We start from the raw sequence: 114,682 nt of genomic DNA, 5'->3' as shown, positions 1-114,682 counted from the left end.
CAGCACCAGCACCGCCAGCAGGTGGCGCAGGGCCGCCGTGTGCGCCTCCAGCGGCAGCTGCCCGAACGCCTGGAACTCGTGCTTCAGATGCCCGGCGGCCAGCTCAAGCGCCTGTGCGTCGTCGGGGCCCGGGGTGGCGACGACGGGCGCGTACGGGTCGTCGACCCGGGCGGCCGCCGCGGTGGCGGCGTCCAGCATGTCCTGCTGGAACAGGATCAGCGCGCCGTCCGCGTTCGTGAGGTCCCCCCACTGCTGCACCCGCCCGGGACGGACCCACAGCCAGGAACCCGGCCGCAGGGTGTAGCCCGTGAAGTCCACGGTCTGCCGGTGTTCGCCCGAGGTGAGGGTGAGCAGTTGGTGGAAGTCGGGACGCTGGGGCCGGGCGAGGGCGGGCTGTGACACGCGGCTGCGCAGCTCGGCCAGCGACATGACCTCGGCACCCGCGGGAGTACCCACAGGTGCGGCGAACGGAAGCTCGGGGATCTCCCGCGGGGCGGCGTGTCGTTTTTTGACCATCAGGTCTTCAGGCTAACCGGAAGGAACCGAGGAATCGTGAGTTCCACGAGCAACACCCACACCTCCGCGCCGCACGCGGTCGGGACACTGCGTTCCTGGCTGGGAGAGGCCGACCGGGTCCTGGTCGCGGCGGGCGCCGGGCTCAGCGCGGCCGCCGGCTTCGACTACGGGGACGCCGAGCGTTTCCGCGAGTTGCTGCCGGCGCTGCACCGGCTGGGGCTGCGGTCGCGCTATCTGCTGGGCGTCCCGCTGCCTGCGGACATGATGTGGGGCTACTGGGCCGTCCACATCGACGACATCCGCCACGGTCCCGGCCCCAACGACCTCTACCAGCGGCTGCGGGCACTGGTCGGCGACCGCGACCACTGGGTCATGACGTCGAACGTCGACGCACTCTTCGCCCGCAACGGCTTCGCCGCGGACCGGGTCTTCACCCCCCAGGGCGACTACGGCCGCCTGCAGTGCACGGTTCCCTGCACACGTGAGACCTGGCCGAGCAAGCCGTACTTCGACCGGATCCTCGCGGTGTACGACCGTGAGAGCGGGCGAGTGACCGACCCGGCCGCGCTGCCGCAGTGCCCACGCTGCGGTGCCGCCGTCTTTCCCAATGTCCGGGTCGGCCCCGAGTTCGTCGACGACCCCTACCTTCCCGCGGGGCGACGGCTGTCCGAGTGGCTCGGCGCGGTGCCCGCGGACAGCAGGCTGCTCGTCCTGGAGACGGGCGCCGGCTTCAACACCCCGGGGGTGATCCGGCTGCCGATGGAGAACCTGGTGCGCCGTACCCCGCGGGCCCGGCTCGTGCGGGTGAACCCCGATCATCCCGAGGTGCCGTCCGACCTCGGCGACCGAGCGCTGTCCCTGCCCTGCGGAGCCGGCCCGGTCCTTGACGCACTCGTCCCCTGAGGTGCGGGGCCGCCGGGAAGGAGAGACCGGCGGCCGAAGGCGGGTTCGGAGCGCACGGCCGGCAGTCCCGGTCGGCCGTGCGCTCCGCCGCCTCAGGCCCGCCGGAACCGCAGGGTCATCAGCTCGAAGGGCCGCAGCCGCAGCGACACCGCGCCGCCCGTCCGGCCCGGGGCCGGTGTGCCGGACGGCCGCTCCAGGAGATCGGTCACCGTCACGTCCGCCACCTCGAAGCCCGCCGTCAGCGTGGCACGCGCCCGGCCGCCGTGGGCCTCGTGGAACCGGACCACCAGGTCGCCGCTGCCGTCGTCGGCCAGCTTCACCGCCGTGACGACGACCGCGTCGTTGTCGACCGTCACCAGCGGGGCGACCTCGTGGGCGCCGGTGACCCTCCGCTCCGGCAGATTGATCCGCCAGCCCTCGCGCACCGCGTCGCCGATCCCCGCGCCCGGTACGAGTGCGTGCCGGAAGCGGTGGATGCCCTGGTCGGTCTCGGGGTCGGGGAAGCGGGGCGCGCGCAGCAGCGAGACCCGGACCGTGGTCGTGGTACCCCGGTCGCCGTCCGTGCGGACCTTGCGGGTCACGTCGTGGCCGTACGTCGAGTCGTTGACGACCGCCACGCCCCAGCCCGGTTCCTCCAGTTGGACGAAGCGGTGGTTGCAGGCCTCGAACTTGGCCCACTCCCAGGAGGTGTTGGTGTGGGTGGGGCGGTGGAAGTGCCCGAACTGGGTCTCGGACGCGTACCGCTCGGCGTGCAGGTCGAGCGGGAAAGCCAGCTTCAGGAACTTCTCGGTCTCGTGCCAGTCGACCTCCGTGTCGATCAGCAGGCGGCGCTCCCCGGGCGGCAGCGACAGCACCTGGGTGACCCGGGAGGAGCCGAAGGACCGTACGACCCGCACGGACCGGCCGTCCGCGCCGGCCGTCAGCTCGTCGGTGTCCGTGAGGTCGGTGACCGCGTTGCGGTAGAAGGCGTCGACGTCCCAGGCGTCCCACATGTTGGGGAAGTCCGGGTGGAGCTGGAGCAGGTTGGCGGCCGTGCCGGGGGCGATGGTCTCGCGGTCGGCGTCGAGGTCGTAGGCGGACACGACAAGACCCCGGGCGTCGATCTCGATGCGCAGAAGGCCGTTGGCGAGGACGTGTCCGCCTTCGGGCCGGTCCGAGACCGTCACCTCTCCGAACGGCTGTTCCGGCCCCGCGCCCCCGGCGGGGACTCCGCCCCGGCCGTGCGGCGCCGCGTTGAACAGCAACGGCCGGTCGCCCTCCCCCGCCAGCGCCCGCTGGGCCGCGTCGACGATGCCGTCGAGTTCGGCCGCGATCCGCTGGTACGTCGCCCTGGCCTCCCGGTGCACCCAGGCGATCGACGAGCCCGGCAGGATGTCGTGGAACTGGTGGAGCAGGACCGTCTTCCAGATCCGGTCCAAGTCCTCGTAGGGGTACGGGAATCCGGTGCGCACCGCGGCCGTCGCGGCCCACAGTTCGGCCTCCCTCAGGAGGTGTTCGCTGCGCCGGTTGCCCTGCTTGGTCTTCGCCTGGCTGGTGAGGGTCGCCCTGTGCAGTTCGAGATAGAGCTCGCCGACCCACACGGGCGGGTCGGGGTATTCGGCCTCGGCCTTGGCGAAGAAGTCGGCCGGGGTCTCCCAGACGACGGCCGCCGAGCCCTCCAGACTGCGCAGCCGGGCCGCCTTGGCGACCATCTCGCGGGTCGTGCCGCCGCCGCCGTCGCCCCAGCCGGTCGGCGCGAGGGAGTGCCTGGCGCGGCCCTTGTCCTTGAAGTTGCGGGCCGCGTGGGCGAGTTCGCTGCCCGTCATGGAGCAGTTGTAGGTGTCGACGGGCGGGAAGTGGGTGAAGATCCGGGTGCCGTCGATGCCCTCCCACTGGAAGGTGTGGTGCGGGAACCTGTTCGTCTGGGACCAGGAGATCTTCTGGGTGAGGAGCCGTGTCGAGCCCGCCGCCCTGATGATCTGCGGGAGCCCGGCGGCGAAGCCGAAGGTGTCGGGCAGCCAGGCCTCGTCGTTCTCGATGCCGAACTCGTCGAGGAAGAACCGCTTGCCGTGCACGAACTGACGGGCCATCGCCTCCGAACCGGGCATGTTGGTGTCCGACTCCACCCACATCCCGCCCGCCGGCACGAACCGCCCCTCCGCGACGGCCTTCTTCACCCGCGCCCAGACCTCGGGCCGGTGCTCCTTCACCCACGCCCACTGCTGGGCCTGGGACATGGCGAACACGAAGTCGGGCTCGTCCTCGATGAGGGCGGTCATGTTGGCGGTGGTGCGGGCGACCTTGCGCACAGTCTCACGCAGCGGCCACAGCCACGCCGAGTCGATGTGCGCGTGCCCGACCGCGCTGATCCGGTGGGCGGAGTGCGCGGCGGGGACGGCGAGGACCTCGGCGAGACACGAACGCGCCCGGGCCGCCGTGCCGCCCACGTCCTGGAGGTCGACGGCGTCCAGGGCCCGCTCGACAGCGCGCAGGATCTCGTACCGGCGCTGTGCGTCGGCCGGCAGCTCCGCCATCAGCTCGCCGAGCACCTCCAGGTCGGTCACCAGCTGCCACACGGTCTCGTCGAAGACTGCGAGGTCCATCCGGGTGAGCGTGTACTGCGGCTCGTGTCCGGCGGTGTCCTTGTCACCGAGCCAGGTGGGCCGGAAGGGGTGGTAGTCGAGGATCACGGGGTTGGAGGCGGCCTCGACGTGCAGCCGTACCTCCTCGCCGCCCGCCACGGGGGCGCCGACGCGGACCCACTGGTTGCGCGGGTTGAGGCCCTTCACCGGCGTGCCGTCGGGCCGGTAGACGAGACCCTCGCACTGGAAGCCGGGCATGTTCTCGTCGAAGCCGAGGTCGAGGAGGGCCTCCACGGTCCGGCCGGCCCACTCGGCGGGCACGGTCCCGGTGACCCGGAACCAGCTGGTGCCCCACGGAGCACCCCACCGGGCGCCCACCGCGATCGGCTCGGGCTCGGCCGCGAGCCCCTCGGCGACCGGCACGGGCTCGCCGGGCGCGTGCCACACCGCGACGTCGAGCGGCACGGACTCGGGGTACACGGCGGGACGGATGCGCTCGTCGAGGACGCGCTTGAGGCGGGCTTCGATCAGGCTGCGGTCGTCATGCATGTGGGGTGCTCCGTTTGTTCGTTACCGGTTACCAGGTGTGCGTGACGGTCACGGGGTCCGACGAGGTGTACAGCTCCCCTACGGCACGCACTTCGAACCGTGCCGTCGCCTCACCCTGCTCCGGCTGGAGACCGGTCAGGAAATAGGCCTGCTGGCCGGTGGCGCCGAGGAAGCGCCGGGTGCCGTCCGCCAGCAGCCGGTGCAGGGTGTAGTACCGCACGGCGCCGGGCGCGGCGTCCCAGGCGAGGCGCAGGCTGCCGCCGTCGGCCGCGGTGATCTGAGGGTCGGCGGGAGCGGCGGGGGTGCTCGGCGCCTCCCGTACGGCGATCGCGCCGAGCCGCCACTGGACGGGCCCTTCGGTCACGGTGAGGCGGACGCCTAGGGCGTGGACGGTGCCGGAGAGACCGGTCAGCGGCACGGTCGCGGTCAACCAGCCGTCGCCCGGGTCCACCGGCAGATAGGTGTACGGCGGTGCCGCACCGGCGCCGGTCGGCTCGTCGGTGGCCACGGCCAGCTCGACGTCCACGCCTCCGGAGTCGGTCCGGTAGGTCAGCTCGACCACCGTCTGTGCCGTGATCGGGAGCTGGGTCGCGTAGAGGTCCAGGACCACGGGCTGGTCCAGCGCACCGTTGACCAGCACGCTGCTGCCGCCCCGCCAGGCATCCGCGAAGTCGAAGGTCACGGCCGGCCTGGTGCCCGCCGTCCGGACCGCCCACCGCCGCGACGGCAGCCGGTCCTGCAGGCCGAGGTGGTTCCAGGCCGTGTCCGAGGTGATCTCGCCGTCCTCGTACCAGCGCAGTCCGTGCCCGGTGTTGAAGACGCTCGCGAACGGCACCGCCGTCACCGTCGACCGGTCCGCCACCGACACCGCGGGCGCCCGCCAGGGGTCCGTGCTGTCGGGCTGGGACGGGTCCAGTGACCGCCCGGTCCAGAACCGGTCGTCGGCGGCGTGGAAGTCGCCGGGGGTACGGCTCGCGGGGAGGTGGTTGCGGGTCCACTCGGGCCGGTAGAAGCCGATGGACGTGATGTGCGCCGAGCCGCTGGGCACCATCGCGTCCCAGTTCACGGAGGTGTTGGAGCCGTTGGACTCGACGTCGACCCCGGCCCACAACTCGTAGCGGCTGCGCCCGAGTTGGACCGCCTTCGTGCCGGAGGAGGCGAGGGTCGAGGAGCTCCACCGGAAGTCGACGAACATGTCGTCGGCGGTCTGGAAGAAGGCCTGGTTCTGGCTGTTGAGCGCGCCCTGCCAGCTGACCGTGCCGTTGACGGTCATCGCGTCGTACCAGGTGACCCGCTGTCCCCGGGCCGCCGCGAGGGACTTGAGCTCGGTGACGAAGCCGAGCATGGCGGTGCCGAGGGCGGTGTTGCCGCCGCTGGTCTCGGCGTTCACGAACCAGCCGTCGAAGCCGTAGGCGGCGGCCAGGGCGACGAGCTGGGCCGCAAGGGGGTAGTGCCCGGTGGTGTCCGTCTGGGCCAGGTCGCGGGTCCACTGGAGCTGGCCGCCGTAGGCGGTGGGCGGCAGGAAGATGTTGCCGAGGACGGGGACGCCGTGCCGGTGGGCCGCGTCGACGATCGGCGCGTTCGGGGCGAGGATCAGCCCCTCTCCCGCCGAGCCGCCCCAGAAGACCAGTTCGTCGAGGTACGCCCAGTGGGTGAGGGCGTAGTAGTCGGCGGAGGCCGAGCCCTGGGAGGGGTTGCTCGACGTCGGCCCGAAGGACACCAGGGCCTGGACGCGGGCCTGCCCGGAGCGGGCGGTGGTGTTGGCGGGGGTCGGGGTGAAGCGGGCGGCGAGCGGCACGGAGGCGGCGTTGAAGGCGAGGTCGGTGTCGTCGGCCGCCGTCCAGGCCTTCAGGCTGCGCCAGGTGATGCCGGTGCCCGGGCTGCCGGAGGGGAACGAGTCCGGGTAGAAGTAGGACGCGTAGGGCGGGGTGGCCGTGGTGGCGGCCGCGGTGGCCTTCGAGGTGGCGGCCAGGGCGGGGGTGGGTAAAAAGGCGGCCGCGGTGGCGGCGATGAGGACGGTGCGTCTGCTGGGGTTCACGAGCGGGTGCCTCCTTGTGGGGTGGGGAGAACCTGGTCGGGGGTGACGACTTCGGTGATGCCGCGCGCGGTGAGATGGTCCCGGTCGGCCGCGCGCGTGTCGAGGACGGTGGTGGGGCGGGCGCCGTCGGCGGCGAGCCGGAACCAGGCGTCGAAGACGCGTCCGCCGGGCGCGCTTCGGGAGCGCAGGGCCGGGTCGGCGGGCACGACGAGCGCCGTGCTGCGCGTCGTCGCCGTCCTGGACTCGACCGCCGCGAGGACGTGGGCGATGTCCTTGGGCTTGCGGTCGTTGGTCAACAGGCCGAGCCCGTATTCGAGTTCGGGGAAGTCGGCGAGGCTCCGGCTGACGTCGTGGGAGCACCACCAGGTGATGCCCCACAGGTCGGGGCAGTCCAGTACGGCGGTGATCGTCGCCTCGGCGAAGGCGGCCGCGTGCTCGGCGGGGATCAGCGGCGCGGGCGCGCCCACCTCCTGGAGCCAGACGGGCCGGTGCGCGTCCTCGGCCCAGGCCTTGCTCAACTCCACCAGGTACGCGGCGTGTTGCTCGGTCTGGAGGGCGGTGCGGCCGTGGCGCTGGGCGGTGCCGTCGAACACCCAGGAGTGCACGGCGGTGACCTCGCCGAGACGGGCCGAGTGGGCGGGGGTGAAGGGCTGGTCGTCCTGGTACCAGGCGGCGTCGTAGGAGGCGTGCAGGTGCAGCCCGCCGGGGGCGCCCTCGGCGCAGGCGGCCAGCAGACGTACGAGCCACTGTCCGGCCTGCGCCTCGCTGATCCGGTCCGGATCGGGATGCGGTCCTGCGGCGAACTGGTTGACCTCGTTGCCGATGGTCATCCCGATGAAGTTGGGCCGGTCCGCCAGGGCCGCGGCGAGGGTGCGCAGATAGGCGGCCTCACCCTCGACGACCTGCGGGTCGGTGAAGAGGTTGCGCCGGTGCCAGGTGCGGGTCCAGGCGGGCAGGAAGTCGAAACTGCTCAGATGCCCCTGCAGACCGTCGACGTTGACGTCCAGGCCGCGTTCGGCGGCCGCGTCGGCGAGGGCGAGGAGCTGCTCGACGGCACGGGGGCGGATCAGGGTGCGGTCGGGCTGGAAGTAGGGCCACAGCGGGAAGACCCGGATGTGGTCCAGGCCGAGCGCGGCGATCGAGTCGAGGTCGGCACGTACGGAGTCGAGGTCGAAGTCGAGCCAGTGGTGGAACCACCCTTCGCTGGGGGTGTAGTTGACGCCGAAGCGCACGGCAGGAGGCATGCGGTCTCCTCGCGGGAACGGGGCGTTCAGCCTTTGACGGCGCCTTCGCCGACCCCGCGGAAGAAGTACCGCTGGAGGCAGGCGAACAGGGCGATGAGCGGGGCCACGGCGATCACGGTGCCGGCGGCGACGAGGCGTTCGTCGTTGGCGAAGGTGCCGTGCAGGTAGTTGAGGCCGATGGTGAGCGTGAACCTGGAGGGGTCGCTGAGCACGATGAGCGGCCACAGGAAGTCGTCCCAGGCGCCCATGAAGGCGAAGATCGCGACGACGGCGAGAGCGCCCTTCACCGACGGCAGGGCGATCCGCAGGAACCGCTGCCAGGCGTCGGCGCCGTCGACGTAGGCCGCCTCCTCGATCTCGTACGGCAGGTTGAGGAAGGCGTTGCGCATCAGCAGCACGTTCATGGCGCTGATCGAGCCGGGCAGGACGACGCCGATCAGGGTGTTGTTCAGGCCTAGTTCGCGCATGGTGGTGAACTGGGCGATGATGATGCCCTCCACCGGCACCAGCATCGCGAGGATGAACACGAGGGTGGCGATCCGGCGGCCGCGGTAGCGCAGCCGGGCCAGGGCGTATCCGGCGAGCGCCGAGCCGACGCAGTTGGTGACGACGTTCGCGCCCGCGACCTTCAGCGAGTTGAGGGCGTAGTCCCAGACGGGGATGGTGTCAGCGACCCGCCGGTAGTTGTGCAGGGTGGGGTGTTCCGGCAGGAGGCTGGGCGGCGAGCTGAAGATGTCCTCGGTCGGGCCCTTGAGCGAGGTGGACAGCTGCCACAGGAACGGCCCGACGGTGACGGCCAGGACGACCAGCAGCAGTACGTACCGCAGGGCCAGTTCGCCGAAGCGGATGCGGCGCCCGTGCTCGTCGGTGAACCGGGACTCCTTGGCCGCGCGCACGGGCGGGGCGGTGCTCATGGGCGGTCCCTGCGGTCGGCGCGCAGCACGAGGAGCATCAACGCGACGGTGACGACGAAGACGACGACGGAGAGCGCCGAGGCGTAGCCGACGCGGCCGGTGAGTCCGGTGCCGGTCTGCTGGACGAGCATCACGAGGGTGGTGTCCTCGCCGGCCGGGCCGCCGTCCGGGCCTGCCAGCAGGTAGACCTCGGAGAACGTCTTGAAGGCGGCGACCGAGGAGAGCGCGGCGACCAGGACCATCGTGGAGCGCACGGCGGGCACGGTGACGGTGAGGAAGCGGCGGACCGCTCCGGCACCGTCCACGGCGGCGGCCTCGTGCAGTTCGCGCGGCACGCCGGCGAGCGCCGCCAGATAGATGATCATGTAGTAGCCGAGGCCCTTCCAGACCGTGACCGCCATCGCGCTCAGCAGGAGCAGCCACTGGTCGCTGAGGAAGCCGACCCGGCCGATCCCGACGGTCTCCAGCAGCGAGTTGACCAGGCCGCGTTCGTCGAGGAGCCACACCCAGATGAGCCCCACCACGACGATCGAGGCGACGACCGGGGTGTAGAAGGCGGACCGGAAGAAGGTGATGCCGGGGATGTTCTTCTGCACCAGCAGGGCGAGCAGCAGGGGCAGGACGACGAGGGCGGGCACCACCCCGACGATGTACAGGGTGCTGTTGCGCAGGCCGGTCCAGAACATGTCGTCGTGGATCAGTTCACGGAAGTTGGCGAGGCCGACGAAGCGGCCCGGGATCAGGGTGCGGCGGTCGGTGAAGGAGTTGACCACCGTCGTCACGAACGGGTAGAGCACGAAGGCACCGACGACCAGCAGCCCGGGGGCGGCGAACAACCAGGGGCTGGTGGGCAGTTGGCGCCGCACGCGAGTCACGCCGGCCATCGGTTCGTCAGCCCTCCTGCCGGAGCAGCCGGTCGCAGGCCTTGACAGCGTTGTCGAGGGCCGTCTTGGGGCTCTCCCTGCCCTGCAGCGTCTTGGCCACCTCGTTGCGCAGCGCGGTCTTCATCTGGTCGCTGAACAGGACGGGCGTGTAGTTGACCGCGTTCTTCAGCGACTTGGCGGCGGCGATGCGCACCCGGGTCTCGTCGGTGCCGTCCTCCTTGGTGAAGTACGGGTCGTCGAGGGAGCCGGCGGTGCTCGGGAAGATGGCGACCTTCTTGGCGAAGGACATCTGGTTCTGCGCGTCGGTCACGAAGTGCGCGAAGGCGACGGACGCCGCGGTGTGCTTGGTCCGGGAGTTGACCATCACGCCCATCACGTACATGTTGACGTGCCCGGTGCTGGTGATCTGGTCGGTGATGCCGATGTTCTTGTACAGGCCCGGCGCCTGCTTCTTGAAGTTGTCGAGGTCGAGGGCGCTGCCGGGGTTCATGGCGACGGCCCCGGTGAGGAACTTCTTGCCGGTGGACTCGGGGGTGGCGGTCAGCGCCTGCGGGTCGAGCGCCTTGGCGTCGTACAACTCCTTGTACTTGGTGAGCAGTTCGACCCCCTTTGCATCGTTGAAGGCGAACCCGGTGCCCGCCTTGTTCATCAGCTGCGAGCCGTACCGCCCGAAGTCCTCGATGGTCGGCACGTTGGCGAGGGTGGCGACCTTCCCGTTGCTGTGCTGCGCCATCTTCAGGGCGTCGGCGAAGAGTTCGTCGTACGTCTTCGGCGGCTGGTCCGGGTCGAGCCCGGCCTGCTTGAACAGGGTCTTGTTGTAGAACAGCGGTCCGGTGTTCAGGTACCAGGGGAAGGCGTACGTCCCGCTCGTCCCCGGTATCTGATGGCTGGCCCACGCCCCCGCCAGGTACTCGGACCTGTACTTGCCCGCCGCCTTGTCGAGGTCGAGGGCGAGGCCCGCCTTGGCGAGCGGGGCGACCAGGTCCGGGGAGACGTTGACGACGTCGGGGAGCGTGCCGCCGGCCGCGTCCGCGCTGATCTTGTCGGCGTAGCCCTCGGCCGGCTGGTCGATCCACTTCACATGGGTGCCCGGGTACTTCTTCTCGAAGTCCGCGACCAGGCCGTCGAAGTACGACTTGAAGTTGGCGCGCAGGTTCCAGGTCTGGAAGGTGATGTCGCCCTCGACCTTGCCCGAGGCGTCGGTGGAACCGCCGTCGTCCCCGCCGGAACCGCAGGCGCTCAGCGGCAGGGCGAGGACGGCGGCAGCGGCGAGGGCGAAGGCTCTGCGGGAGATACGCATGGTCCGTTGCTCCTTTGCAGCGGGGTCGGCCGAAGGTGCCGCGCCAGACCTTGCACGCCGTGTCCGCACCACGTCAATGGATTCGGCGGAGCTAAAGTCATTAGTGACTCAAAGTCCCTGCTCAGAAGGGTGTTACGAGCGTATTGCGGTCGATCACTAATACGCTTTAGGGTGTTTGGACTCAAGCGCATTAGCAGATCACCGTCCAGACCGAATGAGGAAGTGAGTTGGCGGAGAAACGCGTCCCCGCGCGGCGGCCGACGATGAAAGACATCGCGCGTCGCGCCGGAGTCTCCGAGAGCGCGGTCTCCTTCGCGCTCAACGGCCGCCCCGGGGTCTCCGAGACGACCCGGGCCCGGGTCCACCGGGTCGCCGAGCAGCTCGGCTGGCGCCCCAGCACGGCCGCCCGCGCCCTCTCCGGCGAGGGCGCGGCCACGGTCGGCTTCGTCCTCGCCCGCCCCGCGCACTCCCTGGGCGTGGACTCCTTCTTCCTCCAACTGGTCTCGGGCATCCAGGAGGTGCTCGCCGAACGCCATCTCGGTCTGCTCTTCCAGATGGCGGAGGACGTCGCCGACGAGTGCGCGGTCTACCGCCGCTGGTGGGCGGAGCACCGCGTCGACGGCATCCTGATGGTGGACCCGCGGGCCGACGACCCGCGCCCCGACCTGCTCGACGAACTGGGCCTGCCCGCCGTGGTGATCGGCGGCGCACCCGACGACCGGCACCCGGGGCTGTCCACGGTGTGGGCGGACGACGCGGCCGCGATGGCGTCGGTGGTCGACGAGTTGACCGGTCTCGGCCACCGGCGCATCGTCCACATCGCCGGCCTGCCCGGCCTCGCGCACACCCAGCGCCGTATCCGCACCCTGCGCGCCGAGGCCGGCCGGCGCGGCCTGGGCGAGGTCAGCTCGGTCACCACCGACTACTCGGACGCCGCGGGCGCGGCCGTCACCCGCCGCGTCCTGCGCGCGACCCCGCCCCCGACGGCCCTGATCTACGACAACGACGTGATGGCGGTGGCCGGGGTCGCGGCGGCGGCCGAACTCGGCTACGCGGTGCCGGACGACGTCTCCGTCGTCTCCTGGGAGGACTCGGCCCTGTGCCGCATGGTCAAACCCTGGCTCTCCGCCCTCTCCCGCGACAGCACGGAGTTCGGCCGCACGGCGGCACGGGAACTGACCGTCCTGCTGGACGGGGGTGCCGCACGCGCGGTGCGGGTGCCGGTGCCCCGGCTGACGGTTCGGGGCAGCACGGCACCCGCCCGCGCCTGAGCGCTCCGCTGGGAGTGCCGCGATGTGCCGTCTGTCGACTGCGGCGCCGTCGTGGCTGGTCGCGCCCACGCGGCGGTAGCCGCATATCGGATACGGCCCCGCGCCCCTTCGGGGCGCTGCCGAACCGCAGCGGACTTCACCGGACCCGCCTAGACCGACGACCGGAGCAGCGCGAACTCCGCGAAGCGCACCGCGGCCCGGGCCGCCGTGACCCGCACTCGCCAGCGCCGTGCCCGTACCGGTTCCGCGAGTCGCAGGATTCTGCTCGCGCCGACCGTTCCGGCTGCGGCCACCTGGGTCCAGGAGCCCGCCGCGTACGCCTCGACCACGAACCCCTCCACCTGTTGCCCGTACCCGATGTCCTCCGCCAGTCGGACCCGGTCCACCTCCCGCTCCCGGCCCAGGTCCACGGTCACGCCGCCCGGTGTCACCGAGCGGCGCGCACCCCGCGCCAGGTCCGCGGGCAGTTCCCGGTCCACCCGTTCCCGGAACTCGCGCAGCCGGGTCACGTCCGTGGCGTGCAGCAGACCGTCCGTGTCCGGTGGGACGTTGAGCAGCAGGACGGCGTTGCGGCCGACCGAGCCGAAGTAGATCTCGGTCAACTCGTCGACGGATTTGGGATGTTGGTCCGGGTGGTAGAACCAGCCGTCCCTGATCGACACGTCGCACTCGGCCGGCCACCACTGGAGGTAGGCGGTCTTGGGCCGGGCCGCGACCAGCGCGGTCCGGCTGCCCTCGTCGGCGGTGTCGTAGGACAGGGCCCAGTCCGTGCGCCCGTACTGGTTCTCCTTGACCGGAATGACACTCCACTCGTCCTCGCGGGCGAGGCCGCCCTCGTTGCCGACCCAGCGCAGGTCGGGGCCGGTGACCGCGATCGCCGCGGCCGGGGCGAGCGAGCGCACCAGCGTGTACCAGCTGTCCCAGTCGTAGTCCTCCACCTTGTCCGGCGGGATGTGGCCCTGGGCGCCGTCGAACCAGACCTCGTCGACCGGGCCGTACTCGGTGAGCACCTCGTAGAGGGTGTTGAGCATGTGGGCGCCGTAGTCGGTGGCGTCGAGGGTGAGGAAGCGGGACGGGGAACGGTCGTCGCCGTCCGTCAGTGTCGGGATCGGGCGGGGAGCCCGTGCGCTGCCGTTGGCGTAAACGCCGTGCAGGTACTGGTTCTCGTCGGCCGGGGAGAGGTAGACGCCGACTTTCAGGCCGTACCGGCGCATGGAGTCCGCGAAGGAGCGCAGTACGTCGCCGCGCCCGCCCTGCCAACTGCTCGATGCCACGGTGTGGTCGGTGTACCGGGACGGGTAGAGGACGAAGCCGTCGTGGTGCTTGACGGTGAGGATCGCCAGCCGGAAGCCGCCGTCGCGCAGGGCGCGGGCCCACTGGTCGGTGTCGAGGCCGGTGGGCCGGAAGACGTCCGGGTCCTCGTCGCCGGTGCCCCACTCCAGGCCGGTGAAGGTGTTGACACCGAAGTGCAGGAAGGCGGTGCGTTCCAGGGCCTGCCAGGTGATCTGCCGTGCGGTGGGGCGGACTTGTGATGCCTTGCGGACCAGGTCGGCCTCGGTGTCGTCGGGGCCGACCGGGATGCGGGAGAGGTCGGTGTCCGCGGTCGCGGCGGCCGGGAGGGCCGGAAGTCCGGCCGTCATCGCCACGGCCGCCGCCGAGGCGACGAAGACGCGTCGTGAGAGGTCCATGCGGGTGCTCCTCGGGTCAGGTGAGGTGCCAGAGGGCGGGGGTGTGCTGGTCGGGCGGGTACTGGACCACTCGGCCGCCGTCCGTCACGGTCAGCGCCATGCGGGTGATCGCGTTGATCAGGTGGTAGCCGTTCGCCGTGGGGTCCAACTCCCAGCGCTGCACGGTGTTCTGGCCGTCGCACGGCTCCCAGGTCGCCGCCACTCCGGGCTGGAGCGGGGCGTTCAGCGTGAGCTTGCCGCCGCGTATCTCCAGGCAGCCGCCGGCGCCGCGCAGGGTCGCGTAGCCGTCGGCGGTGCGCAGGACCTCCGCCCGGTAGGACACCCCGTCCGCCCGGAAGGTGTACGTCCCGTCCGGTACCGGCACCTCGGTCAGGTCCCGCAGGCCGGGTGCGTGTCCGACGGCCGTGCCGCGTGCGGTGAACTCCGCGTAGGTGGCGTCGGGATGGGGGTCGCCCCAGGTGGCCTGGGCGATGTGGCGCAGGGCGGGCCACAGTTCGACGGCCACCTCGTTCTCGGTCTCGCCGCTGCCGTTGTCCGGCCAGAGGCTGATCTTCGCACCGGTGATGCCGTCGGCGGAGGTGAGTCTCTCGCCCTCGAAGGAGCGCGGGTCCCAACTCTGGTCGTACAGCGCCTCGGTGTCGCTGTGGAAGCCGCCGCGGACGAGGTAGAGGGAGTAGGACGCGTTCATCACCGCATAGCCCTGGGCGATCAGCCGGCTGGGTTTCACCGCCACGTTCAGCCAGTGTTCGACGGTGGTCCCGGCGGCCACCGGGACGGTGTTGGCGCCGGTGAGGCCGTCGTTCCAGATGCGCAGGTGCCGGCCCTTGCTCGCCGCGTAGGCCTGGACGCGGTTGACGAAGTCGACGTACGCGTCCTGCGGGGTGGCGTTCGGGCCGTACTTGTCCTGCGCGTACTTCAGCATCTGCGGGTACTTGGCGTAGTCGGAGCCGAGCATGTACTCGTCGGCGCCCATGTGCCAGGACCTCGCGGTGAAGACCTGGGCGTACTCGTCCATCAGGCTCGTGTAGTAGGCGAAGGCGGCCTGCTGGGTGACGTCGAGCCGGGCGGGCTGCTTGGCGCCGTCGGAGTCGGTGAGCTGGAGGTCCGGCCGGTTCTCGATCCACGGGTCCATGTGGCCCGGGGAGTTGATCTCGGGGATGATCTCGACGTGGTAGCGGTCACCGAGGGCGACGAGATGCCGTATCTCGTCCTTGGTGTAGTAACCCCAGGTGTTGGCCTCGGGATGGGCGTCGCTCTTCACCTTCAGCTCCAGGAGCAGCTGGTTGAGCTTGTGGTACGCCATCTCGCGGACCAGGTTCTCCAGCCAGGGCAGGGAGACGTGGATGTAGCAGGCGCAGACGCCGACGCCCCGCTCGCGGAAGCGCGGCACGTCGGTCGTGTGCCCGGCGGGGATCCGGTCGCCCTGGGCGAGCAGCTGGAGCAGGGTGCGGGTGCCGTAGAAGGCGCCGGTCTCCGTCGCGCCGGTGATCGACAGCCGACGGCCGGAGCCGAGTTCGTAGCCCTCGGTGCCCAGCGTGGGCCGCGTCGACGGGCGGACGTCGATGACGATGTCGCCGGGGCGGGAGGCGCCTGCGACGACCGGGACCACGCCGTGTCCGGCGGCCCGGAGGTCGCCGGCAAGGGTGTCGGCCACCTTGCGCTCGGCCGCGTCGGAGGCGACAAGACGCGTATCGAAGCCGAACACGTAACTCCCGTTCGAGGGAGTCCAGTTGGTCAGCGCGGGCACGGTGACCGGCGTGGCCGCCTGCCGCCCCTGCGGCACCGCCGCGGCCGGTGCCGCCGCCAGCAGGGTCAGCGCCGCCGCGGCCCCGAGGAGCCGCGGCAGCCGCTGTCCGACCTCACGCATGCCACTTCACCTTGAACACCCACACATGCTGTCCCGCCCTGCGGGCCGCCTCGGGCACGTCGATCACCAGGGCCCCGTCGGCGACGGTCCAGGTCAGCGGCCGGCCGTGGCCGAGCATGGTCACCTTGTCGCCGGTGCGGACCGGCACCGGGGCCTCGACGGTGAGCTTGGCGCCCGGCCGGGTCAGGGAGTGGATGTAGAAGGCCTCGTTCGGGCGGACCGTGAACCGCAGGTCGTCGCCGAGCTGGGCCATGCGCGACCAGTACGTGGTCCCGTAGATCGCCTCGCCGTTGACGGCGAGCCAGGCGCCGGTCTCGCGCAGCCGGGTCTGCATGATCTCCGGGATGGTGCCGTCGGCGCGCGGGCCGATGTCGAGCAGGAAGTTGCCGTTCTTGGAGACGATGTCGACGAGGCTGTGCACGACCTCCTCGGCGGTCATGTAGGAGCCGTCCGGGGTCGCCTGGTTGTAGCCGTAGCTGCGGGGGTCGAGGCCGCGGCTGGCCTCCCACTTGGCGACCACCGTGTCGGCGTACGTCGTGTACTCCGGCGTCGTGTAGTCGTGGAACCCGATGCCCGAGCGGTCGTTGACGGTCACGTCGATGGGGCGGGCCCGGTTCTTGGCGTGGTTGAAGTACTCGGCGAGGACATGGACGCTGTCGTTGTCGCCGCCGATGTCGCACCAGATGATCTCCGGGTCGTAGCCGTGGACCAGTTCCAGCATCTGCGGGGCCTGGTAGTCCCGCACGAAGTCCTTGCCCGCGGTGTATCCGGTGTACGGCAGCGGATCCAGGGTGTAGGGGTTGCGCGGGGCGTGGCCCATCCACGGGCTGTCGGGGTTGAACCACTCGGGCATGGAGAAGTAGAGGCCGCGGTGGAGTTCGGGGGTGTACCGCCGGGAGGCCTCGAACAACTCCCTGACCAGGTCCCGCTTCGGTCCCATCTTCACCGCGTTGCGGTCGGAGACCTTGGTGTCCCACAGGGCGAAGCCCTCGTGGTGCTTGGAGGTCAGCACGTGGTACTGGGCACCGGCGTCCCGGAACAGCTCCACCCAGGCACGCGGGTCGAACTTCTCCGCGGTGAAGCGCGGAATGAAGTCGTCGTAGGCGAAGTCCGTCCCGTAGGTGTCCCGGTGATAGGCGTACGTCGGGTTGTTCGGGTCCTGCATCTGGTCCCAGTACCACTCGGCGTACTGCACCCCGACCGGCGCCCACGCGGGCACCGCGTAGACGCCCCAGTGGATGAAGATGCCGAACTTGGCGTCGTTGAACCAGTACGGCGCCCGGTGGCCGGCCAACGAAGACTCGGCGGGCTGGTAGTCGGCGGTGCCGAGCGTCAACGTGCTCTTGTTCGCGGCGACTTGCGTGCCGCGACCGTGCACGCTCACCGTGCCGTCCTGCGCGGTGCCGGGGGCGGTGCCCGTGCGGTTGCGGACGCCGACGTGGACGCGTGCCTGTTCGCCGGGGTCGAGACGGCGGATGCGGGCGGGCTCGACGGTCCGGGCGCCGGGGACGTCGACGCGCACGGACACCGCGTCGCCCGCCAGGATCGCGACGGTGCCCGCGTTGACGACGGTGGCCTCGACGCTCTGGGCGCCGGAGGCGTCGAGCAGGGAGTTGGTGGAGCGGGCGTCGCGCAGGGTCAACGCCCGTCCCTGGGCGACCGGCTGGAGGGAGAGCGCGAAGACATGCAGGGCGGTCCTGCCGGCCTCGGCCGGGTTGGTGACCGGCAGGGTGAGGGCGACGGCCTCGCGCTGCGGGTCGATCCACACCTCGGAGGTGCCGATACCGACGCTGTGCGCGTCCTTGCCGCCGTCCGGCTGGTAGCGGTACGGCGCCGACAGCGATCCGCCCACCCCGTACCAGTCGCCGCCGCTCAGACCCGCGGTACTGGTCGTGCCGTCGGCGTAGTGGACGGTGGCCGTGCCGGAGGCGTTGCCGTAGCTGCCGGAGGTGAGGAAGACGGCCGACAGGTAGCGGCCCTGCGGAAGGTCGACGCGCTGGCCCAGCGCGACAACGTTGTTCTTGGCGCCCGCCGTCGCGGCGGGGAAGTCGAAGGGGACGCCGTCGACCTCGATCCGGCCGGCCGGGAGTTCCTCGCCCGGGAACGTGTAGCCGGAGCCGTCGAAGTCACCGCCCCGGGCGGCGGCGGTGTCGATGCCGTCGTTGTCGAACAGGGAGTCGAGCGGTACCGGGATCGGCACGGGGACCGGAACCCAGGACGACGCGGCCGCCGCACCGGCGGTTCGCCCACCGGCCGGATCGGCGGCGTGTGCCGCGGCCGTCGCGGCGTGCGCCTCGGCCGGCGCGGCGAGGGGCAGGGCGGCCGCTGCGACGGCTCCCGCCGCGACCTCCAGAACCTGACGTCTTGGGTAGGGAGACATGCTCATGAGCGGCTCCATTCATCGGATGTCTGATGATTGAGCGGGCCCAGGAGCCTGTCAATGGGGCGTGCACGGACGGGAGTTGAGCCAGTCGTCGGATGATCTGCGAAAGGAGCACGGACCTCGGCGAGCGGTCCGCAGCACACCGGTTCACCGTCTCCGGGTGCGGGGGCTCTCGACGCGAAGCCCGCGGCGGGGCAGAGTGCCCTTTCGTACCGACGAGTAAGCAGCTTTTCCGCACCCCGAGGAGCGCCCGTGACCAGCTGGGCCGGCCGGACCGCCGCCGAGATCGCCGCCGCCGTACGCGAGAAGCGGGTCACTCCCCGGGAGGTGGTCGCCGGGCATCTGGAGCGGATCGCCCGCCTCGACGGGCGGATAGGCGCGTTCCGCAAGGTCCGGGGGGACGCGGCGCTGGCGGAGGCGGACGAGCTCGCGGCCCGCGCCGACCTCGCCGAACTCCCCCTCGCCGGGGTGCCGTTGGCGGTGAAGGACAACCTGGCGGTGCGCGGCGAGGCGCACCTGGACGGTTCGGCCGCGATGCCGGACACGCCCGCCGACGCGGACCATGTCACCGTGGCGCGGCTGCGGGCGGCGGGCGCGGTGGTCATCGGGCTGACGAACGTGCCCGAGCTGTGTGTCTTCGGCACCACCGAGGGGATCAACGGCATCACCCGCAACCCCTGGGACACCGGCCGCAGCGCGGGCGGCTCCTCGGGCGGCAGCGCGGCCGCGGTCGCCGCCGGGCTGGCACCGATCGCCCTCGGCAACGACGGCATGGGCTCGCTGCGGATCCCGGCGGCCAACTGCGGTCTGGTCACCATCAAGCCGGGGTTCGGCGTGGTGCCGGCCGGGATCGGCAACGGCGACTGGTTCGGCATGTCGGAGAACGGCCCGCTGGCGACCACGGTGGCGGACGCCCGGCTGATGCTCGCGGTGCTGGCGGAGAAGGAGTTCGAGAGCGCCGGGCAGCGCACACCGCGGAAGATCGCCGTCTCGCTGCGCAGCCCGCTGGTCGGCGTGACCGTCAGCAAACCGTATACGAACGCGGTGACGGAGGCGGCCGGGCTGCTGGCGGGCACCGGGCACGAGCTGCGGCGCGCCGAGCCGCCGTACCCGGTGTCGATCGGTGTCACCGCGATCCGGCACTGGACCGCCGGGACGGCCGTGGACGCGGCCGGCCTGGACCCCGCCCTGCTGGCCCGGCGGACCCGGGTGCACGCGGCCATCGGGCGCCGCTTCCTGCGCGGGGTCCAGGCCGGCGACGCCCGCGAGCGGCTGCGCGCCCGGCTCGCCCCGTTCTTCGCCGAGCACGATGTGCTGCTCACCCCGGCCCTGGCCCGCCGCTCCCCCCGGGCGGCCCCCTGGCACGAGCGGGGCTGGCTGCGCAACGCCCTGGCCGGATCCAACTACTCCCCTCTGACCCCGGCCTGGAACCTCACCGGCTGGCCGGCCATGTCGGTCCCGTTCGGCACACTGCCCTCGGGCGCCCCCTGCGCCGTCCAGCTGGTGGGCCGGCCGGGCTCGGAGGCGGTCCTGCTGGAGGTGGCCCAGCAGCTGGAGACGCTGCGTCCGTGGCAGCGGACGGCGCCGGTCGACTGAACACTCACGTGGCAGCGCCGTCGTTCGTCCGCGGCGCCGTCGTGGCCGGTCGCGCCCACGCGACGGTAGCCGCACATTCAATGCAGCCTCGCGCCCCTACGGGGCGCTACTTCACCCGACCTCACGGCGTGAGTAGCTCGTCGAGTGCGCCGGAGCGGATCAGGTCCACCACGGCCGCGATGTCCGCGTCCATCCGCCGGTCCGTGTCGACGAACGGCGCGCGGGCCCGGATCAGCTCGTGGGCGGCCCGGGTCCGCGAAGCCATGAGCTCGGCCCCGCGCAGGTCCAGCGCCTGGCAGGCGGTGAGCAGACGGATCGCCGCGACCTCCTCCACCAGCCCGATGACCGTGCGCGCGTCACGGGCCGCGATCGGCGCCATGCTGACCTTGTCCTGGTTGTGGGCCTCGGTGGACCGGGAGAACACGCTGGCCGGGTTCGTGCCCTTCAGCGCCTCCGCCGTGACGGCCGAGCACGCCAGCTGCATCCCCTTGAAGCCGTGGTGCAGGCCGGCCTCCCAGGAGTCCTGCTCTGCGGGGACGATCAGGTTGGGGGTGAGCCCGTTGTTGAACTTCTCGTCCACGAGGAGCTCGACCTGGCGGTCCAGCAGGTCCGCGATGTTGGCCACGGCCGTCCTGAGCGAGTCCTTGGCCTGGACCACGTGTCCGCCGTAGAAGTTGCCGCCGCTGTGCACGGTGCCGCCGGCCACGTCGAACAGCGGGTTGCCGTTCGACGAGTTGATCTCGGTGCTCAGCCATCGGGTCACCCAGGTCGCGGTGTCGATCAGCACGCCGATGACATGGGGTGCGCAGCGGATCGAGTAACGGTCCTGGATGCTGCGGCGCAGGTGCTGGAAACCGGCCTCGTCGAGCGGGTCGTTGAGGTCCAGCACCTGGCTGTGCGGGAGGGCCAGCCGGGAGTCGGCGAGCAGCCGCGCGATCAGCTCGGCGCCGGCGAGTTGTCCGGGGTGCGGCTTCGCGTCGTGGACGAACGCGGCGAAGTGCCCCCGGTTGCCCAGCAGCGCCTCGGAGGCCATCGCCGTGCACAGGGCGGCGACCGAGGCGAGCCGTTCGGCGGCGACCGTGGCCAGGACGGCGAAGGCGGAGCTGAACGAAGCTCCGTTGATCACGGCCAGCCCGTCCTTCGCCTCCGGCACCAGCGGTTCGAGCCCGAGTTCACCGAAGACCTCGGAGGCCTCGCGCACCCCGCCGCGGAACCGGACCCGGCCGGATCCGGTCAGCACGGAGGCTATGTAGCACAGCGGGACCAGGTCGCCGCCGGCTCCCACCGAGCCGCGTTCGGGGACGACCGGCAGCACGTCGTGGCGGAGCAGGTCGAGCAGGCGCTCCACGACGACCGGGCTGACACCCGAGTTCCCGCGGCTCAGGCAGTTCGCCCGGATCAGGACGGTGGCCCTGACCACCTCGTCCGACGCCTCGGGCCGGTGCCGTTGAGGGGGTCGATGCGGCTGTGACCGGAGTACTACGGCAGCTTCGGCTCGGTCATCCGGCGGGCCGCCTCGACGACCGCCGCACGGTGCAGGGCCAGCCGCTCCTCGGGCCAGGACTCGCTGACCTCCTTGGGGTCGACGCCCTCGGCGGCCCAGAACCAGGCCTGGGCCGCGGCGAGCACCATGGTCAGGAGGTCGTCGGGGGCCATGGCCGGATCGAGGTCGCCGCGCTGCTGCGCCTCGGCCACCAGGGCCGCCTTGTTCCGGAAGGCGTCCTGTTCGAGTCCGGTGGCGGAGGGCCGCTCCAGCAGCTTCCACAGTCGCAGGCGCATCAGGTCCGGCCGTGCGACCAGGTGGTCGAAGATCGCGCCGGCGTATCCGGACAGGTTCTCGACGTCGAACGGCACGGACTCGGCGCCCGCCGTCATCGCCCGTCGCAGCACCTCGTCGAAGAGCTGTTCCTTGTTGCCGAAATAGACATAGATCAGTCGCTTGTTCGCCCCGGCGGCCTCGGCTATCCGGTCCACCCGGGCACCGGCGATGCCGTAGGCGGCAAACTCGCTGAAGGCCGCGTCGAGCAGCCGGGCCTTGGTGGCGCTGGAATCCCGTGACATGACCACCACCCTAGCAAGTAACTATCCAGTTATTGACATCGGCGACGGGCGGGCCTACGGTCTAGGTATCTATCCAGTTAGTTATGGAATTGAGGAACCTCATGGAACAGCGCGCACTGGGCGGCCAGGGCCTGACCGTCGGCGTCCAGGGCCTCGGCCTCATGGGTATGAGCGTCTTCTACGGCGCCACCGACGAGACCGAGTCGCTGGCCACCGTCGACCGGGCGCTGGAGCTCGGGGTCACCCTGCTGGACACCGCCGAGAGCTACGGCCCCTTCGTCAACGAGCAGCTGCTCGGCAAGGCGCTGGCCGGGCGCCGGGAGTCCGCCGTGGTCGCGACCAAGACCGGCGTGGAGATCACCGACGACGGCCGGGTCGTCGGCCTCAACGGCACGCCGGAGTACGTGCGCCACGCACTGGACCGGTCGCTGCGCCACCTCGGCACCGACCACGTCGACCTCTACTACCTGCACCGCATCGACCCCAAGGTGCCGATCGAGGAGACCGTCGGCGCCCTGGCCGAGTTGGTCGCCGAGGGCAAGATCGGGCACATCGGTCTCTCCGAGGCCTCCGCGCAGACCATCCGGCGCGCCCACGCGATCCACCCGGTCGCCGCCCTGCAGATCGAGTACTCCCTCTTCGAGCGCGGTATCGAGCACGACGGCGTCCTGGACACCCTCCGGGAGCTGAACATCGGCCTGGTCGCCTACTCCCCGCTGGGGCGCGGCTTCCTGTCCGGCGCGATCACCAGCCCCGACGACTTCGCCGCGGACGACTGGCGCCGTACCGACCCGCGCTTCCAGGGCGAGAACTTCCGGCGCAACCTCGATGTGGTCCGCGAGGTCCGCCGGCTCGCCGCCGACAAGGGCGTCACCCCCTCCCAGCTGGCCCTCGCCTGGGTCCAGCACCAGGGCGCGGTCGCCATCCCCGGCACCAAGCGCCGCCGTTACCTGGAGGAGAACGTCGCCGCCACCGAGGTCACCCTCACCGCGGACGACCTCGCCGCCATCGAGGCGGTCGCCCCGCACGGCGCGGTCACCGGCGAACGCTACGCGCCGGAGCACATGGGGACCCTGAACGGCTGACCGCCGGCGCCTCCCCCTGCCCTCCGAAAACCCGAAAGCCGCCACAGCACTTCCAGAGCACTCCAAGAGCACTTCACCAGCACTTCAAAAGGTCATCACCATGCCTCAGCCCGCCAAGCGGTCCCGCATCACCGTCGGCGACACGACGATCACCTACCTCCCCGACGGTTTCGGCGCCCACAACCCCGACACCCTGTTCCCCGGCGTGGACTGGACGACGCACCCGGGCCACCTGGAGGACGGGCAGCTCATCCTCACCTTCGGCTCGTTCCTGATCCAGGCCGGGGACCGGAAGATCCTCGTGGACCTGGCCGCCGGGAAGATCGACGTGGACGTCCCCGGAATCGCCCATCTCGAAGGCGGCGAGCTGCTCCGGAACCTCGCCGCCGAGGGGCTGTCCGCCGACGACATCGACACGGTCGTCTACACCCACCTGCACCTCGACCACGTCGGCTGGACCAGCGACGTCGCACCGCTCCCCGGCGCCCCGGCGACGGCCGCGCCCACCGGTCTCACCTTCGGCGGCGCCCGCCACCTCATGTCCGAGGCCGAGTGGCAGTACTGGACGACCAGGGAGGCCGCGCTGGGCGGACCGGACCCCGAGGCGGTGCTCAAGCCGCTCCAGGGCGTCGTCGAGTTCGTCGGCAGCGGCGACCTGCTCGCGCCCGGGGTCACCGTCGAGGCCACCTCCGGACACACCCCCGGCCACCTGGCGGTCGTCGTACGGGACCCGTCGGGCCGCGGCACCGAGGAGGTCTGGATCGTCGGCGACGTCCTGCACTCCCCCGCCCAGATCGCGGACCCCGATCTGGCCTTCGCCTCCGACGTCGCCCCCGACCAGGCCCGGGAGGTCCGCGACCGGCTGCTCGGGCGGCCGGACACGGTCATCGCGGCCGGGCACTTCACGGACGACGTGTTCGGCCGTGTCACCCGGGCCGGAGACACACACGTCTGGACCCCCGTCGGCGACTCGCCGGCTTCCTCCCGGTGATCCGGCCGGGGCGAGCCCCGGCCACAGCCCCCACCCATCCACAGGAGACACCCCTCATGTCCGTACCCCAGACCCCCGGCACCTTCGGTGCCACCACCATCGCCGCCGAGGTCGTCGACGGCGTCGACCTGCACGGCCGCCGGGCCGTGGTGACCGGAGCCAGCTCCGGAATCGGCGTGGAGACGGCCCGCGCGCTCGCCTCGGCCGGCGCCGACGTCACCCTGGCCGTGCGCAACACCGAGGCGGGCGACCACGTGGTCGCTCGTCTGGAGGCCGAACTTCCGCCCGGCTCGGGCAAGTTGACCGTGGGACTGCTGGACCTGGCCGACCGGTCGACGGTCGTGGCCTTCGCGGCCGACTGGCAGGGCCCGCTGCACATCCTGGTCAACAACGCCGGTGTGATGGCCCCGCAGGAGATCACCCGCACCCCCGACGGCCGCGAGCAGCAGTTCGCCGTCAACCACCTGGGCCACTTCGCCCTCACCACCGGCCTCCACCGGGCCCTGGCGGCGGCCGACGGCGCCCGGATCGTCTCGGTCAGCTCCACCGGCCACCTCTTCTCCCCCGTCGTCTTCGACGACCTGGACTACCGGTTCCGCCCCTACGACCCGTGGACCTCCTACGGCCAGTCGAAGACCGCCAACATCCTGTTCGCCGTCGCCGCGGCGGAGCGCTGGGCCGACGACGGCATCACGGCGAACGCCCTGATGCCGGGCAACATCGCGGACACCAACCTGGCCCGGCACATGGACCTGAAGCAGGTCGAGGAGTTCATCGCCTCGGGCGAGCTCGCCCTGCCGCCGCAGAAGACGGTGGAGCAGGGCGCCGCGACCTCGGCGCTGCTGGCCGCCTCGCCGACGGTGGCGGGCGTCAGCGGCCGCTACTTCGAGGACTGCGCGGAGGCGAAGCCCGTCACCGAGCGCGGCACCAACGTCGGCGGCGTCGCCCCGTACGCCCTGGACCGGGACAACGCGGGCCGGCTGTGGCAGGTGTCCGAGGCGCTGATCGGCTAGGGCCTGTCGTTCGGGTCAGGCCGGCCTGGCTCACGGCGCCTTGTCGGCCGACCCGAGCGGGGCGTGGTGCGTGCAGCTGCAAGGCGGAGGAGGCGTAGACGATCAGCCGCTGCCGCGGCGGGCGACGCGGTGGGGGCACCTCCCGGCCGAAGGCCGGGGGACGTCGACAACCGACGACAACGCCGCTGGGGGTCCCCCCACGCCTTTAGGGCAGTGGGGGAGTGCGTGCCACGCCCCGCGACGCCGGCATGCTCCAAACGACAGGCCCCAGGTCCCGGCGCCGACAGCCGGTCGGGTCACAGGGCGCGGTACATGATGTGCAGGCCGACCGGGCCGTGTTTCGGGTGGTCGAAGGCGCGCGGGACCGTGCCGAGGATCGTGAAGCCGAGCGAGGTCCACAGGGCCACGGCGGGGTTGGTCTCGACGACGGCGTTGAAGACCATCGCCCGGTAGCCGTGCGCCCGGGCCTCGGCGAGGACGTGCTCGGCGAGCGCGCGCCCGACGCCCCGGCCGCCCCGGTCGGGGTCGACCATGAAGCCGGCGTTGGCGACGCCTGCGGCGGGCCCGCCGTAGTTGGGGGTCAGGTAGGCGGAGCCGACGACGGCTCCGGTGGGGTCCTCGGCGACGTAGACATGTTTCGCCGGGCTCATCCACAGGGCGCGGGCCGCCTCCTGAGAGGTGTCGGGGTCCCAGCCGTAGGTCTCGGCGGCGGCGACGATCCGGTGCCAGAAGGGCCAGATCTGCGGCCAGTCGGCCGCGGTGGCTTCTCTGATCAGCATGGGCGTGAGTCTCGCACGCCCATGCGCGTCGGCGATCGCGACGGGACTGACCGGCCGGTCAGTCCACGCTCGGCAGGATGTGGGGCTCGGCGAGGTCCTCCTCGTAACCCGCGAGGCGGATCGGGGCGGACCTGGCCCACACGTCGAGGCTGCCGAGCTGTCCGGGCCGCGTGCCCGCGCGCTCCGTGCGTTCCTTGGGGCGCTGCTCGCGATTCGTCTTCTCAGGTGTCACCGCGCACTCCTTATGTGTCGGTCACCCTCGGGGCGTGCCGGACAGTCTGCGTTCCGGTGCTCGGCGCCCGCTCGGGTCTGGATGGAAGTCCGGTTCGGACGCGGTGGCGCCGGTGATTCACAAGAGAGCAGGCCGTTGTCGACCGGCTTGTCCCGGGACGGACCGTGGGTGTGGGTGGGACCCCTAGTTGCTGTCCGTCCTCTATAGATTAACCAAATGAGCAGGGGTCCGCTCGATAGGGAGTGCAAACAAGGTGTAACTATCGCGAGTCGTTGCGCACTTCGAGGACCCGGAAATGCGCCCGTTCGTAACATGATGCCCTGTTTACGATCCACTCGCTCGGCCTATCCATGCGAACAAGTCTTCGATCGCATAGGCCCCCGCTCCCTTCACAGGCTGTGCAGTTCAGGTTGCGTTGGCCGCGTCGAAAACTCGACATGATCCGATGGCGCAGGACAACGGCTGTCTCGCGGAAGGACTGACGCATGGAGCTGCGCAGCGTCGAGGAGCTGATGGATCTGCTGTACGCCTGCCGGCACCAGCGCGCCCTGCGCACCGCGGCCCTGCTGCGCCGCGGCCGCCCTGCCGACAAGGAACTCCAGGTGGCAGGCCTGGTGCACGGCGTCGAGGAGCTGCTCGGCCCCGCCGACGGCGCCGCACACGCGGTACGCCACCTGCTCGGGGAACGTGTCTACCACCTCGTCCGCGGGGACGGCGCCGCCACCGACGACGACGTGCTGCGACTGCGCCAGGCCGACGAGGAGAGCCGTACCGCGGGCTTCGACGCCGGCGTCCTGGAGGACTGGCGGACCGTCCTGGAACTGGTCGCCGCCCGCAACTCCCGCCTGGGGGCTGTCGACTGACGTTCCGTCATGAGACGGTACGGCGATGACGTCATCCTACGGGCCGTCGTACGGGCTCAGGGGCCGGGCGGCCGTGGTCACCGGCGGCACCCGCGGGATCGGGCGCGCGGTCGCCGAGGCGCTCGCGGCGGCCGGGGCGCTGGTGTGCGTGAGCGCGCGGGACGCGGACGAGGTGCGGCGTACGGCCGCGCAGCTGGGCGGGGTCGGCCTGGCCGGCAGCGTCGCCGAGCCGGAGCACGCCCGGGAGCTGACCCGGCTGGCGCTGACCGAGTTCGGACGGCTGGACGTCCTCGTCAACAACGCGGCGACCAACCGCCCGTACGGCCCGCTCATGGACGCCGACCTGGGCCTGTGGCGGGAGGCGTTCACGGTCAACGTGGAGGCACCGCTGCGGCTGACGCAGTGCGCGTGGCGCGGCTGGATGCGGGAGCACGGCGGCTCGGTGATCAACATCTGCACGGAGGGCGCGGCACACGTCGGCCCCCACGTGGGTGCGTACGGCACCAGCAAGGCCGCACTCCTGCACCTGACCCAGCAGCTGGCGGGCGAACTGGCCCCCCGGGTGCGGGTGAACTCGGTCTCACCGGGCCTGGTGCGCACGGAGATGGCCCGCTTCATGTGGGAGCCACGGGAGGACGAGATCGCCGCCGGCCTGCCACTGGGGCGCATCGGGGAACCGGAGGACGTGGCGGGGGCGGTGCTGTGGCTGGCCTCGGACGCCGCGAGGTGGGTGACTGGAGCGGACGTGCTGGTGGACGGCGGTACGAGGGTGAGAGCGGCGCGTATCCCTACGTAGACGCGAGACCGGCAGCATCTCGCGACGCCGCAGGCGCACCCCCCAGGGGCGCGGGACTGTTCCGATCTGCGGCTGCCGCCGCGCGGGCGCGACCAACAGCATCTCGCAACGCCGCAAGCGCAACCCCCTAGGGACGCGGGGAACTGCGCGACCAACCCCCACGCACCCGCACCCGCACGGTCAAGCGAGACTCACCACTTGCCCGGCGTGTAGTCCTTCAAAAAGACCCCGTACACGTCCTCGCCCTGCTCGCCGAGCACGATCGGGTCGTAGACGCGGGCCGCGCCGTCGATCAGGTCGAGGGGGGCGTGGAAGCCCTCCTCGGCCAGCCGCAGCTTGTCGAAGTGCGGCCGCTCGTCGGTGATCCATCCCGTGTCGACGGAGGTCATGAGGATGCCGTCGGTCTGGAACATCTCCGCCGCGCTGGTCCGCGTGACCATGTTCATGGCCGCCTTGGCGGCGTTGGTGTTGGGGTGCCCGGCGCCCTTGTAGCCGCGGCCGAAGACGCCCTCCATCGCCGAGACGTTGACGACGTAGGACCGGCCGCGCGCCGCCCTCTTCGCGGCCACCGCCATGGCCGGCCGGAGCGCGCTGATCAGGATGAACGGCGACGTGTAGTTGCAGAGCTGGGTCTCCAGGAGCTCCACCGGGGAGATCTGGTCGATGGTCTGCACCCAGGTGTTGGTGTCGACGACGTCCGGGACGAGGCCGCCCGCGTCGATGGCGGTGCCGTCGAGGTGCCGGGCCACGCTGGCGTTGCCCGCGACCAGGGCGAGGTCGGCGACCTTCTGGGCGTCGAGGCCGCTGGTGCCGACGGGCAGCGCGGCGATGCCGTCGACGGCTCCGGAGTTGAAGGCGCCGATGACGTGGTGGGCGGGGAGCTCGCCGGCGGGCAGCGCGGCGCTCTCGCCCTCGACCAGGGCCGCGTAGGCGGAGGGCAGCCGGCGGACCGTCTGGGTCGCGTTGTTGATCAGGATGTCGAGCGGGCCGGCCTCGGCGACCTGCTCCGCGAGGGCGACGGCCTGCGCCGGGTCGCGCAGGTCGATGCCGACGACCTCCAGCCGGTGCAGCCAGTCCGCGGAGTCCTCCATCGCCTTGAAGCGGCGGATGGCGTCCTTCGGGAAGCGCGTGGTGATCGTCGTGTGGGCGCCGTCGCGCAGCAGCCGCAGCGCGATGTACATGCCGATCTTGGCGCGGCCGCCGGTGAGCAGGGCGCGCTTGCCGGTCAGGTCGGCGCGGGCGTCGCGCTTGGCGCGGTTCAGCTCGGCGCAGTCCGGACAGAGCTGGTGGTAGAAGTAGTCGACCTCGACATAGCGGGTCTTGCAGGTGTAGCAGGAGCGCGGTCGCTGGAGTATCCCCGCGACCCTGCCCTCCTCGGTCCGGGACGAGGGCAGCAGGCCCTCGGTCTCGTCGTCGATGCGCTCGGCGGAGCCGGTCGCGGTGGCCTCGGTGACCGCCTTGTCGTGAGCGGTCTTGGCGGCCCGGCGCTCCTGGCGGCGGCGCTGCTTGACCGTGCGGTAGACACCGGCCGTGGCCCGGCGCACCGTGATGGCGTCCGGGTGGTCGACCTCCAGCTCGTCCAGCTCCGCGAGCACGCTGAGGCAGACGGCGAGCCGCTCGGGGTCGATGCCGGGGCCGTGGACGACGGTCTCCACCGCGTCCTCGGCCGTCGTGCCGTCCTGTGTCACCGTCATCGCGCTGCCGCTTCCCTGGTCCACCAGCGGCGCTCCGACTCGCGCCCGCTTTCGAACCGGGAATTTTACGGAGCGCCGGGCAATACCTCCAAACCCGACCGGATCATGGATCGCAGACCGCGATCAGCGAGTCCACCTCGTCGGTGACCGCGCGGGCCAGCACGTCGAGGTCGGGGACGGCGCTGGCGTCGGCGACCAGGCCGTAGTGGACGTGGTTGCGGTAGGTGGAGATGGCGACCGCCAGGGACTGGCCGGGCGCGAGCGGGGCCAGCGGGTAGACGGCGGTGAGCGGGTGTCCGCCGAGGCGCAGGCCGATGCCGGGCAGCGGCACGCTGGTGACCAGGATGTCGAACCAGAGCCGGGCGGCCTGGCCGACGAGCGGCCCGCCGAGCCGGTGCCCGAGCGCGGGCACGTGGTCGGCGAGCAGGGCGACGGCACCGGCGCCCCGGTTGGGTCCGGCGTCCTTGTTGCGGACCATCGCCTGGCGGACGCGGTCGAGGCGGGCGATCGGGTCGGGGTTGTCGACCGGGAGCCGTATCAGGTAACCGGAGAGCCGGTTGCCCTGTGGGGCCGCGGTGCGCGGGCGGCGCTTGGAGACGGGGATCAGGGCGCGCGGGGCGACGCCCTCGGTGCCGTCGCCGCGCTCGTCCAGCCAGCGGCGCAGGGCGCCGGCGACGACGGCGATCAGCACGTCGTTGACGGTGCCGCCGACGGCCTTGCGGACCCGGTGCACGTCGTCGATGTCGAGGTCGACCCCGGCGATGCTCCGGGTGCCGGTGGGCTCGGACGTCAGTGCGGCCGAGGAGCTCACCCCGAGGGCGGACAGGGCGACGGAGGCGCCGATGTCGAGGGCGCGGCCCACGTCCGAGAGGGCGCCGCGCACCAGCTCGGGCAGCCTGCGCACGTCGGGCAGCGCCAGCATCGGGCGCGGCGGTTCGATCGAGCGGGGGGCGCGCACGGGCAGGTCGAGCGGGTCCATGACACCGGCCGCCAGCTTGAGGGCGCGCAGCCCGTCGGCGAGGGCGTGGTGGAACTTGAACAGCACCGCGAAGGACACCCCGTCCTCGCCGGGCAGCACATGCGCCTCCCACGGCGGCCGATCGCGCTCCAGCGGACGCTCCATCAGCCGGCCCGCCACGGCCTGGAAGTCCGAGGTCGGGGCGTGCAGCCGGACGTGGTTGAGGGGGTCGAAGTCCGGGTCGGCCTCGCGGGCGGCGCCGCCGAACGCGAGCGGCTGCCAGACGTCGCGGATGCGCATGCGCAGTCCGGGCACGGCGGCGGCCCGGGCCGCGAGCAGGTCGGCCGCGTGCGCGCCGGCGGTCGGCGAGTGCGCCGAGAACACGCCGAGCGCACCGAGGTGCATCGGGTGCTGTTCGGACTCGATGTTCCAGAACGCCAGGTCGAGAGGAGCGAGCAGGTCAGCAGTCTCAGTCTTCAAAAGGGGTGCCTCGCGTCGACGGAGGGTGGATCAGCAGTCAAACGCCGACTCATGATTACGGTCAAGTACGATCACGCTACGCTCAGTTAACAGCAGATTAAGTCCCGCCTCCTCCGAAAGAGGCGGGACTCGTGCGACACCTGAGGTCACTTCAGGGCCGGTGGCCCCGCCTCGGGTGACGTACCCCACTCTGACGGGCGCGGGCCGACCGTGAACGCCAGCGACCGCAGGGAGCGCAGCGCACCGGTCGTCAGATAGGTACGGCCGTACTCCGATCCGTCGGTCCGGGCCGACTGTACGTAGCGGTCGGCGGCCGAGGTGCCCGGCGCGGTCACCGTGAACCCGCCGCTCGGCCAGAAACGGCGGTCGAGGCGGACGTCGGCCCGGTCGAAGACGGGCGTGGACAGGCCCCAGGTGCCGTAGCCGGGCTGCACCGGGAAGAGGCCGAGGGACGACAGGACGTTCCAGGCCGACATGGTGCCGAGGTCGTCGTTGCCGGTCATCCCGGTCGGTCCGTCGGTGAAGAGGGTGAGCGCCGCGTGCACCACGTCGGTGGTCTTCCAGGGCCGGCCGGTGGCGAGGTAGGTGTACGGGGCGGTCAGGTCGGGCTCGTTCATGGGGTTGTAGACGGCCGCGTTGTAGTAGGCGTACGCGTTGCCGTGCACCCACACCTCGCGCGCGGTCTTCGCGGGGTCGGCGAGCAGCCTGTCGTAGGCGAAGAAGGAGTCGAGCCGCGCGTTGGCGGCGCGCTCGCCGCCGATCAGGGAGATCACGCCGGGCAGGTCCTGCGGGACGAGCCACTGGTACTGCCAGGCGGTGCCCTCGTGGAAGCCGATGCCGCGGGCCGGGTCGGGGTTGCCGGTGAAGGCGCCGGAGGCGTCGCGGGCACGGAAGAAGCCGGTGGAGGGGTCGAAGACGTTGCGGTAGTTCTGCGCCCGGGTGGCGTAGCGGGCCGCGTCCGCGCCGTGGCCGAGGTCCCGGGCCATCTGCCCGAGCATCGCGTCCGACAGTGCGTACTCCAGGGTGACGGAGGCGCCGTGGTCGTAGTCGGAGTCGCCCACCTTGGTGTGCGGGCGGCCCTTGAGGTACGGCGCGAAGCCGTCGGCGAGGTACTCGGCGTTGGCCTCGCGGCCGACCCCGGCGTTGGCGGCCGGCGGCACCCCGTCGGCGTTCTTCTTCAACGCCCGGTAGGCCCGCTCCTCGTACCCCTTGAGCAGGCCCATCTGGTAGGCGGTGGTCAGGAACGGGGTGACCGGGTCGCCGGTCATGATGTTCGTCTCGACCGTGCCGTAGCCCCACTTGGGCAGCCAGCCGCCCTCCTCGTCGATCCTCAGCACCGACAGGGCCATGTCCCGGGCCTCGCGCGGGGCGAGCAGGGCGAGCGCCTGGGCCTGGGTGCGGTAGGTGTCCCAGAGGGACCAGTTCTGGTAGTAGGTGAACCCCTGGGCTCGGTGGATCCGGCGGTCCCAGCCGGCGTAGCGGCCGTCGGCGTCACCGCCGACGTTGGGCGCGAGGAAGGTGCGGTACAGGGACGAGTAGAAGGTACGGCGCAAGGTCGGGGAGCCGCCCTGGACGCGGACGTCGGCCAGCCTCCGCTCCCAGGCGTCCCGGGCCTGCCGCCGTACCGTGTCGAACGAACGTCCGCCCTCGGCGCGCAGATTGACCTCGGCGCCCTGCGCGTCGACGTACGACAGGGCGGTGGTCGCCTCGACCGTACGGTCCCGGGCGGTGTCGAAGCGGACGTAGGCGCCGTCGGCTCCGGTACGGGAGCCGGGGGTGACCGTGGTGCCGTTCCAGGTGCCGTACGCGGTGAAGGGGCGGCTGAAGCGGGTGACCGTGTAGACGGTGTAGGGGGCGGTGTCGCGGCAGAAGCCGTGGCCGGTGATCCGGGTGCGCACGGTGTGGTCGTCCAGGATCTCGACGTCGCTGCTGACCGGCTTGTGCAGCGCCTGGCGGGCGTTGAGCAGGACGTTCGCCCGGTCGGTGGCCGGGAAGGTGTAGCGCTGGACGCCGGTGCGGGCGGTCGCGGTGAGCTCGGCCGTCACGCCCGAGTCGAGGCCGACGCGGTAGTAACCGGGGCTCGCCTCCTCGTCGGCGTGCCGGAACCCGGCGGCGTACTCGGCGTAGTCCGTCCGCGTGACGTCCCCGGTGGTGGGCAGCACGGGCAGGTCGCCGCCGATGGCGCAGCCGACGCCGGAGAGGTGGACCAGGGAGAAGCCGCGGATCCGGTGCTGGGAGTAGTCGTACCCGGTGCTGTGCCCGGTGTCCGGGGAGAGCTGCACCATGCCGAAGGGCACGGCCGCGCCGGGGAACGTGTTGCCCTCGTCCTGGCTGCCGATGAAGGGGTTCACCAGGTCGGCGAGGTGGCCGTCGGCCGGTTCGGCGGCCCCTGCGGCGGGTGCGGTGAGCAGCGCGGACGCTGTCAGCACCCCGGCGAGGCACAGCCGTGTGCGCCGGGTCCCTCTCATGTCGGATGACCTCCGAAGCTCGACATTGCTGTCTGCATCGTGAGGGGAGCGGCCCGCAAAGTCCGGCAAATGAGGGTTTTTCACTCGCAGCGCGTCGCGCCCGAGTTGGCACGCACACGACTTGGGCCCGGCGCGGAAACGGCGCCGGGCCCATGGCGAGCGGGGGGCTAGGAGACCAGCTGTCCCTTCCCGAGGGCGATGATTCCGCCCTTGGACACGGTGTAAAGCTCCGCGTCACGGTCGGGGTTGACGCCTATCGTCGCGCCGGGCGGGACCTCGACGTTCTTGTCCAGGACCGCGCCGCGCACCACCGCGCCCCGGCCCACGATGACGTTGTCGTGCAGCACCGACCCCTGGACCACCGCGCCCGGGTCGACCCGCACGCCCGGGGACAGCACGGACCGGGTGACCTGGCCCCGGATCAGGCAGCCGGCGCTGATGATGGACTCGCTCGCCATGCCGCCCGCGTTGAAGCGGGCCGGGGAGAGCTGGTACGAGTGCGTGTAGATGGGCCAACTGCGGTTGAAGAGGTTGAAGGCGGGCCGCTCGGCGATCAGGTCCATGTGGGCGTCGTAGTACGCGTCGAGGGTGCCGACGTCCCGCCAGTAGCCGCGGTCGCGGGTGGTCTCGCCGGGGACGTGGTTGGTGCCGAAGTCGTAGAGCTGGGCCTCGCCGCGGGCGGTGAGCTGGGGCAGTATCGAGCCGCCCATGTCGTGCACCGAGTCGTCGTCCTCGGCGTCCCGCTGCAGGGACTCGACCAGGGCTTTGGTGGTGAAGATGTAGTTGCCCATGGAGGCGAAGACGGTGTCCGGGGCGTCCGGCAGCCCCGGCGGGTCGGCCGGCTTCTCCAGGAAGGTCTCTATCGTCTGCCCGTCCGAGCCCGGGGTGATCACGCCGAACGCCGAGGACTCGACGCGCGGGATGCGGATGCCCGCGACCGTGACTCCGGCGCCACCCTCGATGTGCTGCTGGAGCATCTGCCGCGGGTCCATGCGGTAGACGTGGTCGGCGCCGAACACCGCGACGTAGTCGGGCTGTTCGTCGTGGACGAGGTTGAGCGACTGCAGCAGGGCGTCGGCGCTGCCCAGGTACCAGCGCGGGCCGAGCCGCTGCTGCGCCGGGACCGGGGTGACGTAGTTGCCGAGCAGGCTGGACATCCGCCAGGTGGTGGTGATGTGCCGGTCCAGCGAGTGCGACTTGTACTGCGTCAGCACGCAGATGCGCAGCACGTCCGCGTTGACGAGATTGGACAGCACGAAGTCGACCAGGCGGTAGGTGCCGCCGAAGGTGACAGCTGGTTTGGCCCGGTCCGCGGTCAGCGGCATCAGGCGTTTGCCCTCCCCGCCGGCCAGCACGATCCCGAGTACCGAAGGTCCACCACGACGCATGGCCGCTCCCCTCACCCTGGTGCTCCATGCTTGCCCTGGGAGCACATCCGCTAAGCCTGCACCGGGATCACGTCGAACAGGCGGCCTGTTCGTTACGCCTGTCGTTACGCCTGCTTGAGGATCTCCTCGTAGAGCCGGACCGTGCGCCGGGCCACCGCGTCCCAGCCGAACTCCCCCACGGCCCGCTGCCGTCCGGCCTCGCCCATCCGCCGGGCCGTCTCCGGGTCGCCGACGACGGCGTCCAGCGCCCGCGCCAGACCCCCCTCGAAGTCGTCGTCCAGGTCGACCAGCAGGCCCGTCTTGCCGTCCTCGACGACCTCGGGGATACCGCCGACCCGGGACGCGACCACGGGCGTGCCACAGGCCATCGCCTCCAGGTTGACGATGCCGAGCGGTTCGTAGACCGAGGGGCAGGCGAACACGGCCGCGTGGGTGAGGAGTTGGATGACGTCGGCGCGCGGCAGCATCTGCGGGATCCAGTGCACGCCCTCGCGGACCCGGCTCAGCTCCGCGAACAGCTCGCGGAACTCCCGGTCGATCTCGGGAGTGTCGGGTGCCCCCGCACAGAGCACGACCTGCGCCGCCGGGACGATGTCCCGTACCGCGCGCAGCAGGTGGGGCACGCCCTTCTGCCGGGTGATACGTCCGACGAACAGCACGTACGGGCGGCCGGGGTCGATGCCGATCCGGGCCAGGACGTCGGTGGAGCGGTCCGGGCGGTAGAGGGCGGTGTCGATCCCGTTGTGCACGACGTGGACCTTCGCCGGGTCCAGGACGGGGTAGCAGCCGAGGATGTCCTCGCGCATCGCCCCGGACACCGCGATCACGGCGTCGGCGGCCTCGATCGCGCTGCGCTCGGCCCAGCTCGACAGCGCGTAGCCGCCGCCCAGTTGCTCGGCCTTCCAGGGCCGCAGCGGCTCCAGCGAGTGGGCGGTCACCACGTGCGGGACGCCGTAGAGCATCTTGGCGACGTGGCCGGCGAGGTTGGCGTACCAGGTGTGGGAGTGGACGAGTTCGCGGCCTTCGAGGCCTGCGGCCATCGCCAGGTCGACGGAGAAGGTGCGCAGCGCGTCGTTGGCGGTGTCCAGCGCGGACCAGGGGCGGTGCCGGACGACGCCGACCCCGCGGCCCTCGCCCCAGCAGTGCACCTCAAGGTCGACCAGGGGCCGCAACTCACGGGCGAGGAACTCCACATGAACACCCGCGCCGCCGTAGACGTCCGGGGGGTACTCCCGGGTCAGCAGTCCGACTCGCACCCGCAACCCCTCGCTCTCCACGGCCGGTTGTTCCATGGTCACCCAGATGCGGCGCGCGGGGAAGAGCGCGGTGGTTGTGTGAAACAACAGTCACCGCAGACCCCGCCGCCCGGTACCCGGTAGTAGAGACAGCAGCTGCGGCGCCGGAAGGCCAGGCCGGAGCGGGTGCCGGTGACGGTCAGCAGGGGGTGCGCGAAGAGGGCGTCGGCGAGGGCGCGGGTCCGGGCGGCCGCATCCGTACGGTTGTTCGCGCGCGCCCAGCGGTCCAGTTCCCGTACGGCACCGGCCAGCGCGGATCCGGCGTTGCCCCACAGCAGGCCGGCGGCGAGACCGTAGCGGGCCCGCAGGGCCTCCCCGAGGGGTTCGAGATGGCCGTGTACGACGGTCTGCACCACGGCGTCGGCGAGCGTGGCCGGGTCGGCGCCGCCGGGCCTGGCGCGTACCTCGGTGAGCCAGAGGTCGTCGGGCGCGGTGGCACCGGCGTCCCAGCGGAGCAGGCCCGGGTCGAGGTCGGGGAGGCGGCCGTAGCGGACGGCGCAGCCGAGGGCGACGGACCAGAGCCGGGCGGCCAGCGCCTGGTGGGCGATGGAGGCGGCGACCCGGGGCTCGGCGATGCCCAGACGCCCCGAAACCACATCAACACGGAAAGTCAGGGCGTTTTCGTAAACATCCGATGTGAGTTTTTCATAGGCCTTTGCAAGAGTCGCCGGCTCGTCGGCCCTCGCCGTGTCGGGGTCTCCGACCGCCGATCGGACCGTCCGCAGGACGAAGAAGCCGCCGAGCTCCCGAAGCGCGGCGAGATCGGGGTCCAGGTTCACGAACAGGTCCACGAACAGCAGTAGTACCAGGGTTCCCGGGATCCCCGCGCACGCCGTCTCCACCCGGCGGCCCCCACCCTGGGGATGATCGGGATCCCCTCGTACTCCATCGGTAGTAGGACCCATTGGGTGCTCAGGTACGACGACGGGAAGCACCCGGACCGGCAGAGTGTTGCTCATGGAAGCCGACCGATCACCGCGTGGGGCCACACGGTCCCGCCTGACGCAGAGGAGCCGAGTATGAGTGCCCTCGCGTTGTCCGTGCTGCTTTCCTTCGTCTCCGCCGTCGCCTACGCCGGCGGAGCGATCGTGCAGGAACAGGTGGCGGTCTCCTCCCCCGACGAGCAGTACGCGCCGCTGCGCCGCCCGAGCTGGTGGGGAGCGATGGCGCTCAACGGCCTCGGCGGGCTGCTGCACGTGGTGGCACTGGCCTACGGCCCGCTGAGCCTGGTCCAGCCGCTGGGCGCGCTCACCATCGTGTTCGCACTGCCCATGGCGGCCCTCTTCGTCGGCCGCAGGGCCGGGACGACGGCCTGGCGGGGCGCGATCATGGCCACCGTCGGTCTGGCCGGTCTGCTCTCCCTGGTCGGCTCCTCCGACTCGCACACCCTGGCCTCCACCGGGCGGATCGGAGTCGCGGTGGTCACCGGCGGGGCGGTCGTCGCCCTGATGATCGCGGGCCGGGCCGCGCACCGGCACCCGGCGGTGCGCAGCGTGCTGCTCGCCACCGCGTCCGGCATAGCCTTCGGCATGTCCTCGGTGTTCACCAAGGTCGTGGCGATCGACTGGGACGGCGGGATCGCCGCGGCCGACGTGCTCTGGCTGTCCGTGATCGGTGCCTACGCCGTCGCGGGCGTCCTGATCTCCCAGGCCGCCTACCGCGGCGGCGGTCTCGCCGCGCCGCTGGCCACGCTGACCGTGGTCAACCCGGTGCTGGCCGCCGCGGTCGGCATCACGATGTTCGGCGAGACGTTCCGCTACGGCGCGACGGGCACCCTGCTGGCGCTCGGCTGCGGTGTGGTGGCGGCGGGCGGCCTGATCCTGCTGACGACCGAGCGCATCGAGCGCACCCCGCACCCGGACCGGCCGGTGCCGGTGCCGGAGCCCGCGGTGGCCGAGGTGTCGCCCGAGCCGCTGGTCGAGGCACTGGTCGAGCTGGCCGAGGCGGGCCTGGCGCAGTCCGGTGCGGCCGAGGGCGGTGTGGCGCGCGGCGGCGCGGCGCAGCCGGAGACGGCGGGGGCCGGGGTGGCGGACATCGGGGCAGCGGAGGTTCGTTCGGCGGGAGTCCGGGCGGCGGGCGACGGCGAGGCGCGTCCCGCGCCGGGCTCACTGATCGGGATGCCCCAGCAGCGGTCGGGGTCCGCGGCGCCGGACGTGCTCCCGGACGTGCCCGACGTGCTGCTGCCCGCCACCGACTACGTGCACGGTCCGCTCCTGGACCGGCGCCGTTCGCGGGTCAGATCCTGACGCCGCCGGCCCGGAGATAGGCGACCGGGTCGATGTCCGTGCCGAATCCGGGCCCCGTCCGCACCTCGAAGTGCAGATGCGGGCCCGTGGCGTTTCCGGTGGAGCCCGAGCGGCCGATCCGCTGGCCGGTGGACACGCTCTGCCCGGCCCGCACGGAGATCGCCGACAGATGGGCGTACTGCGTGTACCGGCCGTCGGCGTGCCGTATCACCACCTGGTAGCCGTACGAGCCGCCCCAGCCCGCCGTGACGACCTGCCCGGCCTCGACCGCCTTGACGGAGGTGCCGGTGGGCGCGAGGAAGTCGACGCCGGTGTGGTAGCCCTTCGACCAGTGCGAGCCGGACGCGTGGTAGGGAGTGCCTATCGGGGCGTCGACGGGGGCGACGAGGGAGTGACCGGTGCGGGTGGCGGCCTTCGTCGTCTCGGCCTTGCTCTTGGTCTCGGCCTTGCTCTTGGTCTTGGCCTTGGCCTTCGTGTGAGGCTCGGTCCTGGCGGCCTGGCCCGTGAGGCTCAGCCGCTGTCCCGGCAGGATCAGATCGGGGTCGGAGCCGACCGTCGTACGGTTGGCCGCGTACAGCCGTTGCCAGCCCCCGGCCACCTCGTGGTCCTCGGCGATCCCGGAGAGCGTGTCGCCGCGCACCACGGTGTACATCTCGGCCTGGCCGGCCCGGGACTGCGGCGTGGTCTGCGGCTGTACGTCCCGTACGGAACTCTTCGCAGAGCCCTTCGTGGAGTTCTTCGCGGAGTTCGTCGCGGGGCGGGTGGCGGCGCTCTCGGTGTGCACGTCGGGGGTGTCGCCGCCGCGGGTGAGTCCGGCCCGTACCGAACAGACCGGCCAGGCGCCCGGTCCCTGGCCGTCGAGGACCTTCTCGGCGATGGCTATCTGCTGGTCCTTGGTGGCGAGGTCGGCGCGCGGCGCGTATCTCGTGCCTCCGTAGGCCTCCCAGGTGGACTGGGTGAACTGGAGCCCGCCGTAGAAGCCGTTGCCGGTGTTGATGCCCCAGTCGCCGCTGGACTCGCAGGCGGCGACCTTGTCCCAGGTGGACACGGAGGCCGCGTCGGCGCTTGCGGCGGCCGCGAGCGGGAGCGCGAGGCCGGCGCCGCCCGCCGTGACGGTGAGCGAGGCGCGGTTGATCCTGTTCGGCTGGTACCGGCGGTGCCGACCGCGTTCGGCCATGTCTGAAGCCCCCCTCGCCACACGCGTCAGGAAGGCCAAAAGTAAGCGGCCCGAACAGGCCATGACAAGACGGCAATCAGCCGCCTCTTGCCCCTCGCGGCCCGGCCGTCCCGCCCCGGAGGAGTTCCGAAGGGATGCGGAACGGACGCATGTTGACGTGCCGTCAGTCCCACGGGTCCCACGCCACCCGTGGGAAGCGTTTCACGAGGTTACTGAGCCGTCCGGCCCGTGTCGTCCGTATGTGCAAGTGCGGCCGGTCGAACGGCGGGTCAGGATGGCCTTTGGGCAATACTGGCGGGCATGAGCGGCGGCAGCATCCCTTGCACGTTTTACGGGATCGACTTGATTCTTGAGGAGCAGGCGGTATGAGCACTTCGGCGCAGATCGGCGTCACGGGTCTCGCGGTCATGGGCCGCAACCTCGCCCGGAACTTCGCACGCAACGGCTACACGGTGGCGTTGCACAACCGCACGGTGTCGAAGACACACGAGCTGGTGGAGAACTTCGGGGACGAGGGCGACTTCATCGCGGCCGAGACCGCCAAGGAGTTCGTCGAGGCGCTGGAGCGGCCGCGCCGGCTGGTCATCATGGTCAAGGCGGGCGGTCCGACGGACGCGGTGATCGAGGAGTTCGCACCGCTCCTGGAGCCCGGCGACATGATCATCGACGGCGGCAACGCGCACTTCGCGGACACCCGGCGCCGTGAGAAGGCACTGCGCGAGCAGGGCATCCACTTCGTGGGCATGGGCGTGTCCGGCGGCGAGGAGGGCGCGCTGCACGGGCCGAGCATCATGCCGGGCGGCCCTAAGGAGTCGTACGACTCGCTGGGCCCGATGCTGGAGAAGATCTCGGCGAAGGCGGCGGACGGCGCGCCCTGCGTGACGCATGTCGGGCCCGACGGGGCCGGGCACTTCGTGAAGATGGTGCACAACGGCATCGAGTACGCCGACATGCAGCTCATCGGTGAGGCGTACCAGCTGCTGCGGGACGTCGCCGGGTACTCCCCCGCGCAGATCGCGGACATCTTCCGTACGTGGAACACGGGCCGGCTGGACTCGTACCTGATCGAGATCACGGCGGAGGTGCTGGCGCACGTGGACGCCGCGACCGGGAAGCCGTTCGTGGACGTGGTCGTGGACCAGGCCGAGCAGAAGGGCACCGGCCGCTGGACGGTCCAGATCGCGCTCGACCTGGGTGTGCCGGTGTCGGGCATCGCCGAAGCGGTGTTCGCGCGGTCGCTGTCCGGTCACGCCGACCTGCGGGCCGCCTCGCGCGGGCTCGCCGGTCCGAAGCCGACGGCGCTGTCCGAGGCGGAGGCGGCGGCGTTCGCGGACCGGGTGGAGCAGGCGCTGTACGCGTCGAAGATCGTGTCGTACACGCAGGGCTTCCACGAGATCCAGGCGGGCAGCGACGAGTACGACTGGGACATCGACCTCGGGGCGGTGTCCTCGATCTGGCGGGGCGGCTGCATCATCCGGGCAGCGTTCCTGGACCGGATCCGCGCGGCGTACGACGCGCGGGCGGACCTGCCGAGCCTGCTGTCGGACGAGACGTTCGCGCGGGAGATCGCGGAGGCGCAGGACGACTGGCGTGAGGTGATCATCGCGGCGACGCGGGAGGGGGTCGCCGTGCCCGGCTTCTCGGCGGCGCTGGCGTACTACGACGCGCTGCGGGCCGAGCGGTTGCCTGCGGCGCTCACGCAGGGGCAGCGGGACTTCTTCGGGGCGCACACGTACCGGAGGGTGGACCGGGAGGGGGCGTTCCACACGCTGTGGGGCGGGGACCGCTCGGAGGTCACGGCGTAGTAGGGCCGGCCGTTGAGGGTGCGGGTGGGCTGCGGATTTCGCGCAGTTCCCCGCGCCCCTGGGATTGGCTGAGGTCGTGGGTCAGGTGCGGGCTCGTTGTGGATTTTTGCGCAGTTCCCCGCGCCCCTGGAGTCGGCTGAGCTTGTGGGTCGGGTGCGGGCTCGTTGTGGTTTTTTGCGCAGTTCCCCGCGCCCCTGGGATTGGCTGAGGTCGTGGGTCAGGTGTGGGTGCGTTGTGGATTTTTGCGCAGTTCCCCGCGCCCCTGGAGTCGGCTGGGCTCGTGGGTCAGGTTAGGGGTGGGCCTGGTTCTGGGGTGGGGGTGGGGTCTGGGATTGGGGTGGGGGGTGGTGGGGGTGGAGGTGGGGGGGTTGGTGCGGGGGCTGGGGATGGTTCGGGGGTGGGGACCGGGCTGGGGTAGGGGTCCGGAGGGTGGGGGGACGGTGCGGGGTCGGGGATCGGGTTTGTCATGGTGTCCTCCGGCCAGTGGCTCGATGTCGCCTCTGGGCGTCTACTGCCCCATTTACCCGACCGACGCTCGCACTATCCCCCGGTCGACCGCTGCCGCACCCGCCGCCAGGCCCGGGCGCGGGCTGGACAGGATCGGGACCGTCGTGGTCGTGAGGTTCGCGGCCGAGGTCATGGAGGCCTGGGCCAGGACGATCACGTCGGCGTCGGTCACGGCGTCCGCCGCGGCCGCCACCAAGTGGGCGCATCCTTCGATGTCACCGGCCTCGAAGCGGGTCCAGGCGTCCGGTACGACCTCGGCGCGGGCGTGGATCGGGCGGCCCGCGCGGCGGGCCTCGTCGTCCAGCAGGGCCAGGGTGGGCGGCAGGGTGCTCTCGACCGTCGCCAGTACGGCGATGCGGGGGCCCGCCGCCACTGCCGCGGCCGCCATCGGGCGGTCACCGCGGATGACCGGTACGCCGGCCTCCTCTGCGGCCCGCTCCGCCACCTCGCCGATCGTCGAGCAGGTGCACAGCACGGCCTGTACACCGTGTGCCGCTGCCTGCCGGAGGGCTGCGGTGACGTCCTCGGCCACCGCTTCGGGGCCCTCCCGGCGGGCCCGGGACAGAAGGTCCGGGGCCACGGAGTGGCGTAGCTCCAGGCCCGGGTGGTGCTCGTCGCGCAGGGCGTCGAAGACGGGGACGTGGAGGGGCGAGGTGTGCAGGAGGGCGAGCATGTGCGGCTCCGCCGTTCAGAAGCGGCCGGGGTGGGCGACCAGCCACTCCTTGGCCGCGCGCAGCAGCTCGGGGTCCGGTGTCGGTGCCACGTCGGGGTGGCGCTCGGCCCACCTGACGACGTACGGGCAGAGCGGGGCCACCGGGGTCTCCTCGCGCTCGGAGATCGCGTACAGCTCGCGGGCGAGAGAGCCCGCGATGCCCTTCCCCTCGTGCTGGGGTTCCACGATGGTGTGGACGGGCACGAGGGCCCGGGAGGGCGACTCCAGCACGAAGTACTCGATGTGGCCGACGACTTCGTCGCCGGTGACCGCTTCCAGACGGCCCGCCGCCCGGTCGTCGCGGATCTCGATGTCGCTCATGTCGCCCTCCTGGTCCGTCGGTCAGGCCGAGACGGCCTGCGGGCTGCGCTCCTGGTCCGAGCCCGGTACCGGCTCGGACGGGTCGGCGCCGAGGGCCACGACCCGGTTGTCGTGGTCGACGTGCACGACCCGCGGCCGAAGCGTACGCGCCTCGGCGTCGGTGACCTGAGCGTAGCTGATGATGATCACCAGGTCGCCGGGATGGACGAGATGGGCCGCCGCCCCGTTGATCCCGACGGCCCCGGAGCCCCGCTCGCCCTCGATGACATACGTCTCCAGCCGGGCGCCGTTGGTGATGTCGACGATGTGGACCAGCTCGCCCGGGAGCAGGTCGGCGGCGTCGAGGAGGTCGGCGTCGATGGTCACCGATCCCACGTAGTGCAGGTCGGCCTGGGTGACGGTGGCCCGATGGATCTTGGACTTGAATACTGTACGAAACACGAAGAAACTCCCGATTCGTCTGCTCCCTGCCCGCGTTTGCAGGTCAAGGGCGGTGTCCGGAGAGTACATCGCGTCACAGCTTTGATCAGCCGCGGTCAGGTGTCACATTCCGGGGCGCCCGGCAGCCGTCCAGGCGGCGTACGCCCGGCGGACGTAGAGGCGCCGGCTGTGGGCGAGCGTGATCGCGTCGGGGTGGTGCGGGCCGGTCACCAGGTCGGGATGACGACGGTCGTGCAGGACGAGCTGCTCGGCGGTTTCTGCGGCAGCCGCGACCGGGCCGGAGCCGGGGTCGTCGAGGGCCATCCGGTCCATGAGGGCGGCCCGCCGCAGCAGCCAGGCGCGTTCGGCGGCCCTTCCCCTGACCAGGGGGCCGGTGACGGGCCCGGCCTGGCGGCCGTCGCGTTCGGCCCCGAGAGCGAGCACCTGGTGCATCTCGCGGCGCAGTTCCGGAGCATTCGCGTACGCCTCGTGCGGGGGCGGGGCGCCGATCGCCTCGCCGTCGTTCGGGGTGACGTCCACGCTCACACCTCCGCCGGTCCGCAGGGGCCGGCGCCACAGCGTCGACACGGCGTGGCGTCCTGACCACGGTCGCCGGGGTCGCCGGGGTCGCCGTGATCGAGGGCCGGGGGGATCGCCGCGGACGGCATGGGCACCTGGGCCGGGCCCGGGCAGCCGTCGACGGGGCACCGCTTGTGGGTCGCGAAGGCCCACTCGGCAGCGCCGCCGGACGACCCGGCACCGGCAACGGGCCGCGGTTCGCGCGGAACGCCCGGCCCGGTCATGACGAGCACCTGAGGCAGGCGCGGACTTCGCGGCCGCCGCGCGTCTGGTGGACCTCGGTCGACTGGGCGAGGTACTGGACGATGCCGGTGCCGCGGCCGTGTTCGTCGGGGGCGATGTCGGGGCGATGGCGGTCCACCGCCACGCCGGAGTCGGTGACCACGATGTGCAGAGTGCCGTCGTCGAGGACGAGCAGCAGGCTCATGCGCTCGCGGCCGTACCGGGCGGCGTTGGCGGTGAGTTCGTCGACGATGAGAACGGCGGAGTCCCGCTCGCTCGCGGGCACACTCCAGGTCTCCAGCAGATCGGCCGCGAAGTGACGAGCGGCGGAGACGTGCGCCTCCTGCGCGGGCAGGGTGAGCAGTGCCTCGTGGCGGCAGGGCCGGCCGAGCGGTGAACTCGGGCTGAGGGAATCGGTCACAAACATGGTCCTGTGGCTCTTCTGTGAATGTGCGGAGAGCGGAACGGGGGGGGAAGTTCACCAGCAACTTCGGGGGCTGTCGGTAGGCCGGATCCTGAAGTGGCGCGCTCATTCAGTTCCACGGGTGACACATGCCGAACGGTTCAAGTTGTTCGCCCCTTTTTGCCCGATTTCTCGCCGGTCGCGTCAACACCGGCGGCCCGGCCGGACTCACTCGCCTCCACCAGGGGCCCGATGCCGAACTCGGCCGTACCGGGCACCGGCTCACGCCTGGATGGTGACCATCTTCTGACCGTTGCCGGCGAGAATCTCGAAGTGGTCAATGGCCCCCGGGGACATGGGAACCGCCCCGGGGATCGTGGTGCCGGGAGGGTACTCGCCCGCCCTCCAGGTAGCGCCGACAGTCCTGGCTCCGCCGGACTCGACCGCCTGCAGCCGGCAGGTGATTCCGGCGGGCGCCCCCTTGGCGGAGACCTGCAGGAGACTGCCCCAGGCAGAGGGCCAGACCTTCACCGAGGCGGAGACGCCGGTGGTGGAATCGCTTCCGGAGAAGGTGCGCCAGGCAGTCGGTGCGGTCGGCCCGGGCGGGGTCGCCTGGCTGCTCACGGATCCGACGGCCGCCAGCCATGTGCCGCCGACCGCTGCCGCGACGAACGTCAACGAGGCGGCCGCGCCGGCCAGTTGCAGACGCACCCGCCTGCGGCGCCGGCCCGCGGCCTGCTGGAGCAGCCTCTCCAGCACACCCCCTGCCGGCACCTTCGACACCGCGGGCGCGGCGGGCCGTTCGAGCAGGGAGCCCTGCGCGCTTTCGGCGGCCCGCGCCACCAGCCGGTCGGCCAGCTCCTCGTCGGCCGTCGGCACCGCCTGACCCGAGGCTTCGGCTTCGGTCACCGTCGCCAGCAGCGCGGGCAATCCCGCCAGCCGGACGTGTTCGGCCCGGCAGTCGGCGCATTCCGCGAGGTGAATGCGGACCCGTTCCATTTCCGCCGAGGGCAGCGTGCCCAGGACGTATCCCCCCAGCGCCAGCCGGAGGGCGTCGTGCTCCGCACTCATGGTCGCCACCTCCTGGCCGCCACGGTCATGGCTCGATGCCCCGCTCCTGCAACGCCAGCCGCAGGGCGTGCAGGGCGTAGTACGTCCGCGACTTCACGGTGCCCAGCGGGATTCCCAGCACCTTTGCGGCCTCCGCCATGGTCCGGCCCCGGTAGTAGGTCTCCAGCAGGACGGCGCGGTGGTCCGGGGACAGCGACCGGACGGCGTCGGCAACCGCCCAGCTCTGCAGTGCCTGCTCGATCTGGTCCTCGCCCGGCGCCTGCTCGGCGGCCCGCTGAAGGGCCTCGCCGCCGGCCTCGGCCGGTCTGGCCTGCCGGGCCCGGTGGGCGTCGATGACCAGGCGCCGGGCGACCGTACACAGCCATGCCCGGGCGGGGCCCCGTGCGGGGTCGAAGGCGGCGGGATGCTGCCACGCCCGCAGCAGGGTCTCCTGCACCACGTCCTCCGCCCATTGCCAGTCTCCTGAAGTCAGTCGCAGCACGTAGTGGAACAGGGCCCCTGCGTGCTCCGCGTACAGAGTGCGCAGCAGTTCCTCGTCTGCGGTCGAAAGCGTCCCTTTACCAGAGACACGGTGCGCGGAGCGATTCGGATCCGTCCTCGGACCACGTTTTCGGGAACTCCAGGGCATAGGCCGATCATCGCGCACATATACCGCTTTGTCCTGTAACGCTCAGCACGCCAGATGTGACGCTCTGATGGCATTTCTGGCGATACATCTCGCCTAGCTGTCTCACGACCCGGGAGAGTCAAGCGTGCGCGGCGCCCGGGAGGCGGGCCGGTCGACGGCGACGCCAAGAGGTTTCACAAAAAGTGCATATCCATCGAACCGCGGAACTCCCGCCATCCGTGGAACCGGACAAGAGCCGACTCGGTGGCCCGCAAGGGCGGATGTACAGCGCAGGGCACACGCCCGTGAACACGGCATCCACCACACATTCCTGCGGCTGCGGGCGCCGAGCCGGCGCAGTCCCCGTCTCCCCCGATCAGTGAGGACCGAACACCATGTACCTGCACCTTTCCACACCTGGCAGGCGGCCACGCGCTGCGGCCGGACTGGCCGTCGCCGTTCTCGCCACCGCCGGCACGGTGGGGCTCCTCAGTTCTTGCGGCCAGTCGTCGCATTCCCCGGCCGGCGGAGCCGGCGCCCTCACACCCGGCGCGGGCCAGCACCGGACGGCAGGGATGCCCGGCGCCACGGGGCCGGGGAAGGGCTCCGCTCCCGGCGCCCCGCCGATGCCCGGTATGAGCATGCCGATGAGCCCTTCGGGTGCGAGCACGCAGGCCGCGGCGGTGACCGGGAACGCGGTGGCGATCAGGAACTTCGCGTTCTTCCCCGCCACGCTGAAGGTCAAAGCGGGCACGAAGGTGACGTGGACCAATCAGGACACCGACGCCCACACCGTCACCAGCGCCGGATCGGGCGGCCCGCTGCAATCGGCCGCCCTGGCCACCCATGCCACCTACAGCTACACGTTCACCAAGCCCGGCACCTATGCCTATCTCTGCGCCATCCATCCGTTCATGACCGCCACCGTGGAGGTGTCCCGATGACCGGCTACTACGACAGTCACGACGGAGCACCGGCCGACAACGCCGGTGAGCCCGACACCGAACACGGCATGACTCGACGTCAACTCATGCGACACGCGGGGTGGTTCGGCGGCGCGGTGGTGCTGACCGTGGCCGCTGGAGAGGTCATGAGCCATATCGCCGACTCCCAGGACACCAACGCCGGGGGCGCGACCGGGGCCGCGGCCGCGGCCGCCGTGGTGGGAAGCGGCACGCTGCGGTTCGTGCAGGTCTCCGACAGCCACATCGGGTTCCAGGGCCCGGCGAACACGAACGTGGCCGGCTCCTTCGCCGAGGCGATCAAGCAGGTCAACTCGCTCGGATTCAGACCCGACTTCGTCATGCACAGCGGCGATCTGACCCACCTGTCCACGGCCGGGCAGTTCGACCAGGTCAAGCAGATGATGACCGGAATGAGGACGGACCGCGTCTTCACCGTGCCGGGCGAACACGACTCCATCGGCGATGCAGGCCGCGCCTACCGGCGCACCTTCGGCATGGGCACGCTCGGCGACGGCTGGTACAGCTTCGACACCCACGGCGTGCACTTCATCGCCCTGGTCAACACCCTGAGCCTGGAGAAGCTCGGCCACCTGGGCACCGACCAGATCGACTTCGTTCGCAAGGACCTCGCGGGGCTGTCGTCGGACACCCCCATCGTGGTCTTCAGCCACATCCCGCTGTTCGCCATGTACCCGAAGTGGGGCTGGAGCACCGACGACGCCCTCAAGGTCATCGCCCTGCTGCGCCGCTTCTCCTCCGTCACCTGCCTCAACGGGCACGTCCACCAGCTGTTCACCAAGACAGACGGCAACATCACCTTCCACTCCGCCACCACCACCGCCTACCCCCTGCCCAAACCGGGCCGCGCCCCCGCTCCCACCCCGCAGGTCGTCCCTGCCCGGCAGCTCCATGCGGCACTCGGCATCCGCAGCGTCGGCTACCGCCAAGGCGACCGCGAGCTGGCGATCAAGGACCAGAGGCTGGCATGAGCACCCGAAGATTCCTCGCCCCCGCCCTGCGGTCGATGACCGCCGCGACCCTCGCCGCCGGCGGATACATTCACGCCCAGCTCTACCTCGACGGGTATCGCTTCATCCACGTCGTCGGCCCCCTGTTCCTGCTCCAGGCCAGCGCGTCCTTCGCCCTCGCCGCCATTCTGCTGATCGGGACACCACCCCTGCCGCTGAGGGCCGCCGCGGCAGGTGCCGCGCTCGGCGCTCTGGGCGGTTTCACCGCTTCGCGCACCGTAGGAGTGTTCGGTTTCACCGAGCACGGTCTGCAGCCCGAGCCGCAAGCCGTCCTCAGCCTCCTCGCCGAAACCGGCACGCTGCTGCTCCTCGCCGCCTGGCAGGTGACCGTGACCAGACAACCCCGCGCCGCCCGCGCCTGAGTTCCGGAACCAAGGAGTGCCCCATGCGCCTGGAACCGCGCCCAGGAATCGCCTGGCCGAGCCCGCGCCTGCGCGAACTGAAGGATGCCGTACGCGCTCTGCTCGGCCTGGACGACGACACCGCCGTCATAGTCCGCCAGCTCGTCTGCGGCGAAGTCGGCCGCCCGGCACCGGAGACCGTCGTCGGGGTGCTGCCCATGGACGGCGAGACCCACCGCTGGACGCTCCACCGCCCCGCCGAGCAGATCACCGAGAACGAGCTGCGGACCGCTCTGCTCCACCACCGGCCGGGCTGACCGGAACCCATCGCCGGCGGCAGCACCCGTGGCCCGCCGGCGTCCGGGACGCGGGTCGGCACTGCCGCCCGGATTTACTGACGATTGGTTGATCAGTCCAGACTGATAAACCTACTGTTAGTACTTGTGAAGACAGATATAGCCGCTGGTGGCGGTCACATCCGTGAGCCGGGCGACACCACCCGCCTCGCATCCGGCCTCCGGCTCGCGGTGGGCCGTCTGACGCGGCGGCTGCGCCAGGCACACGCCGTGGGAGACGTGTCCCTGTCCGGGGTGTCCGTACTGGCGCGGCTCGCCACCGACGGGCCCGACTCGCCGACGTCCCTCGCCGAACTGGAACGGGTACGCCCGCAGGCCATGGCCAGCATCCTCGCCCAGCTCGAACAGCGCGCGCTGGTCCGCCGTACCCCCGACGCCGCGGACGGGCGGCGGAGCATCCTGGAGGTCACCGAGGAGGGGCGGGCCATGCTGGCCGAGCGGCGCTCGGAGTCGGTGCAGCGTCTCGCGGCCGTCCTCGACGACTTCACGCCCGAGGAGCGTGTCACCCTCACCTCCGCCGTGCCCCTCCTAGACCGGCTGGCGGAGCGGCTGTGAGCGGCCGCGGGTGGTCCGGCGCCCTGCGCTCGGCCCGCCGCAAGGAGACCCCGGCCGGGCCCGGCTACAAGTGGGTCGCGCTGTCGAACACCACGCTCGGCGTGCTGATCGCCACGATGGACGCGTCGATCGTGATCATCTCGCTGCCGGCGATCTTCCGCGGCATCGGGCTCGATCCGCTCGCGCCGGGCAACATCGGCTATCTGCTCTGGATGATCCTCGGCTATCTGCTGGTGTCCGCCGTGCTGGTCGTCGTGCTCGGGCGGCTCGGCGACATGTTCGGGCGGGTGAAGATCTACAACCTCGGGTTCCTGATCTTCGCGTGTGCCTCGGTCGCGCTGTCGCTCGATCCGTTCCGCGCCGGGGCCGGCGCCCTGTGGCTGATCCTGTGGCGGATCGTGCAGGCCTTCGGCGGGTCCATGCTCACCGCCAACTCGGCGGCCATCCTCACCGACGCCTTCCCGGCCCGGCAGCGCGGCATGGCCCTCGGCATCAACCAGATCACCGCGCTCGCGGGCCAGTTCCTCGGTCTGCTCGCGGGCGGGCTGCTCGCCGTCGTCGACTGGCGTGCCGTGTTCTGGGTGAGCGTCCCGGTCAGCATCACCGGCACGATCTGGTCGTACCTGAGCCTGCGCGAGACCTCGGCGGGCCGGCCCGGCCGCATCGACTGGCTGGGCAACCTCACCTTCGCGGCCGGCGCCGGCATCCTGCTGGCCGGGATCACCTACGGGATCCAGCCCTACGGCGACAGCGCCACCGGCTGGGGGAACCCCTGGGTGCTGACCGGCCTGATCGGTGGCGCCGCCCTGCTGCTGGCCTTCTGTGTCATCGAGACCCGGGTCGCCGAACCCATGTTCGACCTGGCGCTCTTCAGGAACAGGGCGTTCGCCGCGGGCAACGTGGCCGCCCTGCTCACCTCGATCGCGCGCGGCGGCCTGCAGTTCATGCTGATCATCTGGCTGCAGGGCATCTGGCTGCCGCTGCACGGCTACGACTTCGAGGACACCCCGCTGTGGGCCGGCATCTTCATGCTCCCGCTGACGCTGGGCTTCCTGATCGCAGGACCGGTGTCCGGCTACCTGTCGGACCGGTTCGGCGCCCGGTTCTTCTCCACCGCGGGGCTGGTGGTCGTCATGGCGTCCTTCCTGGGGCTGCTCGCGCTGCCCGTCGACTTCGACTACGGGCTGTTCGCGGCGCTGCTGCTGCTCAACGGCCTGGGTCAGGGCATGTTCTCGGCGCCCAACACCTCGTCGATCATGGGCAGTGTGCCGGCCGAGTACCGGGGTGTCGCCTCGGGCATGCGCTCGACCTTCCAGAACTCCGGTACGGCGCTGTCCATCGGCGTCTTCTTCTCGCTGATGGTGTCCGGGCTCGCCTCCTCGCTCCCGGCGACGCTGAAGAGCGGCCTGGTGGCGCACGGCGTGCCGGCCGCCTCCGCCGCGCACGCCGCGGCGCTGCCGCCGGTGAGCACGCTGTTCGCGACGTTCCTCGGCAACAACCCCATCGAGCACCTGCTCGCCTCCGAGGGCGTCCTGGACCATGTCACCAAGGCCCAGCGGTCGGCGCTGACCGGGCACACCTTCTTCCCGCAGCTGGTGTCGGGGCCCTTCCACCACGGCCTGGCCATCGTCTTCGGCGTGGCCGCCGGCATGGCCCTGGTCTCCGCGGTGGCCTCCGCACTGCGCGGCGGCCACCGGCCGGGACCGGACCAGCAGGAGCCCAAGGACCGGCCCGCGGCGCGTACGGCGCAGTCCCGGCACAACGCGCCGTCGTGAAAAGCGCGGGTGCCCCGGCGGAGATCCGCCGGGGCACCCGTTGTCCGCTCACCGGGCGACGGTCACGGATACGAGTTGAGGTTCGCGACGTTGGTCGACGAGTTCGACGGTCCTCCGCTGTTGTTGATGACGTGGGTGATGGTGCCGGTGCCGCCGAGGGAGACCGTCACCATGCTGGTGAACTTGACGTTCGAGTTGGTCGGCGCCTCGATCGCGTGATCGGCGACGACGCTTGAGTTGCTGCTGAAGTAGCAGTAGCTGCCGAGGCCGTACGCCTGGTGGCTGGTGACCGAGTCGGCGACCTTGTAGGCCGCGTAGCCCTTGGTCGAGCCGTTCATCCAGGACGACTGGTTCGGCGGGTCGTACGGCATCTCGTTCTGGTAGAAGTACGTCTTGCCGCCGTTGCCGTTCCAGATGGTCTGGTACTTCTGGAAGTGCTCGACGAACAGGCCGTACATGGTCACGTTGTCGCCGTTGACGACGAGTCCGGTGTCCGCGGTGTTGGTGGTCCAGCCGACGCCGGTGCCGTGGTCGGCGCGCCAGATCCACATGTGGTCGCCGATGACGTTGCCGCTGTTGACGACCAGGCTGGTGGTGGCCTTGCCGACGCCCGCGCCGCCGATGCGGAAGTACACGTCGTGCAGGGACGTCGGGTCGCTCGCGTGCGAGGCCGAGGAGCCGCTCGGGCCGACCTCCACCAGGGTGGAGGAGTTGGTGGTGCCGGCGTCGAAGAGCAGGCCCGCGATGTTGACGCCGTCGACGTCGGCGACCTTCATGGCGGTGATGCCGTTGTCCGGGACGAAGGTGGCGAGGCCGAGACCGAGGACGACGGTGTCGGCGCGGTTGATCTGCAGGGTCTGGTCGAGGTGGTAGACACCCGGGGTGACCAGGAGGTTCTTGCCCGCCGTGAGGGCCGCGTTGATCTGGGACGCGGTGGCGCCCGGCTTCACGACGTAGAAGCTGTCCAGCGAGAGCGAGGTACCGGCGGCGGAGCCGGAACTCCAGCTGGTGCCGGAGGTGTTGGTGCGCGTGGACGGCACGAACACCTGGTAGTTGCCGGAGCCGTCGACGTACAGGAACGGCTTCTCACGGGTCACCGGACTCTGCGCGACCGCGGTGTCCGGCGGGCTCGGGAAGGTGGTCGACGGGGCGCCCGTGCTGCCCACGAAGACCATGTTCCAGTTGGAGCCGGTCCAGCTGCCGAGCTGGGAGTTGCGGGTCAGCCACTGCTGCTGGGTACCGGAGTTGACCTGGCCGTTGATCTGGCTGTCGGCGATCAGGCCGCCGCTGGACCAGCCGCCGTCGTCCAGGGCGAGGTTGCCGCGCAGGTGCACCCGGCGGTAGGCGGACGCCTGCGAGACCGCCCAGCGGTCGCTGCCGCTGGTCGGGTTGACGGAGAGGTTCTCGGCGCCGCGCCAGAAGTTCTGGGTGGCGTTGCCCGAGAACCAGTCGGCCTCGGCGTGCACCGCGCCGTTGATCGAGACCGCGTCGGGCGACAGGCCCAGGCCGAGGACCTGGGTGTAGAAGCCGACGTTGACGTCCGCGCTGTAGGCGCCGGGCTTGAACATCACGGCGTAGCGCTGGGAGCCGAACTGGTTGGTCTGCTGCTGCGCGAAGATCGAGTCCAGCTTGCTCTGGATGGTCGACGCGGACATCGACGGGTCGAAGATGACCACGTTGGAGCCGAGGTCCGGGTTGCTCGACTGGGTCACCGGGACGACCTGGAAACGCTGGGCCGCCGTGCCGTTGCAGGTGTACTGCACGAACTGCACGCTGTCGGCGGTCGAGGCGGAGGGGTCGTCCAGGCACTTGCCGCTGTTGCGGTTGACGAAGTGGTAGGCGCCGCCGCCGTCGTCGACGGGCAGCCACTGCTGGTTGGTGCCGCCGCCGTAGGTCCACATCTGGACGAGCGCGTTGTCGGCCGTCGAGACGCCGGTGACGTCCAGGACCTCGTTGGCGTTGTTGCCGTTGTTGATACGGACGTAGCCGTCGCTGGTGGAGGTGAAACTCCACTGCTGGGCGGTGGAGTTGTTGCAGGCGTACTGCTGGACGACGGTGCCGTCGGCGGTGGCGGCCGCCTTGGCGTCCACGCACTTGCCGCTGGCCGCGTTGAGCAGGGTGGTGTTGCCGGTGGGCAGCGTGGCGGCGGACGCGGGCGAGGAGGCGCCCGCCGCGGTGAGCAGCGAGGCGGCGACAACGGCCACCGCTGCGGCGGCCGTTGATCTGCGGCGCCGGGGAAGGGAAAGCACTGGTTCTCCTTGAAGGCGGCTTGCGGAGGGGTCAGCCGGTGTATCCGGCGAAGACGCGCGTGTAGTCCCAGTTGGACTGGCTCACGCCGGAGCAGCTGTCGGCGGAGCCGCCGGTGCAGGGCCGGTCGCGGTTGGCGGACCAGAAGGTGAGCCGGGCCAGGTGGTGCTGCTGGGCGTAGGCGAGGATGGTCCGGAAGTCGGCCACCGTGACGGTCTCGCTGTTGTCGGTGATGCCGTTCATCGACGAGATGCCCATGTCCCGGTAGGCGGTGTCGTCGCTGTAGCCGTACGCGTTCTTCAGCGCGTTCTTGAGCCCCTCGGCCGCCTGGGTGGTGAGGTTGCCCATGTTCTGGCCCGCACCGCCGAAGTCGAACGGCATGATGGCCCAGGCGTCGACGGTCAGCCCGGAGGACGCGGCCCGGTTGATCAGGCTGGTGTCGGGGCCGCTCTGGCCGGTGCCGATGGTGATGTACACCTTCAGGCCGGAGTTGTTGGCCTTCACCGTCTTCAGCGCGTCGACGACCCGCTGCTGCACGGTCCCGTTGCTGTAGGCGTCGGCTTCGAGGTCGATGTCGATGGCCTTGAGACCGCCGTAGGCGTTGATGACCTTCTGGTAGGCCGCCGCCAGCTCGCTCGCGCTGGAGCAGGAGCTCTCCAGCTTGTTGCCGCTGTAGCCGCCGAACGACGGGATGACGTCACCGCCGTTGGCGCGCACGGTGTTGACGGTGCTCTGGTCGACGCCACCGGTCAGCGCCCGGCTGCCGTCCCACTGCGGGTTGCAGTAGCCGTTGCTGAGGACGAAGGCGAGCGTGTAGTACTTCACGCCGGTCGCGTTGGTGATCGTGGTCGGGCTCGGCGGGTCGCCCCAGCCGTTGTACAGGTACGGCGCCACGGCCATCGGCGAGGACGGGGTGGTGCCGCCGTCGGCCGCCGGGGCGGTCCACTTCTGGTTGGCGGTGCCCGCGCAGGTCCAGATCTGGGCGCGGGTGCCGTTGGCGGACGAGTTGCCCGTGGCGTCCAGGCACTTGTTGGCCTGCGGGTTGACGATGTCGTGGGCGGAGGTGACCGTCCACTGCTGGTTGGCGCCGCCGGAACAGGTCCACAGCTGGGCCTTGGCGCCGTCGGCGGTCGAATTGCCGGTCACGTCGAGACACTTGCCCAGGGCGCGTATGGTGCCGTCGCTGCCGACGGTCCACTGCTGGGCGGCGGTCCCGTTGCAGTCGTAGAGCTGGACGGCCGTGCCGTCGGCGGAGCTGGCGCCGGCGACGTCGAGGCACTTGCCGCCGAGGCCGGTGATGGTGCCGGTGGCCGCCTGCGCCGGAGCGGCGGTGAGCAGGCCTGCGGAGAGCGTCAGCGCGGCTATGGAGACAGCCGTGGGGAGTGGTCTGGCCATATGCGGGGGGTGGCCTTTCACGCGGGGGGTGGCAGCACGATGTGTCCCAACACCCTTTGGTCAGGTGGGTGTTGGCTACACACGTGAGCTTTATTTAAGGCGTGAAACTAAAGGTCCGGACCACAGTCGTCAAGTAGGGGAGCGCTCCCCTCCTCGACTCATAGGAAAACGTGACGGTGAGGTGAACGCTCTGTCAGGGCGTCGTCACTTCTGTGAACTGGGTGCGGTGCAGTTCCGCGTATCGGCCGTCCGCCAGCAGGAGTTCGTCGTGGGTACCGCGCTCCACGATCCGCCCCGCCTCGATCACCAGGATCTGGTCGGCGGCCCGGATCGTGGACAGCCGGTGGGCGATGACCACGGCCGTACGCCCCTCCAGCGCTTCGGCGAGGGCCTCCTGGACCGCCGCCTCCGAGGTGTTGTCGAGGTGGGCGGTGGCCTCGTCGAGGATGACCACGCGCTGGCGGGCCAGCAGCAGCCGGGCGATGGTCATCCGCTGCCGCTCGCCGCCGGAGAGCCGGTAGCCGCGTTCGCCGACCACCGTGTCCAGGCCGTCGGGCAGCGACCGTACGACCTCGCCGAGCCGGGCGCGGCCGAGGGCGTCCCACAACTCCTCGTCCGTGGCGGCGGGCCGGGCGAGCAGCAGGTTGGCGCGGACGGTGTCGTGGAAGAGGTGGCCGTCCTGGGTGACCATGCCGAGGGTGGCGCGCAGGGAGCCGGCGGTCAGGTCGCGGACGTCGGCGCCGCCGATGCGGACGGTGCCCTCGTCGACGTCGTACAGGCGCGGCAGCAGCTGGGCGATGGTGGACTTGCCGGCGCCGGAGGAGCCGACGAGGGCCACGGTCTGGCCGGGTTCGGCGCGGAAGGAGATGCCGTGCAGGACCTCGCTGCCACCGCGTGAGTCGAGGACCGCGACCTCTTCGAGGGAGGCGAGGGAGACCTGGTCGGCGGCCGGGTAGGCGAAGCGGACGTCCTCGAACTCGACGGCCACCGGTCCCTCGGGGACCTCGCGGGCGTCCGGTTTCTCCTCGATCAGGGGCTTCAGGTCGAGGACTTCGAAGACCCGCTCGAAGCTGACCAGCGCGCTCATCACCTCGACGCGGGCGCCGGCGAGCGCGGTGAGCGGGGCGTAGAGACGGGTCAGCAGCAGGGCCAGGGAGACCACCGCGCCCGGTTCCAGGGTGCCGCGCAGCGCGAACCAGCCGCCGAGGCCGTAGACCAGGGCGAGCGCCAGCGAGGAGACCAGGGTCAGCGCGGTCATGAACACCGACTGGGCGGTGGCGGTGCGCACGCCGATGTCCCGGACCCGGGCGGCTCGGGCGGTGAACTCCGCCGACTCCTCCTCGGGGCGGCCGAAGAGCTTGATCAGCGTGGCGCCCGGCGCGGAGAAGCGCTCGGTCATCCGGGTGCCCATGTCCGCGTTGAGCGCGGCGGCCTCCCGCTGCATCCGGGCCATCCGGCCGCCCATCCGGCGGGCGGGCACCACGAACACCGGCAGCAGCACCAGCGCGAGCAGGGTGATCTGCCAGGACAGGGTGAGCATGACCGCGAGCGTGAGCAGCAGCGTGACCAGGTTGCTGACCACACCGGAGAGGGTGCCGGCGAAGGCCCGCTGGGCACCGATCACATCGTTGTTGAGACGGCTGACCAGCGCTCCCGTACGGGTACGTGTGAAGAACGCGACGGGCATGCGCTGCACATGATCGAACACGGCCGTGCGCAGGTCGAGGATGAGGCCCTCCCCGAGCGTCGCCGAGAGCCGCCGCCCGAGCACCCCCAGCGCCGCCTCCACGACCGCGACCAGCGCGATCAGCAGCGACAGCCGTTCGACCGTGCCGGTGTCGTGCCCCGACACGATCGCGTCGACGACGTGGCCGGCGAGCACCGGGGTCGCGACGGCGAGCAGGGCGGTGACCACCCCGAGGAGGACGAAACGGATTATCCCGCCCCGGTACGGGCGGGCGAAGGCGGCGATGCGGCGCAGCGTGGCCCGGTCGAAGGGGCGCCGCTCCTGCTGGGCGGTCATCACGCTGTGCAGCTGCATCCAGGCGGTGGTCTCCATACTCATGAGGGAGAACGTAAGACCTCAAGCTTCATTGAGGTCAATGTCCGCTCGCCGTCCCCCGTACGAAGGACCAGATGAGCCCCCACCCGCTTCCCGTCTGTCATCCGGCGTCTCCTCTGCCGCCACCCGCAGTTGGGCCGGCGCGGAAAACCTCTCCCGATGTGACAGCGGTAAGAATCCCCGGCTTCCGTGAGAGCCGTCTCCCCCGGCTCGCCCGCCGCATCCCCTGGCGGCACATCCTCACTCTGATTCCGCTCGTGCTGGTCGCGGTCATCGCGGTGCAGCACTGGCCGGTCCTCGTCGAGGGCTTCGGCCACCTGCGCGACGCCTCCTGGCCCTGGCTGCTGGCGGCCGGCGGTGCCACCTGCCTGACCTGGGTGGCCGCCGCCTTCACCCGGCAGGGTGCCGTCGTCCAGCCGCTGCCCCGCTGGCGGCTGCTGGCCACCCAGCTCGCGGCGGGCTCGGCCAACCACCTGCTGCCGACGGGTCTCGGCTCCGGCGCGGTCAACCTGCGGTTCATGACCGTGTGCGGGGTGCCGCTCGCCACCTCCTCCGCCGCGCTGGCCCTCTATCTGCTCGCCGAGTCGATCGCCCGGGTGGGCCTGATGGCCGTGTTCTTCGTCGCCTTCCCCGACGCGCTCCGGCTCGACGGCCTGCTCCCCGACGGGGACGTCGGACCGGTCCTGGCCGTCGCCGGCGCACTGGTGGCCGTGGCGCTCGCCGCGCTGTTCCTCGTCCGTCGGGTGCGCGAGCCGGTGGTCCGCTTCGTGCGCAGCGCCCTGGGCGAGGCCCGCTCGGTGCACACCCGGCCGTCCCGGGCGCTGGCGCTGTGGGGCGGCTCGCTCGCCTTCCCCGCGCTCCAGGCGGCCGGTCTGGTGGCGGTGGGGCAGGCCCTGGGGCTCGATGTGCCGCCCGCGCACATGGCGCTGGCGTACCTGGCGGCCACGGTCGCCGTCGCCCTCATCCCCACACCGGGCGGCCTGGGTTCGGTGGAGGCGGCGCTGATCGTGGCGCTGGTGGCGGCCGGCGGCCCGGTGGCGGTGGCCACGGCCGTCGTCCTCGCGTACCGGATCATCACCGTGTGGGTGCCGTTGCTGCCGGGAGCCCTGACACTGGGAGCGCTGGTACGACTCAAGGTCATCTGACACGGGGTGGCCTTCCCAGGGAGGGAAACGCATGCCGGTCCGCCTCGAACGCAAGGGTCCTGTCACCACGGTCGTGCTCTCCCGGCCCGAGGTGCGCAACGCGGTGGACGGGCCGACGGCGGCCGAACTGGTCGCCGCCTTCCGGGAGTTCGAGGCGGACGACGAAGCCCGGGTGGCGGTGCTGTGGGGCGAGGGCGGCACGTTCTGCGCGGGTGCGGACCTCAAGGCGATGGGCGGCGAGCGCGGCAACCGGGTGGCGGAGGACGGCGACGGCCCGATGGGCCCGACCCGGCTGCGCCTGTCCAAGCCGGTGATCGCGGCGATCGCCGGGCACGCCGTGGCCGGGGGCCTGGAGCTGGCCCTGTGGTGCGATCTGCGGGTCGCCGAACAGGACGCGGTGTTCGGCGTCTTCTGCCGCCGCTGGGGCGTGCCGCTGATCGACGGCGGCACGGTCCGGCTGCCCCGGCTGATCGGGACCGGCCGGGCGATGGACCTGATCCTCACCGGCCGCCCGGTCCCGGCCCCCGAGGCGTACGAGATGGGCCTGGCCAACCGGGTCGTCCCCGTCGGCCGCTCCCGTGCGGCCGCCGAGGAACTCGCCGCGTCCATCGCGGGTTTCCCGCAGGCCTGCCTGCGCAGTGACCGCGCGTCGGTGCTGGACCAGGAGGGGCTGGCCGAGACGGCGGCGATGAGCGCCGAGATCCGTCACGGGATGGGCGTGCTGGCGGAAGGCCTGGACGGCGCGGCGCGGTTCGCGTCGGGGGCGGGCCGGCACGGGTCCTTCACGGGCGACTGACCAGCCACTCCAGCACCGCCCGCCCCGCCTCGACCCCCTCCCGGGTCGCCGCCCGGACGTCCAGTCCCGGGTGCCGCAGACCGCCGGCGGCGAAGACGCCCGGGCGGTCGGTGTACGGCCCGTGGGCGAGGGCGATCCGGGCCCGCCGGGCGAGTTCGTCCTCGGCGGCGAAGTCCCCGGTGAGGACGACGGTGTCGCAGGCGAGGACGCCGGTACGCCCGTCGCGGTGCCGGATCCGTACGCCGGACAGCCGTCCGTGCCCGAGGATCTCGGTGACCGTCGTGCCGGTGAGCAGCGGGACGCGGGAGCGGAGCCGGGCGTCCAGGGCACGGACGGACCCGGCGCGCGGCCGGTCGGTGACCATGGCGACCACCTCGGCGCCCGCCGCGCGTACGGTCCCGGCCGCCGCGTACGACACGTCCTCGGCCCCGACCACGACCGCCCGCTCGCCGATCGGCTGGCGGTAGCGGTGCACGGCCTGCAGAAGCTCTCCCCCGGTGTGGATCCCGGCGGGCCGGGTGCCCGGGATCAGCCGTGCCGCGCGCGGGCGTTCGTAGGCGCCGGTGGCGAGGACCACCGCCCGTGCGGTGACCGTCTCCGGGCCGCGCACGCCGATCGTGGCGAGGCCCAGGCGCTCCGCTTGCCGTGTGCCGACTGCGGCGCCGTCGTGGCTGGTCGCGCAGTTCCTCCCCCAGCCTTCGGCCGGGGGGACCCCCAGCGCCCGGAAGGGCGCCGTCGAACCGGCCCAGTCCAGCACGGTCACCCCCGTACGGACCACCGCTCCCGCCCGCGCGGCCGCCTCGACGAGCAGGCGGGCGTAGGCCGGACCGGTCAGCGGCCGGGTCCAGGTGCCGAATCCGCCGTGGGCGCAGTACCGGGGCACTCCCCCGGCCTCCTGTTCCCGCTCCAGCACCTCCACCCGGCCGGCTCCGGCGACGGCGAGCCGGGCGGCGGCCGCGAGACCGGCCGGACCGGCACCGACGACGAGTACGTCGACGTGGCGTTCGGCCGTCACGGTCTGCCCGCCCTCTCGAACAGCTCCCGCACCGTCGCCCCGCAGTGGAAGCCCTGGCAGCGGCCCGCCCCGGCCCGGGTGCGGCGGCGCAGGCCCGGCAGGCCGCGTGGCGGGATCGTGGCGGCGAGGGCGTCCCGGATCTCGCCGAGGGTGACGTGCTCGCAGTGGCAGACGACGACGTGAGAACCCTGCTGGTACGGACGGGGGAAGGCCGCGCCGAGGTTCGGCATGCGCACCGGTTCCAGGTCGACGGGGTTCTTCAGGTCCAGCCCCGCGTCCCCCAGCAGTCCGGTGACATGGGAGGCGATGGCGAGCGACGCGGTGAGGCCCGTGGAGCGGATGCCGCCGACGGTGACGTACGCCTGGCCGGGGTGGGCGGAGATGCGGTAGTCGTCGTGTTCGGTGGCGGCGCGCAGACCCGCGTAGACGGCGGTGACCTCCTCGTCGAGGAGCGCGGGCAGGATCCGGCGGCCCTTCTCGCGGAGCAGCGCGAGTCCCTGCGCGGTGGACTGGGTGGCGGTCCTGTCGTCCAGGTCCTCGGCGGTCGGGCCCAGCAGGACGTTGCCGTAGACCGTCGGGGCGACCAGGACGCCCTTGCCGAGAGCGGTGGGGACCGGCAGCAGGATGTGCCGGACGAGGGCGCCGGCGAGCCGGTCGTAGACGATCAGCTGGCCCCGGCGCGGGGTGACGGTGAAGGCGCGGTGGCCGAGGAGGCGGTCGAGGGTGTCGGCGTGCAGGCCGGCCGCGTTGACCAGGTGGCGGGTGTGCAGCGGCCCGCGCGAGGTGGTGAGGGTGTGGATGCCGTCGCGTCGGCTCACCGCCGTGACCTGGGTGTTGAGGTGGAGGTCGACGCCCCCTCGGACCGCCTGGGTGGCGTAGGCCAGGGTGGTGCTCCACGGGCAGACGATGCTCTCGCCGGGCACGTGCAGTGCGCCGAGCGCGCCGGGGCCGAGGTGGGGTTCGCGGGCGTACAGCTCGTCGGCGCCCAACTGCCCGGTGTCGTGGCAGTCGTTGCGTACGGCCTTGCGCGCGAGGTCCGGGAGGGCGGCCAGCTGCTCCCTGTCCCAGGCGACCAGCAGCGCGCCGACCGGCTCGACCGGGATGCCGGACTCGGCGGCGTACGCGGCGAGAAGGCGCGAGCCCTCGCGGACGAGGCGGGCCTCCAGGGTGCCGGGGTGGGCGTCGAACCCGGTGTGCAGGATGGCGGTGTTGGCCTTCGAGGTGCCCTGGCCGACGTCGTCCTGGGCCTCCACCAGAGCGACCCTGAGGTGCGGGTGGCGGGCGAGTTCGCGGGCGATCGCGCTGCCGACGACCCCGGCGCCGACGACCGTCACGTCGTACGGGGCGGAAGGCAGCGGCCCCTCGGCGGTGACCGTCACGCGGGTACTCCGGATCCGGCTCCGGAGCCGGATCCGGCCACCGGCCCGTCGAGCAGGGTGGCGACGGCGGCCCGGAAGACGCCCAGGCGGTCGGCGGCCTCGGCGGCGGAGATGCGCGGCTCGTAGACGGCGGACGGCCTGCTGTCCGGCAGGAAGTCGACGGGGTCGCTGCCGAGGTGGGCCAGCGCGCCCACGCCCAGGGCGGTGGCGTCGGGCACCGTGGACACCTCGACGGGGCGTTGCAGCAGGTCGGCCTGGGTCTGCATGAGCAGGGCCGAGCGGGTCAGCCCGCCGTCGACGCGCAGCGCGGTCAGCGGGGTGCCGAGGTCGGTCTCGGCGGCTTCGGCGAGCTCCGCCACCTGCGCGGCGAGGCCCTCGCACAGGGCCCGCGCCAGATGCCCGGGGCCGGTGTCCAGGCCGAGCCCGGTGAGGGAGCCGCGCAGGTCGCCGCGCCACCAGGGGGCGGCGAGCCCGGCCAGCGCGGGGACGAAGGTGACCCCGCCGGTGTCGGGGACGGTGCCGCCCACCCGGTCCAGGTCGGCGGGGCCGGAGATCACGCCGAGGTCGGTGAGCCAGCGCACGGCGGAGGCGGCGGTGTACACCTGGCCGTCCAGGCAGTAGCCGGGCTCTCCGGCGAGGCGCCAGGCGACGCAGCTGACCAGTCCGGAGGTGCTGTGCCGGGGTGTGTCGCCGGTGTGTGCGAGCAGGAAGGCCCCGGTGCCGTAGGTGCACTTGGCGCCGCCGGGCCCGGTGATGCGCTGGGCGAGAAGGGCGGCCTGCTGGTCCACGGCGAGGCCGGTGATCGGGATCTTGTCCCCGAACTCCTTCGTGGTGCCGACGAGCTGGGCGTTGTCGACGATCTCGGGAAGGTGTTCGGCGGACAGCCCGTAGAGGTCGAGGGCGCGGGACGACCACTGCACCCGGTCCAGGTCGAGGAGGTGGGTGCGGCCGGCGGTGGCGGCGTCGGTGACGTAGGCGCCGGTGAGCCGGTGGACCAGCCAGGCGTCGGTGGTGGTGACGACTCCCCCGGTGGTGAGGTGCCGGCGGATCCAGGCCATCTTCGGCGCGGCGAAGTAGGGGTCGAGCGGGAGGCCGGTGAGGGCGCGTAACTCCTCGGCGTGCTCGGTGAGTCCGGCGCAGACGGACTCGGCCCGGCGGTCCTGCCAGACGATGGCGTCGGTGAGCGGACGCCCGGTGCCGGGGTCCCAGGCGAGGACGGTCTCGCCCTGGTTGGCCAGGCCGAGCGCGGTCACCGGTTCGCCGGCCTCGGCGAGCGCCCGGCGGCCGGCGACGAGCACCGAGTCGTAGAGCTCCACGGGGTCGGCCTCCACCCGGCCGCCGGGCAGGTGCCGGGTCCGCACGGCGACGAATCCGGTGCCGATGACGCCCCGTTCGGGGCAGATCACCAGGGCCTTGGTGCCGGACGTGCCCTGGTCGACGGCGAGCACCGGACCTGTCATCGAGCCTCCCCTGACGATCACTGCGCGACAGCCTGCCGCAGTGGCGAGGGGCAGCACAAGCGCACACGGGTGCGGCCGGTACGAACCTCCGTGCGGATACGGCAGGATGAGCGGTTGCACAATCGAATGGAGGTAACCGGTGAACCGAGCGCTCACCGTCGATGACCTGGTCCTGGCCGGAATCGCCCTCGCGGCGGGTCTGTTGCTGGCCTTTCTGTCGCGCGGGATGCTGCGCTGGCTGGCCAAGCACGCCAAGCGGACCCGCTGGAGCGGTGACGACGTCGTCGTGGACGCGCTGCGCACGGTGGTCCCGTGGGCGGCGATCGCGGGCGGTGCGGCCGCCGCGGCGGCGGTGCTGCCGCTGACGAGGACGGTCCAGCACCACACCGACCAGTGCCTGAAGGTGCTGCTCATCTTCGCGGTGACGGTGTCGGCGGCGCGGGTGATCGCCGGGCTGGTGCAGTCGGTCACCCAGTCCCGCTCCGGGGTCGCCGGTTCGGCCACGATCTTCGTGAACATCACCCGGGTGCTGGTCCTGGCGATCGGCTTCCTGGTGATGCTCCAGACGCTGGGCATCTCCATAGCGCCCCTGCTCACCGCCCTGGGCGTGGGCGGTCTCGCGGTCGCGCTCGCCCTCCAGGACACCCTGGCCAACCTCTTCGCGGGCATCCACATCCTCGCCTCCAAGACCGTCCAGCCGGGCGACTACATCCAGCTGAGCAGCGGCGAGGAGGGCTATGTCGTGGACATCAACTGGCGCCAGACGACCGTCCGCCAGCTCTCCAACAACCTGGTGGTCATCCCCAACGGCCAGCTGGCGAAGACCAACATGACCAACTACACGCGTCCCGAGCAGCAGTTGACGGTCCTGGTACAGGTGGGGGTGGGCTACGACAGCGACCTCGACCACGTCGAGCGGGTCACGCACGAGGTCATCGCCGAGACCATGACCGAGATCACCGGCGCGGTCCCGGACCACGAGCCGGCCATCCGCTTCCACACCTTCGGGGACTCGCGGATCGGCTTCACGGTGATCCTGGGCGTCGGCGAGTTCAGCGACCAGTTCCGGATCAAGCACGAGTTCGTCAAGCGCCTGCACCGCCGCTACCGCGAGGAGGGCATCCGCATCCCGGCTCCGGCCCGCACGGTGGCGCTCCAGCAGGGGGCCATGGTGATCCCGCAGCAGCGCACCGCGGAAGCGCCGGTCACCGACTAGCCCCCTGCCCGCTGCTCAGAGCGTGGCCGAGTTGTCGTGGTGGTGGCCGCCGCGCAGGCTGTGCGGGGCGGCGAGGGCCGGGGTCACCGGGGTGACCGTCCAGTCGGGGTGGTTGGGCATGCGCGGGGTCGTCGTGCCGTAGAGCCAGTCGCGGAGGAAGCCGGACAGATCCTGGCCGGTGACCTCCGTGGCCACCGCGATGTAGTCCTCCGTCGAGGCCGAACGGCGCCGGAAGCGGTCCAGGAAGGTGCGCTCGACCGTGTGGAAGGCGTCCTCGCCGACCAGCTCGCGGAGGGCGTACAGGACCAGGACGCCGCCGAGGTAGCGCTGGCTGTCGAAGAGGTCGACCTCGTTCGGGGCGGCGACCGGGCCCGAGTCATGGCGCCACTGGTCGCCGCGGGCGTAGGTGTCCTTCATCCGGGCCTCCATGGTGGTCAGGCCAAGCGAGTCCGGCCAGCCGCGTTCGTAGCGGTAGAGCAGCCCGTAGAAGTCGGCGTGGCCCTCGTTCAGCCAGAGGTCGGCCCAGGTGGCGGGGGAGACCAGGTTGCCAAAGTACGAGTGGACCAGCTCGTGCATCATGTGCGAGCCGATCTTCGGCTCCGCCTGGAGCAGGAAGTTCGGCTTGTACAAGGTCAGAGTCTGGGTCTCCAGTCCTGTGAAGTCGAAGGCGTTCGGGTCGTCGGAGTCGCAGGGCAGCAGGCCGTACGTCTCGAACGGGAAGGCGGCGCCGAGCCGGTCCTCCAGCCAGGCGACCTGGCCCGGGGTGAGGGCGAGCGCCGGCTCCAGGGCGGCGGCGCGGGCGGTGGGGACGACGTCGCGCAGCGGCAGACCGTGCGGGCCCGGCCGGTCCTTGATCACGTAGTCGCCGACGGTGATCTGGACGAGTTCGGTGGCGATCGGCGAGCGGGAGCGGTACGCGTACGCGGTCCGGTCGCCGGGGAGGTCCTCGACGCAGGTGAGCAGGCCGTTCGCGACGCCGCGCAGGCCGCTCGGGACGGTGATGCGGAAGGTGAAGTCCGCCTTGTCCGACGGATGGTCGTTGCACGGGAAGACGGTGTGCGCGGAGTTCGGCTGCGGGCAGATCGCGAAGCCGTCCGGGGTGGGCACCCAGGCGGTGTGCGGGAGGGTGCGGCGCGGGTCGGCCGTGTAGGTCACGCACACGGTGACGTCGGCCCGCTCGCACAGCGGCCGGGCCGGGGTGATCCGCAGCTTCTCGTCCGCCTGCTCGAAGGCGGCGTCCCGGCCGTCCACCCGTACGGCGGACACGTCCAGGCCCAGGGCGTCCAGGGAGAAGCGGGACAGGTCCTGGGTGGTGCGGATGCGCAGGGTCGCGGTGGCGTCGACCAGCAGGGTCGTGGCGTCGTACGCGAGGTCGAGGTCGTAGGCGAGGACCCGGTAGCCGTCGTTGCCGAGGGCCGGGTAGACGGGGTCGCCGAGGGTCTCCGGGCCCGGGGCCGGTGTGCTGCCCCCGGCCCTCGCGGCGCCGCTTTTCTCCCCCGCGGAGAAGGGACGCGCGAGGGCCGGGGCCCCCGTGGCCAGGACGGTCGCCGTGCCGAGCAGGGCGGCCGCCGGGGCCGTCACTCTGGTCCGATATCTCATGGTCCGCTTTCGCTCGGGCGGCCGGGTGGTCGGTCCGGCCGCCGGGTCGGTGGTGGCTCGTGTGGTGGCTCGTTTGTCATGACCACCCTTTTGACCGATCCGGTTGCCCGTCGTATGACAACCGGACAACCGGATCTTCCGAGTCGCGGACCCCTGTCGAGCATGGGTCGATCACGAGATATCTTGATGTCGAGCAATGTTGCAGACGTGGAGCGGAGCACCCGGTGACTGACTCGACCATCATCTACACCTACACAGACGAGGCCCCGGCCCTCGCGACGCACTCGTTCCTGCCGGTGATCCAGGCGTATGCCTCGCAGGCCGGTGTCGCCGTGGAGACCCGCGACATCTCGCTGGCCGGCCGCATCATCGCCCACTTCCCGGAGTACCTGAACGAGGACCAGCGCATCGCCGACGCCCTGGCCGAGCTGGGCGACCTCGCCAAGACGCCCGAGGCCAACATCGTCAAGCTGCCGAACATCTCGGCGTCGATCCCGCAGCTGAAGGCCGCTGTCGCCGAGCTCCAGGGCAAGGGCTACGCGCTGCCGGACTACCCGGACGACCCGAAGACGGACGAGGAGCGCGAGATCCGCGCCCGCTACGACAAGATCAAGGGTTCCGCCGTGAACCCGGTCCTGCGTGAGGGCAACTCGGACCGCCGCGCCCCCGCCTCGGTCAAGAACTACGCCAAGACCCACCCGCACCGCATGGGCGCCTGGACCTCCGAGTCCAAGACCAACGTCGCGACCATGGGCGAGAACGACTTCCGCTCCACCGAGAAGTCCGCGGTGATCTCCGAGGCCGGCGCGCTGAAGATCGAGCTGGTCGCCGAGGACGGCACCACCACCGTCCTCAGGGAGTCCGTACCGGTCCTCGCGGGCGAGGTCGTCGACGCCTCCGTGCTGCACGTGGCGCAGCTCAACGACTTCCTGGCCGCGCAGATCGCCCGTGCCAAGCAGGAGGGCGTCCTGTTCTCCGTGCACCTGAAGGCCACGATGATGAAGGTCTCCGACCCGATCATCTTCGGTCACGTGGTGCGCGTCTTCTTCCCGAAGACGTTCGCGAAGCACGGCGAGACGCTCAAGGCGGCCGGCCTGTCCCCCAACGACGGTCTGGGCGGCATCCTCAAGGGCCTGGAGAACCTGCCCGAGGGCGCCGAGATCAAGGCCTCCTTCGACGCCGAGATCGCCGAGGGCCCGGCCCTCGCCATGGTCGACTCCGACAAGGGCATCACCAACCTGCACGTGCCGTCGGACGTCATCGTCGACGCCTCGATGCCGGCCATGATCCGCACCTCCGGCCACATGTGGGGCCCGGACGGCCAGGAGGCCGACACCCTCGCCGTCATCCCGGACTCCTCCTACGCCGGTGTCTACCAGGCCGTGATCGAGGACTGCCGGGCCAACGGCGCCTTCGACCCGTCCACCATGGGCTCGGTCCCGAACGTGGGCCTGATGGCGCAGAAGGCCGAGGAGTACGGCTCCCACGACAAGACCTTCGAGATCGCCGCCGCCGGCACGGTCCGCCTGGTCGACGCGGCCGGCAACGTCGTGATCGAGCAGCCGGTCGCCGCCGGTGACATCTTCCGCGCCTGCCAGACCAAGGACGCGCCGATCAGGGACTGGGTGAAGCTGGCCGTCACCCGTGCCCGCGCCACCGGCGACCCGGCCGTCTTCTGGCTGGACGAGGGCCGTGCGCACGACGCGCAGCTGATCGCCAAGGTCGAGCAGTACCTGGCGGAGCACGACACCGAGGGCCTGGACATCCGGATCCTCTCCCCCGTCGAGGCGACCAAGCTGTCCGTGGAGCGCATCCGCCGCGGCGAGAACACCATCTCCGTCACCGGCAACGTGCTCCGTGACTACCTGACCGACCTCTTCCCGATCCTGGAGCTGGGCACCAGCGCCAAGATGCTGTCGGTCGTCCCGCTGATGGCGGGCGGCGGCCTGTTCGAGACGGGCGCCGGCGGCTCCGCGCCGAAGCACGTCCAGCAGCTGGTCAAGGAGAACTACCTGCGCTGGGACTCCCTCGGCGAGTTCTTCGCCCTGGTGCCGTCCTTCGAGCAGTACGCCGACTTCACCGGCAACGCCCGCGCCAAGGTCCTCGCCGACACCCTCGACCGCGCCACGGCGACCTTCCTCAACGAGGACAAGTCCCCGACCCGTCGCGTCGGCGGCATCGACAACCGCGGCAGCCACTTCTACCTGTCCCTGTACTGGGCGCAGGAGCTGGCCGCCCAGACCGACGACGCCGACCTGGCCAAGGCGTTCGCGCCGTTCGCCGAGTCGCTCGCCGCCGACGAGCAGAAGATCGTCGACGAGCTGCTCGCCGTCCAGGGCTCCCCGGCCGACATCGGCGGCTACTACCAGCCCGAGAAGGCCAAGGCGGACGCGGTCATGCGCCCGTCGGCCACCTGGAACGCGGCGCTCGCGGCCCTCTGAGCCGAAGCCGCCTCTCGAAGTCTCCGCCCCGGCAGGCACCCCGCCCGCCGGGGCGGAGCTCTGTCCGGCAGCCTCACTCCGGCAGCGTCGGTTCCAGGTCCAGCCAGCAGGCCAGGTCCTGTATCTCCTGCCCGATCTCGGCGCTCATGGCCTTGGTGAACGGCACGTCCTGGTGGACGGCGTCGACCCGCAGCCGCCCCGCCGTCCGGTCGGCTGTGGCGTCGAGCTTTCCGACCAGCCGGTCGCCGTACAGGATCGGCAGTGCGAAGTACCCCCAGCGGCGTTTGGCGGCCGGTTTGTACATCTCCAGCTGGTACTCGTACTCGAACAGCTCGGTCGTGCGCCTGCGGTCGTGGACGAGCCGGTCGAAGGGTGACAGGAGCGCCGCGCGTCCCTCGAAGGGAACGCCCAACCGGGCCGGATCGACCCGCCAGGTGCCCCGCACGCCCTCGACGACGGCCGGCTCGCCCGCCTCGCCGACGCCCACCGGTTCGACCGGGCACTCCGGGCCGCGGGTGCGGGCGATGCCGAGCGCGCGCAGCCGACGCTCGTCGCGGACGCGCAGGGCCTCCTCGACCGGGACGGGCGGTACGCCGGGGTAGACCCGGTCGGCGAGATCCCAGAGCCGGTCGCCGCCGGCGCGTCCGGCGACGGCGACCTCGCCGCGCTGGACCATCAGTTCCAGGAGTTTGGTGACGTTGCGGTTGTTGCTCCAGCCGCTCGACCGCCACGGCTCGGCGCAGGTGTCCGGCAGGGCCCGCGAGGGCAGCGGCCCCTCGGCGCCGAGCCGGGCGAGGATGTCCCGGCGGCAGGCGTCGTTGGCCGCCGCCCACGTCCGGTGGTACTCCCGCCAGGACGCCGGTGTCCCGCGCTCCGGCCACTCGGTCATCTCGGCGCGGTAGAGCGCGAGATCCTCGCCGGGACGGATCATCGCCTGCAGCTCCAGCAGCGTCCGCTTCTCCAGTGCCGCGGTCAACTCGGCGGGCGTGTACGACGATCCGAGCCGGCTCCACGCCACCAGGTCGGCGTTGGGGGCGACGGCGGCGGTCGGGTCGATCTGCAGCAGCGTCAGTCCGCGCACCACGTCGAGCAGACCGTCCGGCCGGGCGGCGTCGAGGAGTTGCGCCCGGACGGCGATACGGCGGGCGTCGGCACGCGAGAGCTGGTGGGCGGTCATGGTTCCGAGACTAGGCGCAGGGTCTGACAGTGCGGATGTACGTGGCCTCGCTCGGGGGTCCGGCTCGGGGTCCGGCTCCGGGGCCGACCGGCGCTTCGGCCGCAACCACCGGACCGCGGTGATCGACTCGGCCGGCCGTCACCCGGTCACGCAGTCGTCCGGGACGACGCCGGCCGGCGATGCGCATCGTCGCGCCGTCACGTCGTCGCGTCGTCACGTCGTCACGTCGTCGCGCCGTCGCGCCGTCGCGTCGTCACGTCGTCACGTCGTCACGTCGGGAACCTCCTCGCGCTGCGCCCTCAACCGGGTCGGTCACATGAAGTAGTGGCCCTGCTCGATGTCCTCGATGAGGCCGGCGTGGGTGGGCTTCCAGCCCAGGAGCTCCTGGGTGATGGTGCTGGAGGCGGGCATGTCGGTGCCGAGCAGGTGCACGAGCATGCCCTCGTACTCCGCGGCGGGCAGAGACCTGGCCGGCACGTTCAGCTGCCGGCCGATGGCCTCGGCGATCTCGCGGACGGGCACGCCTTCGTCGCCGACGGCGTTGAGCACCGCACCGGCGGCGAGGACGTGCTGGCCGGGCTGTTCGGCGACGCCATCCGCGGCGCCTCGCCGGATGCGACGCTCGCCGAGTGCCTGCAGGCCGCGTTCGCGGCCGCCGAGGTCGCGATGACCCCGCAGCAGCGGGCCAAGGCCGCCCAGCGCGTGCTGGTGGTGGCGGCGAACACCGAACTGCAGGAGCGGGGACTGCTCAAGCACGCCAGGATCGCCGGGGCGGTCAGCGCCGCCCTGCGCGCACGCGGCACGGACGAGCTGACCGCCCGGCTGGGGGCGGAAGTGGGGATGCTCGCCTTCAGAATCGCCGTCGAGCGCTGGCTGAAGTCGGACGAGGGCGAACCGTTCGCGCTCCATGCCGTAGCGGCCTTGAGCGAGCTGCGGACACGCGCGGCCGAGCTCGACTCCCGTCCCCGCCCTGCAGTCTGACGTCGGGGGCTGGATCTCCCCTGTTCGACCCGGTGTCGTCGCACCGGCACGTCGAGGTCCTCGACGGTGAACCGGGCAACGGTCCCTCCTCACAGATGTGGAAGGTCTTTCCGGTCGGGAAGGCCGCCCGGGTACGCCGGTGCGGATGTCTGCCCCATCCCGGCCGGCGGTCTCCTCGGCCAGGAACGCTCGGACGGCTTCGGGCGCCGCGTCAGCACAGTCATCAGGGGTTCCGCGCTGCGGTTGGCTAGATTGATCGAGTGTTCGAACGAGTGGGTACTGAACAGTCCGCGGCCCTGGACGCGCTCGCCCGGAAGGTCCGCAACGAGCTGGCGGCCGCGGGCCTTCCCGTGGTCGCGCCGGGGCTGGACCCGGTCCTGGCCGGCGGTGCCGAGGTGGACATCGACGACGGTGCCGACGCGGCGGGCGGCGTATTCGTGGCCTGGCAGGCAAGCCCTCGCCTGCGGGCCCGCGCGATGCGCGCCTTCAGGCTGAAGCAACTGGACGAGCCTGTCCTGCGGCATGCCAGTGCGGTCGGAGCCGCGATGATGCAGGCGATGGCCGCGGTCTTGGCCTCGGCGGGCTTCCGCGTCGAGGACGCGCACGACGACTACCGGCCGCAGCAGCTGCGGGTCCTCGCCGACCCGCCGTCCGGCCACTCCCCGGCGTGGTCGCTTCGCGACGACGAACTCACCCTGCCCGGATGGCAGGACGCTCCGGCCGGCGGTGCCGACTGAGGCGTCGACGGTCGTGTTGAATCGGCTGATGGACATGTCCTCCCGAGAGATCCGCGTGCCCCTCAGCGAGGTCGTCGCAGTGCTGCAGGACCTGAACGAGTTCGTCGTCTCCCTCGACCGACTCGGATCCCGCCAGACATCCGGAACCGCCGACGAGCACACCGTCGGCAGATTCATCGCCGACTGGGATGTCGCTCGGCGATTGGCCCGCGCCCGACGCGTCCTCAGCGTCGCGCTGGATGCACAACTGAGCAAGGAAGAAAGCGCCGAGATCGACACCCTGTGCGACCAGGGCCACTTCTACGGCACGGACAGCGCCCTCCGCCCCCGCCGCGCAGAGCGAAGTCACCCGGGCGTCGCGATCCGCGGTGAGGAATAGAGGAACTGGTCCTTGCCCAGGGGTTGTTCCTCGACCTGGCCACGCCATAGGAATACGCCGTGGCGCCGCTCCCAGAAGAACACGTACGCGCCCTTGACGATCCGCTCCGGCACGAAGAAGACCGCCCAACCGATGGCCCAGGGACTCCAGAGCAGGCCGAAAACCAGGGACGGCAGTCCGACGAGGACAACGAAGACTCCGTCAAAACTGCGGCGCCAGGACTCACGCGAGGCGGGGAGTATCGCCTCGGGGTCGGCCAGGGGGACTGCGCTCTCGAAATCGCGCTTCTCTCCGCCCAGCCACCTTGACCCGGTCGAAACCGCCAGCAGGCCGAAGAACGCGCTGGCCCCTGCAAAGTACAGCAAGAGAGCCACCTTGAAGGTGTCGACCTGCGGCAGCCCGCGCACGCCCAGGACCACAGGCACGGTGACGGCCATGGCGACCCCCGCCTCGACGACGGTTATCAATTGATGGTGAACGTAGCGCACCACGGCTTTCCCCCTCCGCCCGCACCCGCCCGGGATGGACACAGCACTCACTATGCACACCGTGCGCACCTCGGCAAGCCGCCCGCCCCGGCCATGCGCCCCACCCCACTTGATCGTCCGTTGCCGGGCCGCGGATCGGGTATCCACGGGCGACAGACCAGGCCGATCGCAACGATCACGCCGGAGGGGCGGTACGCCCGGACCTCCGTTTCCCGACCGAACGTCAGGAACGCGTCCAAGGCCGGCAGCCCTTGTGCCCGACATCCTCGACGACATGGACGTGGACCTCGTGAGACGTCCTCGCCGCCGTCACACCGGCCACACGGGGCGCCCGGCGTGACACACGTATGTCGTTCGTGAAGTCTGCGTGTCACGCGTGTCGCGTGGCTGGTCCGCGGTGACCCGCTGTGGTTCGCTCGACCCATGACGGTGCTTGTGACCCGGCGTCATGTCGACCACGTGCGTGTCACCACCACAGGGTGTCGCGCCGAGAGCTGACGCCCCGCTCCGGTCCTTCCCACGCCCTGTCCCGTTCCCCTGTTCTGCCGACGCGTGCCCGTACGCGCACGCCGTCCTGCCTTCCCGCACGAGGAGCAGCACCATGAGCCAGCCCATCGACTCCGTCACCGCCGGTCACACGCCCGAGGAGGCACCCGCCGGGCCCGACACCTCGGCCTGGTCGTTCGAGACCCGGCAGGTCCACGCCGGGGCCGCGCCGGACCCGACGACCGGCGCCCGGGCGACGCCGATCTACCAGACGACGTCGTTCGTGTTCCGGGACACGCAGCACGCCGCGGACCTGTTCTCGCTCGCCGAGCCCGGGAACATCTACACCCGCATCCACAACCCCACCCAGGACGTCTTCGAGCAGCGGATCGCCGCCCTGGAAGGCGGGGTCGCGGCGGTCGCGCTGTCGTCCGGGCAGGCCGCGGAGACCCTGGCGATCCTGACGCTGGCGGGCGCGGGCGACCACATCGTGTCGAGCACGTCCCTCTACGGCGGCACGTACAACCTGTTCCGGCACACGCTGCCGAGGTTCGGCATCGAGGTGTCCTTCGTGGACGACCCGGACGACGCCGAGGCCTGGCGGGCGGCCGTCCGCCCGAACACCAAGGCGCTGTTCGCGGAGACGCTGGGCAACCCCCGCGGCAACGTGCTCGACGTGCGGGCGGTCACGGACGTGGCGCACACGGCGGGCGTACCGCTGATCGTGGACAACACGGTCCCGACTCCCCACCTGCTGCGGCCCCTTGAGCACGGTGCGGACATCGTGGTGCACTCGGCGACCAAGTTCCTCGGCGGGCACGGCACGGCGATCGCGGGCGTGGTCGTCGACGGCGGCAGCTTCGACTTCGGCGCGCACTCCGACCGCTTCCCCGACTTCACCGAGCCCGACCCCAGCTACCACGGCCTGCGCTACTGGCCGGCGCTCGGCCCGGGCGCGTACGCGATCAAGCTACGGGTGCAGCTGCTGCGCGACCTCGGCCCGGCGCTCTCCCCGCACTCGGCGTTCCTGCTGCTGCAGGGCGTGGAGACGCTGAGCCTGCGGCTGGAGCGGCACTCGGCCAACGCCCAGGCGCTGGCCGAGTGGCTGGAGCAGCGCGACGAGGTCGCCGCCGTCCACTACCCGGGCCTGCCGTCCAGCCGCTGGTACGAGGCGGGGCAGAAGTACCTGCCGCGCGGCGCCGGCGCGATCGTCTCCTTCGAACTGCGGGACGGCATCGAGGCGGGCAAGCGGTTCGTGGACGCGGTCGAGCTGTTCAGCCACCTCGCCAACATCGGTGACGTCCGGAGCCTGATCATCCACCCGGCGTCCACCACCCACAGCCAGCTGGACGAGGAGCAGCTGGCGGCGACCGGGACCTCGCCGGGCCTGGTGCGGCTGTCCGTCGGCATCGAGAACCTCGCCGATCTCAAGGCCGACCTGGAGGCCGGATTCCGCGCCGCCAAGGGCGCGGCGTCCTGAACGCCGTACCGCATCACGAGGTTCCCCTCCCCCTTCCGCCGGTCCGCGGGGCCTGGCGGGAGGGGGATCCGCCGGGGCGTCGGCAGTGGTACGCGGCGGAGAAGCCGCTGCCGCTGGAGGCGGGCGGTGAACTTCCCGGCGTACGGCTGGCGTTCGAGACCTGGGGCCGGCTCGCCCCCGACGCCGCCAACGCCGTGCTCGTGCTGCACGCGCTCACCGGGGACAGCCATGCCGCCGGGCCCGCCGGGCCGGGGCATCCGACCGCCGGCTGGTGGGAGGGCGTGATCGGGCCGGGGCTGGCGCTGGACACCGACCGCTGGTTCGTCGTCGCCCCGAACGTCCTGGGCGGCTGTCAGGGCAGCACCGGTCCGGCCACGGAGCGGGCCGACGGGCGCGGGCCCTGGGGCGGTGCCTTTCCCTTCCTGACCCAGCGCGACCAGGTCGCCGCCGAGGCCGGGCTGGCCGACGCCCTGGGCATCGAGCGGTGGGCGCTCGTCGTCGGCGGCTCGATGGGCGGGATGCGGGCCGTGGAGTGGGCGGTGACATACCCGGAGCGGGCCGGGGCCCTGCTGCTGCTCGCCACGACGGCGGCGGCGAGCGCGGAGCAGATCGCGTGGTCGGCCGTCCAGCTCACCGCGATCCGCTCCGACCCCGACTGGCAGGGCGGCGACTACCACGGCACCGGGCGCGCCCCGGACACCGGGCTGGGCCTGGCCCGCCGGATCGCCCATGTCACCTACCGCAGCGAACCCGAGCTCGCGATCCGCTTCGGCCGGACCCCGCAGGGCGCCGAGAACCCCTTCGACGGCGGCCGCTACCAGGTCGAGTCGTACCTCGACCACCATGCCGCCAAGCTGGTGCGGCGGTTCGACGCGGGCAGTTACGTGGTGCTGTCGGAGGCGATGAACGCCCATGACGTCGGCCGCGACCGGGGCGGGGTGCGCGCGGCCCTCGGCCGGGTCACGGCCCGCACGCTGGTGGCGGGCGTGGACTCCGACCGTCTCTATCCGCCGGCCCAGCAGGCCGGGTTGGCGGCGCTGATCCCGTCCGCGGACCGGCTCCGGGTGATCGGGTCGCCGTACGGCCACGACGGCTTCCTGATCGAGACGGAACAGGTGGGCGCGCTGGTGCGGGAACTGCTCGGCTGAGGGCTCACCCCGGGCCGGCCGGCGGGGCGGACCGCCTCGATGCGCTCGCGGAGCGGTACGAGAACCGCCCCGCCCCGTCCGGCGTCGATGTGACATCTTGATCCCGCATCCTGCCCCTGCCAACGCCCCGGGAGCCGCCCGTGTCCCAGCCGTCGTACGCACTCCTGCCCGGCGCCGCCGGGTCGCCCGTGATCCTGCACGTGCCGCACTCGGCGCGGACGATCCCGGCCGGCGTCAGGGCGGGCATCGTGCTCGACGACGCCGGCCTGGAGCGGGAGCTGGACCACATCACGGACGCGCACACGGCGGAGCTCGCACAGGCCGCGGCCGCGCTGGCCGGGGTGACCCCCTGGCGGTTCGTCAACCGGCTGTCGCGGCTGGTCGTCGATCCCGAGCGGTTCCCGGACGAGCGGGAGGAGATGCTCGCCGCCGGGATGGGGGCCGTGTACACGCGGACCACGCACCGGGGTGTGCTGCGGGACGAGTCGTCCGACCACGGGCCTTTGGTCGAGCGGTACTTCCGGCCGTACGCCCGGGCGATGACGGAGGCCGTCGCCGGGCGGCTGGCCGCGACCGGGCGGGCCGTGGTGATCGACGTGCACTCCTATCCGAGCCGGGCGCTGCCCTACGAGCTGCACGGGGCGGGGCCGCGGCCGCCGGTGTGCCTGGGCACGGACGCCTTCCACACCCCGGCCGGGCTGACGGAGGCGGCCCGCACGGCCTTCGCGGGGTGCGGCGAGACGGCGCTGGACAGCCCGTTCGGCGGGACCTACGTGCCGCTGGAGTTCTACGGGACGGACGCGCGGGTCGCCGCACTGATGGTGGAGATCCGGCGGGACCTCTACATGACCGAGCCCGGCGGTCCGGCGGGCCCGGGAGCGGACCGGCTCGCCGCCGCCCTCGCCGCGCTCGTGGACGCGGCCGGCGGCTGACCCTCCGGCTGGAGCATTCCGGCAGGACACGGGGTGAGGGCCGTACGACCGTGGAGACATGACCACGGAGATCACCGCGCCCACGACCACGGAGACGACCGCGCCCGCGGCGACCGGGCCGCTCGCGCCCGTCTGCGAGGCCGCGCCGCCGGTGCGCGACTGGCCCGCGCTCGAACTGGAGGGCACGGACTTCGACCCGGTCCTCGCCGCCCTGATGACGGAAGGGCCGGTGACCCGGATCCGGCTGCCGTACGGCGAGGGCTGGGCGTGGCTCGCCACCCGGTACGAGGACGTCAGGACCGTCACCAACGATCCGCGGTTCAGCCGCGCCGAGGTCACCCGGCGCCAGGTGACCCGGCTGGCCCCGCACTTCAAGCCCCGGCCGGGCTCGCTGGCGTGGGCGGACCAGCCCGACCACAACCGGCTGCGCAAGCCGCTCGCCGGCGCCTTCACGGTCGGTGCGATGAAGCGGCTGCGGCCCCGGGCACAGGAGATCCTCGACGAACTGGTCGACGGGGTCGTGCGGGACGGGCCGCCCGCCGATCTGGTCGAGCGGGTCCTTGAGCCGTTCCCGATCACCGTGGTCAGCGAGGTGATGGGGGTGCCGGAGGCGGACCGGGACCGGGTGCACGCCTGGACCCGGCAGATCATCTCCACCTCGGGCGGGGTCGAGGCCGCCGGCGCGGCGAAGCAGGGGCTGTACGGGTGGATCACCGAGGCGGTACGCGCGCGTGCCGGCAGTCCGGGTGACGACGTGTACTCGCTGCTCGGGGTCGCGGTGGCCCGCGGCGAGATCGGCGAGGAGGAGGCCGTCGGGCTGGCCGGCCCGCTGCAGATCGGCGGCGAGGCGGTCACCCACAACTGCGGGCAGATGCTGTTCCTGATGCTGACGCGGCCGGAGCTGATGGCGCGGATGCGGGAGCGGCCGGCGGAGCGCGGGCCGGTCCTGGACGAGCTGCTGCGCTGGATTCCGCACCGCAGCACGGTGGGGCTCGCCCGGATCGCCCTGGCGGACGTCGAGCTGGCCGACGGCACCCGGATCACGGCCGGCGATCCGGTCTACGTCTCCTACCTCGCCGCCAACCGCGACCCGGCCGTCTTCCCCGGCCCGGACCGCATCGACCCGGACCGCGACCCCAACCCGCACCTCGCCTTCGGCCACGGTGCGCACTACTGCACGGGCGCGGTGCTGGCCCGGCTGCAGACCGAACTGCTGGTCGACACCCTCCTCGACCGGCTGCCGGGGCTGCGGCTCGCGGTGCCGGCCGAGGGGGTGGAGTGGCGCCGCAAGACGATGATCCGGGGGCCGCGGATGCTGCCGGCCGCCTGGTGACCGGCGGCCGGACCGGACACAGACCGCCGAGCGCGTCGCACCGGCCGTCCGGCCGCTCCGCAACCGTGTGAAGTCCCGCTGCGGCCAGGAGGCCCGGGCGCGAGCCGCGGACCGGCAGCGGGGCTTCCCGTCGCCGGTTCAGGGCGAGGTTGCGCGCGGGCGAGGCTTCACGCCCGCAGCCACTCCGTCACGATCACGTCCCCGCCCGTGCGCAGCCGGAGCGCGAACGGCCCGGCGGGCGGGGTGTCGCCGGCGAAGCGGCCCATGCCGTCGACGGTGAGCGGGCGGGCCGCCCCGGGACCGCCGAGCACCTCGATCCGCGCAGACTGCGGGGGCAGCAGCTGGCCGAGCAGCCCGTCGCCGGTGACCTCGACGTCCACGGTCAGTTCGCCCGCCCGGAAGGTCAGCATCCGGGGCGGGTCCTCGACGCCTCTGACGGGGATGGCGTCGACCAGGGAGTCGAAGGTCAGCTCGGCGACCCGGGCCTCCAGGTCGTGCAGCGCGTAGGCGTCCATGGCCAGTTGGAGCAGCTCGGCCGGGAGCGGGTCGAGGACGGCGGCCGCGCGGCGCAGCTCCTCCTCCAGGAGGTCGGCGTCGAACTCGGCGTCGTCGAAACCCTCGCCGGCCGGGAAGTCGTGGTCGCTCACACCGCACCCCTCGCGTCGAGCCGGGCCCGCAGCCGGCGCAGACAGCGCTGGCGCAGCGGGCCGATGCTGCCCACGGCGATACCCAGCGCGACGGACACCTCGACATAGCTGGGCGGCGGCGAGGCCATCAGGACACGCAGCAACTGCCTGCAGCGGTCGCCGAGTTCCTCGAACTCCTGCCAGACGAGGCGGATCCGCTCCGCCTCGTCCGCCTCGTCCTCCGCGTCGATCAGGGACTGTTCGGGCGTACGGTCGTCGCTGACCCGGTCCAGCACCTGGGGATCGTCGGTCGGCAGCAGCCGGGTCAGTCCCCGGATCACCTTCAGGCACTCGTTGCGCGCCGTGCTGGCCAGCCAGGAGCCCGCCTTGTCGGGCTCCCGGATCCGGCCCAGGTGCTGGGCGAACCGGAACCACACGGTCTGGTACACCTCGTGCCCGTCGGCGTCGGAGAGCCGGTGCGCGCGCACCACGGACCACACCAGTGGGCTCAGCCCCTCCACGAGCGCCTTCCAGGCCGCCGCGTCGCCGTCGACGGCGGACTGGACCAACGCGCCGACCTCTGCTCGGTCCACGGTCCCACCCCTCGTGTACGGCAAGTCATCGTACGCCGTGGAGGGGAGTGTTCCGGAACTCAGGCCGTAGTAGCCAGCCTTACGACCGGTACCGGCTGCCAGCTGGCCGGGCGGAGCGCCGGTACATGGGCGCCGCGCACCTCGGCGTACTCCGTGATGTCCTCCAGGAGCCGGGTGCGCGCGATGCGCGGGTCGGGCTCCTTGCTGGTGTTCATCCGGTCGGCGACGAGGCCGGCCACGATGGGGGTGGCGAACGATGTTCCGCTCCACTGTGCGAACCCTTCGAACATCACTTGGTCCGGTTTGCCGGGGCCGGTCGTCCCGGTGTCGGTCAACACGCCGGTGTGGCGCGGGTACTGGCAGGTGCAGGCGTAGGTGAAGCCGAACCGGCAGGCGTCGTAGGTGGTGTGCTGGTACACGTACGGCACGGGTGCGTCGAACCCGGCCATGGCACCGATGAGTTGCTCGCCGGGGGCGTAGACCTTCACCCAGCTGCCGTGGTTGGTGAAGCAGGCGCCGTACTCGCCGTCGCTGCGCAGCGCGCCGACCGAGAGGACCGTGTTGTCGTAGCCGGGCAGGTCGGCGCAGGCGGCGGGCCAGAAGTTGGTGGCGCTGCCGTTGTTGCCGGCGGCGGCGACGAGCAGGGTGGACTGGTCGCGCAGGGCGTCCATGAAGGCCTCGACGGCGAGCAGCCCGTCGGCGCTGCCGTTCGAGGTGCCGGCGGAGAGACTGATGATGTCCGGCCAGCCGTGCTGGTCGACCGCCTCGAACAGCTTGGCGCCGAACTCGGACTCCAGGATGGCGCCCGCGTCGTTCAGGGTGTTGGTGACGGTGATGTCCGTGTTCGGGGCGAGGGCGGCGATGAGACCGGCGATGAACGTGCCGTGGCCGACGTACTGCTGGAGGATCCCCTCGGCGTCGGTCTCGGTGACCTGCAGGTCGCCCTGGACGCGGTCGAGAAGCGGGTAGGAGCGGTAGTCGTGCACCAGACCGGTGTCCATCACCAGCACGCTGACGGCGGTGTCCGGGTCGTAACCACCGACCACGGGCTGCGGGTTGGGGATCTGGGTGAGCAGGGCGGGCAGCGGTTCGCAGGGGTTGCAGGAGTTGGCGTTCCCCGTGGTGGACACGATGTGGTTGCGGCTGACCAGCCGGCGCCCGGTGCGGCCCTCCGCCTCCCGCAGGGCGCGCAGCGCGTGCCCGACGGCGCGGTCGCCGGTGCGGTCGCCGTGGTTCGGGTCGCCGACCTGGATGCGGGTGACCCCGGTGCGGTTCGCCTCCGGTCCTGCCCTGCGCACCTGGTCGGCGACCAGGCCGGTGGTGGCGGTGAAGTGGGCGCGCACGGTGTCCTCGACGACCCGTGCCTCCTCGCCGTCGCGGGCGAGGACGACCCCCTTCTCGTACAGGAACTCGGCGGCGTCGTCCGGCCCCATCGCCAGTGGAACGTCCGGCATGGAGCGCTGGATCTGTTCGAACTGCTCATGGAATCGCTGAGGTGCCATGGCCTGTCCTCCCCCGGTAACGGCGTTCTTCAGTCAGAGTCACGGGCCCGCCGCTTGATACAGCGCCAAACCAGTGGGGCATGTATGCCCAGGCCACTACCATCCGAGGGGTGACTGCGCGAAGCGATTCGGTTACGGAACTGCTGCCGATGGTGTTCGCCGCCCCCGGCGAGGCCCTGGCGCGGGCGGAGCAGGTCCTTCGGTCCGATCCGACGCCACTGGACGCGTCCGTCGCCCACCAGGTCATCGGCATCTGGCAGCGGGACTTCGGGGACCTTGCCGTGGCCCTCGACCATCTGCGGCGCGCCCGGGACTTCGCGGCCCGGGCGGACTCGGCGGACCGGGAGGCGGACGTCCTCGCCGCCCTCGGAGTCGCCCTGGTGCATGCGGGGCGCACCCGGCAGGGACTGGCCGCGCTGGACCGCGGGGTGGCCCGGGGCAACGGGCACACCCGGGCCCGGGTGCTGTACCGGCGGGCGTTCGCCTCGTGGGTGCTGGGCCGGCACCAGGAGGCCCTGGAGGACCTGCGGCGGGCGATACCGGTACTGCGCCAGGCCGACGACGTCATCTGGACCGCGCGGGCACTGAGCGTGCGGGCCACCGTGCATCTGGCGATGGGCGCGGTGGAGCGGGCGGACGCGGACTTCACGGCGGCGGAGCGCTTGTGGGAGACGACGGGCCAGGAGCACGACAAGGCGGTCGCCGTGGAGAACCGGGGCCTGGCCGCGTACCGGTCCGGCGACATCCCGGCGGCGCTGCGCCTGCTGGCCGAGGCCAAGGAGCGCTACGACGAGCTGGGCACCCCTCCGTTCATGCTGTACATCGCGCGCTGCGAGGTGCTGATGGCGGCCGGTCTTGCCCCGGAGGCGCTGGGCGAGGCGGACGCGGCGATCGCCGCCCTGGACCGGATCGGCGGGCAGTCCACCCGCAAGGCCGAACTGCTGCTGACCGCCGCCCGCTCCGCGCTGTCGACCGGGGACGCGCAGACCGCGATCGCCCGTGCCGCCGTCGCCGTACGGCTGTTCTCGGGGCAGCGGCGGAGCTGGTGGGAGACGCATGCGCGGCTGGTGCTGATCGAGGCGCGGGTGGCGGGCGGGGCCGCGTCCGGGCGGCTGGTGCAGGACGCGGCGGCGGTCGCCGAACAGCTGGCGTCCTTCGGCGCGCCGGCCGCGCCGGAGGCCTCGCTGCTCGCCGGGCGGATCGCGCTGGCGCTGGGCTGGACGGCGGACGCGGAGCGGCATCTCGCGGTGGCCGCGCGCAGCAGGCACGGCGGGCCGCCGCTGGCCCGGATGACCGGCTGGGCCGCGCAGGCGCTGCGGGCCCGGGCGGCCGGTTCGGGCCGGGGCGTCCTGGAGGCGTGCCGGCGCGGCCTCGACGTCCTGGACGACCACCGGATGACGCTGGGCGCCTCGGAGCTGCGGGCGCGGGCCACCGCGCAGGGCGCCGAACTGGCCGCGCTGGCCCAGCAGGCGAGCCTCGATCACGGCGGGCCGCGCCGTCTGCTGGAGTGGAGCGAGCGCTGGCGGGCCACGGTGCTGTCCACTCCCCCGACCCGGCCGCCCGCGGACCCGGCCCTGCTCGCCTCGCTCACCGCGTTCCGGGAGATCGCCTCGCGCGCGGAGGAGGCCCGCCGGGAGCGCCGTCCGGTGCCCGCCCTGGAGCGTGAACAGCGGCGCCTGGAACGGGAGATCCGCGCCCGCACGCACCACACCCGGGGTGACGCCCCCGGCGGCGGCGACCGCTTCGACCCGGCCCGGCTCCTGGACCGGCTGGGTGATGCCCGGCTGGTCGAACTCGCCGTCCTGGAGGGCCGGGTGCACATCCTGCTGTGCGGACAGGGCCGGGTACGGCGCTTCGCGGGCGGCCCGCTGGCGGAGGCGGTCGCCGAGGCCGAGCACGTCCAGGCGGGGCTGCGACGGCTCGCGCACCCGGGGGCGGAGGGGCGGCTGCCGGTGGTCGAGGCCGCCGGGAAGCGGCTGGAGGAGCTGCTGCTGGGGGCGGCGGCGGACCAGCTCGGCTCCGGGCCGGTGGTGATCGTCCCGCCGGGTTCACTGCACCGGGTGCCCTGGGCCTTGCTTCCCTCCCTGCGGGAGCGGGTGCTCAGCGTGTCGCCGTCGGCGGGGAGCTGGCTGCGGGCCCGGGAGACCGAGCCGCCGCCGGGCGGCCGCCATGTGCTGGTGCGGGGGCCGGGGCTGGCGACCGGGGGCGCGGAGGTGCCCGAGGTGGCGGGCCAGTACGCGACGGCGCGGATCCTGGAGCACGACGACGCCCAGGTCCCGCGCGTACTGGAGGAGTTGGACGGCGCCGCACTGGCCCACATCGCCGCGCACGGCACGTTCCGCGCGGACAGCCCGCTCTTCTCCTCGCTGCGGATGGCCGACGGCCCGCTGATCGTGCACGACTTCGAACGCCTCGCCCGCAGCCCCTACCGGATCATCCTCTCCAGCTGCGACACGGCCCGGCTGGCCTCGGTGGGCGCCGACGAACTCCTCGGCCTGGTCACGGCGTTGCTGCCGCTGGGGACGGCCGGGGTGGTGGCGAGCAGCGCGCCCGTCAACGACGCGGCCGTGGTCCCGCTGATGCTGGCCCTGCACAAGGGGCTGGGCGCCGGCCTGTCGCTGGCGGAGGCCCTGCGCGACGCCCGGACCGCCCTGCCGGGCGACGCGCTCCACCAGGCGACCGGATGGGCGTTCGCCGCATTCGGGGCGGCCTGAGCGGGGATCCGCTGCGGTTCGGCAGCGCCCCGAAGGGGCGCGGGGCCGTGTTGAATATGCGGCTGCCGCCGCGTGGGCGCGACAAGCCACGACGGCGCCGCAGACGACCGACGACATGACGCGGCCTTCCAGCGGAGCGCTTACGCCGACTGCCGGTCCGGCTGTTCCACCAGCCACGGCAGGGCCGCGCGGTCGCTCGCGCCGAGGCGGGTGTAGGCGCTGTAGAGGTGGTTGCCCACCGTCCTTACGGACAGGGTCAGTTGCTCGGCGATCTGCCGGTTGCTGAGGCCCGAGGCGGCGAGGGTGACGATCTGGCGCTGGCGGGCCGTGAGTTCGCCGAGCACCAGGCCGGCCAGGGCCGGGGGGCGGGCGCCCTGGCAGCGGCGCGCGAGGGCGACCGCGCGGGTGCGGGACATCCGGGCGGCGCGCGGGTCGCGGTGGGCGCGGACGGCCTGGGCGTGGGCCTCCGCCGCGAAGAGCAGCAGGCCGCGCTCCGCCAGCGCCTCGGCCGCCCGGTCCAGGGCGGGTCCGTCGCCGCGGGCGAGGGCCTCGGCGTGCCGCGCGAGCACGCCGTCCAGCCGCCGCACGGCTCCCGCGGCCCCCTCGGGCTCCCCGAGCCGTACGGTGCCGTAGTGCGCGAGACCCCCGTCCCCGCGCACTACGGCACCTTCCCCCGCCTCGGCGGCGGCCCGGGCGAGTTCGGTACGGCAGGAGGCGTCGCCCGGCGCCGCCCGCAGTCCCTCCCTCGCCCACGCCGCCGCCTCTCGCAGCTCCCCCCGAAGCCACGAGTACCGGGCACGCACGGCCGCGTACCCGGCCGGTACGGGCAGGCCTCCCGACGCCAGCCACTCCCCCACCGGGGCCGGCACCTCCCGTACGTCCAACAGCTCGATGCGTTCTTCCAGTTGCTTCTGTTCGTCCTTCAGGGCGGGCTCGCACTGGTCTGGGGTGCGGGCCAGCCGGCGGGCCCGCAGCCGCCCCGCCGAGGCGCGCAGCCCGGGGCCGTGCAGAGGGTGGGCGAGGCGGACCGCGCCCCGGTCGTCGACGTGGATCAGGCCGTCGGTCTCCAGCCGTTCGAGAACGGCCAGGTCGAGACCGTCGTCGAGGTGGAGCGGCAACGGCTCGGCGAAGGCGAGGCGTTCGAGGGTGTCGCACTCTCCCGGGCCCCGCCGGTCCAGCAGGGGTGCGATGCGGTCCCGTACGGTCGCGGTGAGCGGCAGCGGGCCGCGCCAGGCCCACTCGCCGGTGTCCGGGACCCGGGTCAGCGGACCGGACTCGCGCAGCGCGCCGAGCAGGTCGCGCAGCAGCCGCAGATCGCCCCGGCACACCCGGTGCAGCCTGCGCACGGTGAGCGGTTCCAGGCCGCCGCCGGCGAGCAGCCGGTCCGTCTCGTCGTACGGCAGCGGTTCCAGGGCGAGGTGGGTGAGGAGTTCGCCGGTCCACAGCCGGGAGACGGCGCCGGGCAGGGGTGCCGGGTCGGCGGCGGCCACCACGAGCCGGGTGCGGCCGTGCACGGCGAGCTGGTGGACGAGGGCGGCCGAGGCCTCGTCGAGGAGGTGGGCGTCGTCGACGACCAGGAGCCGTACCCCGGACAGGTGCCGGACCGCGCCGGGCAGTGAGACGCGGTCGGAGAGCAGGTGCGCGAACGCCGCGAACGGAAGGGTGCTGGTCTCGGGGGTGCCGGTCACCCGGACGCAGTCGGTGCCCCGGACGGCCTCGGTGATCAGCCGGGTCTTGCCGATGCCGGCCGGGCCGGTCACCACGACACCCTGCCGTCCTGTCACCGACGACCGCCTGACCAGCTCCAGTTCGTCCTCCCGGCCGGTGAACGGCCAGGGCAGTTCGAGGGTTCGCGCATCCCGTTCGTAAGTCGTCACGTGAGTATGAGTCGCGTTACTCAGCTCTGATACAGGGGGACTTGAGTAGCTTCCGACTCAGGCGTCCGGCCGGGTCGAACGGCAGTCTGGGCGCATGACCCGACGCTACTGCTCGCTTCCGCAGCAGTCGGCCCCCGCGTTCGCGCCGGGACTGGCCGCCGAGCGGCTCGGCACGCTCGTCGGCGGGCGGCGGATGTGGGTCAACGGCACGGCTCTGCACTACTACTTCTTCGACGCAGGCACCGACGCCTCGGTGATCCCGGTCCCGGGGACCGGGGAGACCCGCCGGGTGCCGTGGGCCGGTGCCGAGGAGCAGCGGGACGTGGTGCGCGAGTGCTTCCGGGAGTGGCAGGACCTGGGCATCGGGGTGATGTTCGCCGAGGTCTTCGACCGGCGCGAGGCGGAGCTGCGGATCGGCTTCCAGCTGGGTGACGGATCCTGGTCTGCGGTGGGCCGGGACGCGCTCTCGGTGGGCGCCAACGACCGCACGATGAACCTGGGCTGGGACCTGACCGAGTCCGGCGGGCGCTGGACGGCCCTGCACGAGATCGGGCACGCGCTCGGGATGCAGCACGAGCACCAGAGCCCGTTCGCGGGCGTCCACTGGGACGACGAGGCGCTCTACGCCGACCTCGCCGGACCGCCGAACCACTGGAGCCGGGACCGCACGGACTTCAACATCCTGCGCAGGCTGGACCCGGCCGAGTCCAACGGTTCGGTGTGGGACCCGCAGTCCGTGATGCAGTACCCCTTCGGCCCGGGGCTGATCCTGGAGCCGGAGCACTACCACAACGGTCTCTACCCGCCGGGGTCGCTGTCCCCGGCCGACAAGGAGTTCGTGCTCCGCTGGTACCCGCCCGCCGAGCCGCCGGCCGTGCTGGTGCCGTTCCGTTCGGCGCCGCTCAGCCTGGGGCCGGGCGGGCAGGCCGACTTCACCGTGGAGCCGCCGGAGACCCGCGTCTACAGCGTGGGCACCTTCGGAGAGAGCGACTCCGTCGTCGTGGTCTTCGAGGAGCGCGACGGGGAACCGCGCTACCTCGCCGGCCACGACGACGGGGGCACCCCGCACAACACCAGGATCAGGGTCCGGCTCGTCAAGGGCCGCCGCTACTTCGTCCGCGTCCGTCTCCACTCCACGTGGGGGTCGGGGGAGACAGCGGTCATGTGCTGGTGACACCGGCACACGACCGCGACGCGGAGGTCGGACCACTGTCCGGCGCCGGGGGAAGCGGTCGCGGCACGTAACCTTCGGGGGAGGGATACGTGCCGCGGCCACACCGGTGCGTTGGTCAGAGACCTTGCGGACGCCTGCCCAAGGGCGCGGGGCTGTATTTGATGTGCGGCTCCGCCGCGTGGGCGCGACCAGCCCCCACGCACCCGCACCCGGCAGCGCCCTCAAGGGGCGCGGGGAACTGTGCGACCAGCCCCCGTGCACCCGCACCCGGCAGCGCACAGGACCACCCTCCCACTAGCCGCCCAACTCCAGCGGTCGCGAAGGGTCCTTGGACCACTCCTCCAGTGAACCGTCGTACACGGACACGTCCTCACGGCCCAGCAGCGTGAGCGCCAGCGCCGCCCCCGCCGCCGAGATCCCCCCACCGCAGTAGAGGACGACAGGCGACGCGTCACCGAACTCCCGCACCCTTTCTTCGAGTTCGGCGGCCGGCAGCCCCCTCCCGGGCAGGCTGAGGCTCCCCGGTATGTGCCCCCGTCGGCTGTACCGCGTCGGCACGGACCCGGCGAACCCCCCGGAGGGCAACGCGCACACCAGCACCCCCGGCCGCTCCCCCCGGCTGATCGCCGCCACCTCCTCGATCCCCGACCAGAACTCGGGCCGCGGCACCGGCGCCACCGGCACCGCGGCGGGCTCGGCGACGCCGTCCCCCGTGGCCACCGGCCGCCCCGCCGCCTCCCATGCCGCCAGCCCGCCGTCCAGCACCGCCGCCGGTACCGAGATCGCGCGCAGCATCCACCACACCCGGGCGGCCCAGATCCCGCCTCCGGTGTCGTAGACGACGACCTCGGTCCCCTCCCCCACGCCGAGCCGGGCCAGCGCGGCGGCGAGCGCGTCCGGCGCCGGGACGGCGAAGTGGTACGGCGCGCCGGCGTCGGAGAGATCGCCGGTGAGGTCGGCGTGGCGGGAGCCGGGGATGTGGCGCTCGGCCCAGCCGGCCCGGCCGGAGGCGGAGCGGTGGTCGCCGTCGTGGCGGGGCGAGGGGAGCAACGCGGTGGCGTCGAGGACGGCCAGCCGGGGGTCGTCCAGGTGGGTCGCGAGCCAGGTGTGGTCGACCAGGGGGCCGGGCAGCAGGGTGGTCATGGCGGGCGATCGTACGCCCGCCACCTGGACGTCTCACCAGTCGGGCACGCGCATCCCACACCTCGGACACGGCTTGCACAGCAGGCAGGAGCTGCGGTTATGGTTTCGGCCATCTACGCGGGAGCCCCTCCCCGACCGGGCTGAGAGGGCGTCTGGGATCCGTGTGCCGCGGTGGCGGACACGGTCCCCATGGGGACGCCGACCGCACCAGCAGCGCCATGCGCCCCGCGTAGGAGTTCACGTGTCCACAGCAGTCGAGCCGCGGCCCCCGGTGTTCCACCACGCTGCCCGCTCCTGTTGTTGTCGCGCGTGCTGTCGCCGGTCCCGCTGACCGCCGCCTCCCTCACCCCGGCGCGCCCTCGCGCGCCGCTTTCGGAGTACTTCCATGCCGCACATCCGGGTCATGCTCGACTATTTCCATCCATGGCCGAATTCTGCCGGTCTGTACGTCGCCCGTGCCCGCCGCTGGTACGAGGCAGCGGGCCTGGACGTCGAGCTGGTGGTGCAGGATCCGGGGCGCGGGGACACGCTGGAGTACCTGGTCCGGGGCGAGGTGGACTTCGGGATCTTCCCGCCGAACCGGCTGCTCGCCCGGCGGGCGGCGCTCGGTCAGCCGCTGGTCGCGGTCGCCGCGGTCAACCACCGCGGGCTGGAGGCGATCCAGACCACGACGTCGACCGGCATCACCCGTCCCCGTGACCTGGCGGGCCGCCGTCTCGCCTACAACCCGACCCCGCGCGGGCGGGCCATGGTCCGCCATCTGGTGGCGGCGGACGGCGGCGACCCGGACGCGGTGATCACCGTCGACGCGGGCAGCCGCGAGCTCACGGTGGACGACATCGAGGCGGGCGAGGCGGACGCGACCTTCGGCAACTACTGGTCCTGGGACGCCCTGCGCGGCGACCTGCCCGAGCACAGCCGGCTGACCTGGCCGGTCGACGAGATAGGCGCACCCCGCTACCACAGCTACCTGCTGGGCACGAGCGAGCGGCTGCTCGGCGAACAGCCTTCTCTGGTGCGGGACTTCCTGGCCGTGACGGCCCGCGGATATGTCACCGCCGCCCACGAGCCCGACGCCACGCTGGAGATGCTGGAGCGGGTCATCCCCTACTTCCCGCGTCCGCTCATCGCCCGCTCCCTCGCCCTGATCGCGCCGACGTGGACGGACCCGCAGGGCCGTTGGGGTGTGATCGACGAGGGCCGGATGGGCCCCTACGCGCACTGGCTCGCCGAGAACGGCGCCATCGCGCACGACGATGACTGGAACAGGTCCTTCACCAACAGCCTGCTGGACGTGACCGCATGACCCTGCTCACCCGGCGGCTCGCCGTCGACTTCAAGCGGGTGGACAGCGCGCTGTGTCGGGCCTGACCGCTCCGCACCGCCGCCCGACTCCCCTCCCCCGTACGAAGGACCCTCCACCATGCTCCGCCGCACCGCGCTGCCGGCCCTCGCCGCCCTGACGCTGCTCGCCGTCACCACCGCCTGCTCGGCCGACGCCGACTCCACGGCGGCCGCCAAGAACGGCACCACCACCGTCACCCTGGCCCTGGACTGGACCCCCAACACCAACCACACCGGCATCTACGTCGCCCAGGCCAAGGGCTGGTTCAAGGACGCCGGGATCGACCTGAAGATCGTGCCCTACGGCTCGACCGCGCCCGAGACCCTGATCGCGAGCCACAAGGCCGACTTCGGCATCTCCTACCAGGAGGGCGTCACCACGGCCCGCGCGGCCGGCCAGGACATCACCTCCGTCTACGCCGTCACGCAGAAGACGGACGTGACCGTCTCGGTGCGCGCCGACCGCACCGACATCAGCTCGCCGAAGGACCTGGACGGCAAGACGTACGCCGGGTTCGGCGCCCCCTACGAGAAGCCGCTGCTCCAGAAGGTGATCAAGAACGCGGGCGGCACGGGCGACTTCAAGCAGGTCACCCTCAACACCTCGGCGTACGCGGCGCTGTACGCCGGCAGGGCGGACTTCGCGATGCCGATGCCGACCTGGGAGGGCCTGGAGGCGAAGCTCAGCGGGAAGCCGCTGAAGGACTTCCAGCTCTCCGACTACGGCTTCCCGGCGATCTACTCGACGCTGATCGCGTCCTCCGACCAGTTCCTGAAGAAGAACCCGGCGGTGGCGAAGAAGTTCCTGGCGGCCGTCGACAAGGGCTACCGCTACGCGGCCGAGAACCCCGACCAGGCCGCCGACCTGCTCATCGCCGCCAACAAGAGCGTGCTCACCAACACCAAGCTGGTGAAGGAGAGTTCGCAGCTGCTGGCCAAGGAGTACTACAAGGGCGCGGACGGCACGATCGGCACGCAGAGCGCCGCCCGCTGGAAGGCCTTCGCGGACTTCGAGTACGGCGCCGGGCTGCTCGTCGACGCGAACGGCAAGAAGCTGACGAAGGCGCCGGACACGTCGGCGTTCTTCACCGACGCCTACCTTCCGGACGCCAAGTGAAGCCGGTGCTGCGGTCGTTGTGGCCGCCCCTGCTGGTGCTCGCCGTGGTCGTCGGCGGCTGGCAGCTGTACGTGACGGCGGCCGGGGTCGATCCGACCACCCTGCCCTCCCCCGCCCGGGTGGTGGAGCAGGGCTGGGCCAACCGCCAGGACCTGTGGGACCAGACGCTGCCCACGCTCCAGGAGACGCTGCTCGGTTTCGCGCTGTCGTTCGCGGCGGCCTGGCTGGTGGCGGTGGTGCTGGACTTCTCGGCCGCCGCCCGCCGGGGCCTGTACCCGCTGCTGGTCGCCTCGCAGACGATCCCGATCGTGGCCGTCGCCCCGCTGCTGATCATCTGGTTCGGCTTCGGGCTGCTGCCCAAGATGCTGGTGGTGACGCTGACGACGTTCTTCCCGCTGGCCGCCAACCTGGCCGCGGGCTTCGCGGCGACCGACCGGGAGGCCATGCGGCTGCTGCGCTCGCTGGGCGCCGGACGGTGGCGGGCGTTCCGGCTGGTGCGGGTGCCGAGCGCGATGCCGTACTTCTTCGCGGGGCTGCGCGTGAGCATCACCTACGCCGTGGTCGGCGCGGTGTTCGCCGAGTACGCGGGCGCCGAGTCCGGGCTCGGGATCTACATGCAGGCGCAGAAGAGCGCGTTCCGGACCGACCTGGTGTTCGCGGCGGTGGCCGTGACCGCCGCGCTGAGCATCGCTCTGTTCGGGGCCACCTATCTGCTGCAGCGGCTGGTGCTGCCCTGGGAACGGAAGGCCGGGAAATGAGCAGTCTGCGCATCGCGGGCGTGGGCAAGTCCTTCGGTTCGCTGGAGGTCCTGCGGGACCTCGACCTCACCGTGGAACCAGGCGAGTTCGCCGCTGTCATCGGCCCCAGCGGCAGCGGCAAGAGCACCCTGTTCAACCTGGTGTCCGGGCTCGACCTGCCGACCTCGGGACGGGTACTCGTGGAGGGCGAGCCGGCCGGGGTGGCCTCCGGCAAGGTCGCCTACATGCCGCAGAAGGACCTGCTGTTCCCCTGGCGGACGGTCCTCGACAACACCGCCCTGGGCCTGGAGGCACAGGGGGTGCGGAAGAAGGAAGCGCGAGCGCGGGCCGGCGCGCTGTTCGCCGACTTCGGCCTCGACGGCTTCCAGAAGGCGTACCCCTCCCAGCTCAGCGGAGGCATGCGGCAGCGGGCCGCGCTGCTGCGCACGGTGGTCCTGGAGCGGCCGGTGCTGCTCCTTGACGAGCCGTTCGGTGCGCTGGACTCGCTGACCCGCACGGAGATGCAGCTGTGGCTGGCCGGCATGTGGCAGCGGCACCGCTGGACGGTCGTCCTGGTCACCCATGACATCCGGGAGGCGGTCCTGCTCGCGGACACCGTCCACGTCCTGTCGCCGCGCCCGGCCACGGTGGTGGACCGCATCGAGGTCCCGCTGCCCCGGCCGCGCGGCGCCGACGACTTCACGGCACCGGAGTTCGCGGCGACGGAACGCCGGATCCTGGACTCCCTGCGCGGCACGACGGCGGTGAGCACGCCGTGAGTTCACATCTCGCCCACGGCCTGGGCACCGAGCCGGTCGAGCCGGACTGGCCGCCGCTGACCGACGCCGAGGTCACGGCCGTGACCGGTCCGGCCCGGGTGGTGTGGCGCAGCCCGCGCCCGCTGTCGGCGGCGGCCGTCGTGGAGCGGGACGGACGGCGGCTGTTCGTGAAACGGCACCATGTCACCGTACGCACCCCGCGGGGTCTCGCGGAGGAGCATGCCTTCCTGCGCCATCTGCGGGAGCGCGGGGCGCCCGTGGTGGAGGTCCTGGACCTGGTGGAGCGCGGCGGGTGGACGTACGAGGTCCACTCGGCCGGGACCGGCACGGACCTGTACCGGGACGCGCTGTCCTGGTCGCCGTTCCTGGGTACGGCCCATGCCCGGGCGGCCGGCGAGGCGCTGGCCCGGCTGCACCTGGCGGCGGAGGACTTCGCCGCACCGCGCCGCTCGCCGCAGCCGCTGGTCGCCTCCTTCACGGTGTTCGCGGCCCCGGACCCCTGGCCGGCCCTGCGGACCTACCTGGCCGAACGCCCGCGGCTGGAAAGGGCGTTGGCGGACTTCCCCTGGCGGGAGGACACCCGTCGCGTGCTGCTCCCGCTCCACGAGCGCCTGGCCCCGCACCTCCCGGGTCTCGCTCCCCTGTGGACCCACAACGACTGGCACGCCTCCAACCTCCTCTGGGACGGGGACGGCCAGGTCGCCACGGTCCTGGACTTCGGGATGAGCGACCGCACCACCGCGGTGCACGACCTCGCCACGGCCCTGGAACGCAACACCGTGCAGTGGCTGGACCCCGACCGCCCGGTCCAGGAGAAGCACGCGATCGAACTGCTCCGCGGATACCAGTCGGTACGCCCGCTCACCGCCGCCGAATCGGCTGCCCTGCCCGTCCTCCTGCCCCTTGTGCACGCCGAGTTCGCCCTGTCCGAGCTGGACTACTTCCACGGGGTCACCCGGTCACGGGAGAACGCCCGGCTGGCGTACGAGTACTACGTCCGCCATGCCGAGTGGTTCTCGGGCGGGGCGGGCCACCGGCTGCTGGAGCTGGTGGCCGCGCAGGTGTGAGCCTCAGCGCCGACGCCATTCCTCGGCGAGGAGTTCGTACGAGCGGACCCGGTCGGCCTGGTCGTGGGTGATCGTCGTGATGAGCAACTCGTCGGCTCCGGTGGCCTCCTGCAGCTGTTCCAGACGGTCGGCGACGTGCTGCGGGCTGCCCACGAACTGGGTGTCGAGGCGGTCCTGGACCAGCTCCCGGTCCTCGTCCGTCCAGACGTGCGCCCGCGCCTCCTCGGGGGTGGGGAAGGGAATGGCCCCCTCGGCGGTACGGATGCTGCGGACCCAGGCGCCGTAGCCGGTGGCGAGTTCACGGGCGGTGGCGTCGTCCTCGGCGACCACGACGTCGGCCGAGACGCTGACGTACGGCTTGTCGAGGACGTCCGAGGGCTGGAAGTACGCGCGGTAGCCGTCCACCGCCTCCAGGACCGTGCCCGGGCTGACGTGGTAGTTGGCGGCGAAGCGCAGGCCCCGCTCGCCCGCGACCTGGGCGCTCTCGCCGCCGCTGCTGCCCAGGATCCACACCTCGACCTCGGCGCCCTCACCGGGGACGACATGGGCCTCGGCGCCGTCCTCCGTGCGGTAGGTCCCGGCGAGCAGCGCGAGGATGTCGTCGATCTGTTCGGCGTAGTCCTGGGACTCGGCGTTCGGCAGCAGGAGCAGCTTGCGGTGGAGCGCGATCCGCGGGGAGCCGAGAAGGCGGGCGAACGAGAAGCGGGGCGGGATGACCAGGCCGTTGGGCGCCCGGCCGTCGACCACCGGGGTCGCCGTCGGCGCGGCCGCCCTCTCCCCGGGCGGGCGGCCGCCGGAGCGGCCCAGGCCCAGGTCGAGGCGGCCCGGGTACAGGGCGTCGAGGAGGCCGAACTCCTCGACCGTGGACAGCGCGGTGCGGTGTCCGAGCTGTACTGCGCCGGAGCCGAGCCGGATCCCGGAGGTCGCGGCGGCGGTCAGCGCCAGGACCACCGCGGGGGAGGTGCCGGCCACCCCCGGGTTGAGGTGGTGCTCGGCGAACCAGTAGCGGGAGTAGCCGAACTCCTCGGTGCGCTGGGCGAGTTCGACGGAGTTGCGCAGGGCGTCGGCGGCGGTGGCCCCGCTCGGGACCGGCACCAGGTCGAGGACGCCGAGCGGGATGTCAGACATGTGCGGGCTCCTCGGCGGCCGGGTGCACGGGTGCCCACGGGAACGGCGGGTCGGGGATGTCCTTGCGCAGGACCGGGGCCACCGCCGACTGGAACAGCTCCAGCGAGTCGCGGTGCTGAGTGTCCGTCAGCCCGCTTGCGTCGGCGTGCAGATGCGTGACTGTGTGCCCCAACTGCTCGTGGTAGCGGTGCACTTTCTCGATGACCTGCTGCGGACTGCCGATCAGCGCCGAGCTGCGCTCCGCGAAGTCCTCCAGGGTCTCGAAGACGACCGGCAGTCCGGCCCGGCGGAAGAAGGCCAGGTTCGCCTCGAACACCGGGCGGTAGGCGGCCAGCGCCTGCTGGCTGGTGGGCGCCACCAGGACGCCCGCCGTGCCCGCGCCGACCGCGATGTCCGCCGGGTCGTGGCCGTGGTGCTCCCAGCGTTCCCGGTAGTACCGGACCAACTCGGCATACGGCTCTATGGGGTTGGTGACGTTCGCGGAGAACAGCGGGTCGCCGTAGCGGGCGGCGAGGTCGACGGACTCCTTGCTGGTGGCGCTGCCGTGCCAGACGCGGACCGGACGCTGGTAGGGGCGCGGCCAGACCTCGGCGTCCGTGAGCTCCGGCCGGAACCGGGTCTTCGCCGTCACCCTGTCCTGCCGCCACAGCTGCCGGAACACCTCGTAGCTCTCGGCGTTGCGGTCCCACTGGTCCTCGGGCGTGACATGGAACAGCTCGCGCTGGGCGGTGCCGTTCCCCTTGCCGATGATCAGGTCGAGGCGGCCCTCGGAGAGGTGGTCGAGGGTCGCGTAGTCCTCGTACGCCCGGACGGGGTCCAGCAGGCTCAGCGTGGTCACCGCGGTGAACAGCCGGATGCGCCGGGTGAGCGCGGCGACATGGCTGAGCACCACGGTGGGCGAGGAGGAGATGAACGGGCGCTCGTGCCGCTCCCCCACCCCGAAGCCGTCGAAGCCCAGGTCCTCGGCGAGCACGGCGTTGTCGAGGACCTCGCGGAACCGCTCGTGGGTGGACTTCTGTCTCCCCGTGACCGGATCCGGCCGGTGCACGATCAGGGTGATCGCCAGGAACTTCACGACGCCACCCGCTCGCTCCGCTTCTCGTCCGGGTGGGCGAGGCCCAGGTGGTCGCGCAGGGTGGTGCCCTCGTACTCGGTGCGGAAGACGCCCTGCTCCTGGAGCAGCGGGACGACCGTGTCGGCGAAGGCGTCGAGGCCGCCGGGGGTGATGTGCGGGACCAGGATGAAGCCGTCGGAGACGTCGGCCTGCACGAAGTCGTTGATGGTGCGGGCGACGGTGGCCGGGGAGCCGACGAAGGTCTGCCGGTTGCCGGTGTTGATCACGAGGTCGCGGATGGACCACTTGTTGGCCTCGGCGAGCTCGCGCCACTCGCGGGCGATGGCGACCGGGTCGCGGTACATCCTGACCTGGGCGCGGCCCCGGGAGATGTGCTCCTCGCCGACCAGCGGGTCGACGTCGGGCAGCGGTCCCTCCGGGTCGTACGACGACAGGTCCCGGTTCCAGACGAACTCCAGGTGCTTGAGGGCGGTCGCCCCGCTGACCTGCTGGCGGCGCACCTGGTGGGCGATCTCCTCGGCCTCCGCGTCGGTGTCGCCGAGGACGAAGCTGGCGGCGGGCAGGATCAGCAGTTCGTCGGGGCGGCGGCCGTACTTGGCGAGGCGGGACTTCACGTCGGTGTAGAAGGCCTGGCCGGCGTCGAGGGTGGCGTACCGGCTGAAGATCGCGTCGGCACCGGAGGCGGCGAACTCGCGGCCTTCGTCGGACTCGCCGGCCTGGAAGATCACCGGGCGGCCCTGCGGGGAGCGCGGCACGTTGAACTGGCCGTGGATGTCGAACTGGGGGCCCTTGTGCACGAAGGAGCCGGCCCGGGCGTCGCTCAGGAAGCTGCCGGTGGCCTGGTCGGCGAGGATCTCGTCGCCGTGCCAGGAGTCGAAGAGCTCGTTCGCGGTGGCGAGGAACTCCTTGGCGCGGGAGTAGCGCTCGTCCTGCGGCAGGAAGCCGCCGCGCCGGAAGTTCTCGCCGGTGAAGGCGTCCCAGGAGGTGACCACGTTCCAGGCGGCCCGGCCGCCGGAGAGGTGGTCGAGGCTGGCGAACTGGCGGGCCACCTCGTAGGGCTCGTTGAAGGTGGAGTTGATGGTGCCGGTCAGGCCGAGGTGCTCGGTGACGGCGGCCAGCGCGGCCAGGATGGTGAAGGTGTCGGGTCGCCCGACGACGTCCAGGTCGTATATCTTGCCGCCCTGTTCGCGCAGCCTCAGGCCCTCGGCGAGGAACAGGAAGTCGAACCTGGCGCGTTCGGCGGTCTTCGCGAAGTGTGTGAAGGAGCTGAACTCGATGTGGCTGCCGGCGGCCGGGTCGCTCCACACGGTGGTGTTGTTGACGCCGGGGAAGTGCGCGGCCAGGTGGATCTGCTTCAGGGGCTTGCTCATGGGAGTGCGGTCCTTCCGGCTCAGGCGAGGGCAGCGGCGTAGCGGTTGGCGGGGCGGGCGAGCCCGAGCAGGCCGCGCAGGGTGTCCGCCTCGTAGGCGGTGCGGAACCGGCCGCGGCGCTGGAGTTCGGGGACCAGGTCCCCGGTGATGCGCGGCAGGTCGTGGCCGAGCACGGCGGGCCGCAGCCGGAAGCCGGTGAGCCCCTCGGCGGCGAACTCCTCAAGAAGATCGGCGAGTTCGGCTGCCGTCCCGGTGAAGATGCGGGCGTCGCTGGTGTACGCGCCGCCGTCGAGTGCGTCGAGGCGCTCCTTGCGGGCGGCGGCCGTGACCTGGTCGTCGTCGAGGAAGACCACGAGGTCGCCGAAGACGTGCACGGTGTCGCCGGCCCGTCCGGCGGCCTCCTGCTCGGCGCGGATCTCGGCGACGATCGCGCGGGCGTCGGCGCTGTCCTGCGGGGTGACGTAGCCGACGTCGGCCTGGCGGGCGATCAGCCGGTAGGGGACGGTCTGGTGGCCGAGGGCGGTGACGAGCGGCTGGCCCTGCGGCGGGCGCGGGGTGATGGAGGGGCCCTTGACGCTGAAGTGCCGGCCCTCGAAGTCGATGTAGTGCAGCTTGTCGCGGTCGATGAAGCGGCCGGTGGCGGCGTCCCGGATCTCGGCGTCGTCCTCCCAGCTGTCCCAGAGCCGGCGCGCGGCCTCGACGTAGTCGGCGGCCTCGTCGAAGTGCTCGGTGAGCCGTTCCTGCCCGGCCGGGGACTGCAGTTCCGCCAGGTCGATCGGCGGGAAGGCGCGTCGGCCGAAGTGGTCCGCCTCGTGCGGGCGGGCGGAGATCTGCACGCGCAGCCCGGCGCGGCCGGTGCTGACGTAGTCCAGGGTGGCGATCGCCTTGGAGATGTGGAACGGCTCGGTGTGGGTGGCGATCACCGTCGGCACCAGGCCGATGTGGCTGGAGAGGGGCGCGATCCGGGACGCGATCAGGACGGCGTCCAGGCGGCCGCGGACCTGGTCGGTACGGCCGTCGAGCTCGCCGTAGTGCGAGGACTGCAGGCCGAGGCCGTCCTCGATGGTGACGAAGTCGACGAGACCGCGCTCGGCCTCGGCGACCAGGTCGGCCCAGTAGCCGCCGGTGAACAGCTCACGGGGGCGGGCGACCGGCTCGCGCCAGGACGCGGGGTGCCAGCCGGTGCCGTCCAGGGCGACGGCGAGGTGCAGGTGGGAAGCGGGAGATGAGGACACAGGGGTGCCTTCCTGAGGGGTCCGTGCGAGAGCGCGCCGAAGAGAAGGGCGCGGCGGGGACAACGGGTCAGGAACAACAGAGCGCGCCGGCCACGCGCTGGAGGTCGATGTGCGGCCGGGAGTACAGGACGGTACGGCGGCTGGGACTGAGGACACGTGTCATGTCCCACACCTCCCGGCCTGCTCCGCGTACATCTCGTCGTGAGTCACAACAGACCGGTTTCCGTGGTTGTTCCCGGGCTGCGCACCAGCAGGGTGCGGGTGCGCAGCCGCTCGGTGAAGCCGATCGACTCGTACAGCCGGATCGCGTTCGCGTTGCCCGGAGCCGCGTGCAGGAACGGGGTGTCGCCGCGCTCCCGGACACCGGCGGCGACCGCGCGGACCAGCCGGGTGGCCAGGCCCCGGCCCTGGTGTTCCGGGTCGGTGCAGACGGCGCTGATCTCCGTCCAGCCGGGGAGCCGCAGCCTCCCCCAGCCTTCGGCCGGGGGGACCCCCATCTCGCTACGCTCGCCCGCCATGGCGATCAGCCGGCCGCGGTGCCGGATGCCGAGATAGGAGCCCATCTCGACGGTCCGGGTGCGGAACGGGCCGGGCTCGGTGCGGGCGACCAGGTCCAGGATCTCGGGCACGTCGTCCGGCCCGAGCCGTACCGCCTCGGGGGCGGGCTCGGTCCGGAGTACCGTGTCCACGAACTGGACGCCGGTCCCGCCGCCGATCACCTCCCAGCCGGGCGGTGCCACCTCGACCGGCTTGATCTTCACGGTCGTTCCCGGGCCGACGAGCGTGCGCAGGTCGGCCCAGGCGGCCGGGTCGGTGGAGTCGGCGAGGGCCGCGTAGGCGTAGACGTCGTCGGGATAGCGGGCCGCCCGGCCGACCCTCCCCCAGCCTTCGGCCGGGGGGACCCCCATCTCGCTTCGCTCCGCGAGGTGGGCGTGCGGGCCGGTGAGGGCCGACCAGACGGCGTTGTCGAGCGGGGACGGGTCGGGTGCGAGCGGGGCCCCGCCTCCGTGGAGGTCGGTCTGAAGGGTCACGGAGGCGCGGTCCTTTCTCGCCTTGCGGTGGTGCTTCTTGACGGGTGCTCAGGAGTTGTCGAGCGGCAGTCCGGGCGGGTTGACCTCGGACTTGGCGACGGCCTCGTTGGAGAGGTTGTAGGCCTTGAGCCACTCGGCGTACTGACCGTTCTTGACCAGGTAGTTGATGGCGTCGGCGAGCGGCTTGGCGAGGCCGCTGTCCTTCTTGGCGGTGGCCGCGATCAGGCCCTGGAGGCTGGCGCCGGCGCCGGAATAGGTGCCCGCGGTACGGGTGGCGTTGGGCGTGTTCGCGGTCTGCTTGTTGTGGTACGCGATGCCGGGGTTGGGGCCGAGGTAGGCGTCGATCTTGCCGCTGGACAGGGCCAGGTAGACGCTGTTGCTGTCCTGGAAGTACTTGACGGTGAGCTTCTTGCCCTCGCTCTCCAGCTTCTTCTTCCACTCCAGGAGGATCTTCTCCTGGTTGGTGCCGGCGCTCACGGAGACGGTCTTGCCGGCGAGGTTCTCGTAGTTGCCGTCGAAGTTCCAGGTGCTCTTCTTCGGCACGGTGAAGGCGAGGTTGTCCTGCCGGTAGGAGGCGAACTCGTACTTCTTCTTGCGCTCCTCGGTGTCGGTGACGTTGGAGAAGGCCACGTCGACCTTGCCGCTGTCGATGCCGACGAACATGTTCTCCCAGGTGGCGTTGTCGATCTCGGGCTTGAGGCCGAAGACCGCGGCGACCAGCCGGCCGAGGTCGGGCTCGGAGCCGGTGAGGGTCTTCTGGTCGCTGCCCACGAAGGCCAGCGGCGGGAACCCGGCGGGCAGGGCGCCCTCGCCGATGACGAGCTTGCCGCTCTTCTTGACGGAGTCGGGCAGTTCGGCGCTGATGGACTTGACCTCGGAGACCTTGATCGTGGTCTGGGTGGCGGCGCCGTTGGAGACCTGTCCTACGACGACCTCGCCGGTCTTCGCGGCGGAGGTGGTGGTGGCCGCGTCGCTGTCGCCCCCGCAGGCGGCGAGCCCGGTGGCGAGGGAGGCGACGGCGGTCGCCGCGGTGATGCCTCTGAGCAGGCTGCGTCGGGTGAGGTGGGTGGGCATGGCCGTTCCTTGTCGCTGGGAGGGTGTGCGGAGATGAGGCGTGGGGGGAAGTCCGGGAGTACGGCGGCTCAGAGGACCTTGCTGAGGAAGTCCCTGGTCCGTTCGTGCTGCGGCTTGTCGAGGACCTCGGAGGGCGGGCCCTGCTCGACGATCCGGCCGCCGTCGATGAAGACGACCCGGTCGGCGATCTCGCGGGCGAAGCCGATCTCGTGGGTGACGATGACGAGGGTGGTGCCGCTGGTCGCCAGGTCCTTGATGACCGCGAGGACCTCACCGACGAGTTCGGGGTCCAGGGCGGAGGTGGGCTCGTCGAAGAGGATCACGCCGGGGCGCAGGGCCAGGGCGCGGGCGATGGCCACCCGCTGCTGCTGGCCGCCGGAGAGCTGCCGGGGGTAGGCGCCGACGCGCTCGCCGAGGCCGACCCGCTCCAGGAGTTCCTTGGCCAGGGCCTGGGCCTGGGGCTTGCCGAGCTTTCCGGTGGCGACCGGGGCGGCGGCCACGTTGTCCAGCACGGTCAGGTGCGGGAAGAGGTTGAAGTTCTGGAAGACGAAGCCGATCCGGCTGCGCTGGGCCAGGATGGCGCGCTCGCTCAGCTCCTTCAGCCTCCCCCGGCCTTCGGCCGGGGGCACCCCCATCCCCCTTCGGTCGCCCTGCCGCTTCACGCCGATCGGCTCGCCGTTGACGCTGACATGGCCGATCTCGGGCTTCTCCAGGTGGTTGATGACCCGCAGGAGGGTGGACTTGCCGGAGCCGGACGGGCCGAGGATGACGGTGACCTCGCCGGGGCGGATGGTCAGGTCGATGCCGTCGAGGACGCGGTGGGCGCCGTACCACTTGTGGACGCCGGATATCTCCAGGGCGACGGGGGCCGTCTCCAGGGTGTCGGTGATGGTCATACCGCGGCCTCCCGGCGGATGCGGGCGCGCAGGTCGGTGAGGCCGGTGCGCAGTTTCTGCAGGGGGGTCGGCGGCAGCGTGCGGGTGGCGCCGCGGGCGTAGTACCGCTCCACGTAGAACTGGACGACGGAGACGATGCTGGTCAGGATCAGGTACCAGACGGTCACCACCAGGAGCAGCGGCACGATGTCCCCGGGGTAGGTGGAGCCCATGCTCTGCGCGGAGCCGAAGAGGTCGAGCAGTGAGACGTAGAAGACCAGCGAGGTGCTCTTGATCAGGCCGATCAGCTGGTTGACGTAGTTCGGGGTGATCGACCTGAGCGCCTGCGGGAACACGATCTTCCGGAACTGGTAGCCCTTGGGCAGGCCGAGTGCGGCGGCCGCCTCGTGCTGGCCCTGGTCCACGGAGAGGATGCCGCCGCGGACCACCTCGGCCGCGTAGGCGGCCTCGTTGAGGCTGAGGCCGATCACGGCGACGACCATGTCGGTGGCGAGCTTCGACTCGTCGAAGGAGAAGAAGGCGGGCCCGAAGGGGACGCCGACGCTCAACGTCTTGTACAGGGCGCTGAAGTTGTAGAGGAACAGCAGGACCACGATGAGCGGGATGGAACGCAGCGCCCACACGTAGGTCCAGCTGACCGCGCGCAGCACCGGGCTCTTCGAGAGCCGGGCCAGGGCGAGCACGATGCCGCCGAGGAGGCCCAGCACCGCGCTGTAGGCGGTGACTTGGAGGGTGATGACCAGACCGTCGAGAATCGTCGGCCGCAGGAACCAGTAGCCGAAGCGGTCCCACTGGTAGAAGGGGTTGGTCACCAGTCCGTGCACGAACTGGACGGCCAGGACCAGGACGACGGCGGTGGCGATCCACCGTCCCGGCCTGCGCAGCGGCAGAACACGCTGTGCGGCGAAGGGTTTTGACGGTTCGTCGGCAGCGGGGGGCGCCTCGGAGGCGGCGATCGTGGCGCCTGGGGGTTCACTCATGGCGGGCTCCGGCGGAGTCGGGCACCCACGTGTCCCACGGCGGGGGCCGCGCACCCTGCCGTGTTCGGGCACGGCAGGGTGCGCGGAGGCGCGCGGGGCACGGGGCTGGGCGGACGGCAACACACCGGGCAGCCGGTGTTCTGACGGGAACGCTGGGGTGCGAAGCTGCGGGCAGCCGGCGGAAAAGCCTGGTCAGACCCGACAGCGGGCACAGCCCGGTGCGGTACACGCGCTACACAGGGCGCTGTTGACACGGAGCAGGTCGACGGCACGGTCGGCGACGAGCGGGCTCGGGTACGGGCGTACGCAGCCCACGGCGCGGCTCTGGGCCGTCCTGGAAGCTGCGTACATGTCCGTCACCTGTCACTGTCGTGCCGGCCCCGGGGGCCTCGCGCTTACCGAATCGTCGCTTGCCGAAACGTCGTCGGTCCGGTCGTCACCTGGGGCACCCCACCGCGATGCGAGGGTTGCCGGTCAGCAAGCCAGGGCTTGACGCTGACGCTCTTGACCGTTCTGGTCCGTAAGTAACGCAGTCGCCCGAACGAATGTCAACGCCTGTCCGACTGGCGAAACGGTTCGGGCCGCTCTCACCTGCGTGGAACGCCGGGAGCGTCCGCCGCGTGACCCGCCCAGTCCAGGATCTGGACGGCGGCGCCGGCGGCCTCCAGGCCCTGGCAACGGCCGTGGTGGCGGCGGGCGATGCCGTCGAGGTCGAGGTGGGCGCCGAAGGCCGGGTGGGCGGCCAGCCGCCGGGCGTAGGCCCACAGCACCGGGTGGCCGGCGATGGCGTGCACGGCGGCGGCGTCCAGGTGATTGCGGTGCACGGTGTCGAGTTGCACCAGGGCCACCCACAACTCGATGTCCGCGGCCGTGAGTTGTCCGCCGACCAGGAACTCCACGCCGGTCAGCCGGCGCTCCAGCCCGTCCAGGGCGGCGAGCAGCACCGCCAGCGCCTCGGGGTCGCCGCCCTCGCGGCCGGCCCGCTGTGCGGCCTGCTCGACGTCCTCGGTGCAGAGCCGCTCGACGGCCTCGATCTCGGCCTCGGCACCGCACGGGTAGAGCCGGGCGACGCCGTCACCGAAGTGCCGGTCCAGATCACGCAGGATGTCCCGGCTGTGGGTGCTGACGATGCGGCCGGACCAGTCGTCGCTGAACACCGGCGCGAGGGCCGGTCCCGAGTAGCGGTGGGCGCTGGCCTCGTACAGCGGGCGCAGCGCCGGGTGGCTGCCGTCGGGACAGTCCGGGACCGCGGGCAGGAAGGTGACCGGACAACAGTCGTCCAGGGCCAGCAGGCTGTGGCCGACGGCGATGCGGAGGCCGTCCGGACAGGCGGTGGACAGGTGGAGCCGGTAGCGGCGCGGCACGGCGTAGTGGCCGCTGCGTGCGTCGCGGCCGATGCGGCCCCGGAAGGCGGGGGCGGTACGGACGGCGGGCACGGCGGCGAGTGGAGCGATGGACATGCGTCTCCCCGGGGGCGGGCGGGCGCGCGGACGTACGCGCGGCGGAAGCGTTCGTCGGTGGGTTCAGTGGGCTCTGAGTGGGTTCCGGTGCGTCCTGGCGAGTCCCGGCGGGTGGACGCTCGGCCCGTACGGCCGGGAGCGGGCGCTCAGCCTCTGCGGCCGGTGGCGCCGCACATCCGTAGCAGGTCGATGTGGCGGCGGGAGGTGAGCAGGGGGCCGGCCCAGGGCGCGGGGCTCTCGCGGCGGTGTCTGCCGGTGAGCGTGCGCAGGCGACCCATCTTTCCCTACCTTTTCACTAGGATTCCCATCTGGAGTGTCGATCGGCCTCCGCCCGGCGTCAAGGGGGCGTCCACGCCTGGGACACCCGTCCCCGACTTGCCGCCGGGTGGGAGGGGCGGTGCGCTGGGTAACGAAGGCCTAGCGACAGGAGCCGGAACCGATGACCGAGCCCCCGGGTCCCGGGCCCGTGCCCGGCGCCGTGCCCGAGACCTTCGCGTTCCGCTGCGGGCGGTGCGGCCACGGCTGGGAGGCCACCTTCCAGGCGGTGTTCTTCACCGACCCGGTCGCCGACCCCGACCTGCAGAGCACCCTGGAGTACGTCGACGAGGCCGGCCGGGCCGTACCGTCGCCGCTCACGGACGCGGTGTGCCCGCGCTGCGGCAGCCGGCGGGTACGGATCACGGCGGCCTGATCATGACGCTCACCCGAATGGCACGTGCGAGTGGTCGGCGCTCAGGGGCGGTGGTGGCGTGGAGGGACGTACCGCGTTCCCGAGGAGGCAGTCGCGATGAACCGTCCGTCCCGACCCGCGCGTGTTCTCGCCACGGCCCTGACGGCGGGGACCCTGTTCGCCACGGCGGCGGCCTGTTCCGGCGGCAGCGGCACCCCCGAGGCCGCGGCCGTCTCCCCCGCCGCCGAGCGCCCCGCCTCCCCGTCGGCGACCCCCGCCCTCACCGGAGCGGGCGCGCAGGCGGCGCTGATCACGCCGGCCGACATCGAGGACGACTGGCAGCTGGCCAACGACGCCGCCACCTGGCGCAACCAGATGCTGGTCGGCAAGGTCGACGTCGCCGGATTCCTCAGGGCCAAGGCCGACGCCGCCGACTGCCAGCGGCTGCTGGACAGCCTCTACTCCGACACCCTGCTGGGCCGCGCCACCGGCGCCTCCGGGCTGCGCGGCTTCACCTCGCAGGACTCCCGGATGCTGTACCAGGTCGGGGACTACGGCCAGGCCCAGATGGACGCCACCGTCAACTGGCTGAAGGGCCTCCCGGAGAAGTGCAACCAGTTCACGGCCACCGGTTCGGACGGCAGCCAGCGGACCGTGCAGGTCGTCGAGTACAAGGAACCGCCCAAGGTGGCCGACGCACTGGCGGCGCTCACGGTCACCGTCCAGGGCACCTCGAACGGGCAGCCCGCCACGACCACCCTCGACGTCGCGGCGCTGCGCGTCGGCGCCTCCGGGGCGGCGGTCACCAACGGCGGCCTGTCCGGCGTCGACCACGACAGCACCGCCCTGGCCCTGCAGAACGGCGCCCAGCGCCTCAAGGACGTGCTGTCCGGGAAGACCCCGGCACCGCTGCCGAGCCAGTTCGACTAGGCAGCTTTCCGGCCCCCGCTCAGTGGGGCATCGGGTCCCCGGGGTTGCTCTGGGTGGTGCCCGGCTCCCCGTTGTCGCGGTGCCAGGCGACGACGAGTTCGTCACGGGTGCCGAAGCGGACCAGGTGCCGGCCGACCACACCTTCCAGGAGTTCGAGGTTCTCGGGGTCCGTCTCCACGGTGAGCAGCAAGGCGCCCTCGGCCGCGGTGAGGGTGCCGGTGCCGTTCTGGAAGACGATGCCGCCGGTGCCGGTCTCCTCGTCCCAGCTGGTCTGTGAGCGGCGGGAGAGATGCGAGGCGAGCTGCTTGGCGTAGCGGGCGGGGCGGTCGGTGGGGACGCGGGCTTCGGAGCGGGCCATCTGGGACTCCCGGTGCTGCTGCGGGGGCGGGCATACGGTGACGGGCTCACGCTACGTCCGGGCGGGGGGTGCGGCGCCGTACCGGGCACCGCAAGCTTTGCATTCCGATCGCGTCACCTGACGCCGTCAAGGCCCATAAACATCATTCACTCATCCGGGTGCATATCGTCACATGATCACCCCTACGGGTGAATTTGCACATTGATCTACATGTCGGACCGAGGCTACGGTCATCGCCCGGGGCGGACTCTCTTCACCTGGGCAGGAGCGGCTGGTGACCTCAACGAATCCCACTCCAGCACCCATCAGGCTGTTACGTACGGACGATCTGCTGGATCTGAGATTCAGCTTCCCGGGGTTGCGCCTCGACGCCTCCCCGTTCGGCAGGCGAACACTCCAGCGAGCCGATCCTGCGGTCGAGGGCCGGCTGGTGGTCGACTTCGGCCCGCAGCACCTCACCGAGCAGGCGTTCTTCGAGGCCGCCCCCGGACTGCCGGCCGAGGGCGAACCGGGAGCAGGCGAGCCGGGAGCGGGCGAGCCGGGAGCAGGTGAGCCGGGAGCGGGCGAACCCCACCCCGCCCCGCCCGTGCTCGCACGGATCGCCGGCCGCAGCGTCCTCGTCTTCGTCGTCGGTGCACAGGACCGGATCGACTACTCCGCCACCGGACTGCTGACCGCGATGCGCACCCTGCCGTTGCGCGTGGTCGACGCCGCGCTGGCACCGGCCGCGCCCGCCGCCACCGCCCGGCTCGCCGAGGCTCTGGCGGGCCGGAGCGCCGAGCACGTCCTGCGGGCGGTCCGCGCGCTGGCCGAACTCACCGCGCGGTACGGCGAGGAGACCGCGCTGGCCGCGGTGACCGGCCCCGCCGGCGCGCCGCACCCCGCCCCGCCGCGACCGGCGCACTCCGGCCCGCCACCGCCTCCGCAGGCCGGCCCGCCACCGCCACCGCCCGGCCCGCAGAACCCCTTCGCCGACCCCGCCGATCCGCGCACCGGCATCGAACTGCCGTACCGCCTGCTGCTGTCACCGACCCAGGACGCGCGCTGGACGCACACCACCGCGCTCGGCCCGCCGCAGCCGCAGGAGCGCGTCGCCCTCTGGCACACCCGGCTGCGGCAGGAGACGGCGCGGGTCGTGTGGACCCGGGACCCCGACTTCGTACCTGGCCGGATCAGCCTGCCCCCGGCCGGCCAGTACGAGTTCCGCATAGCGCTGGACTCCCGCGACCGCCACCAACTGGTCCACCTCACCTCGGACTTCGCCCTCACCGGCGACCGGCCGCCCGAGCCGGTGGACGTCCGGGGCCTGACCCTGTCCGGGCTCGGCGGCGGCCTGGACTCGCTCGGCCGCTGGCCGAAACCGCCCACCGGCCTGGACGTCACCCAGTGGCGGCACCGCGCGGCACTCGGCCGGGACCACTCTGTGCGGGTCATGTACGCCGGACGGCTGTGCCCCTTCGGGCACCGGGCCGAGCTGGTCAAGGTCACCGAGCGCAAGTTCGACCCCGGCCGCCCGGACCACGGCGCCTATCTCTGCCAGCGGATGTACGTCGTCGTACGCGAGCCGGTCATCGGCTACGACCGGGAGGTGCTCGGACCCGGCAGCCCGCCCCGGGACCGGCTGCACCTGCTGTTCCCCTTCACCAGCGTGCAGTTGCTCACCCAGGTGACCCCGGATCTCGCCGAGCCCGTCAACCTCGACGGCATCCTGCCCGGCGAGCACGCCTTCTTCCCGGTCGCGAGCGGCAAGGACCCGGCGCGTCCCGAGGACGCCTTCCGGTTCGCCGTCAGCGCCGTGGACCGGGACGGCAGACTGGTCGAGTTCCAGGTCCCGCTGCTGTTCCTGGGGAGGACGGCACACGAGTCCCCGGACGCCGTGACCGCCGTCGCCGACCACTACAACCGGCAGGACACCGGCCCCACCTCGGGCCCGCCGGACGGGACCACGAGCGTCGGACGCGTGACCGCGGCCCTGCGCGGCCAGTCGGTGGCGATGGCACCGAGCACCACCCCGGGCGACACCGCGCTCGAACTCGCCGAGGCCGTCTGGGGCATGGAGACCACCGACGAACTGCTCGCCGGGGACAGCGAGGAGGCCCCCCGTTTCGTCCCCCGGCTGCGCTGGGCGCGCGCGGTGCTGCCGCAGGTGAGATCGCTGAGCGGCTTCAGGTCCGCGCTGCCCCTGCGCTACCCGGCCCCCTACGCGCAGCACGCGTTCGAGGACGGCAACCGCGGTGAGCTGTTCGCGGAGCTCGTCCTCTACACCGCGCCCATGTCCTTCCACGGCTCCGCCGACCGGTCCGGCGCGCTGGTGACGCCCAGTTTCGACGTGGCCGGCGTCTCCCGGCTGACCGGACCGGTCGCCGCGCCCCAACTGCCCCGCGCGGCGGACGCCGACGCGTCGGACCTCCTGGAGCACGACTGGTCCGCGATCGCGGAGGGCCGCTTCGACCCGACGGCGTTCTTCGGCCGACTCCTCGGCGCCAACGCCAGGTTGTTCGGAGTCATCCCGCTGGTGGATCTGCTGGAGGCGACCGGCCTGGACAACCTCCAGGCGCCCAACTTCTTCTCCGAGACGGTCGACGCCGTCACCGGCTTCCTGGGAGACCTGCGCCGGGTGCGCGGGCTCACCGCCGCGCTGGAACGGCAGTTCCCGGAGACCGCCGATCTGGTGATCAGGTCGACCGACGCGGCGGCGATCTTCGCCGACACGCTGGTGGAGTTCGTCGTCGGCGCGCTCAAGGGCGACGACCAGGCGCCGGGACTGGAGGACGTGGAGAACGCCTTCCACGTCTTCTCGTCGGCGCTGACCGACCTCCGCGCCGCGCCGCCGGCCGCCACGGACCCCGGCGTCCGCGCCGTCCTGGAACGCGTCCAGCAGCAGGTGGCGACCTGGGACGACACGGTCGGCGGTGCCCTGGCCCTCAAGGACGCGGTCCAACTCGCCGCCAGGGGCGCCAAGCTGGCCGAGGTGGTGAACGCCAGGATGGAATGGGCACCCGACCTCAAGGACTGGCCGGACGCCCCGTACACCGTCTTCCGTCTGTCCGACGGGCAGCCCGCCGGACACCTCACCCTCGTCGTGGACCGGCGCGGCGCGCTGAGCGAGGGGGTCCCGCAGGGCGCCGACGTGACCTGCACACTGTCCGACTTCGATCTGCTGCTCGTGCCCGGTGTGCTCCAGGGCCTGGAACTCCACTTCGAGCTGATCCGTTTCACCATGCGGATCGGCAGGAAGCCGGACATCGAGGTGAAGTTCGGCCACGTCCGGTTCGTGGGCGAGCTGTCCTTCGTGGAGACCCTGAGGCAGCTGATCCCGCTGGACGGTTTCAGCGATCCGCCGGCCGTCGAGGTCACCGCCTCGGGCATCACGGCGAACTACTCGATGCCGCTGCCGAACCTGGCCGTCGGCGTGTTCAGCCTGGAGAACATCGCGCTCGGCGCCTCCCTCCAGGTGCCGTTCGTCGGCAGCGCGCTGGAGGTCGGCTTCGCGTTCTGCCGCCGCGAGGCGCCGTTCCGGCTGACCGTGTCCATGCTGGGCGGCGGCGGGTACTTCGGCATCGTGCTCTCCGCCCAGGAGATCACGGTGCTGGAGGCGGCCCTGGAGTTCGGTGCCGCGGTGTCCATGAACTTCGGGGTGGCCAGCGGAAGTCTCTCGGTGATGGCCGGGGTGTACTTCCGGCTGGACACCGCGAAGGGCGTGAAACTGGTCGGCTATCTGCGGGCCCGCGGCGAGGTCGACGTGCTCGGCCTGGTCTCCGCCTCGATCGAGCTGTATCTGGAGCTCGGCTACAGCGACGGCTACGCGATCGGCCGGGCCACCCTGTCGATCAGCATCGAGATCGGGTTCTTCTCCGAGTCGGTGGAGATCACCTGCGAGAAGCGGTTCGCCGGCTCGGGCACGGCCCCCGCGCCCCTGGCCGCGGCGTCGGGGCCGACGGCGGCCGCCGGTCCCCCGCCGGTCGTCCCGCCCTCGTTCGCCGACCTGATGTCCGTCTACCCCGACCCGGTGACCGGAGCGGAACGGGACCCCGTGTCCGAGTACTGCACCGCCTTCGCGGAGGTGACCCCGTGACCGCACAACGCGCCCTGCGCTGGACCGTGCTCCCCGACGGCATCGCCGGCCAGGACCCGGCCGGACACGACGTCCTGCGGGTCTCCGTCCTGGTCACCCCGCTGCTCACCGGATCCGCACGGCTCGGTGACTACGAGGGGATGCGCGACTGGCCGACGGCACTGCACGGCCTCCTCGGCCACCTGTCCCTCGACTTCTACGGCGGTCCGGGCGGCCCGGTGATCGCCACGGCCGGCTCCGTCACCCCCGCCGACAGGTTCCCGCCCGCGGACAGCGGGGCCTGGACCGCGCTGTTCCGCGACAGCACCCCGGTACGGCCGCCGGGGCAGAAGACCGCCAGGGCCGCCGCCGGTCCGGTCCAGCAGACCCTCCGCTCCTATCCGGCGGCCGCGGTGCACACCGAGGTCACCGGCCTGTACCGGGAGGTCGCGGTCGCCACCACCGCCCAGCGCCTGCGCCTGGAGGCCGCCGCCCAGGAGCTGAGCGAGTGCGGCCCGCCGGACCCGGACCTCGACCAGGGCTGGAAGTTCCCCGCACCCGGCGCGGTCCTGGACCTGATCGGACCGGGGGTGAAGGACTTCGCGCTCGACCCCGGCGAGGCCTACCGCGCTCTCGACACCCTGCTCGGCGCCGGGAGCGGCGAGGCGGCCGCCGGCCCGTCGCCGTACACCCCGCGCGTCATGCGGCGCACCGGCAACCCGGACTACGAGGCGCGGGCCAGGACCTTCGCGTTCGCCGAGGCCCACCGCTTCTTCGACCGCACGCCGGCCTCGGCGGCGCGGACGGCCGCTCCGCAGCCCGAACCGGAGCCGCACCGCGTCGACTTCCACGAGGCGTGCACCCTGCTCGCCGACTACCCCGAGCTGCAGCGCAGGTTCGGACTGGTCGTCGACCTCGTCTTGACCGCACCGCCCGGACTGGCCGACGAGGGCGCGGTCCAGGTCTCCTTCGCCGGTCACCCCGACCAGGACCGGCTGCACGCCCCCGGACTGCGCCCGGCCACCAGGCTGCGCTACCGGGCGGGGAGCCGGTTCGAGCCGCTGTCCGCCGACGAGGGCGTCCTGCGCGGCCGGATGCTGGACCTCGGCTCCGACGCCTTCCGGGTCACCGACCTCGACGTGGACGGCGCGGCCTTGAAACACGTCGACTACGCCCGGGCGCTCGACGCCCTGGCCCAGGGCCCGCTCGACGACACGGCCCCGGCCCGCAAGCAGCTGGGCACCGGCACCCCGGCGGCGCGCGGCAGCGGGCTCACCGTGCTGTGCGCCGACGGCGACCACCGGCTGGCGGCCCGGATCGGCGCCGACGGCGAGCGCACCGCGGGCGCCGCCGACCCCGTCCTGCACGCCGAGGACCTGGTGCGCGGCTACCGGGTGGACGTCGGTGTCGCCGACCCGACCGGAGAGGTGCACAGCTGGCACTCCCTGTGCCGGCGCCAGGGCACCTACACCGTCCGCCGCCCCGGCGAGGCGCCCGTGCCGCTCACCGTCCGGCCCGACGAGGGCCAGGTGAAGACCAGCGCGGTGACCAGGCAGTCGCCCGGGGCCGACGAACTCTACGGCCACCAGGCGCTGTTCGGCTGGGAGGGCTGGAGTCTGGTCGCCGCGCGCCCGGGCCGGACGATCGGCCTCAGCGACCAGCCGGAGGCGGTGGCGCCCGAGGTCTCCCCGGACGTACCGCTGGAGACCCGGTTCACCGCCCAGCCCGGCAGCCTGCCCGCGCTGCGCTACGGCCGGACCTACCGGCTGCGGGCGCGCGCCGTCGACCTGGCCGGCAACGGCCTCGACCACACCGCCGAGATCCCCGAGGAGACGGCCACCCCGGCGGTCACCTACCGGCGCTGGGAGCCCGTGCCGCAGCCGGTGGTCGTACCGTCGAAGCCCTTCAACGAAGGCGAGTCGGCAGAGCGGCTGGTCATCAGGAGCACCGTCGAGGACGACGGCACGGAGATCTCCGCGCTGTCGTACAGCGTGCGACGCTCGGACGTCCCTGACCATGGCACCGACACCGGCATCGACCACCTGGACCGCAGTTACGGCTACCGCGACGAGCGGCACATCGCGCCGCCCAAGTGCGCGCTGCGCATGGCCGAGGAACACGGCTGCTACGACCCGGCGTTCGGCCCGGACGTCACCGAGGAGGTGCGCCGGCGCTACTTCGCCTCCGCCGCCCGGGAGTCCGGGTCGTTCCTGGACACCGTGGTCAGCGACCCCGAGGACCCCGACTCCAGCACCGACCTGCTGCGGTTCGGCGAGATCCGGGTGGCCAAGCACAGCGTCCGGGACACCGAACCGCTCACCGGGTTGCCGCTGGCGCACCGGGGCGCGGGCCTGAAGACCGGCGAGTTCGTGATCCACGACCGCGATCAGCTGCTGCTGCCCTATCTGCCGGACCCGCTCGCCCGCGGTGTCTGTCTGCGCGGTCTGCCGGGCACCACCGGCGACTGTTTCTTCCCCTTCGCGGGCCCCTGGCCGCAGGCCAGGCCGTTCGTGCTGCGGATCGAGGAGGGCGACGACGCGCCGCGGGCCGAGGACAACCCGCTGTGGCGCCGGCTGACCGTGTACCTCACCAAGAGCGAGACCGCCCGGGTCTACCTCAGCTGCTACCTCGACCCCGCCGACCTGCCGCTGCTCAACCAGTGGGCGCTGCTGACCCGTTCCGAGTACTGGGCGGGGCTCCCGCAGCGGGACCGGGACCTGGTCGCACGGCTCAGCGCGGCGGGCGAGAACTGGCTGCTCACCCCGTGGGTGCGGCTGGACCTGGTGCACGCGGTGGAGAAGCCGCTGCGGCCGCCGGAGCTGGACCGGCCGCGGGTCGACCGGGGTGCGGAAGAGACGTCCGCGCTGCTGGAGAGCACCCTGCTGGTGCACGTGGAGAGCACCGCCACCGTGGCCGTGGAGGGCACCTGGAGCGAGTGGGTCGACGACGTCACCCAGGCGGGCCCGCAGCGCTTCACCCACCTCGCCCACCTGGAGGACACCACGATCCCGGCGGACGCCGACTTCGGATTCGCCTCCGTCTCCCACGAGTTCGGCGACACCCGGCACCGGAACCTCACCTACACGCCGACCGCGATGACCAGGTTCCGCGAGTACTTCCACCCGACCATCACCGACGACCCGCGACTCGTCACCCGGACCGGCCCGGGCGTCGCGGTGCCCGTGCCCAGCTCACGGCGCCCGGAGCCGCCCGACGTCAGCCACCTGGTGCCCACGTTCCGCTGGTCCACCGCGGTCGACCAGGACACCCGTACGGTGACCAGGACCCGGCACCTCGCGGGCCTGCGGCTCTACCTGAACCGCCCGTGGTACTCCTCCGGCGACGACGAACTCCTCGCCGTACTCCTGGATCCGGCCGGCACGCTGCCCGACGAGTACGCCACCCGCTGGGGCATCGACCCGGTGTGGGCGGACACCACCCCCCTGCCCCCGCCGTCGACCGCGAACTTCCCCGGCCCCGCCGCCACGGCCACCGGCCTGCAGCTCGCCGAGTCCACCGGCGCCACTCCGCCGACCGTGTCCGTCGCCGCGTACACACCGGTGTACGACAGCGACCGCCGCCTCTGGTTCGTCGACATCGACGTGGACCCGGCCGAGGCCGCGGCCACCGCCTACTTCCCGTTCCTGCGGCCGGTCGTCGCCCGCTACCAGCCCTTCGCCCTGCCGGGTCTGGAGCTGTCGAAGGCGGTGGTCGCCGAGTTCGGCCAGCTGCCGCCGCCCCGGACCGTCACCGCCGCCACGGTCGACAACCGTGCGCGGCTGCGCCTGTCCGGCCCGACCACCTGGAACGACGTCGGCCGGCGGATCGGGACCGGCCTGGCCGCGGTGGCCGGAAGCCGACGGGTCCGGGCCACCCTGCAGAAGCTGACCAACGGCGACGAACTCGACTGGGCGCCGGTCGGCGACCCGGTCGAGCTCACCTGCCTGCCCGACGGCGCCGGCTTCGCCTGGACGGTCGACTTCCCGGACCGGCCCACCGAACTGCTCGTCCGCTACCGGTTCCTGGTCGAGGAACACGAGCTCCACCAGAGCGACCCGGACACCGCCACGGAGACCGTGACCGTGGGCGGCACGCCCGTCCCGGTGGCCCGCCGGCTGGTGCACGCCGACTATGTGCCCGCCAGGCGCGGACTGCTCGGCGGCATCGTCATCGACATCGAGCTGTGAGGCAGCCCATGCGCACGCGGACACCCACCGGTTACGCCGTCGCCCTTGCCGCCGTGGGCTGCCTCAGCCTGGTGCCGTCGGCGCTCGACACCCCACGCCCGCTGGCCGAACCGGCGCCGTACGGCCGGGCCAATGACGTGCAACCGCACTTCGGCGGCGCGGCCCTCTCCGTCTTCCCGACCGTGCAGGAGAGCGACTACCACTGCACCTCCGGATTCGCCGTGCGGTTCAACGCCGACCCCAGGAAGAAGGGCATGGTGACCGCCGGGCACTGCTTCAAGAAGGACACCGATCTCGGTTCCGGCCATGATCGGTCCGGCGGCGACATCGACTTCGGCACGGTCACGGTCGTGAAGTTCGAGGCGGGTGTTCCCGACGGACGCCACGACATGGAGCTGATCACCGGTGTGCGCGGGCAGTCCGGACCGCAGACGTATGCGGCCACGATCTGGGTCGATCCCCAGGTCCCCAGCGCGGTCAGGGTGGTCGGCAAGGGCTCCGTCGCGCAGGGCGACCTGGTCTGCTTCAGCGGGATGGTCACCAAGGCGAACTGCGGATTCGAGGTCCGGACCCCGGATCACGGCACGTTGTGCAGCACGGATCCGGGGCACACCGACGACTGCACGACCGGCCTCGCCGCCGCCACCAAGCCGGTCTCGTCCGGCCCCCGGAAGGGTGACTCCGGCTCGCCGGTGTACCGGCTCGACGACAAGGGCAACGCCGTCCTTCTCGGCATGCTCGTCGGCGGAGGTCCCACCGAGGAACAGCCCCGGCACAAGGACGCGGTGATGTACTTCCACACGCTCCGCCAGATCGAGTCGGCCGACGGCCTCGACGTCACCGCGCTCACGCAGAAGCCGTAGCCGCGTCACGTCGGGAGAGGTCAGCCGCTCGCCGGTCCACGGGCCGCCCGCGCCGCCTTCGCGAGGTCCAGGTCCGTGGTCTCCGGGGCCAGGAACTGGGAGACCAGGCCGCCGAGCGCGAGCACCCCGGCTCCGACGAGCAGGACGAACTCCACTCCGAACCGGTCGAGGCCCATCGGCAGCAGGAAGGTGCCGACGGCCGCGCCGACCCGGCTCATCGCGGTGGCGAAGCCGACGCCGGTGGCCCGCAGCGCGGTGGGGAACACCTCCAGCGGGTAGACCGCGGTGAGCGCGCTGGAGGCCGCGTTGAGGAAGATGAAGAAGAGGAAGCCGACCACGATGACGGGCGTCGAGTGCGGCCACACCGCGACCAGGGCCAGACAGGCCGCGGTGATCCAGAACGGCGGGATCAGCAGCCTGCGGCGGCCGATGCGGTCCACGACCAGGCAGCCGGCCGTGACCCCGGCGACCGCGGTGAACGAGTAGACGAGCAGCGCCGCGACCGCGTTGTCGCCCATGTGGAGGGCGTCGAAGACCTGCGTCCAGAACGTGCCGATGGCGAAGTACGGCAGCACCAGGGCCGCCCAGAAGACGCTCGCGAACACCGTGCTGCGCAGGTGGTCCTTGCTGAACAGCGCCCAGAACCCGGCCTGTCCGGTCGTGCTCCGCTCGTCGAGTTCCGCGTCGACGTCGATCTCGATGCCGTACCTCTCGATCAGCGCCTCGGCCTCCTCCCGGCGGCCCTTGCTCAGCAGCCAGCGGGCCGACTCCGGGATGCCGCCCCGCAACGACACGCACACGACGGCGATGACCGCGCTGCTGGCCAGGGACCAGCGCCAGCCGCCGTCGACGTCCGCGAACAGGGCGCCGACGACCGTGGCGAGCGCGTAGCCGACGTACCAGCTGATCTCCAGGCTGGCCAGCAGCCGGCCGCGCCCCTGTCTGGGGGCGTACTCGGAGAGCAGCGGGGCGCCGATGGCGTACTCGCCGCCGATCGCCACGCCCATCAGCAGCCGGATGAGGAAGAGTTGCAGCCCGTCGGTGACGAAGAACTGGAGCACCGAGCCGACCAGGAAGATCAGCATGTCGGCGAGGAACACCGGACGGCGGCCGAAGCGGTCGGCGAGGCGGCCGAAGAGCGGGCCGCCGACGAAGATGCCGATCAGCGGGGACGCCCCGACCAGGCCCTCCATGAGGGTGGAGAGGTGCAGATCGGCGGTGAGGGCGGTCATCGCCATCCCGATGCCGCCGATGATGTAGCCGTCGATGCCCTCGCCTATCTGGGTGGCGAGCTTCAGCTTCGTGTGCAGGCGGCGGCGTTCGCGGGCGCGGTCGGCGGGTACTTCCGGGGTGCCGGGCGGTTGCTGGGTCGCAGGCGTCATTGCCATGAGCGGTCCTTGGGGTGAGCGGGTGCGGGGACGGGGACGGGCAAAGGGTTCAGAGGCTGTCGAGGTTCAGAGGGGCCAGTCGAGGGCGATGTACTGCGTCTCCAGGAAGGCCTCGATGCCCTCGCGGCCGCCCTCCCGGCCCAGGCCGGACTGCTTGACGCCGCCGAAGGGCGCCGCGGGGTCGGAGAGCAGGCCGCGGTTGACGCCGACCATGCCGGCCTCCAGGCGTTCGGCGAGGCGCAGGGCGCGGCCGACGTCACGGGAGTAGACGTACGACGCCAGGCCGTGGACGGTGGCGTTGGCGCGGGCCAGCATCTCGTCCTCGTCGGTGAAGGTGGTGAGCGGCGCGACGGGGCCGAAGACCTCCTCGTGCAGGATGCGGGCGTCGTCGGGGACGTCGACGAGGACGGTCGCGGGGTGGAAGTGGCCCGGTCCGTCGGGCACTTCGCCCTGTGCGGCGATGCGCGCACCGCGCGCCAGGGCGTCGGCGACCAGGTCGCGGATCTT

Annotated in this window: 96 protein-coding genes and 1 riboswitch (2 of these 97 running past the window's edge); of the genes, 39 read left to right on the top strand and 57 right to left on the bottom strand. The window is 72.1% G+C overall.

Features of this window, described 5'->3' with window-relative positions; translation table 11 throughout:
- Positions 1–516, bottom strand: the 5' portion of a protein-coding gene (locus SSP29_RS41095) for a helix-turn-helix domain-containing protein (RefSeq protein WP_089106053.1). Its footprint begins 408 nt before the window's first position; the window shows 516 of its 924 coding nt (coding positions 1–516); the start codon lies at positions 514–516; its stop codon lies beyond the left edge, outside the window.
- Positions 517–552: 36 nt separating this feature from the next.
- Between SSP29_RS41095 and SSP29_RS41090 the strand changes: the two genes are divergently transcribed.
- Entirely contained in the window at positions 553–1,419 is an 867-nt protein-coding gene (locus tag SSP29_RS41090; RefSeq protein WP_089106052.1) for an SIR2 family NAD-dependent protein deacylase, read from the top strand.
- Between the two features lie 92 nt (positions 1,420–1,511).
- Here SSP29_RS41090 and SSP29_RS41085 read toward each other — a convergent pair whose 3' ends face one another.
- The 6 genes from SSP29_RS41085 to SSP29_RS41060 are packed head-to-tail and all read right to left on the bottom strand — an operon-like array spanning position 1,512 to position 10,909.
- Positions 1,512–4,529 carry an alpha-mannosidase gene (locus SSP29_RS41085; protein ID WP_089106051.1) on the bottom strand — a complete coding sequence of 1,006 codons (3,018 nt, stop codon included), beginning with the start codon at positions 4,527–4,529 and terminating at the stop codon, positions 1,512–1,514.
- 28 nt (positions 4,530–4,557) lie between these two features.
- Complete coding sequence (locus tag SSP29_RS41080) at positions 4,558–6,567, bottom strand: endo-beta-N-acetylglucosaminidase (protein WP_089106050.1); 2,010 nt, start codon at positions 6,565–6,567, stop codon at positions 4,558–4,560.
- Complete coding sequence (locus SSP29_RS57315; RefSeq protein WP_089106049.1) at positions 6,564–7,811, bottom strand: glycoside hydrolase 5 family protein; 1,248 nt, start codon at positions 7,809–7,811, stop codon at positions 6,564–6,566. The genes SSP29_RS41080 and SSP29_RS57315 overlap by 4 nt, the downstream gene beginning before the upstream one ends.
- A 26-nt stretch (positions 7,812–7,837) precedes the next feature.
- On the bottom strand, positions 7,838–8,725 hold the full coding sequence (locus SSP29_RS41070; RefSeq protein WP_089106048.1) for a carbohydrate ABC transporter permease: 888 nt from the start codon (positions 8,723–8,725) through the stop codon (positions 7,838–7,840).
- Complete coding sequence (locus tag SSP29_RS41065; RefSeq protein ID WP_089106047.1) at positions 8,722–9,609, bottom strand: carbohydrate ABC transporter permease; 888 nt, start codon at positions 9,607–9,609, stop codon at positions 8,722–8,724. The genes SSP29_RS41070 and SSP29_RS41065 overlap by 4 nt, the downstream gene beginning before the upstream one ends.
- A gap of 7 nt (positions 9,610–9,616) precedes the next feature.
- Complete coding sequence (locus SSP29_RS41060; RefSeq protein WP_089106046.1) at positions 9,617–10,909, bottom strand: ABC transporter substrate-binding protein; 1,293 nt, start codon at positions 10,907–10,909, stop codon at positions 9,617–9,619.
- A 263-nt stretch (positions 10,910–11,172) separates the two neighbouring features.
- Here SSP29_RS41060 and SSP29_RS41055 point away from each other — a divergent pair, with 263 nt between their 5' ends.
- Positions 11,173–12,180, top strand: a complete 1,008-nt coding sequence (locus SSP29_RS41055) for a LacI family DNA-binding transcriptional regulator (RefSeq protein ID WP_089106140.1) — start codon at positions 11,173–11,175, stop codon at positions 12,178–12,180.
- Between the two features lie 149 nt (positions 12,181–12,329).
- Here SSP29_RS41055 and SSP29_RS41050 read toward each other — a convergent pair whose 3' ends face one another.
- From SSP29_RS41050 to SSP29_RS41040, 3 genes are read right to left on the bottom strand one after another with little or no spacing between them, the layout of a single operon-like run.
- The gene (locus SSP29_RS41050) at positions 12,330–13,868 is read right to left on the bottom strand and encodes an alpha-L-fucosidase (protein ID WP_089106045.1); all 1,539 of its coding nucleotides are present in this window, start codon (positions 13,866–13,868) and stop codon (positions 12,330–12,332) included.
- Positions 13,869–13,884: 16 nt separating this feature from the next.
- Positions 13,885–15,735, bottom strand: coding sequence for a glycoside hydrolase family 20 protein (locus tag SSP29_RS41045; protein WP_089106044.1), 1,851 nt, complete (start codon positions 15,733–15,735; stop codon positions 13,885–13,887).
- Positions 15,728–18,115 (bottom strand): alpha-L-fucosidase, encoded by a 2,388-nt coding sequence (locus SSP29_RS41040; RefSeq protein WP_089106139.1) that lies wholly within the window; start codon positions 18,113–18,115, stop codon positions 15,728–15,730. Before SSP29_RS41040 ends, SSP29_RS41045 begins: the two co-directional genes overlap by 8 nt.
- A 255-nt stretch (positions 18,116–18,370) precedes the next feature.
- Here SSP29_RS41040 and SSP29_RS41035 point away from each other — a divergent pair, with 255 nt between their 5' ends.
- Positions 18,371–19,714 (top strand): amidase, encoded by a 1,344-nt coding sequence (locus SSP29_RS41035; RefSeq protein WP_089106043.1) that lies wholly within the window; start codon positions 18,371–18,373, stop codon positions 19,712–19,714.
- Between the two features lie 121 nt (positions 19,715–19,835).
- Here SSP29_RS41035 and SSP29_RS41030 read toward each other — a convergent pair whose 3' ends face one another.
- Together SSP29_RS41030 and SSP29_RS41025 are read right to left on the bottom strand one after the other, a co-directional pair.
- A complete protein-coding gene (locus tag SSP29_RS41030) occupies positions 19,836–21,134 on the bottom strand; it encodes an HAL/PAL/TAL family ammonia-lyase (protein ID WP_089106042.1) in 1,299 nt (432 codons plus the stop codon).
- Positions 21,135–21,193: 59 nt separating this feature from the next.
- Positions 21,194–21,775: a TetR/AcrR family transcriptional regulator gene (locus tag SSP29_RS41025; RefSeq protein WP_089106138.1), complete on the bottom strand. Its 582-nt coding sequence runs from the start codon at positions 21,773–21,775 to the stop codon at positions 21,194–21,196.
- A gap of 101 nt (positions 21,776–21,876) precedes the next feature.
- On the opposite strand from SSP29_RS41025, the gene SSP29_RS41020 reads away from it, so the two are divergent.
- From SSP29_RS41020 to SSP29_RS41010, 3 genes are all read left to right on the top strand, one after another.
- The gene (locus SSP29_RS41020) at positions 21,877–22,860 is read left to right on the top strand and encodes an aldo/keto reductase (RefSeq protein ID WP_089106041.1); all 984 of its coding nucleotides are present in this window, start codon (positions 21,877–21,879) and stop codon (positions 22,858–22,860) included.
- A gap of 100 nt (positions 22,861–22,960) precedes the next feature.
- Positions 22,961–23,851 carry an MBL fold metallo-hydrolase gene (locus tag SSP29_RS41015; RefSeq protein WP_089106040.1) on the top strand — a complete coding sequence of 297 codons (891 nt, stop codon included), beginning with the start codon at positions 22,961–22,963 and terminating at the stop codon, positions 23,849–23,851.
- Between the two features lie 56 nt (positions 23,852–23,907).
- Positions 23,908–24,864: an SDR family NAD(P)-dependent oxidoreductase gene (locus SSP29_RS41010; protein WP_089106039.1), complete on the top strand. Its 957-nt coding sequence runs from the start codon at positions 23,908–23,910 to the stop codon at positions 24,862–24,864.
- Positions 24,865–25,160: 296 nt separating this feature from the next.
- Here the strand turns inward: SSP29_RS41010 and SSP29_RS41005 are convergent, their stop codons facing one another.
- Both SSP29_RS41005 and SSP29_RS57310 read right to left on the bottom strand, forming a co-directional pair.
- Complete coding sequence (locus SSP29_RS41005; RefSeq protein ID WP_089106038.1) at positions 25,161–25,643, bottom strand: GNAT family N-acetyltransferase; 483 nt, start codon at positions 25,641–25,643, stop codon at positions 25,161–25,163.
- Between the two features lie 58 nt (positions 25,644–25,701).
- Positions 25,702–25,875, bottom strand: coding sequence for a hypothetical protein (locus SSP29_RS57310; RefSeq protein ID WP_107436349.1), 174 nt, complete (start codon positions 25,873–25,875; stop codon positions 25,702–25,704).
- 485 nt (positions 25,876–26,360) lie between these two features.
- Here SSP29_RS57310 and SSP29_RS41000 point away from each other — a divergent pair, with 485 nt between their 5' ends.
- Positions 26,361–26,738 carry a hypothetical protein gene (locus SSP29_RS41000; RefSeq protein ID WP_089106037.1) on the top strand — a complete coding sequence of 126 codons (378 nt, stop codon included), beginning with the start codon at positions 26,361–26,363 and terminating at the stop codon, positions 26,736–26,738.
- Between the two features lie 25 nt (positions 26,739–26,763).
- Positions 26,764–27,534 carry an SDR family oxidoreductase gene (locus SSP29_RS40995; protein ID WP_089106036.1) on the top strand — a complete coding sequence of 257 codons (771 nt, stop codon included), beginning with the start codon at positions 26,764–26,766 and terminating at the stop codon, positions 27,532–27,534.
- A gap of 191 nt (positions 27,535–27,725) precedes the next feature.
- Here the strand turns inward: SSP29_RS40995 and SSP29_RS40990 are convergent, their stop codons facing one another.
- The 6 genes from SSP29_RS40990 to SSP29_RS40965 form a co-directional block, all read right to left on the bottom strand.
- Positions 27,726–29,228: an SDR family NAD(P)-dependent oxidoreductase gene (locus tag SSP29_RS40990; RefSeq protein WP_089106035.1), complete on the bottom strand. Its 1,503-nt coding sequence runs from the start codon at positions 29,226–29,228 to the stop codon at positions 27,726–27,728.
- Positions 29,229–29,331: 103 nt separating this feature from the next.
- Entirely contained in the window at positions 29,332–30,666 is a 1,335-nt protein-coding gene (locus SSP29_RS40985; RefSeq protein ID WP_089106034.1) for a wax ester/triacylglycerol synthase family O-acyltransferase, read from the bottom strand.
- 146 nt (positions 30,667–30,812) lie between these two features.
- A complete protein-coding gene (locus tag SSP29_RS40980) occupies positions 30,813–33,134 on the bottom strand; it encodes a GH92 family glycosyl hydrolase (RefSeq protein ID WP_089106033.1) in 2,322 nt (773 codons plus the stop codon).
- Positions 33,135–33,301: 167 nt separating this feature from the next.
- The gene (gene glgC / locus SSP29_RS40975) at positions 33,302–34,522 is read right to left on the bottom strand and encodes a glucose-1-phosphate adenylyltransferase (RefSeq protein ID WP_089106032.1); all 1,221 of its coding nucleotides are present in this window, start codon (positions 34,520–34,522) and stop codon (positions 33,302–33,304) included.
- Between the two features lie 104 nt (positions 34,523–34,626).
- The gene (glgA, locus tag SSP29_RS40970) at positions 34,627–35,778 is read right to left on the bottom strand and encodes a glycogen synthase (protein WP_089106137.1); all 1,152 of its coding nucleotides are present in this window, start codon (positions 35,776–35,778) and stop codon (positions 34,627–34,629) included.
- 38 nt (positions 35,779–35,816) lie between these two features.
- Entirely contained in the window at positions 35,817–36,626 is an 810-nt protein-coding gene (locus SSP29_RS40965; RefSeq protein ID WP_245883499.1) for a (2Fe-2S)-binding protein, read from the bottom strand.
- 210 nt (positions 36,627–36,836) lie between these two features.
- Here SSP29_RS40965 and SSP29_RS40960 point away from each other — a divergent pair, with 210 nt between their 5' ends.
- On the top strand, positions 36,837–38,063 hold the full coding sequence (locus SSP29_RS40960; RefSeq protein WP_089106031.1) for a DMT family transporter: 1,227 nt from the start codon (positions 36,837–36,839) through the stop codon (positions 38,061–38,063).
- Here the strand turns inward: SSP29_RS40960 and SSP29_RS40955 are convergent.
- Positions 38,053–39,240 carry a transglycosylase family protein gene (locus tag SSP29_RS40955; protein ID WP_089106030.1) on the bottom strand — a complete coding sequence of 396 codons (1,188 nt, stop codon included), beginning with the start codon at positions 39,238–39,240 and terminating at the stop codon, positions 38,053–38,055. The two genes, SSP29_RS40960 and SSP29_RS40955, sit on opposite strands and share 11 nt — an antisense overlap.
- Before the next feature lie 365 nt (positions 39,241–39,605).
- Between SSP29_RS40955 and gnd the strand changes: the two genes are divergently transcribed.
- On the top strand, positions 39,606–41,045 hold the full coding sequence (gnd, locus tag SSP29_RS40950; RefSeq protein ID WP_089106029.1) for an NADP-dependent phosphogluconate dehydrogenase: 1,440 nt from the start codon (positions 39,606–39,608) through the stop codon (positions 41,043–41,045).
- Positions 41,046–41,565: 520 nt separating this feature from the next.
- Here the strand turns inward: gnd and SSP29_RS40945 are convergent.
- The 7 genes from SSP29_RS40945 to SSP29_RS40915 form a co-directional block, all read right to left on the bottom strand.
- On the bottom strand, positions 41,566–42,225 hold the full coding sequence (locus SSP29_RS40945; protein WP_089106028.1) for an aspartate/glutamate racemase family protein: 660 nt from the start codon (positions 42,223–42,225) through the stop codon (positions 41,566–41,568).
- A 15-nt stretch (positions 42,226–42,240) separates the two neighbouring features.
- Positions 42,241–42,585, bottom strand: coding sequence for a GNAT family N-acetyltransferase (locus SSP29_RS40940; protein ID WP_089106027.1), 345 nt, complete (start codon positions 42,583–42,585; stop codon positions 42,241–42,243).
- A gap of 21 nt (positions 42,586–42,606) precedes the next feature.
- Positions 42,607–43,026, bottom strand: coding sequence for an aspartate 1-decarboxylase (gene panD, locus SSP29_RS40935; protein ID WP_089106026.1), 420 nt, complete (start codon positions 43,024–43,026; stop codon positions 42,607–42,609).
- A 102-nt stretch (positions 43,027–43,128) separates the two neighbouring features.
- Positions 43,129–43,545: a hypothetical protein gene (locus SSP29_RS40930; RefSeq protein WP_089106135.1), complete on the bottom strand. Its 417-nt coding sequence runs from the start codon at positions 43,543–43,545 to the stop codon at positions 43,129–43,131.
- 259 nt (positions 43,546–43,804) lie between these two features.
- Positions 43,805–44,233 (bottom strand): ATP-binding protein, encoded by a 429-nt coding sequence (locus SSP29_RS40925; RefSeq protein WP_150135885.1) that lies wholly within the window; start codon positions 44,231–44,233, stop codon positions 43,805–43,807.
- Positions 44,234–44,491: 258 nt separating this feature from the next.
- Complete coding sequence (locus tag SSP29_RS40920; RefSeq protein ID WP_089106025.1) at positions 44,492–45,280, bottom strand: anti-sigma factor; 789 nt, start codon at positions 45,278–45,280, stop codon at positions 44,492–44,494.
- A gap of 25 nt (positions 45,281–45,305) precedes the next feature.
- A complete protein-coding gene (locus SSP29_RS40915) occupies positions 45,306–45,908 on the bottom strand; it encodes a sigma-70 family RNA polymerase sigma factor (protein WP_089106024.1) in 603 nt (200 codons plus the stop codon).
- Positions 45,909–46,522: 614 nt separating this feature from the next.
- On the opposite strand from SSP29_RS40915, the gene SSP29_RS57305 reads away from it, so the two are divergent.
- The 6 genes from SSP29_RS57305 to SSP29_RS40885 all read left to right on the top strand — a co-directional run bounded on the left by SSP29_RS57305 (position 46,523) and on the right by SSP29_RS40885 (position 50,907).
- On the top strand, positions 46,523–46,831 hold the full coding sequence (locus tag SSP29_RS57305) for a plastocyanin/azurin family copper-binding protein (protein WP_245883493.1): 309 nt from the start codon (positions 46,523–46,525) through the stop codon (positions 46,829–46,831).
- Positions 46,828–47,841: a metallophosphoesterase family protein gene (locus tag SSP29_RS40905; RefSeq protein WP_089106022.1), complete on the top strand. Its 1,014-nt coding sequence runs from the start codon at positions 46,828–46,830 to the stop codon at positions 47,839–47,841. Before SSP29_RS57305 ends, SSP29_RS40905 begins: the two co-directional genes overlap by 4 nt.
- Positions 47,838–48,242 (top strand): hypothetical protein, encoded by a 405-nt coding sequence (locus tag SSP29_RS40900; protein ID WP_089106021.1) that lies wholly within the window; start codon positions 47,838–47,840, stop codon positions 48,240–48,242. The genes SSP29_RS40905 and SSP29_RS40900 overlap by 4 nt, the downstream gene beginning before the upstream one ends.
- Before the next feature lie 23 nt (positions 48,243–48,265).
- Positions 48,266–48,538 carry a hypothetical protein gene (locus SSP29_RS40895; RefSeq protein ID WP_089106020.1) on the top strand — a complete coding sequence of 91 codons (273 nt, stop codon included), beginning with the start codon at positions 48,266–48,268 and terminating at the stop codon, positions 48,536–48,538.
- Positions 48,539–48,664: 126 nt separating this feature from the next.
- Positions 48,665–49,132 (top strand): MarR family winged helix-turn-helix transcriptional regulator, encoded by a 468-nt coding sequence (locus tag SSP29_RS40890; RefSeq protein ID WP_174856049.1) that lies wholly within the window; start codon positions 48,665–48,667, stop codon positions 49,130–49,132.
- Between the two features lie 116 nt (positions 49,133–49,248).
- Entirely contained in the window at positions 49,249–50,907 is a 1,659-nt protein-coding gene (locus tag SSP29_RS40885; RefSeq protein WP_245883498.1) for an MFS transporter, read from the top strand.
- A gap of 62 nt (positions 50,908–50,969) precedes the next feature.
- Here SSP29_RS40885 and SSP29_RS40880 read toward each other — a convergent pair whose 3' ends face one another.
- The 3 genes from SSP29_RS40880 to SSP29_RS40870 all read right to left on the bottom strand — a co-directional run bounded on the left by SSP29_RS40880 (position 50,970) and on the right by SSP29_RS40870 (position 56,608).
- Positions 50,970–53,156 carry an RICIN domain-containing protein gene (locus SSP29_RS40880; RefSeq protein WP_089106018.1) on the bottom strand — a complete coding sequence of 729 codons (2,187 nt, stop codon included), beginning with the start codon at positions 53,154–53,156 and terminating at the stop codon, positions 50,970–50,972.
- A 31-nt stretch (positions 53,157–53,187) separates the two neighbouring features.
- Entirely contained in the window at positions 53,188–54,549 is a 1,362-nt protein-coding gene (locus SSP29_RS40875) for a chitinase (RefSeq protein WP_089106017.1), read from the bottom strand.
- Positions 54,550–54,742: 193 nt separating this feature from the next.
- The gene (locus SSP29_RS40870) at positions 54,743–56,608 is read right to left on the bottom strand and encodes an ABC transporter ATP-binding protein (RefSeq protein ID WP_089106016.1); all 1,866 of its coding nucleotides are present in this window, start codon (positions 56,606–56,608) and stop codon (positions 54,743–54,745) included.
- A 164-nt stretch (positions 56,609–56,772) separates the two neighbouring features.
- On the opposite strand from SSP29_RS40870, the gene SSP29_RS40865 reads away from it, so the two are divergent.
- A complete protein-coding gene (locus SSP29_RS40865; RefSeq protein ID WP_245883492.1) occupies positions 56,773–57,756 on the top strand; it encodes a lysylphosphatidylglycerol synthase transmembrane domain-containing protein in 984 nt (327 codons plus the stop codon).
- Positions 57,757–57,787: 31 nt separating this feature from the next.
- Positions 57,788–58,552 carry a crotonase/enoyl-CoA hydratase family protein gene (locus SSP29_RS40860; protein ID WP_089106014.1) on the top strand — a complete coding sequence of 255 codons (765 nt, stop codon included), beginning with the start codon at positions 57,788–57,790 and terminating at the stop codon, positions 58,550–58,552.
- Here SSP29_RS40860 and SSP29_RS40855 read toward each other — a convergent pair.
- The 3 genes from SSP29_RS40855 to SSP29_RS40845 are packed head-to-tail and all read right to left on the bottom strand — an operon-like array spanning position 58,539 to position 62,406.
- Positions 58,539–59,567 carry an NAD(P)/FAD-dependent oxidoreductase gene (locus tag SSP29_RS40855; RefSeq protein WP_089106013.1) on the bottom strand — a complete coding sequence of 343 codons (1,029 nt, stop codon included), beginning with the start codon at positions 59,565–59,567 and terminating at the stop codon, positions 58,539–58,541. The two genes, SSP29_RS40860 and SSP29_RS40855, sit on opposite strands and share 14 nt — an antisense overlap.
- Positions 59,564–60,946, bottom strand: coding sequence for an FAD-dependent oxidoreductase (locus tag SSP29_RS40850; protein ID WP_089106012.1), 1,383 nt, complete (start codon positions 60,944–60,946; stop codon positions 59,564–59,566). Before SSP29_RS40850 ends, SSP29_RS40855 begins: the two co-directional genes overlap by 4 nt.
- Entirely contained in the window at positions 60,943–62,406 is a 1,464-nt protein-coding gene (locus SSP29_RS40845) for an FGGY family carbohydrate kinase (protein ID WP_089106011.1), read from the bottom strand. Before SSP29_RS40845 ends, SSP29_RS40850 begins: the two co-directional genes overlap by 4 nt.
- A gap of 139 nt (positions 62,407–62,545) precedes the next feature.
- Here SSP29_RS40845 and SSP29_RS40840 point away from each other — a divergent pair, with 139 nt between their 5' ends.
- Positions 62,546–63,622, top strand: a complete 1,077-nt coding sequence (locus SSP29_RS40840; RefSeq protein WP_089106010.1) for a mechanosensitive ion channel family protein — start codon at positions 62,546–62,548, stop codon at positions 63,620–63,622.
- 15 nt (positions 63,623–63,637) lie between these two features.
- On the opposite strand, the gene SSP29_RS40835 is transcribed toward SSP29_RS40840, so the two are convergent.
- Positions 63,638–65,221, bottom strand: a complete 1,584-nt coding sequence (locus SSP29_RS40835) for a M1 family metallopeptidase (protein ID WP_089106009.1) — start codon at positions 65,219–65,221, stop codon at positions 63,638–63,640.
- A 224-nt stretch (positions 65,222–65,445) separates the two neighbouring features.
- Here SSP29_RS40835 and SSP29_RS40830 point away from each other — a divergent pair, with 224 nt between their 5' ends.
- Complete coding sequence (locus tag SSP29_RS40830; RefSeq protein WP_089106008.1) at positions 65,446–67,662, top strand: NADP-dependent isocitrate dehydrogenase; 2,217 nt, start codon at positions 65,446–65,448, stop codon at positions 67,660–67,662.
- 73 nt (positions 67,663–67,735) lie between these two features.
- Here SSP29_RS40830 and SSP29_RS40825 read toward each other — a convergent pair whose 3' ends face one another.
- Both SSP29_RS40825 and SSP29_RS40820 read right to left on the bottom strand, forming a co-directional pair.
- Positions 67,736–68,839 (bottom strand): DNA glycosylase AlkZ-like family protein, encoded by a 1,104-nt coding sequence (locus SSP29_RS40825; protein ID WP_089106007.1) that lies wholly within the window; start codon positions 68,837–68,839, stop codon positions 67,736–67,738.
- A 312-nt stretch (positions 68,840–69,151) separates the two neighbouring features.
- On the bottom strand, positions 69,152–69,388 hold the full coding sequence (locus SSP29_RS40820; protein WP_089106006.1) for a Rossmann-fold NAD(P)-binding domain-containing protein: 237 nt from the start codon (positions 69,386–69,388) through the stop codon (positions 69,152–69,154).
- A gap of 18 nt (positions 69,389–69,406) precedes the next feature.
- Here SSP29_RS40820 and SSP29_RS40815 point away from each other — a divergent pair, with 18 nt between their 5' ends.
- The 3 genes from SSP29_RS40815 to SSP29_RS40805 all read left to right on the top strand — a co-directional run bounded on the left by SSP29_RS40815 (position 69,407) and on the right by SSP29_RS40805 (position 70,936).
- A complete protein-coding gene (locus SSP29_RS40815) occupies positions 69,407–69,820 on the top strand; it encodes a TetR family transcriptional regulator (RefSeq protein ID WP_089106005.1) in 414 nt (137 codons plus the stop codon).
- A gap of 272 nt (positions 69,821–70,092) precedes the next feature.
- Positions 70,093–70,557 (top strand): hypothetical protein, encoded by a 465-nt coding sequence (locus SSP29_RS40810; protein WP_150135877.1) that lies wholly within the window; start codon positions 70,093–70,095, stop codon positions 70,555–70,557.
- On the top strand, positions 70,547–70,936 hold the full coding sequence (locus SSP29_RS40805; protein ID WP_089106003.1) for a hypothetical protein: 390 nt from the start codon (positions 70,547–70,549) through the stop codon (positions 70,934–70,936). The genes SSP29_RS40810 and SSP29_RS40805 overlap by 11 nt, the downstream gene beginning before the upstream one ends.
- On the opposite strand, the gene SSP29_RS40800 is transcribed toward SSP29_RS40805, so the two are convergent.
- Positions 70,903–71,427 (bottom strand): hypothetical protein, encoded by a 525-nt coding sequence (locus tag SSP29_RS40800; RefSeq protein WP_089106002.1) that lies wholly within the window; start codon positions 71,425–71,427, stop codon positions 70,903–70,905. The genes SSP29_RS40805 and SSP29_RS40800 overlap by 34 nt on opposite strands.
- Before the next feature lie 598 nt (positions 71,428–72,025).
- Between SSP29_RS40800 and SSP29_RS40795 the strand changes: the two genes are divergently transcribed.
- The 4 genes from SSP29_RS40795 (at position 72,026) to SSP29_RS40780 (ending at position 76,803) form a co-directional block, all read left to right on the top strand.
- Positions 72,026–73,390 (top strand): bifunctional o-acetylhomoserine/o-acetylserine sulfhydrylase, encoded by a 1,365-nt coding sequence (locus SSP29_RS40795; protein WP_089106001.1) that lies wholly within the window; start codon positions 72,026–72,028, stop codon positions 73,388–73,390.
- Positions 73,387–74,538 carry a homoserine O-acetyltransferase MetX gene (metX, locus tag SSP29_RS40790; protein ID WP_089106000.1) on the top strand — a complete coding sequence of 384 codons (1,152 nt, stop codon included), beginning with the start codon at positions 73,387–73,389 and terminating at the stop codon, positions 74,536–74,538. Before SSP29_RS40795 ends, metX begins: the two co-directional genes overlap by 4 nt.
- 140 nt (positions 74,539–74,678) lie before the next feature.
- Positions 74,679–75,470, top strand: a complete 792-nt coding sequence (locus SSP29_RS40785; RefSeq protein ID WP_089105999.1) for an N-formylglutamate amidohydrolase — start codon at positions 74,679–74,681, stop codon at positions 75,468–75,470.
- A 58-nt stretch (positions 75,471–75,528) separates the two neighbouring features.
- Complete coding sequence (locus SSP29_RS40780) at positions 75,529–76,803, top strand: cytochrome P450 (protein ID WP_089105998.1); 1,275 nt, start codon at positions 75,529–75,531, stop codon at positions 76,801–76,803.
- Positions 76,804–76,970: 167 nt separating this feature from the next.
- On the opposite strand, the gene SSP29_RS40775 is transcribed toward SSP29_RS40780, so the two are convergent.
- From SSP29_RS40775 to SSP29_RS40765, 3 genes are read right to left on the bottom strand one after another with little or no spacing between them, the layout of a single operon-like run.
- Complete coding sequence (locus tag SSP29_RS40775) at positions 76,971–77,450, bottom strand: hypothetical protein (protein ID WP_089105997.1); 480 nt, start codon at positions 77,448–77,450, stop codon at positions 76,971–76,973.
- Positions 77,447–78,046, bottom strand: a complete 600-nt coding sequence (locus SSP29_RS40770; RefSeq protein ID WP_438363837.1) for an RNA polymerase sigma factor — start codon at positions 78,044–78,046, stop codon at positions 77,447–77,449. Before SSP29_RS40770 ends, SSP29_RS40775 begins: the two co-directional genes overlap by 4 nt.
- 35 nt (positions 78,047–78,081) lie before the next feature.
- Complete coding sequence (locus SSP29_RS40765) at positions 78,082–79,524, bottom strand: S8/S53 family peptidase (protein WP_089105996.1); 1,443 nt, start codon at positions 79,522–79,524, stop codon at positions 78,082–78,084.
- 149 nt (positions 79,525–79,673) lie between these two features.
- On the opposite strand from SSP29_RS40765, the gene SSP29_RS40760 reads away from it, so the two are divergent.
- Positions 79,674–82,238: a CHAT domain-containing protein gene (locus SSP29_RS40760; RefSeq protein WP_089105995.1), complete on the top strand. Its 2,565-nt coding sequence runs from the start codon at positions 79,674–79,676 to the stop codon at positions 82,236–82,238.
- Between the two features lie 140 nt (positions 82,239–82,378).
- On the opposite strand, the gene SSP29_RS40755 is transcribed toward SSP29_RS40760, so the two are convergent.
- Positions 82,379–84,115, bottom strand: a complete 1,737-nt coding sequence (locus SSP29_RS40755; protein ID WP_089105994.1) for a LuxR family transcriptional regulator AbsR2 — start codon at positions 84,113–84,115, stop codon at positions 82,379–82,381.
- Between the two features lie 94 nt (positions 84,116–84,209).
- Between SSP29_RS40755 and absR1 the strand changes: the two genes are divergently transcribed.
- The gene (gene absR1, locus SSP29_RS40750) at positions 84,210–85,289 is read left to right on the top strand and encodes a beta-glucuronidase AbsR1 (protein WP_089105993.1); all 1,080 of its coding nucleotides are present in this window, start codon (positions 84,210–84,212) and stop codon (positions 85,287–85,289) included.
- A 294-nt stretch (positions 85,290–85,583) separates the two neighbouring features.
- Here the strand turns inward: absR1 and SSP29_RS40745 are convergent, their stop codons facing one another.
- Positions 85,584–86,432, bottom strand: a complete 849-nt coding sequence (locus SSP29_RS40745; protein WP_089105992.1) for a sulfurtransferase — start codon at positions 86,430–86,432, stop codon at positions 85,584–85,586.
- Positions 86,433–86,817: 385 nt separating this feature from the next.
- Between SSP29_RS40745 and SSP29_RS40740 the strand changes: the two genes are divergently transcribed.
- From SSP29_RS40740 to SSP29_RS40720, 5 genes are all read left to right on the top strand, one after another.
- The gene (locus tag SSP29_RS40740) at positions 86,818–87,738 is read left to right on the top strand and encodes an ABC transporter substrate-binding protein (protein WP_089105991.1); all 921 of its coding nucleotides are present in this window, start codon (positions 86,818–86,820) and stop codon (positions 87,736–87,738) included.
- A gap of 117 nt (positions 87,739–87,855) precedes the next feature.
- A complete protein-coding gene (locus SSP29_RS40735) occupies positions 87,856–88,893 on the top strand; it encodes an ABC transporter substrate-binding protein (RefSeq protein ID WP_089105990.1) in 1,038 nt (345 codons plus the stop codon).
- Positions 88,890–89,651, top strand: a complete 762-nt coding sequence (locus SSP29_RS40730; protein WP_089105989.1) for an ABC transporter permease — start codon at positions 88,890–88,892, stop codon at positions 89,649–89,651. The genes SSP29_RS40735 and SSP29_RS40730 overlap by 4 nt, the downstream gene beginning before the upstream one ends.
- Entirely contained in the window at positions 89,648–90,409 is a 762-nt protein-coding gene (locus tag SSP29_RS40725; RefSeq protein ID WP_089105988.1) for an ABC transporter ATP-binding protein, read from the top strand. Before SSP29_RS40730 ends, SSP29_RS40725 begins: the two co-directional genes overlap by 4 nt.
- A complete protein-coding gene (locus SSP29_RS40720) occupies positions 90,406–91,476 on the top strand; it encodes a phosphotransferase enzyme family protein (protein ID WP_089105987.1) in 1,071 nt (356 codons plus the stop codon). Before SSP29_RS40725 ends, SSP29_RS40720 begins: the two co-directional genes overlap by 4 nt.
- 3 nt (positions 91,477–91,479) lie before the next feature.
- On the opposite strand, the gene SSP29_RS40715 is transcribed toward SSP29_RS40720, so the two are convergent.
- The 11 genes from SSP29_RS40715 to SSP29_RS61020 all read right to left on the bottom strand — a co-directional run bounded on the left by SSP29_RS40715 (position 91,480) and on the right by SSP29_RS61020 (position 102,003).
- Positions 91,480–92,604: an MsnO8 family LLM class oxidoreductase gene (locus SSP29_RS40715; protein ID WP_089105986.1), complete on the bottom strand. Its 1,125-nt coding sequence runs from the start codon at positions 92,602–92,604 to the stop codon at positions 91,480–91,482.
- Positions 92,597–93,679, bottom strand: coding sequence for an LLM class flavin-dependent oxidoreductase (locus SSP29_RS40710; RefSeq protein ID WP_089105985.1), 1,083 nt, complete (start codon positions 93,677–93,679; stop codon positions 92,597–92,599). Before SSP29_RS40710 ends, SSP29_RS40715 begins: the two co-directional genes overlap by 8 nt.
- Positions 93,676–95,049: an NtaA/DmoA family FMN-dependent monooxygenase gene (locus SSP29_RS40705; RefSeq protein WP_089105984.1), complete on the bottom strand. Its 1,374-nt coding sequence runs from the start codon at positions 95,047–95,049 to the stop codon at positions 93,676–93,678. The genes SSP29_RS40710 and SSP29_RS40705 overlap by 4 nt, the downstream gene beginning before the upstream one ends.
- A 20-nt stretch (positions 95,050–95,069) precedes the next feature.
- Positions 95,070–96,284: an LLM class flavin-dependent oxidoreductase gene (locus SSP29_RS40700; RefSeq protein ID WP_089105983.1), complete on the bottom strand. Its 1,215-nt coding sequence runs from the start codon at positions 96,282–96,284 to the stop codon at positions 95,070–95,072.
- Positions 96,285–96,351: 67 nt separating this feature from the next.
- Positions 96,352–96,447: a putative leader peptide gene (locus SSP29_RS61400; protein ID WP_368669284.1), complete on the bottom strand. Its 96-nt coding sequence runs from the start codon at positions 96,445–96,447 to the stop codon at positions 96,352–96,354.
- Between the two features lie 43 nt (positions 96,448–96,490).
- On the bottom strand, positions 96,491–97,315 hold the full coding sequence (locus tag SSP29_RS40695) for a GNAT family N-acetyltransferase (protein WP_089105982.1): 825 nt from the start codon (positions 97,313–97,315) through the stop codon (positions 96,491–96,493).
- 48 nt (positions 97,316–97,363) lie between these two features.
- A complete protein-coding gene (locus SSP29_RS40690) occupies positions 97,364–98,389 on the bottom strand; it encodes an ABC transporter substrate-binding protein (RefSeq protein ID WP_089105981.1) in 1,026 nt (341 codons plus the stop codon).
- A 68-nt stretch (positions 98,390–98,457) separates the two neighbouring features.
- A complete protein-coding gene (locus tag SSP29_RS40685) occupies positions 98,458–99,285 on the bottom strand; it encodes an amino acid ABC transporter ATP-binding protein (RefSeq protein ID WP_089105980.1) in 828 nt (275 codons plus the stop codon).
- Positions 99,282–100,265, bottom strand: a complete 984-nt coding sequence (locus SSP29_RS40680; protein ID WP_089105979.1) for an amino acid ABC transporter permease — start codon at positions 100,263–100,265, stop codon at positions 99,282–99,284. The genes SSP29_RS40685 and SSP29_RS40680 overlap by 4 nt, the downstream gene beginning before the upstream one ends.
- Positions 100,266–100,651: 386 nt before the next feature.
- Positions 100,652–100,775: riboswitch (SAM riboswitch) on the bottom strand.
- Between the two features lie 77 nt (positions 100,776–100,852).
- The gene (locus tag SSP29_RS40675; protein ID WP_089105978.1) at positions 100,853–101,725 is read right to left on the bottom strand and encodes a glutathione S-transferase C-terminal domain-containing protein; all 873 of its coding nucleotides are present in this window, start codon (positions 101,723–101,725) and stop codon (positions 100,853–100,855) included.
- Between the two features lie 146 nt (positions 101,726–101,871).
- Positions 101,872–102,003, bottom strand: coding sequence for a hypothetical protein (locus SSP29_RS61020; RefSeq protein WP_275539784.1), 132 nt, complete (start codon positions 102,001–102,003; stop codon positions 101,872–101,874).
- Between the two features lie 161 nt (positions 102,004–102,164).
- Here SSP29_RS61020 and SSP29_RS40670 point away from each other — a divergent pair, with 161 nt between their 5' ends.
- Together SSP29_RS40670 and SSP29_RS40665 are read left to right on the top strand one after the other, a co-directional pair.
- Entirely contained in the window at positions 102,165–102,416 is a 252-nt protein-coding gene (locus SSP29_RS40670; protein ID WP_150135869.1) for a hypothetical protein, read from the top strand.
- Positions 102,417–102,512: 96 nt separating this feature from the next.
- Positions 102,513–103,325 carry a hypothetical protein gene (locus SSP29_RS40665; protein ID WP_089105977.1) on the top strand — a complete coding sequence of 271 codons (813 nt, stop codon included), beginning with the start codon at positions 102,513–102,515 and terminating at the stop codon, positions 103,323–103,325.
- A 19-nt stretch (positions 103,326–103,344) separates the two neighbouring features.
- Here SSP29_RS40665 and SSP29_RS40660 read toward each other — a convergent pair whose 3' ends face one another.
- A complete protein-coding gene (locus SSP29_RS40660) occupies positions 103,345–103,683 on the bottom strand; it encodes a DUF2218 domain-containing protein (protein WP_089105976.1) in 339 nt (112 codons plus the stop codon).
- A gap of 274 nt (positions 103,684–103,957) precedes the next feature.
- On the opposite strand from SSP29_RS40660, the gene SSP29_RS52660 reads away from it, so the two are divergent.
- From SSP29_RS52660 to SSP29_RS40645, 3 genes are read left to right on the top strand one after another with little or no spacing between them, the layout of a single operon-like run.
- Complete coding sequence (locus tag SSP29_RS52660; protein ID WP_089105975.1) at positions 103,958–107,758, top strand: hypothetical protein; 3,801 nt, start codon at positions 103,958–103,960, stop codon at positions 107,756–107,758.
- Positions 107,755–111,924, top strand: coding sequence for a hypothetical protein (locus tag SSP29_RS40650; RefSeq protein ID WP_089105974.1), 4,170 nt, complete (start codon positions 107,755–107,757; stop codon positions 111,922–111,924). The genes SSP29_RS52660 and SSP29_RS40650 overlap by 4 nt, the downstream gene beginning before the upstream one ends.
- 8 nt (positions 111,925–111,932) lie before the next feature.
- Positions 111,933–112,787, top strand: a complete 855-nt coding sequence (locus SSP29_RS40645) for a trypsin-like serine protease (RefSeq protein ID WP_089105973.1) — start codon at positions 111,933–111,935, stop codon at positions 112,785–112,787.
- Positions 112,788–112,807: 20 nt separating this feature from the next.
- Here the strand turns inward: SSP29_RS40645 and SSP29_RS40640 are convergent, their stop codons facing one another.
- Together SSP29_RS40640 and SSP29_RS40635 are read right to left on the bottom strand one after the other, a co-directional pair.
- Positions 112,808–114,175, bottom strand: a complete 1,368-nt coding sequence (locus SSP29_RS40640) for an MFS transporter (RefSeq protein ID WP_089105972.1) — start codon at positions 114,173–114,175, stop codon at positions 112,808–112,810.
- A gap of 66 nt (positions 114,176–114,241) precedes the next feature.
- Positions 114,242–114,682 carry the 3' end of an NAD-dependent succinate-semialdehyde dehydrogenase gene (locus SSP29_RS40635; protein WP_089105971.1) on the bottom strand. The gene runs 1,035 nt beyond the window's last position, so the window shows 441 of its 1,476 coding nt (coding positions 1,036–1,476); its start codon lies off the right edge, out of view; the stop codon is at positions 114,242–114,244.

This window comes from Streptomyces hyaluromycini (assembly GCF_002217755.1).
GTDB lineage: Bacteria > Actinomycetota > Actinomycetes > Streptomycetales > Streptomycetaceae > Streptomyces > Streptomyces hyaluromycini.
The sequence above is the reverse complement of the archived record's forward strand: the minus strand, read 5'-3'. Positions and strand labels throughout refer to the sequence as shown.

Excerpts from the sequence above, each read along its gene's own strand:
- absR1 (WP_089105993.1), top strand. The coding sequence starts at position 84,210 with ATGACCCGACGCTACTGCTCGCTTCCGCAGCAGTCGGCCCCCGCGTTC.
- SSP29_RS41050 (WP_089106045.1), bottom strand. The coding sequence starts at position 13,868 with ATGGACCTCTCACGACGCGTCTTCGTCGCCTCGGCGGCGGCCGTGGCG.
- SSP29_RS40660 (WP_089105976.1), bottom strand. The coding sequence starts at position 103,683 with ATGGCCCGCTCCGAAGCCCGCGTCCCCACCGACCGCCCCGCCCGCTAC.
- SSP29_RS40665 (WP_089105977.1), top strand. The coding sequence starts at position 102,513 with ATGAACCGTCCGTCCCGACCCGCGCGTGTTCTCGCCACGGCCCTGACG.
- SSP29_RS40945 (WP_089106028.1), bottom strand. The coding sequence starts at position 42,225 with ATGCTCGCCCTCCTGCACACCTCGCCCCTCCACGTCCCCGTCTTCGAC.
- SSP29_RS41040 (WP_089106139.1), bottom strand. The coding sequence starts at position 18,115 with ATGTCTCCCTACCCAAGACGTCAGGTTCTGGAGGTCGCGGCGGGAGCC.
- SSP29_RS40860 (WP_089106014.1), top strand. The coding sequence starts at position 57,788 with ATGCCGGTCCGCCTCGAACGCAAGGGTCCTGTCACCACGGTCGTGCTC.
- SSP29_RS40905 (WP_089106022.1), top strand. The coding sequence starts at position 46,828 with ATGACCGGCTACTACGACAGTCACGACGGAGCACCGGCCGACAACGCC.
- SSP29_RS40940 (WP_089106027.1), bottom strand. The coding sequence starts at position 42,585 with ATGAGCGACATCGAGATCCGCGACGACCGGGCGGCGGGCCGTCTGGAA.
- SSP29_RS40900 (WP_089106021.1), top strand. The coding sequence starts at position 47,838 with ATGAGCACCCGAAGATTCCTCGCCCCCGCCCTGCGGTCGATGACCGCC.
- SSP29_RS40980 (WP_089106033.1), bottom strand. The coding sequence starts at position 33,134 with ATGAGAGGGACCCGGCGCACACGGCTGTGCCTCGCCGGGGTGCTGACA.
- SSP29_RS40915 (WP_089106024.1), bottom strand. The coding sequence starts at position 45,908 with ATGCCCTGGAGTTCCCGAAAACGTGGTCCGAGGACGGATCCGAATCGC.
- SSP29_RS40825 (WP_089106007.1), bottom strand. The coding sequence starts at position 68,839 with ATGACCGCCCACCAGCTCTCGCGTGCCGACGCCCGCCGTATCGCCGTC.
- SSP29_RS40765 (WP_089105996.1), bottom strand. The coding sequence starts at position 79,524 with ATGGCACCTCAGCGATTCCATGAGCAGTTCGAACAGATCCAGCGCTCC.
- SSP29_RS40845 (WP_089106011.1), bottom strand. The coding sequence starts at position 62,406 with ATGACAGGTCCGGTGCTCGCCGTCGACCAGGGCACGTCCGGCACCAAG.
- SSP29_RS41085 (WP_089106051.1), bottom strand. The coding sequence starts at position 4,529 with ATGCATGACGACCGCAGCCTGATCGAAGCCCGCCTCAAGCGCGTCCTC.
- SSP29_RS41015 (WP_089106040.1), top strand. The coding sequence starts at position 22,961 with ATGCCTCAGCCCGCCAAGCGGTCCCGCATCACCGTCGGCGACACGACG.
- SSP29_RS40740 (WP_089105991.1), top strand. The coding sequence starts at position 86,818 with ATGCCGCACATCCGGGTCATGCTCGACTATTTCCATCCATGGCCGAAT.
- SSP29_RS57315 (WP_089106049.1), bottom strand. The coding sequence starts at position 7,811 with ATGCCTCCTGCCGTGCGCTTCGGCGTCAACTACACCCCCAGCGAAGGG.
- SSP29_RS41020 (WP_089106041.1), top strand. The coding sequence starts at position 21,877 with ATGGAACAGCGCGCACTGGGCGGCCAGGGCCTGACCGTCGGCGTCCAG.
- SSP29_RS41000 (WP_089106037.1), top strand. The coding sequence starts at position 26,361 with ATGGAGCTGCGCAGCGTCGAGGAGCTGATGGATCTGCTGTACGCCTGC.
- SSP29_RS61400 (WP_368669284.1), bottom strand. The coding sequence starts at position 96,447 with ATGACACGTGTCCTCAGTCCCAGCCGCCGTACCGTCCTGTACTCCCGG.
- SSP29_RS40835 (WP_089106009.1), bottom strand. The coding sequence starts at position 65,221 with ATGAGATATCGGACCAGAGTGACGGCCCCGGCGGCCGCCCTGCTCGGC.
- SSP29_RS41070 (WP_089106048.1), bottom strand. The coding sequence starts at position 8,725 with ATGAGCACCGCCCCGCCCGTGCGCGCGGCCAAGGAGTCCCGGTTCACC.
- SSP29_RS40685 (WP_089105980.1), bottom strand. The coding sequence starts at position 99,285 with ATGACCATCACCGACACCCTGGAGACGGCCCCCGTCGCCCTGGAGATA.
- SSP29_RS40885 (WP_245883498.1), top strand. The coding sequence starts at position 49,249 with ATGGACGCGTCGATCGTGATCATCTCGCTGCCGGCGATCTTCCGCGGC.
- SSP29_RS41060 (WP_089106046.1), bottom strand. The coding sequence starts at position 10,909 with ATGCGTATCTCCCGCAGAGCCTTCGCCCTCGCCGCTGCCGCCGTCCTC.
- SSP29_RS40990 (WP_089106035.1), bottom strand. The coding sequence starts at position 29,228 with ATGACGGTGACACAGGACGGCACGACGGCCGAGGACGCGGTGGAGACC.
- SSP29_RS40780 (WP_089105998.1), top strand. The coding sequence starts at position 75,529 with ATGACCACGGAGATCACCGCGCCCACGACCACGGAGACGACCGCGCCC.
- SSP29_RS40870 (WP_089106016.1), bottom strand. The coding sequence starts at position 56,608 with ATGGAGACCACCGCCTGGATGCAGCTGCACAGCGTGATGACCGCCCAG.
- SSP29_RS40875 (WP_089106017.1), bottom strand. The coding sequence starts at position 54,549 with ATGGCCAGACCACTCCCCACGGCTGTCTCCATAGCCGCGCTGACGCTC.
- SSP29_RS40920 (WP_089106025.1), bottom strand. The coding sequence starts at position 45,280 with ATGAGTGCGGAGCACGACGCCCTCCGGCTGGCGCTGGGGGGATACGTC.
- SSP29_RS41055 (WP_089106140.1), top strand. The coding sequence starts at position 11,173 with ATGAAAGACATCGCGCGTCGCGCCGGAGTCTCCGAGAGCGCGGTCTCC.
- SSP29_RS40705 (WP_089105984.1), bottom strand. The coding sequence starts at position 95,049 with ATGAGCAAGCCCCTGAAGCAGATCCACCTGGCCGCGCACTTCCCCGGC.
- SSP29_RS41010 (WP_089106039.1), top strand. The coding sequence starts at position 23,908 with ATGTCCGTACCCCAGACCCCCGGCACCTTCGGTGCCACCACCATCGCC.
- SSP29_RS41065 (WP_089106047.1), bottom strand. The coding sequence starts at position 9,609 with ATGGCCGGCGTGACTCGCGTGCGGCGCCAACTGCCCACCAGCCCCTGG.
- SSP29_RS57305 (WP_245883493.1), top strand. The coding sequence starts at position 46,523 with ATGAGCATGCCGATGAGCCCTTCGGGTGCGAGCACGCAGGCCGCGGCG.
- SSP29_RS61020 (WP_275539784.1), bottom strand. The coding sequence starts at position 102,003 with ATGGGTCGCCTGCGCACGCTCACCGGCAGACACCGCCGCGAGAGCCCC.
- SSP29_RS40960 (WP_089106031.1), top strand. The coding sequence starts at position 36,837 with ATGAGTGCCCTCGCGTTGTCCGTGCTGCTTTCCTTCGTCTCCGCCGTC.
- SSP29_RS41045 (WP_089106044.1), bottom strand. The coding sequence starts at position 15,735 with ATGCGTGAGGTCGGACAGCGGCTGCCGCGGCTCCTCGGGGCCGCGGCG.
- SSP29_RS41005 (WP_089106038.1), bottom strand. The coding sequence starts at position 25,643 with ATGCTGATCAGAGAAGCCACCGCGGCCGACTGGCCGCAGATCTGGCCC.
- SSP29_RS40895 (WP_089106020.1), top strand. The coding sequence starts at position 48,266 with ATGCGCCTGGAACCGCGCCCAGGAATCGCCTGGCCGAGCCCGCGCCTG.
- SSP29_RS40680 (WP_089105979.1), bottom strand. The coding sequence starts at position 100,265 with ATGAGTGAACCCCCAGGCGCCACGATCGCCGCCTCCGAGGCGCCCCCC.
- SSP29_RS41025 (WP_089106138.1), bottom strand. The coding sequence starts at position 21,775 with ATGTCACGGGATTCCAGCGCCACCAAGGCCCGGCTGCTCGACGCGGCC.
- SSP29_RS40795 (WP_089106001.1), top strand. The coding sequence starts at position 72,026 with ATGAGCCAGCCCATCGACTCCGTCACCGCCGGTCACACGCCCGAGGAG.
- SSP29_RS40955 (WP_089106030.1), bottom strand. The coding sequence starts at position 39,240 with ATGGCCGAACGCGGTCGGCACCGCCGGTACCAGCCGAACAGGATCAAC.
- SSP29_RS40745 (WP_089105992.1), bottom strand. The coding sequence starts at position 86,432 with ATGACCACCCTGCTGCCCGGCCCCCTGGTCGACCACACCTGGCTCGCG.
- SSP29_RS40725 (WP_089105988.1), top strand. The coding sequence starts at position 89,648 with ATGAGCAGTCTGCGCATCGCGGGCGTGGGCAAGTCCTTCGGTTCGCTG.
- SSP29_RS40715 (WP_089105986.1), bottom strand. The coding sequence starts at position 92,604 with ATGTCTGACATCCCGCTCGGCGTCCTCGACCTGGTGCCGGTCCCGAGC.
- gnd (WP_089106029.1), top strand. The coding sequence starts at position 39,606 with ATGAGCACTTCGGCGCAGATCGGCGTCACGGGTCTCGCGGTCATGGGC.
- SSP29_RS40675 (WP_089105978.1), bottom strand. The coding sequence starts at position 101,725 with ATGTCCATCGCTCCACTCGCCGCCGTGCCCGCCGTCCGTACCGCCCCC.
- SSP29_RS40645 (WP_089105973.1), top strand. The coding sequence starts at position 111,933 with ATGCGCACGCGGACACCCACCGGTTACGCCGTCGCCCTTGCCGCCGTG.
- glgC (WP_089106032.1), bottom strand. The coding sequence starts at position 34,522 with ATGCGTCGTGGTGGACCTTCGGTACTCGGGATCGTGCTGGCCGGCGGG.
- SSP29_RS40690 (WP_089105981.1), bottom strand. The coding sequence starts at position 98,389 with ATGCCCACCCACCTCACCCGACGCAGCCTGCTCAGAGGCATCACCGCG.
- SSP29_RS40640 (WP_089105972.1), bottom strand. The coding sequence starts at position 114,175 with ATGGCAATGACGCCTGCGACCCAGCAACCGCCCGGCACCCCGGAAGTA.
- SSP29_RS40925 (WP_150135885.1), bottom strand. The coding sequence starts at position 44,233 with ATGTTTGTGACCGATTCCCTCAGCCCGAGTTCACCGCTCGGCCGGCCC.
- SSP29_RS40995 (WP_089106036.1), top strand. The coding sequence starts at position 26,764 with ATGACGTCATCCTACGGGCCGTCGTACGGGCTCAGGGGCCGGGCGGCC.
- SSP29_RS40760 (WP_089105995.1), top strand. The coding sequence starts at position 79,674 with ATGGTGTTCGCCGCCCCCGGCGAGGCCCTGGCGCGGGCGGAGCAGGTC.
- SSP29_RS40735 (WP_089105990.1), top strand. The coding sequence starts at position 87,856 with ATGCTCCGCCGCACCGCGCTGCCGGCCCTCGCCGCCCTGACGCTGCTC.
- SSP29_RS40670 (WP_150135869.1), top strand. The coding sequence starts at position 102,165 with ATGACCGAGCCCCCGGGTCCCGGGCCCGTGCCCGGCGCCGTGCCCGAG.